95 protein-coding genes and 1 tRNA gene (1 of these 96 running past the window's edge) are annotated in these 115,343 nt (G+C 54.1%); 60 read left to right on the forward strand and 36 right to left on the reverse strand.

The window, feature by feature from the left end:
* Both Pla144_RS01870 and Pla144_RS01875 read right to left on the reverse strand, forming a co-directional pair.
* Positions 1–867 carry the 5' portion of a YhdH/YhfP family quinone oxidoreductase gene (locus Pla144_RS01870; RefSeq protein ID WP_146447620.1) on the reverse strand. Its footprint begins 141 nt before the window's first position, so the window shows 867 of its 1,008 coding nt (coding positions 1–867); it begins with the start codon at positions 865–867; its stop codon lies off the left edge, out of view.
* A gap of 2 nt (positions 868–869) precedes the next feature.
* A complete protein-coding gene (locus tag Pla144_RS01875) occupies positions 870–1,235 on the reverse strand; it encodes a 4a-hydroxytetrahydrobiopterin dehydratase (protein WP_146447621.1) in 366 nt (121 codons plus the stop codon).
* 118 nt (positions 1,236–1,353) lie between these two features.
* On the opposite strand from Pla144_RS01875, the gene Pla144_RS01880 reads away from it, so the two are divergent.
* The 4 genes from Pla144_RS01880 to Pla144_RS01895 all read left to right on the forward strand — a co-directional run bounded on the left by Pla144_RS01880 (position 1,354) and on the right by Pla144_RS01895 (position 4,446).
* Positions 1,354–1,572 carry a SlyX family protein gene (locus Pla144_RS01880; RefSeq protein ID WP_146447622.1) on the forward strand — a complete coding sequence of 73 codons (219 nt, stop codon included), beginning with the start codon at positions 1,354–1,356 and terminating at the stop codon, positions 1,570–1,572.
* A 274-nt stretch (positions 1,573–1,846) separates the two neighbouring features.
* A complete protein-coding gene (locus tag Pla144_RS01885; RefSeq protein WP_146447623.1) occupies positions 1,847–2,167 on the forward strand; it encodes a co-chaperone GroES in 321 nt (106 codons plus the stop codon).
* Positions 2,168–2,257: 90 nt separating this feature from the next.
* On the forward strand, positions 2,258–3,877 hold the full coding sequence (gene groL / locus Pla144_RS01890; RefSeq protein WP_146447624.1) for a chaperonin GroEL: 1,620 nt from the start codon (positions 2,258–2,260) through the stop codon (positions 3,875–3,877).
* A gap of 197 nt (positions 3,878–4,074) precedes the next feature.
* Complete coding sequence (locus Pla144_RS01895; protein WP_146447625.1) at positions 4,075–4,446, forward strand: DUF4345 family protein; 372 nt, start codon at positions 4,075–4,077, stop codon at positions 4,444–4,446.
* A 205-nt stretch (positions 4,447–4,651) separates the two neighbouring features.
* On the opposite strand, the gene Pla144_RS01900 is transcribed toward Pla144_RS01895, so the two are convergent.
* Positions 4,652–5,560, reverse strand: a complete 909-nt coding sequence (locus Pla144_RS01900; protein WP_146447626.1) for a CHAD domain-containing protein — start codon at positions 5,558–5,560, stop codon at positions 4,652–4,654.
* A gap of 171 nt (positions 5,561–5,731) precedes the next feature.
* Here Pla144_RS01900 and Pla144_RS01905 point away from each other — a divergent pair, with 171 nt between their 5' ends.
* From Pla144_RS01905 to Pla144_RS01925, 5 genes are all read left to right on the forward strand, one after another.
* The gene (locus Pla144_RS01905) at positions 5,732–6,793 is read left to right on the forward strand and encodes a serine/threonine protein kinase (RefSeq protein ID WP_146447627.1); all 1,062 of its coding nucleotides are present in this window, start codon (positions 5,732–5,734) and stop codon (positions 6,791–6,793) included.
* Positions 6,794–6,973: 180 nt separating this feature from the next.
* Positions 6,974–7,573: a DUF6677 family protein gene (locus tag Pla144_RS01910; protein WP_146447628.1), complete on the forward strand. Its 600-nt coding sequence runs from the start codon at positions 6,974–6,976 to the stop codon at positions 7,571–7,573.
* Positions 7,566–7,814: a hypothetical protein gene (locus tag Pla144_RS01915; RefSeq protein WP_231936124.1), complete on the forward strand. Its 249-nt coding sequence runs from the start codon at positions 7,566–7,568 to the stop codon at positions 7,812–7,814. The genes Pla144_RS01910 and Pla144_RS01915 overlap by 8 nt, the downstream gene beginning before the upstream one ends.
* Before the next feature lie 112 nt (positions 7,815–7,926).
* A tRNA-Arg gene (locus Pla144_RS01920) sits at positions 7,927–8,000 on the forward strand.
* 124 nt (positions 8,001–8,124) lie between these two features.
* Complete coding sequence (locus Pla144_RS01925) at positions 8,125–9,378, forward strand: tyrosine-type recombinase/integrase (protein ID WP_146447629.1); 1,254 nt, start codon at positions 8,125–8,127, stop codon at positions 9,376–9,378.
* A 549-nt stretch (positions 9,379–9,927) separates the two neighbouring features.
* Here Pla144_RS01925 and Pla144_RS01930 read toward each other — a convergent pair.
* The gene (locus Pla144_RS01930) at positions 9,928–10,146 is read right to left on the reverse strand and encodes a hypothetical protein (RefSeq protein ID WP_146447630.1); all 219 of its coding nucleotides are present in this window, start codon (positions 10,144–10,146) and stop codon (positions 9,928–9,930) included.
* Positions 10,147–10,487: 341 nt separating this feature from the next.
* Here Pla144_RS01930 and Pla144_RS01935 point away from each other — a divergent pair, with 341 nt between their 5' ends.
* Positions 10,488–11,366 carry a leucine-rich repeat domain-containing protein gene (locus tag Pla144_RS01935; protein WP_146447631.1) on the forward strand — a complete coding sequence of 293 codons (879 nt, stop codon included), beginning with the start codon at positions 10,488–10,490 and terminating at the stop codon, positions 11,364–11,366.
* A gap of 358 nt (positions 11,367–11,724) precedes the next feature.
* Here Pla144_RS01935 and Pla144_RS01940 read toward each other — a convergent pair whose 3' ends face one another.
* Together Pla144_RS01940 and Pla144_RS01945 are read right to left on the reverse strand one after the other, a co-directional pair.
* Positions 11,725–12,360 (reverse strand): SOS response-associated peptidase, encoded by a 636-nt coding sequence (locus tag Pla144_RS01940; RefSeq protein WP_146447632.1) that lies wholly within the window; start codon positions 12,358–12,360, stop codon positions 11,725–11,727.
* A 538-nt stretch (positions 12,361–12,898) separates the two neighbouring features.
* Positions 12,899–14,098: a S1/P1 nuclease gene (locus tag Pla144_RS01945; protein WP_146447633.1), complete on the reverse strand. Its 1,200-nt coding sequence runs from the start codon at positions 14,096–14,098 to the stop codon at positions 12,899–12,901.
* Between the two features lie 110 nt (positions 14,099–14,208).
* Here Pla144_RS01945 and Pla144_RS01950 point away from each other — a divergent pair, with 110 nt between their 5' ends.
* Both Pla144_RS01950 and Pla144_RS01955 read left to right on the forward strand, forming a co-directional pair.
* A complete protein-coding gene (locus Pla144_RS01950) occupies positions 14,209–15,618 on the forward strand; it encodes a helicase associated domain-containing protein (protein WP_146447634.1) in 1,410 nt (469 codons plus the stop codon).
* Positions 15,619–15,861: 243 nt separating this feature from the next.
* On the forward strand, positions 15,862–16,518 hold the full coding sequence (locus tag Pla144_RS01955; protein ID WP_146447635.1) for a PEP-CTERM sorting domain-containing protein: 657 nt from the start codon (positions 15,862–15,864) through the stop codon (positions 16,516–16,518).
* Here the strand turns inward: Pla144_RS01955 and Pla144_RS24395 are convergent.
* Positions 16,508–16,675 (reverse strand): hypothetical protein, encoded by a 168-nt coding sequence (locus Pla144_RS24395; protein ID WP_197530321.1) that lies wholly within the window; start codon positions 16,673–16,675, stop codon positions 16,508–16,510. The genes Pla144_RS01955 and Pla144_RS24395 overlap by 11 nt on opposite strands.
* 95 nt (positions 16,676–16,770) lie before the next feature.
* Positions 16,771–17,112 (reverse strand): hypothetical protein, encoded by a 342-nt coding sequence (locus tag Pla144_RS01960; RefSeq protein ID WP_146447636.1) that lies wholly within the window; start codon positions 17,110–17,112, stop codon positions 16,771–16,773.
* Positions 17,113–17,345: 233 nt separating this feature from the next.
* Here Pla144_RS01960 and Pla144_RS01965 point away from each other — a divergent pair, with 233 nt between their 5' ends.
* The 10 genes from Pla144_RS01965 to Pla144_RS02005 all read left to right on the forward strand — a co-directional run bounded on the left by Pla144_RS01965 (position 17,346) and on the right by Pla144_RS02005 (position 29,997).
* Complete coding sequence (locus Pla144_RS01965; protein ID WP_146447637.1) at positions 17,346–17,579, forward strand: hypothetical protein; 234 nt, start codon at positions 17,346–17,348, stop codon at positions 17,577–17,579.
* Between the two features lie 349 nt (positions 17,580–17,928).
* On the forward strand, positions 17,929–18,432 hold the full coding sequence (locus Pla144_RS01970; RefSeq protein ID WP_146447638.1) for a hypothetical protein: 504 nt from the start codon (positions 17,929–17,931) through the stop codon (positions 18,430–18,432).
* Positions 18,433–18,686: 254 nt separating this feature from the next.
* Entirely contained in the window at positions 18,687–20,261 is a 1,575-nt protein-coding gene (locus Pla144_RS01975; RefSeq protein WP_146447639.1) for a type I restriction-modification system subunit M, read from the forward strand.
* Complete coding sequence (locus Pla144_RS01980; RefSeq protein ID WP_146447640.1) at positions 20,258–21,601, forward strand: restriction endonuclease subunit S; 1,344 nt, start codon at positions 20,258–20,260, stop codon at positions 21,599–21,601. The genes Pla144_RS01975 and Pla144_RS01980 overlap by 4 nt, the downstream gene beginning before the upstream one ends.
* A 285-nt stretch (positions 21,602–21,886) precedes the next feature.
* A complete protein-coding gene (locus Pla144_RS01985) occupies positions 21,887–25,081 on the forward strand; it encodes a type I restriction endonuclease subunit R (protein ID WP_146447641.1) in 3,195 nt (1,064 codons plus the stop codon).
* A 150-nt stretch (positions 25,082–25,231) separates the two neighbouring features.
* On the forward strand, positions 25,232–25,402 hold the full coding sequence (locus Pla144_RS24400; protein ID WP_197530322.1) for a hypothetical protein: 171 nt from the start codon (positions 25,232–25,234) through the stop codon (positions 25,400–25,402).
* 335 nt (positions 25,403–25,737) lie between these two features.
* Entirely contained in the window at positions 25,738–26,508 is a 771-nt protein-coding gene (locus Pla144_RS01990; protein ID WP_146447642.1) for a hypothetical protein, read from the forward strand.
* A 110-nt stretch (positions 26,509–26,618) separates the two neighbouring features.
* On the forward strand, positions 26,619–26,909 hold the full coding sequence (locus Pla144_RS01995; RefSeq protein ID WP_146447643.1) for a DUF1580 domain-containing protein: 291 nt from the start codon (positions 26,619–26,621) through the stop codon (positions 26,907–26,909).
* An 86-nt stretch (positions 26,910–26,995) separates the two neighbouring features.
* Positions 26,996–29,692, forward strand: coding sequence for a hypothetical protein (locus Pla144_RS02000; RefSeq protein ID WP_146447644.1), 2,697 nt, complete (start codon positions 26,996–26,998; stop codon positions 29,690–29,692).
* A complete protein-coding gene (locus Pla144_RS02005; protein WP_146447645.1) occupies positions 29,689–29,997 on the forward strand; it encodes a hypothetical protein in 309 nt (102 codons plus the stop codon). The genes Pla144_RS02000 and Pla144_RS02005 overlap by 4 nt, the downstream gene beginning before the upstream one ends.
* A 697-nt stretch (positions 29,998–30,694) precedes the next feature.
* Here the strand turns inward: Pla144_RS02005 and Pla144_RS02010 are convergent.
* On the reverse strand, positions 30,695–31,939 hold the full coding sequence (locus tag Pla144_RS02010; protein WP_146447646.1) for a beta-ketoacyl-[acyl-carrier-protein] synthase family protein: 1,245 nt from the start codon (positions 31,937–31,939) through the stop codon (positions 30,695–30,697).
* 320 nt (positions 31,940–32,259) lie between these two features.
* Here Pla144_RS02010 and Pla144_RS02015 point away from each other — a divergent pair, with 320 nt between their 5' ends.
* Entirely contained in the window at positions 32,260–33,408 is a 1,149-nt protein-coding gene (locus Pla144_RS02015) for a fatty acid desaturase family protein (RefSeq protein ID WP_146447647.1), read from the forward strand.
* A 35-nt stretch (positions 33,409–33,443) separates the two neighbouring features.
* Here Pla144_RS02015 and Pla144_RS02020 read toward each other — a convergent pair whose 3' ends face one another.
* Positions 33,444–35,504 carry a sigma-70 family RNA polymerase sigma factor gene (locus tag Pla144_RS02020; protein WP_146447648.1) on the reverse strand — a complete coding sequence of 687 codons (2,061 nt, stop codon included), beginning with the start codon at positions 35,502–35,504 and terminating at the stop codon, positions 33,444–33,446.
* Positions 35,505–35,837: 333 nt separating this feature from the next.
* Between Pla144_RS02020 and Pla144_RS02025 the strand changes: the two genes are divergently transcribed.
* A complete protein-coding gene (locus Pla144_RS02025) occupies positions 35,838–37,067 on the forward strand; it encodes a hypothetical protein (RefSeq protein WP_146447649.1) in 1,230 nt (409 codons plus the stop codon).
* A 78-nt stretch (positions 37,068–37,145) separates the two neighbouring features.
* Here Pla144_RS02025 and uvrA (Pla144_RS02030) read toward each other — a convergent pair whose 3' ends face one another.
* Positions 37,146–44,240 (reverse strand): excinuclease ABC subunit UvrA, encoded by a 7,095-nt coding sequence (uvrA, locus tag Pla144_RS02030; protein ID WP_146448961.1) that lies wholly within the window; start codon positions 44,238–44,240, stop codon positions 37,146–37,148.
* A 143-nt stretch (positions 44,241–44,383) separates the two neighbouring features.
* Here uvrA (Pla144_RS02030) and Pla144_RS02035 point away from each other — a divergent pair, with 143 nt between their 5' ends.
* The 8 genes from Pla144_RS02035 to Pla144_RS02070 all read left to right on the forward strand — a co-directional run bounded on the left by Pla144_RS02035 (position 44,384) and on the right by Pla144_RS02070 (position 51,338).
* Entirely contained in the window at positions 44,384–45,052 is a 669-nt protein-coding gene (locus tag Pla144_RS02035) for an SGNH/GDSL hydrolase family protein (RefSeq protein WP_146447650.1), read from the forward strand.
* 3 nt (positions 45,053–45,055) lie between these two features.
* Positions 45,056–45,925: a class I SAM-dependent methyltransferase gene (locus Pla144_RS02040; RefSeq protein WP_146447651.1), complete on the forward strand. Its 870-nt coding sequence runs from the start codon at positions 45,056–45,058 to the stop codon at positions 45,923–45,925.
* A 142-nt stretch (positions 45,926–46,067) separates the two neighbouring features.
* On the forward strand, positions 46,068–46,871 hold the full coding sequence (locus tag Pla144_RS02045; protein ID WP_146447652.1) for a TrmH family RNA methyltransferase: 804 nt from the start codon (positions 46,068–46,070) through the stop codon (positions 46,869–46,871).
* 87 nt (positions 46,872–46,958) lie between these two features.
* Positions 46,959–47,162, forward strand: a complete 204-nt coding sequence (locus Pla144_RS02050; RefSeq protein WP_146447653.1) for a hypothetical protein — start codon at positions 46,959–46,961, stop codon at positions 47,160–47,162.
* A 33-nt stretch (positions 47,163–47,195) separates the two neighbouring features.
* Positions 47,196–48,593 carry a glutamate decarboxylase gene (locus Pla144_RS02055; protein ID WP_146447654.1) on the forward strand — a complete coding sequence of 466 codons (1,398 nt, stop codon included), beginning with the start codon at positions 47,196–47,198 and terminating at the stop codon, positions 48,591–48,593.
* A 22-nt stretch (positions 48,594–48,615) separates the two neighbouring features.
* The gene (locus tag Pla144_RS02060; protein WP_146447655.1) at positions 48,616–48,828 is read left to right on the forward strand and encodes a hypothetical protein; all 213 of its coding nucleotides are present in this window, start codon (positions 48,616–48,618) and stop codon (positions 48,826–48,828) included.
* 43 nt (positions 48,829–48,871) lie between these two features.
* Complete coding sequence (locus Pla144_RS02065) at positions 48,872–49,438, forward strand: hypothetical protein (protein ID WP_146447656.1); 567 nt, start codon at positions 48,872–48,874, stop codon at positions 49,436–49,438.
* A 58-nt stretch (positions 49,439–49,496) separates the two neighbouring features.
* Positions 49,497–51,338 carry an AI-2E family transporter gene (locus tag Pla144_RS02070; RefSeq protein WP_146447657.1) on the forward strand — a complete coding sequence of 614 codons (1,842 nt, stop codon included), beginning with the start codon at positions 49,497–49,499 and terminating at the stop codon, positions 51,336–51,338.
* 130 nt (positions 51,339–51,468) lie between these two features.
* Here the strand turns inward: Pla144_RS02070 and Pla144_RS02075 are convergent, their stop codons facing one another.
* From Pla144_RS02075 to Pla144_RS02105, 7 genes are all read right to left on the reverse strand, one after another.
* Entirely contained in the window at positions 51,469–52,062 is a 594-nt protein-coding gene (locus tag Pla144_RS02075; protein WP_146447658.1) for an erythromycin esterase family protein, read from the reverse strand.
* A 467-nt stretch (positions 52,063–52,529) separates the two neighbouring features.
* Positions 52,530–53,216, reverse strand: a complete 687-nt coding sequence (locus Pla144_RS02080) for a phytochelatin synthase family protein (RefSeq protein ID WP_146447659.1) — start codon at positions 53,214–53,216, stop codon at positions 52,530–52,532.
* Between the two features lie 32 nt (positions 53,217–53,248).
* Positions 53,249–54,496 (reverse strand): hypothetical protein, encoded by a 1,248-nt coding sequence (locus Pla144_RS02085; protein WP_146447660.1) that lies wholly within the window; start codon positions 54,494–54,496, stop codon positions 53,249–53,251.
* A gap of 66 nt (positions 54,497–54,562) precedes the next feature.
* Positions 54,563–56,278, reverse strand: a complete 1,716-nt coding sequence (locus tag Pla144_RS02090) for an NAD-dependent malic enzyme (protein ID WP_146447661.1) — start codon at positions 56,276–56,278, stop codon at positions 54,563–54,565.
* Between the two features lie 25 nt (positions 56,279–56,303).
* Positions 56,304–58,052: a thiamine pyrophosphate-dependent enzyme gene (locus tag Pla144_RS02095; protein ID WP_146447662.1), complete on the reverse strand. Its 1,749-nt coding sequence runs from the start codon at positions 58,050–58,052 to the stop codon at positions 56,304–56,306.
* 59 nt (positions 58,053–58,111) lie between these two features.
* Entirely contained in the window at positions 58,112–59,383 is a 1,272-nt protein-coding gene (locus Pla144_RS02100; protein ID WP_146447663.1) for an NAD(P)/FAD-dependent oxidoreductase, read from the reverse strand.
* Between the two features lie 79 nt (positions 59,384–59,462).
* Positions 59,463–61,073, reverse strand: a complete 1,611-nt coding sequence (locus tag Pla144_RS02105) for an FMN-binding glutamate synthase family protein (protein ID WP_146447664.1) — start codon at positions 61,071–61,073, stop codon at positions 59,463–59,465.
* 293 nt (positions 61,074–61,366) lie between these two features.
* Between Pla144_RS02105 and Pla144_RS02110 the strand changes: the two genes are divergently transcribed.
* The 3 genes from Pla144_RS02110 to Pla144_RS02120 all read left to right on the forward strand — a co-directional run bounded on the left by Pla144_RS02110 (position 61,367) and on the right by Pla144_RS02120 (position 68,767).
* On the forward strand, positions 61,367–61,984 hold the full coding sequence (locus Pla144_RS02110) for a MarC family protein (RefSeq protein ID WP_146447665.1): 618 nt from the start codon (positions 61,367–61,369) through the stop codon (positions 61,982–61,984).
* A gap of 191 nt (positions 61,985–62,175) precedes the next feature.
* Entirely contained in the window at positions 62,176–65,964 is a 3,789-nt protein-coding gene (locus Pla144_RS02115; protein ID WP_146447666.1) for a hypothetical protein, read from the forward strand.
* A 658-nt stretch (positions 65,965–66,622) separates the two neighbouring features.
* Positions 66,623–68,767: a hypothetical protein gene (locus Pla144_RS02120; RefSeq protein ID WP_146447667.1), complete on the forward strand. Its 2,145-nt coding sequence runs from the start codon at positions 66,623–66,625 to the stop codon at positions 68,765–68,767.
* On the opposite strand, the gene Pla144_RS02125 is transcribed toward Pla144_RS02120, so the two are convergent.
* On the reverse strand, positions 68,756–69,484 hold the full coding sequence (locus Pla144_RS02125; protein ID WP_146447668.1) for an ABC transporter ATP-binding protein: 729 nt from the start codon (positions 69,482–69,484) through the stop codon (positions 68,756–68,758). The genes Pla144_RS02120 and Pla144_RS02125 overlap by 12 nt on opposite strands.
* 109 nt (positions 69,485–69,593) lie before the next feature.
* Between Pla144_RS02125 and Pla144_RS02130 the strand changes: the two genes are divergently transcribed.
* Positions 69,594–70,376, forward strand: a complete 783-nt coding sequence (locus tag Pla144_RS02130) for a dienelactone hydrolase family protein (protein WP_146447669.1) — start codon at positions 69,594–69,596, stop codon at positions 70,374–70,376.
* 79 nt (positions 70,377–70,455) lie between these two features.
* Here Pla144_RS02130 and Pla144_RS02135 read toward each other — a convergent pair whose 3' ends face one another.
* Entirely contained in the window at positions 70,456–71,241 is a 786-nt protein-coding gene (locus Pla144_RS02135) for a lysophospholipid acyltransferase family protein (protein ID WP_146448962.1), read from the reverse strand.
* Between the two features lie 174 nt (positions 71,242–71,415).
* On the opposite strand from Pla144_RS02135, the gene Pla144_RS02140 reads away from it, so the two are divergent.
* From Pla144_RS02140 to Pla144_RS02160, 5 genes are all read left to right on the forward strand, one after another.
* Entirely contained in the window at positions 71,416–71,838 is a 423-nt protein-coding gene (locus tag Pla144_RS02140) for a DUF4332 domain-containing protein (RefSeq protein ID WP_146447670.1), read from the forward strand.
* A gap of 884 nt (positions 71,839–72,722) precedes the next feature.
* The gene (locus tag Pla144_RS02145) at positions 72,723–74,798 is read left to right on the forward strand and encodes a hypothetical protein (RefSeq protein WP_146447671.1); all 2,076 of its coding nucleotides are present in this window, start codon (positions 72,723–72,725) and stop codon (positions 74,796–74,798) included.
* A gap of 134 nt (positions 74,799–74,932) precedes the next feature.
* Positions 74,933–76,048, forward strand: coding sequence for a KpsF/GutQ family sugar-phosphate isomerase (locus Pla144_RS02150; RefSeq protein ID WP_146447672.1), 1,116 nt, complete (start codon positions 74,933–74,935; stop codon positions 76,046–76,048).
* 126 nt (positions 76,049–76,174) lie between these two features.
* Complete coding sequence (locus Pla144_RS02155) at positions 76,175–76,687, forward strand: KdsC family phosphatase (RefSeq protein ID WP_146447673.1); 513 nt, start codon at positions 76,175–76,177, stop codon at positions 76,685–76,687.
* An 82-nt stretch (positions 76,688–76,769) separates the two neighbouring features.
* Positions 76,770–79,742: a hypothetical protein gene (locus Pla144_RS02160; protein WP_146447674.1), complete on the forward strand. Its 2,973-nt coding sequence runs from the start codon at positions 76,770–76,772 to the stop codon at positions 79,740–79,742.
* Between the two features lie 60 nt (positions 79,743–79,802).
* On the opposite strand, the gene Pla144_RS02165 is transcribed toward Pla144_RS02160, so the two are convergent.
* The gene (locus Pla144_RS02165) at positions 79,803–80,555 is read right to left on the reverse strand and encodes an alpha/beta hydrolase-fold protein (protein WP_146447675.1); all 753 of its coding nucleotides are present in this window, start codon (positions 80,553–80,555) and stop codon (positions 79,803–79,805) included.
* Between the two features lie 119 nt (positions 80,556–80,674).
* On the opposite strand from Pla144_RS02165, the gene Pla144_RS02170 reads away from it, so the two are divergent.
* Positions 80,675–81,649, forward strand: coding sequence for a UDP-glucuronic acid decarboxylase family protein (locus Pla144_RS02170; protein WP_146447676.1), 975 nt, complete (start codon positions 80,675–80,677; stop codon positions 81,647–81,649).
* 10 nt (positions 81,650–81,659) lie between these two features.
* Here Pla144_RS02170 and Pla144_RS02175 read toward each other — a convergent pair whose 3' ends face one another.
* Entirely contained in the window at positions 81,660–82,070 is a 411-nt protein-coding gene (locus Pla144_RS02175; RefSeq protein ID WP_197530323.1) for a VanZ family protein, read from the reverse strand.
* A 222-nt stretch (positions 82,071–82,292) separates the two neighbouring features.
* Between Pla144_RS02175 and tadA the strand changes: the two genes are divergently transcribed.
* The 4 genes from tadA to Pla144_RS02195 all read left to right on the forward strand — a co-directional run bounded on the left by tadA (position 82,293) and on the right by Pla144_RS02195 (position 84,564).
* A complete protein-coding gene (gene tadA / locus Pla144_RS02180; RefSeq protein WP_261342307.1) occupies positions 82,293–82,808 on the forward strand; it encodes a tRNA adenosine(34) deaminase TadA in 516 nt (171 codons plus the stop codon).
* Positions 82,809–82,878: 70 nt separating this feature from the next.
* The gene (locus tag Pla144_RS25265) at positions 82,879–83,040 is read left to right on the forward strand and encodes an NAD-dependent epimerase/dehydratase family protein (protein WP_197530324.1); all 162 of its coding nucleotides are present in this window, start codon (positions 82,879–82,881) and stop codon (positions 83,038–83,040) included.
* Positions 83,041–83,084: 44 nt separating this feature from the next.
* Positions 83,085–83,729 (forward strand): GDP-mannose 4,6-dehydratase, encoded by a 645-nt coding sequence (locus Pla144_RS25270; protein WP_197530325.1) that lies wholly within the window; start codon positions 83,085–83,087, stop codon positions 83,727–83,729.
* A 262-nt stretch (positions 83,730–83,991) separates the two neighbouring features.
* Entirely contained in the window at positions 83,992–84,564 is a 573-nt protein-coding gene (locus Pla144_RS02195) for a hypothetical protein (RefSeq protein ID WP_146447680.1), read from the forward strand.
* A gap of 30 nt (positions 84,565–84,594) precedes the next feature.
* Here the strand turns inward: Pla144_RS02195 and Pla144_RS02200 are convergent, their stop codons facing one another.
* From Pla144_RS02200 to Pla144_RS02210, 4 genes are all read right to left on the reverse strand, one after another.
* Positions 84,595–86,298 (reverse strand): serine/threonine protein kinase, encoded by a 1,704-nt coding sequence (locus Pla144_RS02200; protein ID WP_146447681.1) that lies wholly within the window; start codon positions 86,296–86,298, stop codon positions 84,595–84,597.
* Positions 86,295–86,921, reverse strand: coding sequence for a sigma-70 family RNA polymerase sigma factor (locus Pla144_RS02205; RefSeq protein ID WP_146447682.1), 627 nt, complete (start codon positions 86,919–86,921; stop codon positions 86,295–86,297). The genes Pla144_RS02200 and Pla144_RS02205 overlap by 4 nt, the downstream gene beginning before the upstream one ends.
* A gap of 126 nt (positions 86,922–87,047) precedes the next feature.
* Positions 87,048–87,221, reverse strand: coding sequence for a hypothetical protein (locus Pla144_RS24405; protein WP_197530326.1), 174 nt, complete (start codon positions 87,219–87,221; stop codon positions 87,048–87,050).
* Entirely contained in the window at positions 87,212–87,472 is a 261-nt protein-coding gene (locus Pla144_RS02210; protein WP_146447683.1) for a hypothetical protein, read from the reverse strand. Before Pla144_RS02210 ends, Pla144_RS24405 begins: the two co-directional genes overlap by 10 nt.
* 555 nt (positions 87,473–88,027) lie before the next feature.
* On the opposite strand from Pla144_RS02210, the gene Pla144_RS02215 reads away from it, so the two are divergent.
* Positions 88,028–89,605 carry an FAD-dependent oxidoreductase gene (locus Pla144_RS02215; protein WP_146447684.1) on the forward strand — a complete coding sequence of 526 codons (1,578 nt, stop codon included), beginning with the start codon at positions 88,028–88,030 and terminating at the stop codon, positions 89,603–89,605.
* A 255-nt stretch (positions 89,606–89,860) separates the two neighbouring features.
* Here Pla144_RS02215 and uvrA (Pla144_RS02220) read toward each other — a convergent pair whose 3' ends face one another.
* Positions 89,861–92,770: an excinuclease ABC subunit UvrA gene (gene uvrA / locus Pla144_RS02220; RefSeq protein ID WP_231936125.1), complete on the reverse strand. Its 2,910-nt coding sequence runs from the start codon at positions 92,768–92,770 to the stop codon at positions 89,861–89,863.
* Between the two features lie 228 nt (positions 92,771–92,998).
* On the opposite strand from uvrA (Pla144_RS02220), the gene ilvN reads away from it, so the two are divergent.
* Both ilvN and ilvC read left to right on the forward strand, forming a co-directional pair.
* Positions 92,999–93,532 (forward strand): acetolactate synthase small subunit, encoded by a 534-nt coding sequence (gene ilvN, locus Pla144_RS02225; RefSeq protein ID WP_146447685.1) that lies wholly within the window; start codon positions 92,999–93,001, stop codon positions 93,530–93,532.
* Positions 93,533–93,847: 315 nt separating this feature from the next.
* Positions 93,848–94,852 carry a ketol-acid reductoisomerase gene (ilvC, locus tag Pla144_RS02230; RefSeq protein ID WP_146447686.1) on the forward strand — a complete coding sequence of 335 codons (1,005 nt, stop codon included), beginning with the start codon at positions 93,848–93,850 and terminating at the stop codon, positions 94,850–94,852.
* Between the two features lie 86 nt (positions 94,853–94,938).
* On the opposite strand, the gene Pla144_RS02235 is transcribed toward ilvC, so the two are convergent.
* Positions 94,939–95,298 (reverse strand): HPF/RaiA family ribosome-associated protein, encoded by a 360-nt coding sequence (locus Pla144_RS02235; protein WP_146447687.1) that lies wholly within the window; start codon positions 95,296–95,298, stop codon positions 94,939–94,941.
* Positions 95,299–95,558: 260 nt separating this feature from the next.
* Positions 95,559–96,134 carry a transglutaminase-like domain-containing protein gene (locus tag Pla144_RS02240; protein WP_197530327.1) on the reverse strand — a complete coding sequence of 192 codons (576 nt, stop codon included), beginning with the start codon at positions 96,132–96,134 and terminating at the stop codon, positions 95,559–95,561.
* A gap of 147 nt (positions 96,135–96,281) precedes the next feature.
* On the opposite strand from Pla144_RS02240, the gene Pla144_RS02245 reads away from it, so the two are divergent.
* Positions 96,282–96,875 carry an HAD family hydrolase gene (locus tag Pla144_RS02245; RefSeq protein WP_146447688.1) on the forward strand — a complete coding sequence of 198 codons (594 nt, stop codon included), beginning with the start codon at positions 96,282–96,284 and terminating at the stop codon, positions 96,873–96,875.
* A gap of 50 nt (positions 96,876–96,925) precedes the next feature.
* Here the strand turns inward: Pla144_RS02245 and Pla144_RS02250 are convergent, their stop codons facing one another.
* The 3 genes from Pla144_RS02250 to Pla144_RS02260 are packed head-to-tail and all read right to left on the reverse strand — an operon-like array spanning position 96,926 to position 99,619.
* Positions 96,926–98,287: an MFS transporter gene (locus Pla144_RS02250; protein WP_197530328.1), complete on the reverse strand. Its 1,362-nt coding sequence runs from the start codon at positions 98,285–98,287 to the stop codon at positions 96,926–96,928.
* 25 nt (positions 98,288–98,312) lie between these two features.
* A complete protein-coding gene (locus Pla144_RS02255) occupies positions 98,313–98,513 on the reverse strand; it encodes a hypothetical protein (protein ID WP_146447689.1) in 201 nt (66 codons plus the stop codon).
* Between the two features lie 41 nt (positions 98,514–98,554).
* Positions 98,555–99,619 carry a DUF1559 family PulG-like putative transporter gene (locus tag Pla144_RS02260; protein ID WP_146447690.1) on the reverse strand — a complete coding sequence of 355 codons (1,065 nt, stop codon included), beginning with the start codon at positions 99,617–99,619 and terminating at the stop codon, positions 98,555–98,557.
* A gap of 396 nt (positions 99,620–100,015) precedes the next feature.
* Here Pla144_RS02260 and Pla144_RS02265 point away from each other — a divergent pair, with 396 nt between their 5' ends.
* The 3 genes from Pla144_RS02265 to Pla144_RS02275 all read left to right on the forward strand — a co-directional run bounded on the left by Pla144_RS02265 (position 100,016) and on the right by Pla144_RS02275 (position 103,767).
* Complete coding sequence (locus Pla144_RS02265) at positions 100,016–100,924, forward strand: serine/threonine protein kinase (RefSeq protein WP_197530329.1); 909 nt, start codon at positions 100,016–100,018, stop codon at positions 100,922–100,924.
* A 97-nt stretch (positions 100,925–101,021) separates the two neighbouring features.
* Positions 101,022–101,597 (forward strand): hypothetical protein, encoded by a 576-nt coding sequence (locus Pla144_RS02270; protein WP_146447692.1) that lies wholly within the window; start codon positions 101,022–101,024, stop codon positions 101,595–101,597.
* Positions 101,598–102,270: 673 nt separating this feature from the next.
* A complete protein-coding gene (locus Pla144_RS02275) occupies positions 102,271–103,767 on the forward strand; it encodes a DUF7453 family protein (RefSeq protein ID WP_391580955.1) in 1,497 nt (498 codons plus the stop codon).
* Positions 103,768–103,898: 131 nt separating this feature from the next.
* On the opposite strand, the gene Pla144_RS24410 is transcribed toward Pla144_RS02275, so the two are convergent.
* The gene (locus tag Pla144_RS24410) at positions 103,899–104,048 is read right to left on the reverse strand and encodes a hypothetical protein (protein WP_197530330.1); all 150 of its coding nucleotides are present in this window, start codon (positions 104,046–104,048) and stop codon (positions 103,899–103,901) included.
* Positions 104,049–104,182: 134 nt separating this feature from the next.
* Between Pla144_RS24410 and Pla144_RS02280 the strand changes: the two genes are divergently transcribed.
* Complete coding sequence (locus tag Pla144_RS02280; RefSeq protein WP_146447694.1) at positions 104,183–104,419, forward strand: small basic protein; 237 nt, start codon at positions 104,183–104,185, stop codon at positions 104,417–104,419.
* A gap of 94 nt (positions 104,420–104,513) precedes the next feature.
* Here the strand turns inward: Pla144_RS02280 and ilvB are convergent, their stop codons facing one another.
* Positions 104,514–106,289, reverse strand: coding sequence for a biosynthetic-type acetolactate synthase large subunit (gene ilvB, locus Pla144_RS02285; protein ID WP_231936126.1), 1,776 nt, complete (start codon positions 106,287–106,289; stop codon positions 104,514–104,516).
* Between the two features lie 176 nt (positions 106,290–106,465).
* Here ilvB and Pla144_RS02290 point away from each other — a divergent pair, with 176 nt between their 5' ends.
* Together Pla144_RS02290 and Pla144_RS02295 are read left to right on the forward strand one after the other, a co-directional pair.
* Positions 106,466–106,696 carry an AbrB/MazE/SpoVT family DNA-binding domain-containing protein gene (locus tag Pla144_RS02290; RefSeq protein WP_146447695.1) on the forward strand — a complete coding sequence of 77 codons (231 nt, stop codon included), beginning with the start codon at positions 106,466–106,468 and terminating at the stop codon, positions 106,694–106,696.
* Complete coding sequence (locus Pla144_RS02295) at positions 106,693–107,106, forward strand: PIN domain-containing protein (protein WP_146447696.1); 414 nt, start codon at positions 106,693–106,695, stop codon at positions 107,104–107,106. Before Pla144_RS02290 ends, Pla144_RS02295 begins: the two co-directional genes overlap by 4 nt.
* 16 nt (positions 107,107–107,122) lie before the next feature.
* Here Pla144_RS02295 and Pla144_RS02300 read toward each other — a convergent pair whose 3' ends face one another.
* Positions 107,123–107,347: a hypothetical protein gene (locus Pla144_RS02300; protein ID WP_146447697.1), complete on the reverse strand. Its 225-nt coding sequence runs from the start codon at positions 107,345–107,347 to the stop codon at positions 107,123–107,125.
* Between the two features lie 203 nt (positions 107,348–107,550).
* On the opposite strand from Pla144_RS02300, the gene Pla144_RS02305 reads away from it, so the two are divergent.
* From Pla144_RS02305 to Pla144_RS02320, 4 genes are all read left to right on the forward strand, one after another.
* Positions 107,551–107,928 (forward strand): hypothetical protein, encoded by a 378-nt coding sequence (locus Pla144_RS02305; RefSeq protein WP_146447698.1) that lies wholly within the window; start codon positions 107,551–107,553, stop codon positions 107,926–107,928.
* Between the two features lie 87 nt (positions 107,929–108,015).
* On the forward strand, positions 108,016–111,285 hold the full coding sequence (gene mfd, locus Pla144_RS02310; protein WP_146447699.1) for a transcription-repair coupling factor: 3,270 nt from the start codon (positions 108,016–108,018) through the stop codon (positions 111,283–111,285).
* Positions 111,286–111,369: 84 nt separating this feature from the next.
* Positions 111,370–112,641 carry a peptidylprolyl isomerase gene (locus tag Pla144_RS02315; protein WP_146447700.1) on the forward strand — a complete coding sequence of 424 codons (1,272 nt, stop codon included), beginning with the start codon at positions 111,370–111,372 and terminating at the stop codon, positions 112,639–112,641.
* A gap of 261 nt (positions 112,642–112,902) precedes the next feature.
* Positions 112,903–114,189: a citrate synthase gene (locus tag Pla144_RS02320; RefSeq protein ID WP_146447701.1), complete on the forward strand. Its 1,287-nt coding sequence runs from the start codon at positions 112,903–112,905 to the stop codon at positions 114,187–114,189.
* A gap of 2 nt (positions 114,190–114,191) precedes the next feature.
* On the opposite strand, the gene Pla144_RS02325 is transcribed toward Pla144_RS02320, so the two are convergent.
* The gene (locus Pla144_RS02325; RefSeq protein ID WP_146447702.1) at positions 114,192–115,268 is read right to left on the reverse strand and encodes a DUF1570 domain-containing protein; all 1,077 of its coding nucleotides are present in this window, start codon (positions 115,266–115,268) and stop codon (positions 114,192–114,194) included.
* Positions 115,269–115,343: the final 75 nt, after the last annotated feature.

Consider the following 115,343-nt stretch of genomic DNA (forward strand, 5'->3'; position numbering starts at 1 on the left):
CAGGTCCCAAATCTCCATCCTCGGCCCCCGCGGGCACTTGGCCGAATCGATCCCCGAGAGGGTGACGCCTCTTAGAATAAAGGGATAGACAGTGAGTGGCAGCGTGTCACCGCCGACTAATCCGCAGGCCGTCACACACCCCCGGTAGGCTGTGGAGCGGAGCAGGGTCGCAAGGGTGTTACCACCCACCGTGTCCACTGCGGCAGACCACTGGGAGGGGAGTAGCTGTTTATCACTGTGATCATCGACATCCTCACGTCCAATGATTCGCTGCGCGCCGAGCTTTAAGAGCAGATCCGTGTACTCCGGCTTACCCGTAACAGCAACAACCGTGTAGTCCAGCTTGGCCAACAATGCCACGGCAATGCTCCCTACACCACCGGTGGCACCTGTGACCACTACTTCACCTCGATCAGGTTCAATGCCGTGGTGCTGGATTGCATGCACACACTGCGCCGCCGTAAAACCCGCTGTGCCATAGATCATCGCCTCACGGGGAGAAAGCGTTTCTGGGCGGGGAACGACCCACGAGGCAGGAACGCGGACCTCAGCCGAGTAGCCTCCCCACGCACCGGAGCCAAAATTGTAGCCGGTTACCAAGACGGGATCGCCGACGGAAAATTCCTCTACTTCGGACTCAATAACCTTCCCCGCACAATCAATCCCAGGCACATGAGGGAGTTGTCTCACAACTCCTGGATGTGCGTGGCAAGCGAGCGCGTCTTTGTAGTTGAGAGACGAATACTCAACTTCGATTACAACATCGCCCGGAGGCAATTCTGAACGGGATAATTGTTCGATGGCAATAGTCGCTTCCGACTTGCCTTCACGCCGAACAACCAGAGCAGGAAATTTTTCGGTGGTCATAACTACTTGCTCGCTAATTCAATAGGAAGTTGGTCAATCTTGGCAGCCAAAATAAAATCGTTCTCCGATAGACCGCCGATCGCATGCGTCCACAACTCAACGGACACGTTGCGATAACCTTCGATATGCAAGTCGGGGTGATGACCATCCGCCTCAGCAACTTCGGCACATTTCTTGAAGAAATCCATGCCTGCCATGAAGTTCTTTACCTTCCAATCCTTGCGAATTCGTTGACCATCATGGGTCAGGTACCAGCCTTCATGATTGGCCAACTGGGCCTTGGCGTCGGCGGGAGAATAGGGATCGACACCCCCTTCGCAGGGAAGGCATTTTTTCTTTGTGAGTTGTTCTGCTGTTTGTGTGGACATGGCGCACCTCCTGTGGATGGTAGTTGTGGGATCTTGCAGTGAATTATCCCTTTACTGGGAGTGCCTCGTCAAATCGGCGCCCTTGTATGCCCGACTAAGCTAACTTAGGTTGATCTTCATGGCAGAAGATTCGCAACAAACGCCTACTCTGGTCGCACTTGAAGAGAAACTCACTTTCCAGCAGCGTCAATTCGACGAACTCAATAGCGTCGTGCTGAAGCAGCAGGCCGAATTGGATCGTCAGCGACGGGAGCTGGCGAACTTGGCGAGGATGCTCCAAGGTCTTATGGATCGCACTGGAGAGGACCTGCCCCACGAGAAGCCCCCACACTATTGATCCAATACCCAAATACGGTGCTGCCATTATGGCAGCACGGCGGCCATGCATATAGCGGGGAAATGGAGGCCTCGCCCAAAATGGCAGGTAAGGCCGAAGAGCAACAATTTCCGTAAAGCCATAACGAGTAAGTGCTTACATCAACTGAGTGATTTGGCGCGCTGGTTGCAATTGTCAGTCACACCCAACGGTGGCGTTCTGCGCCCAGTTTGTAGCCCCAAATTCAAACATCAACTTTCCAACTATTCAATTCACATTTCGGAGGACAACGCACATGGCAGCTACCGCCACCAAGAAAAAGAGCAAGGTCAACCTGCAACCCCTCGGCGACAAAGTCGTCGTCTCGCGCGACGAATCGCAGGAAGTCACCGTCGGTGGCATTTATCTCCCTGACAGCGCAAAGGACAAACCCTCGCGCGGTACGATCATCGCCATCGGCACTGGCAAGTTGCTCGATGACGGCACTCGCGGCGAAATGCAAGTTAAGAAAGGGGACCGCGTGCTGTTCACAAGCTATGCCCCTGAAACGATCTCGATCGACGACGAGGAGTACCTCCTCATGAGCGAAAGCGACATCCTCGCAGTGATCGACTGAATTTCAAACACGGACTGGTCGCTCAAGCGATCAGTCCAACTAACGACTAATACCTAACAACTAACGACTCCAAACAAAGGAACCCCTCCCATGGCCAAAATGATCGCCTTTGATCAAGAAGCCCGCGATGCAATGCGTCGCGGCGTCGGCAAACTGGCCCGCGCGGTCAAAATTACCCTCGGCCCCAAAGGCCGCAACGTCATCCTCCAAAAATCCTTCGGCTCCCCCACCGTCACCAAAGATGGTGTGACAGTCGCCAAGGAAATCGAACTTGAGGACACCTACGAAAACATGGGTGCCCAGATGGTCAAGGAAGTTGCCAGCAAAACCAGTGACGTCGCTGGCGACGGCACCACGACCGCAACAGTTCTCGCCGAAGCCATTTTCAACGAAGGCCTCAAGGCAGTCGTGGCCGGCGTAAATCCTGTGCAAATGAAGCAGGGCATCGAGAAAGCGGTCGAGGACATCACCGCCGAACTCAAGAAGATGGCCGTCAAGATCAAGACTTCCGAAGAAATGTCCCAGGTTGGCACAGTTGCCTCGAACGGGGATCGCGAAATCGGAGACATGCTCGCTAAGGCCATGGAGAAGGTCGGCAAGGATGGCGTCATCACCGTCGACGAAGGCAAGAGCCTCGCCACCGAAGTCGAGTGGGTCGAAGGCATGCAATTCGACCGTGGTTATCTTTCGCCGTACTTCGTGACTGACACTGCCAGCATGGAATGTGTGCTGGAGGATTGCTACGTGCTTGTTCACGAAAAGAAAATCACGAATGTCAAGGATCTCGTTCCCTGTCTTGAAGCCGTCGTCAATAGTGGCAAGCCATTGTTGATTGTCGCTGAAGACATCGAGGGAGAAGCACTCGCAACCCTAGTGATCAATCGCCTTCGGGGCACGTTCAATGTATGTGCCGTGAAAGCCCCTGGCTTTGGCGATCGTCGTAAGGCCATGCTCGAAGACATTGCCACCCTCACCGGTGGTCAGGCCATCTTCGAAGACCTGGGCATCAAGCTTGAAAGCATCGGCCTCAAGGAACTTGGCCGTGCCAAGAAGGTGATTGTCGGCAAGGACAACACCACGCTCATTGAAGGCGCTGGCAAGAGCGATGCGATCAAGGGACGTATCGAGCAGATCCGACGCGAGATTGACAACACTTCGAGCGACTACGACAAGGAAAAGCTCGAAGAGCGCCTGGCGAAACTCGCCGGTGGCGTGGCAAAGGTCAATGTCGGTGCCGCGACCGAGAGCGAAATGAAAGAAAAGAAGGCCCGTGTCGAAGACGCCCTGCATGCCACCCGTGCCGCAGTGGAAGAAGGCATTCTCCCTGGTGGTGGCGTTGCCATCTTACGGGCGAGCACTTCGGTGAAGCCTGGCGATATTAGCCACGACCAGAAAGTCGGCTACAACATTGTCCTACGTGCCTGCCGTGCCCCGCTCACAGCCATTGCTGCGAACGCTGGACAGGACGGCGGCATTGTCTGCGAGAAGGTCTCCGAGGCCAAGGGTAACAACGGCTACAACGCCGCCACCGATGTCTACGAAGACATGGTCAAGGCCGGAGTCATCGACCCCACGAAGGTCACCCGTACGGCCTTGCAAAATGCAGCGAGCGTTTCGACGTTGCTATTGACCTCAGACGCCCTGATCGCCGAGGCCCCCAAGAAGGACAAGAAGGCGGCGGCGGGACCAGGCATGGACGACATGTATTGAGTGAGGCGCGAGTCGTGAGGCGCCAGGCGCGAGTTAATTCACGCCAAGCGAGCCGGGTATAGTTCCCGACCCCGACCGACTCAACCTTAACTCAATAGCTTTGAAAACCCATCAACCCCGGCGGGAGAGCAATTCTCCCACCGGGGTTGTTTCATGAATCTGACTAGCGCCCAGCGCCTAACCACTAGCAACTCCCCATGACCCGCACCTATCTCGCCATCGTCGGCATCATCTATCTGCTACTCGCTCTCTGGTGTGCGTTGCAACCCACCAAGACCGCCGGCTCGATCGGCTTTGAACTCCGACCGGGTTCAGGCGAGAGTGAGTATTTTACTGTTTATGGTGGGTTGCAATTGGCTCTGGGACTGGTGTTTCTACTGCCAATGGTGCGACCGGAGTTTACGTCAGCTTCGCTGCTGGTTTGCCTATTAGTACACGCAAGCTTGGCAATCATGCGCACGCTTAGCCTGCTGCTTTTCAGCGGAGTCGCGAATCCTACCTGGTACTTCGCCGCCACAGAATGGATTCTATTCCTGGCGACGCTCGGGTTTTGGTGGAAGAACCGGTAAATACTCCTACCAAATGCTTGCCAGGGTCAATTTCTTTACGGAATTGGAGTCACTAGATCAGTTTCTATGGTGTCCGCCGTATTCGACGCACTACTCATGTTCAGCCAACTTCGTCATGCAAAAAACGCGGCCAACGTGACCAACGTAAACAACATGAAACGGCTGGAGGTCAAGTCAGCCCAGATCGGCGGCTTAGCGAATGGATTTACCCATCCAAGACCAGCTCATGCAGCGCCGCATCCAGCTTCGTAACCCGTTTCTCAGTCCACCATTTTGAGAACCGCTTGTTGAGCTGCATCGCCGCCTTATGCTCCGTAACGACGCGGCCTGCCAGTTCAGCTGCCAGTGCAGTTGGCTCCATAGAGGCGAGCCATGACTGAAATAACGCCTGAGCCGTAGCGTGATCGTTGATCTTACCCAGGCGATCTTGCAGGCTGGCAATCAGAGGATAAACCTCTTGCTTCAACTTTGTAGAAAATGCGGCATGGAATATCTCGATGGAATACCGCAATCGCTTGCCCGTGATCCGCATTTGGTGCAGTTCGGCAATTGTCGGATTGGGGAGATGAGCTAGCGGCAAGAAGGCATTACTAGCCACTCGCAAAGCGACCCGACCCAGATCTCGACAGTCAATCTCTCCATACGAATCACAATTCTCGGCCAGCGATCGCAAACATCTTTCGACGCTCTCAACTAACTTTCCCCGCGATGCCTTGGCTGCCACCTTTACTAATCTCTGCTGCGCGTCACGTCTTTCGCCCTCAAGTCGTTCGCAGGCGTGAGTCGTCACAGAATCATCGAAGGACTCGGAAGCAAATCGACCCAAGAGTACGTCTATGTCCCTAGCCGGTCCAGCAGCATCTCGAATTCTACTGAGCCATTTTTTCATGGCCTTGGGTTTAGTTGAAAACAGCGGTTCGAATGCCCTGAGTGCTGCCGAGGCACGGCGGCAGCCTACCCGAAGCTGATGCACATGCTCGACATCCTCAAGATAGTGGTGGGCAGCCAAGGGCAAGAGCGACTCGACAACGGCCATCCGCTCGGTCAGCACTTGCCGCGCGAATTCTCGTGCCGGCTGCTCCGGCGAACCCATTTCTGCCCATTTGATTCCCATATAGACAGCCTAATCCACGTGGGGAAGCGTAGCAAATAGAGCCGACACTTTCCCCGTCCGCCCCTCTCCCCCATGCCTTTTTCCTTCCATCTGTTGGGGAAGAACGAAAGTGTTGCTAGAATGCCAGTCATCAACAGGCGGCGTATTCATTAACAAGCGAGTGGGATTTCCATGATCTCTCAAGATGCCAAACGCAAAGAAAATGCCGCACCCTCCAATGCGGGCGAGCTAGTCGGCCCTTACTGGCTTGGACGCTGCCTAGGCCGAGGAGGTTTTGGTGCGGTCTTCGAAGGGACCCATCAAGAAACGGGTCAGCGAGTAGCCATCAAGCTTTTGCACGGAACAAAGGAGTTGGAACCAGAGGTTCAGAATCGCTTCGTCCGCGAGATTGCCCTGCTGAAGAAACTCGATCACGAAAATATCGTGCACGTGTTTGATGCCGGCCTCAACGAAGACAGCATCTACTGCGCGATGGAACTGGTCGAGTGCGGAAGTCTCAAAGAGGTTCTGATTGTGCGGGGCCGGCTTCCCTGGCGCGAAGCTGCTGAGGTCACCGTACAGGTTTCTCGGGCACTGAGTCATGCACATCAACGAGGCTGCATCCATCGAGATCTCAAGCCCGCTAATCTTTACCTTTCGGAAGATGGATTCGTGAAACTTGGTGACCTTGGTTTGGCACGCGATCTAAACGATTCACGACTCACAACCTCCGGACAGACCGTGGGTACTTGGCGCTACATGCCACCCGAGCAGATCACTGCCCAAGACGATATCGATGGTCGTTTGGATATCTACGCACTTGGTTGCATTGTGTTTGAAATGGTTGCGGGTCATGTTCCTTTCGATGGAGCAAATTTTGCGGAAATCTTTGATCAGCATCTAGAGAGTGCTCCTCCTCGATTGGATGTGATCGTGCCGGATTGCCCAAGCGAATTTGCTGACCTGGTCGACGCCATGCTTGAGAAGAAGCCAGAAAACCGCCCCAAGAATGCCCAGCAAGTTGCCGATACCTTAGAGCAATTGCTTTCAGGAACTTCCAACGCTTCTCGCCTGTACCAACTCGCTCAAGCCAAAGACGACCATGCCGGCGAGGCAGAAACCAGCAGCCCCAATCTTACTCAACGCCTTCAAAGTGGACCGATCGCCGATGCGAGAAAGCCTAACACACGAGTCCTGATTGGGATTGGGATTGTGTTTGCCATACTGGGGGCCATCGTGCTGGCACTCAGATAATTAAGCTACGAGCCAAGATTCCCCGTTGGTCGACGAATAACTTTTTGCATTGCTTTATTTCCGCTAATTCTTGTCTAGTTCTGACCTGGGTTTTCAGCGGCCCAATGCCTAGAATGGTGAGCTCATTTAATTATTTGTGCCACTCCCAATAGCCGTCAACATTCCCGAGTTTTGTTAGCAATGGCGAAGACACGCATACCAGATGCCGCTGGTTCTGACGCTCCTGAAGATGCGATTGTGATCGATCTAAAGAATCCTTGGATCGCCGGCCTCCTGGCTTGGGCGATTCCTGGTCTGGGCCACCTCTACCAAGGCCGCACGGGCAAGGGCCTGCTGTTTTTCATTTGCATCCTTGGCACATTCGCCTATGGTTTGTATCTCGGTGGCGGAAAGGTAGTCTACGCCGCCGTCCCCTGGGAGCAGCAATTTCGCTGGCAATACTTTTGCCAACTTGGTGTCGGCCTGCCAGCCACACCCATGCTGATTCAACGGCATCGGATGCTCAACAACGAGCCTCTGCTGTTCGGAAGCGAATTCATGGCACCTCCAAGAAATAAACCCGTCCCCTGGAAGGACGACTCTGGAAACATGACTCGCCAGCCCAACGAGTTAGCCAAATGGACTGTTCAATACCACCCACTTTTTGAAATCGGTACGGTCTACACAATGGTCGCAGGCCTGTTGAATGTGTTAGTAATCTGCGACGCAGCCGCCGGGCCGTTGATCATCAAACCGCATAAAAAAGGGGAAACTGCTCCCGAGCAGTCGAACAATGATTAACTTCGCCGTCCCATGCTGCTTTTCATCGGCTGCGCTAAAAATGTCGCTGGCACCTCTACTGGCAGTCATTAACTTGTGGTACGCAATTCCCTTAATCGTGAGCGTGAGCTTGGTTTGCGCAGCGACACGCCACGAAGAAATCACCCCCATCTTGAACCACGCAGTTCGATTTGGATTGTGGGTTCTTGTGTTCATGGCCGGGGTGATGGTCCTACTGACGATCATGGGCTGGCTAGCATAGCCAGGCTGTCAGAATCCAACCCTTGCCGATCGCTCATGTAGATGCCTTTTCTGCATAGTTCTCTGGCCGCTTGTCTCCGAACGAGTAAGAATCTATGCTGCTCAATAGACATGCGTCCGTAGCTCAATTGGATAGAGCACTGGTCTTCGGAACCAGGGGTTGGGGGTTCGAGTCCCTCCGGGCGTACTAGACGTAACTCCCGCCGAAATAAGAGTTTCTGTTACCTGTCGACGTTCGACAGTGCGGCGTTTCCCAAGCTTCAAAAACGGTACATACCGTTTTTGGAAAAACAGCAAAGGAGACCCGTACCATGCCGTGGTCGAACAATCATCTTCCTAAGTACCGCAAGCATCGTTCTAGCGGTCAAGCCGTCGTAACTCTCAATGGTCGCGATCACTATCTGGGTCCTCACGGCACCAAAGCCAGTAAGCGAGAATATGACCGACTAATCGGGGAATGGCTGCAGAATCATCGGAACCCGCTTTTCAGCCCTTCCGATGGTATTACGATTGTCGAGTTGTGTGCTCGGTACTGGCAGCACGCCAAAGGATATTATGTGAAAGATGGTAGGTGCACTGGAGAAAACCCAAGCATCCGAATTGCGTTACGGTTCCTGAGGGAATGGTATGGAAAGACCCAAGCGGCTGATTTTGGTCCTTTGGCTCTTAAGACGCTTAGGCAGCGGATGATCGACGAAAACCAGTCTCGGAACTATGTCAATTCTCAGATTGGCCGCATCAAGCGAATGTTCAAGTGGGCCGTGGCTGAGGAGCTAATTCCCCCTGCCGTTTCACAGGGATTGGCTGCCTTGCCAGGACTTCGTCAGGGTCGATCCGGAGCAAGGGAGTCCGACCCCGTAAAGCCTGTGGAACACGACATAGTCGAGACAACGCTCCCCTTCTTGACGACCATTGTGTCTGACATGGTGCGTATCCAACGTATCACGGGCATGAGGCCGGCTGAAGTCTGCCTAATAAGGCCATGCGACATTGACCGGACTGGTGACGTATGGCTTTACCGCCCAAGTTCCCACAAGACCGAGCATCATGGGCTACAGAGAATTGTTTTCCTCGGTCCCCAAGCTCAAGAGCTAATGCTCCGCTATTTGGCCCGGGGATCGGAGGAGTATTGCTTCCGACCAATTGATAGTGAGAAAAAGCGATTAGCCAAACTACATGAGATTCGAGTTACCCCACTGAGTTGTGGCAATAGTCCAGGCTCTAATCGCAAGAAGAAACCCAAGAAAACCCCCGGGGATCGTTACATCACTAACAGCTACCGCCGGGCGATCCACTATGCCTGCGACAAGGCATTTCCCCACCCAGAGCTTGGTTCCATAGTCCGTAAGGACATGCCCTCTTCCCAGATAGCCGAGCTGAAGAAGTGGCAGTCGGACCACCGCTGGTCACCGAATCAGCTCCGCCATGCTGCAGCCACAGAGATCAGGCGGGAATTCGGACTGGAGGCAGCCCAGATCATCCTTGGTCACAGAGCGGCAGACGTCACCCAGGTCTACGCCGAGCGGGACCTAGCCAAGGGCTGGGAAGTCGCCCGCAAGAGATGATAGTCAGTGCAAGTACCCCGGCCAGTGGCACCCACCCACTGGCCGGGGCTTTCTTTGATCAGTGCATCTGAATGCGATGAAATGCAATTGATTGCAATACCCTATTACTCTTAGAGATGATTGACCACTTAGCGATTAGAGTCCAGGGCCTGCCTAAGGCCTCTCAGTTCACGTGTAACGCTCGTGGATCACATGCCATGGTAAATCTACTGCTTCGACATGCGATGTGTTAGAGGGCTTGTAGGCGATTGCTAGTTGGCGGCTCAACCAAATGAAGTCTGAGGTGAAAAGGACAGCCCATCTAAACTCAGTCAGCTCGAAATGGCTGAAAGACACCGTGTGGCTCAGGGGGCCCCATCGCCTTGGTTTTTTTACCATCCGCCCCCCCAGCAACGGTTTGAAGTACCTAGTTACCCACTGCAAAACCGCGAGTCCTATTTTCGGTGTTAAGATAGGTTAGATTAGTGCCAAAAGCAAAATGGGTTCTCCAACAGCTTCAGGCTCTGATTCACGACGTGGGTAATGGCGGTCCTGTTGGAAAACTTCCTTTCAGGTCGCCCCCAATTCGTTAGGCAAGTCGGTGCCGAGGTCCCTGTGCATGTCGCGTTCAATGTCGGCAAGGTAGCCTGCAAATAACTGTTCGGGTTCGTTGTTACCTGGCAACATGCCAATAACGGAAACCGCGTCCCCATCGAATAGGATTTCCTTGTGCGGATCGCAGTCGTAACGCCTGGCCAGGTAGGCCCGCATCTCTTTCGATAGTGGCATAGTGATTCCTTTCGAGATAAGCACAAGGCCCGCTAATGCTGTCCATGGCATTTCGCTCCCGGGGTGAGATAGCCAAGATGCATGTACGCAAGTACCCTGCAAGCCCTTGGTTGCTGTCTGCCGCCATCTTGTGTTCCGAGGGTCAATGGTGGGCCCAAGTGGCTTGCTGGCGTTAGTGGGTAGCTACGGCCAAGTTCCGGGGTTTGGCACGCCGCCGCGTCATAGAAGTTGGGAGATTTCCCTGTTTTGCCAGCTTGCTTGGTAAAGGTACAATCAACCATCATTGGAGATTTGACTTACCTCCACTACCAAGAATCGCTCCCTTAAAAGGAATCGAAAGCATGGAAGAATCCATTTCCGAAAAAGCGGTCAAGCCACCGTCACATTGGTTTAGATTCCGAATCACCACATTACTGTTCTTGACTGCGATCTTCGCGATTTGGCTTGCCGTACAGGCTAAACGTGAGAATGATGAGCGACGCGGTACCGCAGCGATTCGTGACGCTGGAGGCTCGGTCAAATTCGACTACCAGTTTTCTGAAGACGGGAAGCTAATCACAAACGCCATTCCACCAACCACCGAAGTCCTCAGAAAGGCGGTTGGAGATGAGTACTTTACTAGTGTAGTCGAAGCACAAGCTAATACTCAGAGGTTCGGGGACGAAGAAGTTGCCCAGTTGGAAGGCCTCAAGGAATTGACGTCTCTTCGGCTATTTGAAACAGACATTACCGACCAAGGCATACAAAGTATTGGGAAGTTGAATCGTCTAGAAATCGTTGACGTGAGAAACGACGACGTCACGGACTCTGGCCTTGCCATTCTCGGAAGGCTCACAAATCTTAAGAAACTGCTACTAGACGGAACTAAGGTTACAGATGGGGGCCTTCTTCATATTAAGAATCTTCACAACTTAGAGATTCTTTTCCTCAGCGGTACTTCGGTAACAGATGCTGGCCTCGAACATCTCAGTGGATTACGACATCTCAAAGAGCTGCATCTGGCAGGTACGCAAATCACCGACGAAGGACTTGTACACATAAAGGACCTGCCGGAGCTAAGTGAACTATTACTCAGTAATACGGGAATTACCGACGCTGCTATCGCACATCTTCAAGACCTCAAAGCCCTTCGTTTTATCTCCTTGGTTGGAACGGAGGTGAGCGAAGCAGGCGTTTTAGAGCTGAAAATGCAGTTACCAAATACTCAGATCAACCGGTAGCCTGCGATGAAGTACTAGCGTCGGTTTCATCATCTACGCAGTTTCGCACCACCCGCCTAAGTTCCGAGGCTTTATCGTCCGCCGCTAGAAACAGACACAACTGGAGTTCCTCAGAATGACCCCCTAACGCCAGCAAACCACTTGTGCCAACGCTTTACCCGCCCACATAATAGCCACATGCCCCCCAGCACCCTCCTAACCTTCAGCTTCGTAGTCGGGATTATCTTGATCCTTAGAGGTATCTGGCTCAACCGCGATCTAGGCGGCAAATGGGGGGATATGCCGTGGCGATACAAGCTAACGGCCAAGATTGTGTTCTTCTTGGGGGTTGCTGTTCTTATCCTAGGGAATGTCGTTGCTAGATTTTTTCGCTGACACGAACTAGAAAAGTCCCATCGACCGAAGGTTGTAGCAGCTCCGCGAGCGGTTCACGCTCCACAATCTCCGGATCCAACCAAGTCGCTAGGGCGTTCTCTTCGGTCAGTACCACCGGCATCCTAGGATGCCCCACCGACTGGACTTCCGCGTTGGGCATCGTGGTAACTATGGTGCAACTCTGGATGGTCTCCTCGTCGCCCTGCCAGTGTTCCCACAACCCAGCAAAGACAAACGGCTCATTGCCTGATAAGTGAAAGTAGTGTCCCTTCTCCATGAACTCTGTGCCGGGGATCAGACAGCGGCGACTCTTGAACGCTGCCCGGAAAGTTGGTTTCGAGTCGATGGTCTCCCCCCGGGCGTTGAAGCACTTTCGCTGAAAGGCTTTGCGAGAGGTGCTCTTGCCGGACGGCTTCCACCAAAACGGCAACAGCCCCCACTCCATCGGCACCATCTCACGCTCGCCTGAATCGTCCAGGCGAATCACGGGAACCTGGCTGAGCGGGTAGAAGTCGCCAAAAGGTAACGGCAGCTGATCGTCGGCAATGGTGGCCTTGAACTGCTTGGCTAGCTGGCGGGCTTCGTTCAAGAGGCGGAAGTGATGGCACATAGCTGGCATTCTCACCGCGAATCATGCGTCTCGCAAGAATCTGTCGCACAGACTAGCCCTCAATGCCAGCAATACGTTGTGTCGACTCTTTACCCCTCCAACACAAGATAGCGACAGGCTGCTTCCCCCAGAGCTGTATTATGAAATGCAGAAAAAGTCGGGGTCTTTCCCGAACGTCCCTCCGCTACAGAATGGACACAAGTGGCCGTCCAATAAAAACGTATCTACAATTTTGCTTTCCTTGCATTTTGGACACTTTTGAATCGGATGTTCTGAGTCCACCATAAACTCTTCCCCACAGTTCAGGCAGAGGTGTGGGGAATCATTGCCGATGCAACGGTCAAGCCGTTCATGGTCAGGATGGTAGGCGTATTCCTTCTCTCCGGCGTCATTAATGTAATAGGGGTTGCCATCCGACCACGCCTCGATGGCATGACCGCATGTGTCGCATTTAAATCTAACCGCTTCGGCCATAAAAGCTTCTCTCAACAGAATCAATCAACCATTGTCTAATCATTTATCCGAATGCTCTATGATAGCCCAGCTGTCAACCGCCACAGATCCCACAAGGCTTCCCCTCGTTGGGGGAACACAGCCTGCCGTGCTTGGTGTTCTCAAAGTTCTTGCAATCGCTGTTGTGCCGAACGTTGGTATTTATGTTGAGCCAATGCGTGAGAGCTGCTGCCTTGGGTGGTTGGTGGGTTGACCTGGAGCGTGAAACGGCTGGCTCGAAACCATCACCAAAGTCATATTCTGAGGAATCCGACTTAGCATCAGTCTTGGTGTTTAGACTAGGACCTGTGAGACCCTCCCGCCAAACTTCCGCCAAGCGGACCCCTGCCTCGGCGGCACGGTGTTGTGACAAGTTGCCAGCCTGTTGCAGGTAAGTCTCGGAAAAGTCGATAGGCAAGAACGGCTCAAGCGGCGACTTCATCATAGCCTTGATTGGCCCAAGCACCTCCGGGGTGTAAGCATATTCCCTGGAGGCTTCTCGGCTTTCCTCCAACCAAGTCAGGGGGTCAAGGGTTCTCTCCCTGGCGAGTACATCCTTGCCGAGAGCTTCATAGTCGGGCTTGCTGCTGATCCACTTGACCCGGCGGTTCATTGTTCCTTCGTCAAACCCCTCGCCCAAGAAAGCATCCCACAACGCGTGCATGTTGTTCTTCTGTTTGCACGGTATTGAGTTGGCCCCACGATCACCATCAGGAAACAGACGTTCGGCGTACAGGCTTCCTGCATGACACGGCTGGTGTGCATCGCCAACCAGATGGGCCAGCCAACAAAGAGCAATGGCACGATCTGAGGATGGGGAAGTGGTGTCTGCCATCACCTTCCTACATAGTTCTACAGCTTGGGCAATGTAAAGCTTCTGTGTCTTGAGCGTGGCAGCCTGGGGCAACGGCCCTGGAGTCTCGGGCACATTCACGTAGAAACCAAGCTTAAGTGTGGCTCCTAATTGGTAGTGCCACGTTGGTCGGTTGTACTTGGGTTGGCTGCGGGCGATGTCTGGCCAGTAGCCTGCCGTGCCAACTCGGAAGCGATCAATGTCGCGTACCTTGGGCGGGGGCGTGAAGTCTTCCTGGTAACGAGGGTGAGCAGTGAGCATTTCGAGCAGTTGCTTCTGCTCGTCGGGATTGAGTTGGTCGAACGCCAACAGGGCAACTAGGTGATGGCCTGATTCCGACCAAGCATGGGAATAGTTGGCTTGAGAGATGAGAATCAAAAAAATTGCTATGCGATAAATCATGCCTAAATTACACTATGTAGTTGGTGTAAATGCTAGTGGGTTTTCGCGGAAGAAAGCATATCACATGAATCTCGTAACTGACAAAAGTGGCTTAGAGGAGAGAGTTTGAAGTGAGCTGGGAAGAAATGTTCGCTGAACTCAAGAAATACAAGGCTAAGCACGGTGACTGCGATGTGCCACACAATTGGTCGGGCAATCCGAAACTTGGCCCTTGGGTTAGTCAGCAGCGGCACACACACAAGACAGATAAACTCAGCAAAGAGCGTACCTCTCGGCTTGAGAAGATTGGATTCGTATGGAATCCTTTAGCCGCCAAGTGGGAATCGATGTTCCTTGAACTCCAGAAGTACAAAGCCAAGCATGGCCACTGTAACGTGCCATCCCAGTGGTCCGGTAGATCGAATCTTGGCCTTTGGGTAAGGGGGCTGCGGCACGCATACAAGAAAGATTTGCTCAGCAAAGAACGCATTTCACGACTTGAGAAGCTTGGGTTCTTGTGGAATCCTTTGGCCGCCAAGTGGGAAGAGATGTTTGTTGAACTCAGGAAGTATAAGTCCAAGCATGGTAATTGTAATGTGCCGAACAAGTTTGAGGGCAATCCGCGACTTGGCGAGTGGGTTAGTACCCAGCGAGCTGAATACCAAAAAGATAATCTCAGTAAAGGTCGTATCTCTCGATTGAATTCTCTCGGCTTCGCTTGGGATAGTCACGAAGCAGCTTGGGAAGAAATGTTCCAGGCACTCAAGAAATATAAGGCCAAGCATGGTGATTGCCTTGTGCCCTGGCGGTGGAGCGACAACGAAAAACTTGCCGGTTGGGTTGCCTCCCAACGAAGAGCACTCAAGCAAGGGAGGCTGAGCAAAGACCGAATTGCGAAACTTGATTCGATAGGTTTCGTCTGGGAAATAAAGCCAACTCCATGGGAAGAGATGTTCCAAGCACTTTGTGATTATAAGGCGAAACATGGAGATACACTTGTACCTCTGGAATGGAAAGAAAATCCACAGCTAGCTTTGTGGATTAGAACGCAACGAAAGTCGTACAGCAAAGGCCAACTGAGTAAATCCCGCCTTCAACGGCTGGAGAAAATTGGCTTTGTGTGGTCACTCATCTCAAACGCTTGGGACGAAATGTTCGCATCGCTTAAAGATTTCAAGGCGAAGCACGGGGATTGTCGTGTACCGAACGATTGGAACGAAAATCCGCAACTCGCAATATGGATTAAAAATCAACGCCGCAAGTATAGCGAAGGCCTGCTGAGCAAGACCCGTATCAAGCGACTTGAAAAACTAGGCTTTGAGTTTAATCTCTGGGAAGCGTCTTGGGAAAAGATGTTCAACCAGCTGAAGGCATATAAGAAAAAGCATGGTGACTGCGACGTGCCTCAAAGGTGGACCGAGAACCCTGAACTTGGCGTTTGGGTTAGCAATCAACGAACCAGGAAAAGACAGAAGTTGCTAAGCAAAGAACGAATAGCTCGCCTGAATAAGATCGGGTTCTCTTGGAAAGTTGAGTCGTAGATCGGCTCCCCTTCTCGCAGGAATCCGTATCAGAGAATTATAAGGCGGAAAATACCACAGAGAGATCGTACGATCTGAGGGCCTGCTTTTCTGTATGGGTCAGAATACCTACCGGACCTGCAAACGCTCGTTTGACGCGATCCTGGGGGGGGCTTGGTGACAAACTAGCTTGTCGCTTTGAGCTTAAGTAGAATTAGGGCCAAACATCTACGTTTCCGGAACCCCAACACGAAAGGTACGATAATGAGAAACACTATCTTGGCAACTGCAATCGTCCTAATTACATCTAGCCCAACATTAGCTACCCTCTACCGTGGCTCGTTCGACACCTTTTGGAAACTAGGAGCGTTCGAGGACTATCCAGCGGTCGCCATGATTGAGGCGACTAGCGACGGGGTAAATTTCAAAATTGACTCGATGACGGTCCAATTTACTGCCATGATTCCTGCAAGGCCCGCATTTGGTTCAGGATCGCTCAATCCGATTGCCGTCAGTATCAATATGTTTACAGATAGTCAGCCCTTAAGCTTTATTCCAGCTTCTGACGTTGCTACGATCAACCCTCTCCAATTCGGATGGGACGTTCAATATGCCGGTATATATCGTGAAGGTATTAGCTTTGAAGCTGTAGGAGTCAACTCTCAGGCACCAGTAGGAACTCGATCAACAAATACTTTGTTTGACTTTGGACTACCTGGTGAGATTGAAGTGATTTTCGACTCGTTTGTAGACTGGTCTTTGCCTCTGCTTGAAACTCCAATCGGCATCACTTTCACCGGATTGTCCAAGCCTACCGAACCAGTAAAGCTAGCGGCAATTCCCGAACCCGCCTCGGCAGTTCTGGCACTACTGGGCATCTCTTTGTTTGGATGTTGGCGGAGATTGGGCCTCACGATGTAGCAGTGTCAACGGCTACAAGAAACACCCGCACCACGATATTCCCAACCAACACGACCACGAAGCCGCCAAAGTATGTGATGAAGGCGGCTGTCTTGTATCGGTAGGGCAGGTCTCCCCAGTTGCCACCCTGGACGCGGTTGAGGACAATCCCAGCCAAGAAGCATCAGCACGCCGATGGTGAAGATGGCGATGAGTAGGGTGTTGTGGTGAGTCATGGATGTGGTGACTGCCAGTCTTAATGTTGTCTCCACCTTAGTCCCAATTAAGCACTGCTTCGCCTTTGGTCATCGTTTGACCGCATTTAGGACACGGTCCTGGAAATATCCATCGTCGCACACGATGATTCCGGTTCGAGCGATCCCTGTCTGCATAATAGCTTGACTCATAAGACGCAGGTCCGGGACAAACCAACTCCCCATCAGACAATCCCGTTGATTCGTCCCAAGGTTTCTCCGAAGTGACCACGTCGAATAGCTCGCCACAGTCTTGGCAGGAGATCGTCGTCGTGCAAGACACCATGCCGACATCGTCGCCACCAGAGACCACGGCCTCATAATTGCAGTTTTCGCAAATGAATTGGTAATTGATGCCCACGGTTCTAGTCTCTATTACTGTGTAGCAGACAAGAGCTGCTTCAGACGGCAGCAAACGCTAATCCTATCGGCAGACTTATCGGGATGCTAGAAGTCTGGAACTGGGAAATAGGTCAAATGCTCTCGCCGATTCCTGAAAATGCATGGAGGAGGGACTGCTAGGCGAGACATGGTATTGCTACACTTAACTACATGTTGTTTTTCGCAGCCACTTTTGAAGCGGAGGACTGGAAGATGTTCAAGAAGCTAATCGTACTTGTCTTTTTGGTGGGATTTGCAAGCGAGTGCTACGCATGGCCAGCTTACACCTATCGTACGGATAGGGTGACACCTGCTTACCTGTACGGCTATGGAGGGAACTACGGGTATGGGTACTATGGTGGGTGCAACCATTACCACTACCAAGTCCCTGCAGTAGTTCCCTACTACGGTGGTGCAATTGGCTGGGACTGGCAGCCGATACGATAGGACGTTTCTGGTGCGGGGCGAAGCTAGTTTGAATATTGATGAATACTTCTTCAATTAGTTGTTGACTTTCCTTATGCCAACTCTTCGTTGCAAGAACTGTGGAAGTGAGATTTCTCCGACTGCGTTTGCTTGCGAGAAATGCGGATGGATTGATTCTGAACAGGCCTCGCCTCCAGCCAAAATTCGGATCAGGTGCCCAGCCTGCAGGAACGAGCTGGCCGTTTCTTTGAAGTACATTGGCAAATCTGGCAAATGCCCGGTTTGCAAGACTACCATCACGATCCAGCCTTGTCCCGATCTGAACCAGACGCAGACATCGCCACTTGGCAATCTTGCCCTGGCGATCATCATGGCAGCTAAGGATTGCTTCAGTCAAATGACCCCCTACATTGATATTCCCGATAAGGAAGCGAAGAAGGAGGCAGAAGTACTTGTTTTCTTTGAGTTCGTCTACTTTTTCATGCATTTGACAAACAGGTCAGCGGTTTCTCATCTGACAGAACATCAGATTGAGAAGTTACATGATTACCTCGGACCATTCATCTCATCGACCGCGGTAGACTCTTTCTGTGCCCACTGGCCAAAAGAGTTGAAGGAGGGGATGATAAAGGATTTCTACAAGAAATTGAACGATGCAGAGTTGGAATACTCCACTTGTAATGAGCTATTCTCGGAAGAGAACCCCCTGACGGGAGATTCTCTCTTCTCGAAGCTTGCACGGAATGTTGCCGATCTATCTGATAATTCCATGAATCCACTCGTGCTGACATTAGTCATTGGATCTGGAGTAGTGGTTTTAAAAGGGCTTGGGCTTGATGCACTCGTCAAGAACACCAGCCGGTTTCTTCAGTGAAATATGCGATTACCTGACAAAGTCTGATGCAGACGCGGCAAAGAACCACTGTATAAGAAAAGCAAGCGACTCCAAGTTGATAACCTCCAGCCCAAGCGGTCGACGCCCCGGTCTTGCTGCTCCAGCTACCACGGATAATAGGGAGCATACGCCGACTTTTCGGCTGCTTGCGTCATTTGCCACTGCTACACTTTCCGACCGCCAGTGAGTAAAGTAGGAGGTTTCAGTTCTCAATACCTTCCCTTGGGACACGCATGGCCAACAACAACTCCGATACTGAACGACGACTGTGGGATGCTGCCGATGAGTTTCGGGCGAACTCCAACTTGCGGTCGTCCGAATACTCGACGCCCGTGCTGGGGCTGATCTTCCTGAGGTACGCAGACCACCGCTTTGTCCAGGCCGAGAAGGAACTAGAGGGCAAAGGCTCAGGTCGCCGGGCCATTGGCAAAGAGGACTACCAGGCCAAGGGGGTGATGTACCTGCCGCCGACCGCTCGCTTCTCTCACCTGCTGTCGTTGCCGGAGGGGGAGAACATCGGCAAGGCGATCAACGAGGCGATGAAGGCGGTGGAGGCCGAGAACGAAGATCTCAAGGGGGTCCTGCCCAAGACCTACACCAAGATCGAGAACTCGATCCTGGTTTCCCTGCTGAAGAACTTCTCTCAGATTGGCGTGGATGCCGAGGGGGACGCCTTTGGCAAAATCTATGAATACTTCCTTGGCAACTTCGCCCGCAGCGAGGGGCAGAAGGGGGGCGAGTTCTTCACCCCCACGTCGTTGGTCAAGTTGATCGTCGAGATCATCGAACCGTACCACGGACGCATCTATGACCCTGCTTGTGGCTCGGGCGGTATGTTTGTTCAGAGTGCAGGTTTTATCAAGGCCCACCAGCAGAAGCCGTCTGTGGAGATTTCGTGCTACGGCCAGGAGCGTGTCGAGGGTACCCGGCAGTTGGCACTCATGAACTTGGCCGTCCATTCCTTATCGGGTGACATCCGCTTGGGCAACAGCTACTACGAAGACCTGCACGAATGTGTCGGCAAGTTCGACTTCGTGATGGCCAATCCGCCGTTCAACGTGGACAAAGTGGACAAAGAGAAGATTAAGGACGATCCCCGCTTTCCGCTGGGGATGCCACGGGCGGACAACGCCAACTACCTCTGGATCGAACTATTCCACAGTTCGCTCAATAGCAAGGGGCGGTCGGGCTTCGTCATGGCCAACTCGGCAGCGGACGCCCGCCAGTCAGAGATGGAGATTCGTAAGAAGCTGCTACAAAAGCACGCGGTCGATGTGATGGTCGCCATCGGGCCGAACTTCTTCTACACGGTCACGCTCCCCTGCACGCTGTGGTTCCTGGATAACGGCAAGTCCCAGACCGACCGCCAGGACAAGGTGCTGTTCATCGACGCTCGGCATACGTTCCGGCAGGTGGACCGGGCCCACCGCAAGTTCAGCCCCAAGCAGATCGAGTATCTGGCCAACATCGTGCGGCTGTACCGGGGGGAGCAGCCGGAGTTTATTGCTGGTGACGACGACGAGATCCCTGGCGACGAACCTGACCTGAAGGAGACCTTCCCAAAGCTGAAGTACACGGACGTGGCGGGACTCTGCAAGGTTGCCACGCTGGAGGAGATCGAGGCCCAGGGATGGAGTCTGAACCCAGGTCGCTATGTTGGCGTGGCAGATCGTGAGGAAGACGACTTTGTGTTTGCCGAACGGCTGGAGGAACTCAACGAAGAGTTGGAGGTTCTGAACTCAGAAGCCAGCGAACTGGAAGAACGGATTGCGAACAACGTCGCCAAGTTGTTGGAGGCGGCGTTGTGAGTAGCGAAACGTTTCAGGAATACAAAATTCGCGATTTGGGATCGTTCAGAAACGGAGTGAATTTCAAGAAAGATCAGAAAGGCGTGGAGTCGTCGGATTCATTCGCTTTGATCAATGTGAAAGACATCTTTTCAGGTGGAAGGTATCTTGACTTTGAAAGCATGGATTCTGTCGCATTGCCCGACCTCAAAAACATCGATAGGTACCTGGTTCAAAAGGGAGATCTGTTTTTTGTCCGTTCATCTGTAAAACGAGATGGCATCGCCCTTGTAAGTATGGCCCAGACAGCACAAACACAGGCAGTTCATTGTGGTTTCGTCATTCGTTTTCGACTTGAAAGTGAGATCGCTGACCGGCTGTTTTTGGTTTACCTATTGCGAGACGCACATTACCGAGAAGAATTAAAGAATCTTTCGGGTGGTGCTGCGATCACGAACATCTCCCAAGATGGACTCGGAAACCTTTCTGTTTTTCTTCCTCCTCTCCCCACCCAACGCAAGATAGCCTCGATCCTCTCGGCCTACGACGACCTGATTGAGAACAACACCCGCCGGATTGCCATTCTGGAAGAGATGGCCCAGGCGATTTACCGGGAATGGTTCGTCCACTTCCGCTTCCCCGGCCACGAAAAAGTCAAGCTCGTGGAGTCACCGCTGGGGAAGATTCCTGTTGGGTGGGAGGTAATCGAAATAAGTAAATACTGTGACATTCGCTCCAGCAAACGAGTCTTTGCAAAAGACTATTGCGAATCTGGCGTACCGTTTTATCGAGGTAAGGAGATTATCGAGAAGCAGCAAGGGGCGATTGACGTGTCCAACACTCTATTCATATCGGAGGAGAAGTTCGCGGAACTCTGTTCCAAGCTCGGTGCTCCGCAGCCCGGCGACCTATTGCTGACTTCCGTAGGCACGCTCGGCGTTCCGTACGTTGTGCGACCCGGAGAGCGATTTTACTTCAAGGACGGAAACCTCACATGGTTCCGCGACTATACCGGAATAAATGCTTCATTCCTTTACTGTTGGTTGCTTTCTCCAGCAGGTAAGGCGGAACTTGCAAAGGCGACTATTGGATCGTCACAACAAGCGTTTACCATCGTCTTGTTGAAAAGCATGCAGATAGCGTGTCCGCCGATTGACTCCGCCCAACACACGCCAACATTACTTGACCAATTCCAAGACGTTGTCGGCCCATTACTCAGTAGTGCATTCAATTTAGCAAAAAAAAACAACAACCTCCGCACCGCCCGTGACCTGCTGCTCCCCAAGCTGATCTCCGGGCAGTTGGACGTAGAAGACCTTGACATCGAATCCGTGGAACCCCATACGGAGATGGTAGCATGAAGCTACTAGCAATAGCGTTTGCAGTTTTAGGGTTGGTAATTGTGAATCATGCACAAAAAACATCCTATGAACTTTCAGTGGAATTAATTCATAAGGGAAGTGGTGTAGAATATTATGATACTCGTCCATTGAACCAGGGAGCGAACTGGGATCGGCGAAACCCAGAGACGAATTGGGAACGAAAGAATCGGCTCAATGATCGCCTTAGTGCATTCGGGGGATTCTGTATAATAGTTGCTTGTTATTGTTGGTGGAAACACGAAACGAATAAGTGAAACTTGGGGCATGAGTACCGACTTCTCTGAAGACACTCTCGTCGAACAGCCAGCCGTCGCCCTGTTCTCTGATCTCGGCTACGAGACAGCAAACTGTTTCCACGAAAAGTTCGGCACCAGTGGCTCGGCCCTCGGACGAGAGACAACCGAAGAGGTCATCCTTGTTCCAAAACTACGGAGTGCCTTGCAGAAATTGAATCCCGATCTCAGTGGCGAGGTGATCAACCTTGCTATCGAGGAACTCGCCCGTGATCGCGGTGCCATGAGTCTGGTGCAGGCGAATCGGGAGGTCTACAAGCTCCTCAAGGATGGCGTGAAGGTGGCCTTCCAGAATGACGAAGGCGATGAGACCGACGAGACGGTTCGTATCATCGACTGGAATGATCCCGAGAACAATGACTTCTTCCTGGCATCACAGTTCTGGGTGTCAGGCAGCATCTACAAGAAGCGTCCCGACCTCGTCGGCTTCGTCAATGGTTTGCCTTTGATCTTCGTCGAACTCAAGAAGAGCCACGGGAAGATCGAGCATGCCTACAAGCACAACCTCAAGGACTACAAGCGGACGATCCCGCAACTGTTCTGGTACAACGCCCTCATCATCCTGTCGAATGGTTCCCAGGCAAAGGTCGGCAGCATGACCGCTGGGTGGGAACACTTTGCCGACTGGAAGCGAATCAACACCGAGGGGGAGCAGGGCATTATCTCGCTGGAGACGCTGATTCGCGGAACCTGCGAGAAGTCACGCTTCATTGACCTGGCCGAAAACTTCACGCTCTTTGAAGATGCCAGGGGTGGGCTGGTGAAAATCACAGCCAAGAACCACCAGTTCCTCGGCGTCAACAATGCTGCGACTGCCCTGGAGGAAATCCAGGAGAACCAGGGGCGGCTCGGCGTGTTCTGGCATACGCAGGGGAGCGGCAAGAGTTTTTCCATGGCGTTCTTCTCGCAAAAAGTGCTGCGGAAAGTGCCTGGCAATTGGACCTTCCTGGTGGTGACCGACCGCAATGACCTGGACTCTCAGATTTACAAGAACTTCTGTAACACCAGCGTTGTCACCGAGGACTGCCAGGCCGACAGCGGTGCCCATCTTAAGACACTGCTCTCAGAAGACCACCGCTTCATCTTCACGCTGATCCAGAAGTTTGGCACCAGGCAGGGGGAGAAGTATCCCAAGCTGTCCGACCGTAGCGACATCATCGTGATGACCGACGAGGCCCATAGAAGCCAGTACGATACGCTGGCCCTCAACATGCGGAACGCCTTGCCCAATGCCGCGTTCATCGGCTTCACCGGTACGCCGTTGATGGCGGGTGAAGAGAAAACCAAGGAAGTCTTTGGCGACTACGTCAGCATCTACAACTTCCAGCAGTCCATCGAAGATGGTGCCACGGTCCCCCTGTTCTACGAGAACCGCATCCCCGAATTGCAGTTGGCTAACGAGCATTTCAATGAGGACCTGGAACGGTTGATTGAGGCTGCGGAACTGGACGAGGAACAGGAACAAAAGCTGGAGCGGGAGTTCGCCAGGGAATACCACCTGATCACCCGCGATGACCGCCTGGAGAAAGTCGCCGAAGATCTGGTGGCCCACTTCATGGGCCGCAAACAAAGCGGCAAGGGGATGGTCATCTGCATCGACAAGGTGACCGCCGTCAAGATGTACGACAAGGTGCAGAAGTATTGGAAGGCGTACCTGGGCGGGCTGAAGGCCCAATTGTCTGTGGCTGATGAGTTGACTCGCCCTGAGTTGCAGAAGCAGATCGATTTCATGGAAGCAACCGACATGGCCGTGGTCGTGTCCCAGCAGCAGAACGAAGTCGAGTTGTTCCAGGAGAAGGGACTCGACATCGAGAAGCACCGGATCCGCATGGTCAAGGAGGACATGGAGACCAAGTTCAAGGATGCCGACGATCCATTTCGGCTGGTCTTCGTGTGTGCCATGTGGCTGACCGGGTTCGATGCCCCAGCGGTCTCGACCATATACCTCGACAAGCCGATGAAGAACCACACGCTGATGCAAACTATTGCCCGGGCGAACCGTGTCTTTGGCGAGAAGAACAATGGCCTGATCGTGGATTATGTTGGCGTGTTCCGAAATCTCCAGAAGGCCTTGGCGATTTATGGCTCGTCCTCGGGTGGCGGTGTCCAGGATGGTGAATGTCCGATCCAGAAGAAGGAAGAACTGGTTGATGAGTTACGGCTTGCCATCGCTGAAGCGGTGGACTTCTGCAAGGACCGAGGTGTTGATCTGGATGCCATCCTGAACGCTGAGGGGTTTCAGAAGGTGGCCTTCCTGGACGATGCCGCCACCAATCTCGTGGACAAACTGGTCAACGAGGCTGTGGACGACGCCGTGGAACAGGTGATCGTCAACGACGACCTGAAGAAGAAGTACCTTTCGCTTGCCAACCAGGTGGTGCGACTCTACAAGGCAATCCTGCCGGACGCATCGGCCAATGAGTTTGCACCGATCAAGACGTGCTTGGCTGTGCTGGCCGACAAGATCCGCAACTTCACCGAAGAGGCCAGCATCGACGTTGTCTTGGACCAAGTTGGTGAGTTGCTGGACGAGTCCATTGCCACCAGGGGATATGTGATCCACCCCACCGAAGAGTCGTCGCTGATCGATCTCAGCCAGATCGATTTCGAGGCACTCAAGGCCCATTTCGAGAAAGGCCGCAAGCGGACCGAGGCGGAGAAGCTCAAGCGGGCGGTGGGTGCCAAGCTGCAAAACATGGTGCAGTTGAACAAGACCCGCACGGACCTGATGGAGAAATTCAAGCAGCTGATCGACGAGTACAACAAAGGATTGGATGTCGAGGGCTTCTTCGCCAAGCTGGTCACTTTCGTCCAGGATCTTAGTGCGGAAGAGCAACGAGGCGTGTCAGAGCAACTGACCGAGGAGGAGCTGGCATTGTTCGACATCCTGACCAAGCCGGAGATCGACATGACCGCCACCGAGAAAGAGGAGGTCAAGAAGGTCGCCCGGATGCTACTTCAGACGCTCAAGGAAGCGAAGTTGGTGTTGGATTGGAAGAAGAAGCAACGAACCCGGGCCGATGTCTACACGACCGTCAGGACAGTCCTCGATCAGCTCCCACGGGCGTACACACCGGAGCTGTACCAGCAGAAGTGCGACACAGTTTACCAGCACGTCTACGACAGTTACCTGGGCGAGGGGCGGAGTATTTACGCGGCTTCTTAAGCCACACCGCCAACATCATTCCATTTGCCAAGCCCATCGATGAATGATTCTGGGGGCATTCTGTGGCCTCAATTTCCTCCGGTTTTTGCAACCGAAGGCCTTTTTCTGCGGTTTCAGCGATTTGTCTGTTGACACGTTGAAACGGCATTGATGAACAATTCTCATAGACTCTCTCCCCGACTTGAGGGACTCCGAGCGATTCTGGGGGCATCCTGGGGGCTCAATTTCTCCCGTTTGCTGCAAACGTCGCCCTTTTTCTGCGGTTTTAGCGATTTCACTATTGCAACGGCAGTGTGGGTCGACCGCGAAGAATGGACCTAGACGAGGCCAGAGTGGCCCCATGGGTACCTCGTGCGGGATCGAGGGTGTGTCACATCCGGCAACATGGTTTCGTCGGCTATTTCTACCAACGCGAGACCACCTACTTCTTAGAGGATTCTTGGCTCTACTGGACGATGGGGGACCCATCTCTGAAACCGTGATTATCAACCGCTGCCAGGAGTCCGAATCTTAGGAGAACCGGCCTGAGAACGGAACTCTCCCTGAGCAGATCAACTTATAAAACAAGCTGCAAGAGAAAAGTACTGAAAGCGATTAATTACCATCATATAATGGGTTTATAGGATCTGCCGACCTAGGGGGGGATGAAGAGAGAAATGAGTGAGAGTCATGAAAATCTGAACATCGATCCCAAGGTTCCTCTCCACGAGAAGGCGTTGGAGTTAGCAGATAGTATTGATCGATTCGGTGACATCCTCTTGAAGCAGTGGAATATCGAAGAATGGCTCAGAGAGAATCCTCTGGCAAATACACTCACTTCTAAAGATGTGGCCGATACCCTTGGTAGATGTTTTGCTTGGGCCGAGTCGTGCGTTCCACATGAGGAAGGAGTGAGGTTTAAGAAACGAATTAATGGCTTCTTAGATTTCGTCATAAAAGTCGAAGAACAGTGTCAAAAACGGATTTCAACATTTACGTCCGAAGTGGGTTTAAGCGGCCAAAGACTCGGAGGTGAAACAGTATGGAAGTGCACTGAGAACCAGAGAATCTACCTGAACCTCGCCGTAACTCATACTTCGGAAACGCTTCGAGTCTGGGCCAATACCATGCGAGAGAAGGCATCTGAAACACCTCCAATACCTGACGGCCCATTGCCTGGGTTTAGATGGGGCAAAAATGGCGAAATCATCGCTGAGCAGCTGCAGCCCGCGGTCTGGAAGATGCTGGACCACCTTTGGAATGTAGATTGCCGAGTTGCCGCTTTCGACCAATTGAAGCAACCTATATACGACGATTCTGAGCACATCGCTGATGCAGGAGCTTTCGGCTCTCTTCGGAAAAAAGCGAATGCTTACTTTCTAAAGCATGAAATACCTTACAAAGTCAGTATTAAGCAAGCCTCTGTGATTCTTAGCCCTGCTGATTAAAGTATCTGCTGCGGGCCAAATAAGCCCGCGTCTGGCTCGGATTTGGCCCGCTCTCATCACTACCATTCGCAATTAACTGGTTTTCTTTCCACTTAATTGCGAGGACTGTGATGAAACTGAACGAGAAATTATTCCCCTTAGCTAAGGCCTATGAATTGGCCTTTGGGGTCCGTCCCAATCCGTCCACATGCCAACGGCACCGACTCCATGGCATCAACGGCGTCAAGCTCGAGACAGCTAAATATGGGGGCCGTCGCATGACAAGTGTAGAAGCAGTGCAACGCTTCATAACATCTGTAACTGCTGCAGCTGACGGCCCGGTGTGTCCTCCCAGGACTAATCGTCAGCGAGAGGCAGCGATCTCCAAAGCAGAGCGAGACTGCGAACGGGACGGTCTCTGAGCGAATGGAATAAACCGGTCCACGTGGCACAAGAAATTGGCCCGCAGCCTGCCAGGGCATACGGGCCATGAATTAAGGGGAACATAATGAATTATAAACAATCGCATGACAAAGATACAGTCAAAAAGGCCGCTGACAAGGCCGCAAAGAGAGTCACTGGTCCAGCCAAGGACTTGAAGTGGCAAGAGTGGTCAAGCGAGAAGGCCAAGACTTGTATGGCGGCCAACCCCGGCATCACTGAGGAGTCGTTACTCGCTCAGGGGTGCAGGATAGCTACCTACAAGAAGCGTTGCTCTGTCATCGCTTTGCCAATCATTGGGGAGGATTTGGATACCACTAAGCCGGTTGGCTACCTCGTGAAGAATATCAATGGCCGTCCCCTGCCAGTGCACGACGGGAAAGGCAACGTTGTCGGGAAAGTGAACGAGAAGCTCACATATGGCTCGAAGCAAGGCATTATCGGCGTACATGCCATTGAACGTCTGAAGGCAGGAGAGGACGTAGACACGGTTTGGAAGGTAGACGGCATCACCGACCAAGCGGCATTATATGCAGCAATACCCGAGGACCTACGCGACCGACATTTGGTCATCACTACCTCTGGCGGAGCCCAGGAGAAACCCACGTGGCATAGTGATCTGCTGGCGAACTACAACGTCAACATCCTGCACGGTTGCGACATGTCTGGGCAAGCTAGTGCCGAGAATTGGGCCAAGTCCCTTACCGTTAGCAATGATGAAGGTACCTCGGTCCGCAATGTGGTGCTCCCCTACGCCATCACCGAGAACAAGGGCGTCCGGGATTGGCTGAACGAAGGGCATGACTATGGTGATCTACTCAACCTAGCAGAATCGACAGCGACGACAGAAGTCCCCTTTGCCGACGAGAAACGCCTGCCCCAGGTCGAACTACCGAAAGGCAGTCAGAAGATCATTGCTGCTGGTAAGGACTATGGCAAGTTACTGGCGGCGAAGGAGACACACTTTAACCGTAACGGGTCTGTTTTCCTAGTGGGCAAGGACATCTCGAATTCCTCGATTCTTGTTCCCTGCGATCCCGAAAGGCTTGCCAGTGATCTTGAACAGGTGGCCAGAATAGTGACCTCCAAGATGAGTGGAGAGGAGAAGATCCTAATACCAGCAGTCTGCCGTAAAGGGGACGCTAGCCTTATTCTGAAATCCCAGGCGTTCAAGGAGCAGCTGCCGCCACTCAATCTGCTGTCCAACTGCCCTGTGCTAGTTGAACGGGATGGACAGCTGGTCGAAGTCGTGGGTTACGACCGGGAGAGCGGAATTCTTGCTGATGGCGAAGCCCCAGTTTCGGTTCCGTTAGAGGATGCAAAAAGGCTGATCAATGGTCTACTGGCCGATTTTAATTTCGCGAGTGCATCGGACCGGTCACGAGCCTCAGCAGCCATCATCACTCCAGAACTCGTGTTCGGAAAGCTGCTCCCTGGTCGTGCTCCCGTGGACCTCGGCGAGGCCGACAAGTCGCAGACCGGGAAGGGATATCGAAACAAGATAACTGCGGCAATCTACTATGCCAAGCTAGCCGCAATTAGCCAACAATCTAGTGGCGTCGGCGGCCTTGGGGAAAGTTTTGATAGTGCATTGATTGCCGGCAAAAACTTCATCTCGATTGATAATGTGCGTGGGAAAATCGACTCCCAAAAATTAGAGTCCTTCATGACTGAGGACTCCTTCAACGCCCGCTGTGCCTACAGTCGCAATATAGGGATCGACCCAACCAGATATATTGTCATGTTTACCTCCAACAACGCGGAGGTAACGCCAGATTTGGCTAATCGATGCAGCAGCGTGCGGATGCTCAAGCAGCCTGAGGGTCATCAATTTACCAAGTATCCGGAGGGAGACCTCCTCGCCCATGTGCGGGCCAACCAAGGCCTCTACCTGGGTGCCGTGTTCGCCATCATCAAGGAGTGGCACAGGCAAGGTAAGCCTCTTACCAAAGAGACCAGGCATGACTTCCGTGGCTGGGCCCAAACCCTCGACTGGATCGTACAGAACTTGCTGGGGGGTGCTCCCTTGCTTGATGGGCATCGCGAAACCCAAGCACGCATGGCGAGCCCGAACTTGAACTGGCTCAGGGAAGTTGTCCTGGCCGTCGATGGGCAAGGCAAGTGCGACCAATGGCTCATTGCCTCTGATCTCGTTGACATTATCGAGGAAGCAGGGGACATCGAAATCCCCGGGCTGAAAGAGACCGGGGACCTGGGGGACGAGGAAGTCCGCAGGGTCGTTAACCAACAGATGGGAAGAAAGCTCAAGCAATGTTTTGGAGATTCCAGTCGGCGTGAGCTAGATGGCTTTCAAGTCGATCGCGAGGAGTATCAGGATGATGCCTCTCGAACTCGTCATCGCTACCGAGTCACCCAGGTTGGTCCAGCAGATTCCCCTGATGACGAAGACCACATGGCCCAAGCGAACGGAGCCTCCAGGCATCAGGGGAGTGCCGACCAGCGAGAAGCCGTTTCCCCTGATGAGCCCCCTAATGGCCCCCTAATGGGTCCCCTAATAAATCCTCGGGTTTCCCCTAATCCCCCTAATGGTTCCGTAAAAGATATTAGCTCCAAAAAAATAGATTCAGGGGACATGGATATTAATAACTTATTAGGACCTGATAGGGGGATTAGGGGAAACCCGGAAAACATTAGGGGGACCATCAGGGGAGATCAGGGGGCTGATAGGGGAGGTATCCATGACCTGGCAGTTGACCATGCCCCGCAAGACGACGACGAGCTAGAAGAAAGGATCTTTGAATGATGGGCCCATCTCAAGGTGTTATCGAGCTTATCGAGGAACTCAAAGCAGTGAGAGCGGTCTTGAGCGTGGACCCTCGGAGACGGCTCAAGGTGCGTGCTCCGCGTGGGGTTCTGAATGACGAACTCAGTGGTCGAATAGCTGCGTTCAAGCCAGTGCTGGCGAATCTAGTTCGCATGAGCAAATGCGATAAGTGCAGGTCAACACAATTCGTCGATGTCGAAATCCATGGTGGTCATTCACTCCGCCGCGACTGTGCCCGGTGTGGAAGCTTCGTTGGGTTCCCCGTCTGGAACCCTCAGGAGTAGGGTGCTAGACAGCCCATGCTCTCTGTACCACTGACGCCACAGTGATGACCCCCGCTGCCGCTCTGACCCCCATCCGTGCAGTAGGAGCGTAGGTGGCAACCTTCAAAATCCTGGGGACTAAGTACGTTTACGCGTGCTGGCTGCTCGATGGACCTGATTATCCAGATAGTGCCTGGCTTTACCCACCAGCTCATTTTCAGAAACGGTATGTACAGTTTGTGAAGTCATGTCATTTTGTCGACTACCGCTATTCTTCGAGAAAGAATGCAATTGTTTGAATGAGATTGCAACTGTCGATTTTCAATGTAAGATGCAATAATCACCGGGAAACACTGCGTTTTTCATGAAACTCTGAGTCGCCTTCGGAACCAGGGGTTGGGGGTTCGAGTCCCTCCGGGCGTACTTCGATATTCCGTGAGGAATACTAGATTTCAAGGGGTATGAACGCTCTCTTTTGCAGTCCCTTCTTTTCCTCCCAGTTGTCAACGATTTGCACGGGTTGTCAGAATCTGGTGCAACGCGATTTCGCCCGTTGGTTCCCGTGGTGACGTTGCGTTGGTGTTCACTTGGAGTCGCGCCCAGCGTCGGCGACGGGAACGGATATTGCCAAACGAAATGCCCCCGCAGTTCAATATCTGACTCAGCGAACACAATGGTGAGAGGTACGGGTAAAAGCCAATCTGAAACCCAGCCAAATTCACTCGCCACTCACCAACAATGCAACCGCCTGCCCCGTGAGTTTATGGTTCAGTGCCAACATAGCCGAAGACTTGGGGATTTGAGTCGTTCTCACTACATTGAGCGAATCGATAGGGTCGTCGCAGTTTAGGGTCGGCGGGATTTGATTCTTCTGTAGCCCCAACAGGCTGATTGCCAATTCGATGGCGCCGCCGGAGGCGCCGCTGTTGCCGACGAAACTTTTGGGAGCCGTCACTGGCACATCCTGCAGCTCCGACTGAATCGCAGCGGCCTCCACGGCATCGTCGTCGATCGTGCTGAGTCCATGGGCGTTCACATGGCCGACCTCTCTGGGGGAGACATGTCCCATCTCGAGAGCCGCTTGAATAGCTTGACGAATCGACTGCCCGGTGGGCTTCTTACCGCGAGAGACTGATTCCGAGCGGCGACCGTAGCCCAGGATGCGACCAAAGATCTTGGCCCCCCGCTTCTCGGCATGTGTCCGGCTTTCGAGGACAAAAACGGCGGACCCTTCGCTCATTACAAATCCGTCGCGTGCCGAATCAAACGGGCGACTGGCGGCAGACGGAATGCTGTTGTTGCGAGTCATCCGAGCCCCACCATGCCAACAGACATCAACCCAAGCCAGCAGCGAGCCGGTGGCCCCGGTGAGCATCACGTCGGCGTGGCCACGGGTAATCGTGTCGGTCGCCTCGATCATTGCCAGCAATGAGGAGACATCTCCCTCGACAATGGTATTGTTTGGCCCGCGGGCGTCTTTGGCGATGCCGATGTGGCAAGCCGACATGTTGGGCAGGTATTTCAACATCCACAGCGGATACAGCTCCTTGATGGCTGTATCCCAGCGCGTGAAGTCAAACTGGCCGTTTTTGTTTGATTCCTGGTACAAGGCGGTGAGCTCTGGCAGCTCCGAGCGGAAGACGCTAGAGCCCAAGACGACCCCGAGCCGCTCGGCATCGATTTTGGCGTCGGTAAGTTGGGCATCCGCCCATGCTAGCTCCGCAGCAGTGAAAGCAAGCTGAGTCTCGCGGCACATGACCTTCAGGCTTTTGCGGGGCTGCACATATTGCTTGCCATCAAAATCGGGCACTTCACCGCCAATAGTCACTGGAAAACCGGCTTCGACCAAGCGAGGAATCGTCCGGACACCGCTCGCACGATGCTCTATGGCCGACCAGACGGCCTCAGAGCCGATACCCAGCGGGCAGACGATCCCCATTCCCGTGATGACAACTTCTTGCACGAATTCGATCCAGCACGCTAAATTTAAGGCATCGAGGCGGTTATTTCGGGCACTTTTACGCCCTTCAAAGAGCCTCCCCCGCGAACACCCGAGAAATAACAGTTTATCGCTAGAAATGGCTGTCAACAACAGGAGCGAATTGGGCACATTGGGTAGAAAATCCAAACCGAGAGGAATAAACTTCAGGATAAAGCGAATTTACGGTCCACCAGAGCCGACCTAAAGGAATGTTCGCACCCGATTCCCGTAGGTAATCTTCCACGGGAGTCATCAGTTCATATCGTACCCGGATTCGCCGTTGGGATAGATCACGATCGACCATGTCGCAAGCAACTGCCACAGCCGTGACACCTGCCGATAGCATCCACCCTCATGGTGTGTTCTCGCTCTCGGAAGCCCGACGCATTGTCGGGGAGTTCTTCACGCCCAATCCCTGGATTTTTTGGCCCGATTTTCTGATCAGTTGGACGGTGGGGATCGGCTGTTTCCAAATCGTCGATTTTCCCGAATTGGTCACCGCCAACGAGTCCTGGCATTGGCCGGTGCGAATTGTCGCCTTTGTCATTTCGTCGCTGTTGATCTACCGCTGCTCGTTGTTTATCCATGAGTTGGTGCATATTCGTGCGGGGGAGTTCACCGCGTTCCGCTTCGTGTGGAATCTGCTCTGCGGGATTCCTTTCTTGATTCCCACGTTTGTGTATTACACCCATCTCGATCACCATCGTCGCAAGCACTACGGTACCAAAGAAGATGGCGAGTATATCCCGCTGGCGCGACTCCCAGCATGGCAGATCCTCTTCTATCTATCTCAGATTTTTGTCATCCCGATCGTGGCCGTGTTTCGCTTCGGGGTACTCACACCTCTCACGTGGGTGAGTCCCAAGCTACGCAAATGGGTTCATCGCCATGCTTCTTCAATGATTATGGACCCGACCTATATTCGCCCCTTGCCAACTGAGAAGACGCTGCGAGTTATCCGCTTTCAAGAAGTGCTAGTGTTTCTTTTCATATGGATGGTGGCCGTGCGAATGGTGTGGGCCGGGGGTTTGTTGTTTGAGGAACCTTTGCCCCCCACGTTTTTGTTGCATGCTTATCTCACTGGGGTATTTGTTCTGTTGATCAACGCCCTGCGCACCTTGGGTGCCCACCGCTGGACCCACCTCGGAGACAGCGAGATGACGTTCGTCGAACAGATGCTCGACTCGGTGAACTATCCGAAGCATCCATTGACTGGCGGCTTGTGGGCACCGATCGGACTGCGGTTTCATGCACTGCACCATATCTTTCCGACGATGCCCTACCACGCCCTGGCCGAGGCCCATCGCCGACTCATTCGCGACCTGCCCGCCGACTCTCCCTATCGCCGCTGCCAAGCAGAGTCACTGAGCGAGGTTCTCGGTACTTTATGGCGAAGAGCACGAGAGCATGACAAGACAGCCTCTCAGCGCAAATTTGAGTTGGGAGCGTAACTGCGGCTTTAGTTTTTGCGCTAAAGTGCTGCTATTTATTCTTTGGAAGAATTCAAGGATTGAGCAGGAGAAGGGTAGAGCTCTGGAGCTGCAGGGAAGTAGACGGGTACTTTCGCGGAGAGAACCACCTGAACCTTGGGATCGGTAAGTGTCTTGCTCAGATGCTCGCGAATTGCTTCTTCCGCCTCGATTACGGTCAATCCAGCAACTTTGACGCGACCGTACATCACTCCCAGCGGCACTGTCCCCATCTGTTCGACCGTGTATTCATAATCAAGTGGTGAGTCCGGAAGAGCACCACTCACTTGGATCTTGATTTGATCTCCAGGCTGGAGCTGGAGCTTTTGAACGCGAGGTTGCTCGAACGTGGGAACGGGGGTTGATGCATTGGAATCTTGCGGAGAAAAAGGGAACTGCGGATGATTCGTGGCTCCCTGGGCAGCACTCATCGCATGTGTCGTCGCCGTTAACGCCTGTTTTTGAGCGACGACATATTTTTCTTGAGCTTCTATCACTGCTTGCTGGACTTCTTCTCGCAATCGCATTTCAATTTGACGCGATTTCGCAAGTGCTTCATCTGATTTTGCCAGTGCGCGCATCAATTGAGTCTTATCGTCTTCGGATGGTTGGGGCCAGGCTTGCACAGCCTGCGCACGAGTTTCTGGCAAGTGTTTGAGTTCTTCCAACATGGCGAGTTGCCGTTCGAGCTGAACTTTCAGACTTTCCGCCTCAGCTCGGAGAAGATACTTGCGAGACTGCTCCATAAGCTTTTCGCGTTCATGACCCTCGTGATCTAGGGCGTCGATTTCAAACTCTTTGGCCTTGAGCTGCAGCCCCAGTATCTTGCCTTCCGACTCAGCGAGTTTTCGTTGCAGTTCAACGTTTGAAGAAAAACGAGATTCACCAAGATTCGGTTTCGAAACTACCTGAGGCGGGAGCGGAGAGGTAAAGTTAGGCTGAGGCACCAATGCTGGAGGGGCAATTGGTGCGGGTGGATGGACTTCGACATGTTCATGTTTTATCACCGGTGCTCGTGGTGGCGTGGGCTGAGATGGGGTTGGAGCGGGTGGCGATTGGGAAGCGGCTGCCTCTACGGCGGCAACCGACTCGATCGCAATATCTTTTTCCACGGGTTCAGAATCTTTCCTCAGGACGGCATCAGCTTGCAAGTCAATTGCGGCGGAAGAAGCCTGTCTCAAGGAGTGGTCGCGACTTGCTGATTCGACGGCTACACTTGCCGTCGCGGCAGTCAGCAAAACAGCGACAAGCATTGCGGGTTTGGCGATCGACGCGATTGTCATGGCAGTAGCTCCTTGTTGGGCCAAATGGAGGGCATGTTGGGAAACATTTGAAATTTGTGCAGAGCCGCTCGACCAGGCCTCGCAACCGGCGACCGTGCCGCCGATCAACTGGGGAGTGACGGCTGCCAATGCAGATTTCACGGGTAGCGACATCGCGCTCATCGCCAAGGAAAGGCTCACGCCACGGCGAATCAATCGTTGCCGCAAGAGTTGCCTCCCGCGAGCCAGGCGGCCTTTGACCGTCTCCAGAGTGCAGCCCAGCTCCTCGGCCACCTCGCGGCGCGAGTTGCCTTGCAGATAACACAAGACGAGCGGGAGTTGATAGCGTTGTGGGAGCGCGTGGAGTTCTTCGAGCAGGATCGAGCGCTGTTCGTGCGCCTGAACGGAGGCCAGTTGTTCTTTGATATCAGCATGGATGTCGCTACCTAAATCAAGGGTTGGTTTATTTCGTGCGGCCAGCCGCGCCCGCAAAGCCGTGCGGTACGCCACTCGGTACAACCAACCAGCAAGCGAATCGCACTCGCGAATCGTGTCCGCCCGTTTGGCCAATATGAGAAACGTGGCTTGAAAGGCGTCTTCTCGATCCTGGTGGTGACGGAGGATTTGCCAGCACAGCGTCCAGACCATGGGACCATGTTTTTCGACCAACTCGGTGAATGCCTCTTCGTCACCGTGGCAACGATAGCGCATCAATAGCTCACCATCGGTCGGCGGGATGTCGAGAACTGCCGCACTGGCATTCCCGGTGGGTAAGCCATTGCGGCGATTGGGTCGTGTTGTGGCGATAGGTTCCATAGGACTCTCACAGTATTAGAGCCGGACTATATGCCGGCAGGACCACTAATTTTATGAGAAATCCTTTTTTTCTTCTGGCTAAATCGGGCTAGCTTAATCGATGTAAGCGACGACTACCGTTTTGGTTAAGGCGAATTAACTGGATCAAATCGCCTTTTTTGCCCACATTTAAATCGGACCATATGCTTGATTCGTGCCTGAGTTCCCGTACGCTAGACATTCACTTGGTGCAATTCGAAGCATTCAGGCCATTGCATTTGCCTGTCTTAATGCTTTGCACCGTCGATCCGTATTTTTCTAGAATTAGCGATTAGCTAATGGGAAGGTAGTCTAATGACTCACACAATCTGGGGACTTCTGCTGTCCCTCGCAGCGCTCTTATGCTTTACGGGCAGCGATGCTGCTGCTCAATCAATTTCGCTCGACGACAACCCGATGTTAATGGGTGGCTTTGGAAAGGGAGCTGAGGATGAATTCGGCTTTGCAGCGGCTCCTGCCCTCACACCATCTCCCTCGCTCGGAGCACTAGGAGCACCAATTGATGGGAATGTTTTTACGCCGGGGATTCCAGCTATCTTGGAGCACACACCCAACGGTGGATACATTGATGCCTTTTCGACGAACAAGCCGATTCCCTTAGCGCTTCCTGGCGGGCCTGTGCCCGCGATCACACTACAGTTCAGCGTAGATCGTTTGACGACTGGCTTACCGGGAAGTGCTGTTCTGACGGAGTCGGGCTTTGTCCAGCAAATGGGGGATATCTATACCTCGACTGCCACGTTTCCTCATCCGGTAATCTTCGCGGGTATGCCCCACCCAGCGATTCCGTTTCTTGGTCCTTTACCAAGCGCAGGCGTTGGTGGCTCGAACACATTGTTGATCGATGAATCAGCCTTCGGACTCACCACGGCGGTTGGGATTGTGCCCCCTGGAGTGTTTGCTGGGCCCCTCGGAACTGGTTCTCACGACAACGTGGACGCATTTGATTTCAGGAGCCTGGTCCCTGATCCTTTGCCGTTATTTCCTGGAGCCGGGGTGTACCCAGTGCATTCTTATTTCTCCATCGCACCTGACGAAGCAGTTGCTGTAGGAGCCTCAGCAGCCGATATTTTTGATACGGCTGCTTTTGCTTCGGGGACTGCACCAACTCCTTTCGCCACATCACTATCGATGGGCCTCGATTCACTCGGCTTGAATACCGATTCGATCGATGCACTCGTTATGTTTGACAGCGGGCTGGTTGGTGGGCCTGAAAATGGCGGGCCCGGTGGAGAACCAGGACGCGATTTTGCCTTGTTCAGTCTGGCACCAGGTTCGGCGTCATTGGGCACAGCAGTCGGAGCGGCTCCCAAGAGTGCTTCTGATGTTTTCTTTACAGACTTCACAGGAAGTTTTTCCGTATTCGCCTTCCCTGGTGATTTAGGGCTACCCGCAGGCCTACCTGGATTTCCATTCCAGAATCAGTCCAATATCGACGCTTTAGAAATAACAGTTCCTGAACCAACTTGTGGTTTGCTGCTGTTGGGAATGGCCTCTATCGGCTGGTACGGTCGTCGACGCTAACACGGACGTTCCTAGATTTTGATAAGAACGGCTTGGGAGGCATTTGGCTTCCTGAGCCGTTCTGTCTTTGTAGAAGCCTCAGCTAGCCGCGATGCGTTCCGCAGCACCCCCGACAGCGGCCAGATGCTCGATCAGGAAATCTGGCAGGTCGCCATTCAGGAGATCTTCTCCCATGATGAAACGGAGCTTGACTTGATCGAGTTCGTCTTCGCTTGTTTTGATTGCGCGGTTGGCGGCGAGGTCGGCTATCCGCTTCGTATCAAAAACGCCCGAGGGACCGTTAAGTACTAGATCGATCCCGGCGAGTTGCTTGGTGTAGACAGTGGCCCAGGGTTGTCGCTGCTGAGAGACCATCACGTTAACGACTTGCTGGTTGTTCCAGAGGAATTGTGGTTGAGAGGGGTTGTCCTCGCCTGCGGCCTCGCTTGCGACCTCGCCGAGAAGTTCCAATAGTTCTTCGAGTACCTCATTATTCCAAGCGGGCTTTTTGCCCGGCGGGAAACCCTTGCGGGCTAGGTGCCACTTGCGGCCCAGCACCTTCCAGGGCATTACATCTTCGGGATCTTGCGGGGTACGGTCTGTGAATTTGCGAAAGCCCGCAACCGCTTGTTCCAAAAACTTCCAGAATTCGGGGGTGTCGATCTCCTCCCAGCTGTAGGCCCGAATTTCCACTTCCTGAAACGGGGCCCGCAGGTTCTTGCACTTGACCCGCGAAGTACGACCATACGACTCGATCTCAGGAATGTCGTTGAGCGGCTTCAAGTCAAGAGCGACCGCCAACTGGTCTCGCTGGAACGTCTTCTTAGCAGTGCGGAATTTCATCTTCAAGAGCCATGGCTCGCCGGTGATTGCGTGAAAGAACCAGCCATCGGTTTTTTTCGCGGTGGCGATCTCGACGATAGTGCGGGTGTTCCAATTCGTGGGCGCAAAATCGCCAAGCTCCTGGATGCGGCGCTCGACGTGGTCAAGAATCTTGCCGTCCCAATGGCAAGGCGATCCGCTGCGGCTCACTCGGTCGCGAGTGTGCCAGCGGCGGCCATCGACTTCCCAAGGCATCTTGATCTCGCCGCCGAGGTCGTTGATTTCGACATCGCCCTCACGATTTTCAGTGAGCTGGTTGAAGTCAAAGGGTTTGCGTTTTTTGTGCGGGCCGGCGGCGAGGATCGGCGCGAGAGCGGCAGCGGTGTGGGAAATAGGAGTGGATTTCTTCCGGGCCGCTGAAGAGGCCTCGGCCGAAAGGATAATATCTTCGGGGGTGCCTGTGGAGACGACTTGGCCTCCCTCGGCGCCCGCCTCGGGGCCGATATCGATAATCCAGTCGGCTTGCTTAATCACGTCGAGATTGTGCTCGATCACCAGGACCGTATTACCGAGATCGACCAGGCGGTGCAACACATCGAGGAGCTTAGCAATATCGTCGAAGTGCAACCCTGTAGTTGGTTCGTCGAGGATGTACAAAGTCCTGCCGGTGTCGGGTCGGGAAAGCTCGGCGGCGAGTTTGACGCGCTGAGCCTCGCCGCCGGAGAGCGTGGCTGCACTTTGTCCGAGAGCGACATAATCGAGTCCCACGTCACATAAGGTTTGCAGAATACGACGGATCTTGGGAATGTTCTCAAATAATTCCAGCGCCTCGCCGCATGACATGGCTAGCACGTCGGCGATCGATCGACCTCGATACTGCACGTCTAGCGTCTCGGGATTGAATCGCTCACCATGGCACAGCTCGCAATCAACCCACACGTCAGGGAGGAAGTGCATCTCTATACACCGCTGGCCTGCACCCTCGCAGGCATCGCACCTTCCGCCGGGGACATTAAAGCTAAAGCGTCGAGCCGAGTAGCCCCGCAATTTCGCTTCGGGCAATTGTGCGAACAGATTGCGGATCAATTCAAACACGCCGGTGTAGGTCGCAGGGTTAGACGACGGCGAATTGCCCAGTGCTTTCTGATCGACGCGAATAACCTTGTCGATGTTTTGAATGCCGACGATGCGATCATGCCCACCGGGGTTCGTGCCGGCACGATGCAGCGTCTTGGCAAGTTGGTTGTAGAGCACATCTTCGACGAGCGAGCTCTTGCCGCTACCACTCACCCCAGTCACTGCCGTGAGTGTGCCGAGCGGGATGTCGACATCAATGTTTTTCAGATTGTTATGACGGGCGCCAAGGATCCGCAGCGTGGAGGACGAGTCCGCAGACCGGGCCGCTGAAGCGGCGTCGGCCGACTTTTTCATCTTTGGCCGAGGTTGCTTTAGCGGCCCGTTGTCTTCGCCCATGCGTCGATTCGTCGGCACCGGAATCGCCTTTTTCCCGGATAGATACGGCCCCGTCACAGACCCGCGACGCTTGGCGACTTCGGCGGGGGTGCCTCGAGCGACAACTTCGCCACCAAGCCGCCCAGCAGCTGGACCAAAATCTAAGAGTTGATCTGCACTCTCGACAACATCGCGATCATGCTCCACAACTAACAGTGTGTTCCCCAGATCACGCAGCTTGTGTAGTGCGGAGATGAGCCGTGCATTGTCCCGAGGATGCAGTCCGATGGTCGGCTCGTCGAGCACATAAAGCACCCCGCACAATCCACTCCCAACTTGGCTGGCCAAGCGGATTCGTTGCGACTCACCACCAGAGAGCGTTGGTGCCGACCGGCCGATGGAGAGATACTCCAGCCCTACCTCTAAGAGGAACGTAAGACGATTGCTAATCTCGCGGACCAATTCGCCAGCAACTTTTAGTTCTCTGGCTGAGAGTTTCCAGGCCTCGATTTCCGGCAGCAATCGGCCCAATGGCAATCGGCAGTATTCCCCAACTGTGCGGCCTTGAAACCGTACGGCCGAAGCATCGTCGCGCAGGCGACTCCCACCACACTGGCTACATTCGATTTCATCAACCAGATGATCGAGTTGCGACCTGAGTCGTGGCGACATTCGCGAAGCTTCTTCCAACGCGGGATAGAGGCCTTTGTATTGGAAAAGAAAGTTGCTTGGCGCTTGGCGCGTGGCGCTAGGTTTTTTCTTGCCTGAACTAGCGCCTCTCGCCTCGCTGCTAGCGTCTACCCTGATCCATTCATCCCCTGTGCCGTAGAGCACGATGCGGCGGTGGCGAGGAGATAGCTGTTCGAACGGCACGTCGGTTGGCAGTCCCGTGTGTTTAGATAGTGCGGCAAGCATTGCAGCGAATAGCGGTTGCTTAATACCTGGCCAGGCAAGGATAGCCCCTTCGGCGAGTGTGAGTTGAGTGCTACGCAAGAGTGCCGCCGGGTTGGCGCCGATCTCGGTCCCTAATCCCTCGCATGCCCCACACCAGCCAAGCGTATTGTTGAAGGAAAAATGATGCGGTGAGAGTGCTTCAAAGCTCCGCCCACATTTGCCACAGGAGCGATGCTGGCTATGCACTTTGGTTCGCCAGCGTGCTTCGGGGATATCCTCCTCGACCACAACTGTGACCATAACTCCGCGACCTAAGGACAAGGCGCTCTCGACACTTTCAGCCAAGCGGCTCCGGCTGTCGTTACGAATCGTCACGCGGTCGGCAATCACTTCGACTTTGTGTTTGCGGCGGCGATCCACTTCGGGCGCCGACTCCAACTCGAAAGTCTTGTCATCGATGCGCACCCGCAGATAACCACTCGCGCGCAGCGACTGCCAGAGATCAGCATAGGTCTGACCGGCCGCGAGCTCCACGGGAGCCATCAGATAGAGCTTGGTTCCTTCCGGCTCGGCAAGAATCGTATCGATCACCTCGTCAACACTTTGCGTGCCGACAGGGATATCGCATTCGGGACAATGCATCTGCCCTAGCCGCGACATCAATATACGGAAGTAGTCGTATATTTCAGTGACCGTTCCGACCGTCGAACGAGGGGAATGCCCGGTCGTACGTTGTTCGATAGCAATCGCGGGAGACAACCCTTCAATCGATTCTACGCGCGGCTTTTGGAGTTGGCCGACAAACTGGCGAGCGTAGGAACTGAGGCTTTCCACGTACCTTCGTTGCCCCTCGGCATAGATCGTGTCCATGGCAAGCGAACTCTTGCCACTACCACTTGGCCCGCAAAAGACGGTGAACTCATCGCGTGGGATCTTTACGCTCACATCGCGCAGGTTGTGCTCGCTGGCACCTTCGACGGTAATATGGGTTGCCTGTTTGACGCTCTCACGTTTGGCGGGCTTTGTGGTGCTGTGGGGCTTGCCATTGAGATAGGGAGCGAGGGCGGTAGCAGTGTGGAAGCGGAATGCTTCGCCGTTCCTGGCTGCTGAAGCGGCCTCGGCCATTTTTATGATTTGCTCAGGAGTGCCGGTGGCGATGATTTCGCCGCCGTGCTTGCCTCCATCGGGTCCGACATCGATAACCCAGTCGGCAGTTTTCACCACATCCAGATTGTGCTCGACGACCAACACCGTATTGCCCGCGTCCACAAATTCATGGAGAACCTTGAGCAGCATCTCGATGTCGGCGAAGTGCAAACCGGTCGTCGGCTCATCGAGCAGATACAAAGTGCGGCCGGTCGATTTCTTGACCAATTCGCGGGCGAGCTTGATCCGTTGAGCTTCTCCACCTGAAAGTGTCGGCGAAGGTTGGCCCAACTTGAGATAGTCGAGACCCACAGAGTGCAACGTTTCCAACTTGTGGCGGATCTGAGGGATATTTTCAAAGTGTTCAAGTGCCTGCTGCACGTCCATTTCCAGTACATCGGCAATTGATTTTTCCTTGTACCTGATCTGCAGAGACTCGTGATTGAACCGATGCCCTTGGCAGACGTTGCAGGTGATCCACACGTCGGCAAGGAAATCCATCTCCAATTTGTTCGAGCCATTGCCACTGCAAGCCTCACACCGGCCACCTGTCACATTGAAGCTGAACCGCCCTGGCTTGTAACCCCGTCGCTTCGCTTCGGGAAGCTGCGTATACAACTTGCGAATTTCGTCGAAAACCTTGATGTAGGTGGCTGGATTCGATCGCGGCGTGCGCCCGATCGGAGACTGGTCGATCGCGATCATCTTGTCGAGTTTTTCGAGCCCCTCGATGCGGTCATGCTCGCCGGGTTCTCCGTTCCCGCCATTGAGATCGCGGCGGAGTGCTTCTACAAGGATGTCGCTCACCAAGGAGCTTTTGCCGCTACCACTCGCCCCGGTCACGCACACAAACGCCCCCAAGGGGATTTCCATCGTGACGTTTTTGAGATTGTTATGCCGTGCGCCGTGAATTACCAGTTTCGAGTCGCCAAGTGATTCGATTCTTCGCTTCTCAGGTATTTCAATCTTTCTTCTGCCAGCGAGATAGGCACCGGTAATGCTCTTCCTCTCTTTGGCTACCTGTTCCGCCGTACCGACGGCCATGAGTTCGCCGCCCCGCACACCAGCACCGGGGCCAAAATCGACGACCAGATCGGCAGCCCGCATCGTGTCTTCATCATGCTCGACCACGACGACTGTGTTGCCCTGATCGCGGAGTTGCTCAAGCGTGGAGAGGAGCCGTTCGTTATCACGCGGATGCAGGCCGATCGAGGGTTCGTCGAGGATATAGAGTACACCAACCAGCCCACAGCCAATCTGCCCCGCCAGTCGAATCCGCTGGGTTTCGCCACCGGAAAGCGTGGGAGCCGTGCGACCCAGCGACAAGTAATCGAGGCCCACATTCGTAAGGAAACCTAGCCGCCCGCGAATCTCTTTGAGTACCTCGCTGGCGATTTTTTGTTGTGTTTCGTCGAGCACCAATTCACTGAAAAACTCCTTGGCTTCGTCAATCGGCAAGGCACTGACAGCAGGAAGAGTTTTCTGCGACTCGTCAGAAAACTTCGAGCTTGCCGTGCTCAGCGTCACAGCGCGGGCCTGAGGATTGAGCCGCTCGCCGAGGCAGTCGGGGCAGCCAATCACGTTCATATATTCTTCCAGCTTGGCGATGAGTGTCTTGCTCTTCGCACCACGGTACTTTTCTAAAAGCTCCGGGATAAGGCCTTCGAACGTGCCGCCGTACTTTTGTGAGTTCTTACCAGCCCGCCAGGTAAACGTGATATGCTCGTCCCCCGTGCCCCACAACCACAGGTAGCGAAACTCTTCGTCCAATTCCTGCCAAGGAGTATCGGTGAGGGTCCCCTCGGCCAGTTCAAGTTTCCGCTCCATCGTCTCAGCAACACCTTTGTAGATGTGCCGCTTCCAGCGTCCGAGATCTTTCCAGGGTCCAACGAGTTCGATGCAGCCATGCGAGAGCGACTTAGTCGGATCGGTAACCAGCTTGATAGGATCGAAGCTGAACATCGTCCCCAGGCCGTCGCATTCCAGGCACATCCCGCGCGGGCTGTTGAAGCTGAAGAGTTGCGGCGAGGGAGGCTGAAAACTCAAACCACAATGATTGCAAGCGTAGTCAGCCGAGACGACCATGTCTCCGACTTGCACCCCCGTCCCCCTTTTCGATTTCTTTCCAGCCTTCGGCGGTGCCGCTTCAGCGGCATTGTCCTCTTCTTGCGAGATGATGAGAGTCCCCTCACCCAACTTAAGCGCGAGATCAACCGCCTCGCCCAACCGAGTGCGGATCGTTGGCCCGTTCACCAAGCGGTCGATCACCACCTCAATGTCGTGCCGCATCTGCCGATCGAGCGAGAGATTGTCTGACAGCTGAACGACTTGACCATCAACTCGCGCGCGGACGAAACCCTTTTTCAGCAAGTCCTCAAACAGATCGCGGAACTCACCTTTCTGTCCGCGTACCACAGGGGCAAGCACCATGAAGCCCACCTTGGTGGGAAGCGTTTGAATTCGGGCAATAATCTCTTCACGCGATTGTGCCGTGATCGGCCGCTCGCATTGTGGGCAATGCCCCTGTCCGACTCGGGCATACAGAACCCGCAGAAAATCATAAATCTCGGTGATCGTCCCGACGGTGGATCGCGGATTGTTACCAGCCGACTTCTGTGCAATCGAGATCGAGGGGCTCAATCCACTGATGTGGTCCACCTCGGGCTTGGGCATCTGGCCAAGAAACTGCCGGGCAAACGTAGAGAGACTTTCAACATAACGCCGTTGCCCCTCGGCATAGAGCGTGTCGAAAGCAAGCGAACTTTTCCCGCTTCCACTCACGCCCGTAAGGCAAATAAGCTTATTTCGCGGCAACTCAAGATCGACGCCGCGGAGGTTGTGTTCGCGGGCACCTTTGATGATGATATCTGAAGCGGGCATACGTCCGTGTGGCAAGTTCAAGGGTGTCTTTAGCCTTAGCCGCGAAGTAACGCTTCGCAGGCATAAGGAAATAGCGAACCACCCATTATACGCCTCTGGCGATAAGAACCAACTGACGTTTTCTATTGGGGAGAGAATCTTTCATGTTTATCCGCACCACGTTATTCAGCCTTTTTCTGCTATCGCACGGATTTGCCGCCATTTCTGCCGAAACAGGCCGCGATCCCACTCGCTTTCAGGCGGACATCGATTCCTTTGAGACGAATGATAATTCCAGCCCGCCCCGGCAGATCAAGGTTGTATTTGTCGGCAGTTCCAGCATACGGATGTGGAATCTGCAGAAGTCTTTCCCAGGAATGGAATTTCTCAATCGGGGCTTTGGCGGCTCAGAAATCGCCGATTCGACGCACTATTTCAATGAACTGATCGGCAAGCACCATCCAAGGCTCGTGGTGTTCTACGCTGGCGACAATGATGTTGCCGCCGGAAACACAGCCGAGCAAGTGCACGCCGATTTCAAAGAATTTGTGGAAACATTCAAGGCCGAACTACCGGATGCGAGTCTCGCTTACATCGCCATCAAGCCAAGCGTCGCGCGCTGGAGTATGGCCGATACGATGCAAAAAGCAAATACGCTAATCGCCGCCGACTGTGAGGCAGACGACCAACTCACTTTCATCGATGTCTGGCCGGTGATGCTTGGTGATGACGGCCAACCTCGCCCCGACATTTTTCTCGGAGATGGGTTGCACATGAACGACAAAGGGTACGAAATGTGGGCGGAGTTGTTGCAACCAATTCTTAAAAAATAACCAATGCCCAAGGATGAACCTACCTACGAACTAATCGACTTCGGCGACGGTCGCAAACTCGAACGCTTTGGGGCGTGGGTCTTGGATCGCCCCGCGCCAGGGGAGAACGGGCCTCCATCTCATCCCGACCTTTGGAAATCAGCGACGGCTCAATACACAGGAGGTCGTGCAACCGAAGGGACTTGGAAGCCGGCGATCAAGAAGTGGGCCGAATCTTCAGTTGACTTTCCGGTAAAGCTGGCTGAAGACGTGGACTTTCGAATATTGCTCTCGCCGCTCCCTTCGGGCCAGATCGGTGTCTTTCCGGAGCAACTGGGCAACTGGCAATGGATTGCGAAGCAGTCCATCAAGACGCCAGCGGCAAAGGTGTTGAATTTATTTGGTTACACGGGGGGAAGCACCCTCGCGGCAGCCGTGGCGGGGGCGGAGGTCACCCACGTCGACGCCGCCAAGAGTATGGTCGCCCGTGCAAGAGAAAACGCAGTACTCTCGGGACTCTCTGAGGCCCCAATCCGCTGGATCGTGGAAGATGCCGTCAAATTTTGCCAGCGCGAAGTCAAGCGTGGAAACTTCTATGATGCCGTGATCCTTGATCCCCCTAGTTACGGACATGGACCCAAAGGTGAAAACTGGTCAATCAAACGAGATCTCTTGCCGTTATTGAGTTTGTGCGGAGAACTCATGGCAGGTCATCCCAAGTTCGTTTTGCTGACTTGCCACACTCCAGGTATGGGCGCTGCAGAATTGAGCGCCTATTTATCCGACGGACTATTTGGACACTGTGGTCAGCCCCCCGAGTGCGGTAGGCTTAACCTGAAGACATCTGGGGATCGAAAGCTGGTGAGCGGAGAATTCGCCCGCTGGCCTGGGTAAGAGATTAGCCGCGGAAAACGCGGAATTGCCAGATTATCGCGGATAAGAAAGAGACTATTCAAATAAAGCCACATCGGAGTTCCATCATAAACAAATCTGATTCAATCCGCCCCATCCGCGTTAATCCGTGATCTATTTCCTCATGAATCCTCGCCACGAAATTACCAGTCGGCAGAACGAGCGGGTGAAGCATGCCGCCAAGTTGCGTGATGCGCGGCAGCGGACGAAACAGGGGCGATTCATTATCGATGGCGTGCGCGAGATTGGCCGTGCACTCGATGCGGGGATCGGACTCGCTGAAGTGTTTCTTTGTCCCCAGATGTGCAGTTCACCTGCTGCACAAGAACTTCTCTCGCGTTTGGACCACTCAGGAGCTGTTGTAGCCGAGGTCACGGGCGACGTGTTTGAGAAACTCGCCTTTGGCGGGCGGAGCGATGGTGTGGTGGTCGTCGCTAACACGCCCGACCGAAATATCGACTCGCTTGAACTCCCCGCAAACGCACTTGTCGTCGTATTGGAGCGACTCGAAAAACCGGGCAATGTCGGCGCTATCCTTCGCTCTGCCGACGGGGTAGGGGTCGATGCGGTAATCGTCGTCGATCCGCAGACCGATCTCTTTAATCCCAATACGATTCGAGCCAGCGTGGGGACCGTGTTCTCCAGGCAGATTTATACAGCTACAACAGAACAAACGCTGGCTCGGCTCCGCCATTGGGGAGTTTGCCTGTTCGCCGCCCGACCAGAAGCAGAGCTCATTTACACCGAAATTGACTTCTCCCAGAGTACTGCCATCGTGTTAGGCAGCGAGGCGACGGGGCTGTCCTCCGCTTGGCAACAGGCCGATGTGAAGGGTATTCGGCTTCCCATGAAGGGGATTGCCGATAGCTTGAACGTGTCAACAACAGCTGCAGTGCTGCTCTATGAAGCTCGCCGCCAGCGAGAATGAGAATTCCCTTTTGATAATATGATTAGTATATTGTCTCCAGTAGATTGGTTTTTAGCGATGCCTTAGTTCAAATTAGAAAGTTGATTCATGACTCAACATAATCACGATCACAAACACTCAAACTCCCATAATCACCAAAAGTCGTCCTCTGGCGGAGGAATCCATCGCGATTGGCGATTCTGGGGGGTAATTGCCATGCTGGCAGCCATCGCCATTTACGTATTCAGCATGGATGAATCGCTTGAACCGGAAGGCGACGGCCAGCAAGTCCCGGCAGCAGACGCTTTGTAGGATTGTAGGACCAGGTTAAAGAGATCGCACATCATGTTGCACAAACAGAAAACACTCACCGCTGCGGCCTACCACGATCAGAGTCTCGTTCCCATTTACAGTCGGCACGCAATGCAGGAGCCGATCCCTAAGTACGAGCTTCCGCCAGGGGAGTTAGATCCTGAGGCGGCCTACAACCTAATTCACGATGAATTGATGCTCGACGGCAATGCGCGCCTCAATTTGGCGACGTTTGTCACGACCTGGATGGAACCGCAGGCTGAAAAGCTGATGGCGGAAACGTTCGACAAGAATATGATCGACAAGGACGAGTATCCGTTCACGGCCATGTTGGAAGAGCGGTGCGTCAATATAGTTTCGCATCTATTTCACGCGCCTGGAACTGGTGTGGGCGCGTCGGCCATAGGTTCGTCCGAAGCGGTCATGCTGGCGGGGATGGCATTCAAATGGCGTTGGCGAGAGCGGATGAGAGCCCTGGTTAAACCGACTGATAAGCCCAACATCGTCATGGGAAATAACGTACAGGTCGTCTGGGAGAAGTTTGCCCGCTACTGGGAGGTCGAACCTCGCTACATCGAAATGGAACCGGGGCAGTATACAATCACACCTGAAGCCGTCCTGAACGCTGTCGACGAAAACACGATTTGCGTCGTGGCTATATTGGGGGTGACCTATACGGGAGAATTTGAACCAGTCGAAGCAATTCATGAGGCGCTGGTCGGTCACAACGCAAAGACGGGACAAGATATTCCCATTCACGTTGACGCGGCCAGTGGCGGTTTTGTGGCACCCTTTCTGCAGCCTGACTTGAAATGGGATTTTCGCTTGCCTCTCGTCAAGTCGATCAACGTCTCAGGTCATAAGTACGGATTGGTTTATCCGGGCGTCGGCTGGGTGGTGTGGCGATCGCAAGAAGAATTGCCGGAGGAACTGATCTTCCACGTCAACTATTTGGGGGGTGACATGCCTACTTTCACTCTCAATTTCTCTAGGCCGGGTAATCAGATCGTCGGTCAGTATTACAATTTTCTTCGCCTTGGACGCCAAGGCTACACGCAAGTCATGCGATCGATGCAGGATACTGCCGTCTATTTGTCTAGCGAGATCGAAAAGCTAGGAACATTCGAATTACTCAGCCGGGGTGATACTATTCCGGTCTTTGCCTTTAACCTTAAGAATTCAGATCGCTACACAGTGTTTGATCTTTCCGAAAAGCTGCGAGAACATGGTTGGCAGGTTCCGGCTTATACGATGCCACCTAAGGTCGAAAAATTGGCCGTCATGCGTATTTGTGTTCGCGAGGGTTTTAGTCGCAATCTGGCGGATATGCTGCTGGCCGACCTCAAAACTGCGGTCGCATACTTTGAAAATCAAAAAGAATTCAAGTCGCCGCACCTGGGCCGACATGGCAAAGTTCACAAAAACTGTTGAAACCGTCGAGGTGGGAATCATAATGTCGAATGACAATAACGAAAACTGGGGCAAGTGCCCGAAATGTGGATCGCCCGTGTTGATCGATCCCGTGACCTCTCAAATGGAACCTTGCAGCAACTGTCTCTCTGAAGCCTCGCCGGTGGGACTGTTGACCGGTACCGTTGGCATCCTTTTGGCTCTCGTAGTTGTGGCTCTAGTTTTATTCTTTAGCCTTCGCTTACTGCTCGGCTAGCGCCAGCGTTAGATATCAGAGGCCTCACTTAAGGACCAGAACATTGGACGAACATCAAGAACCCGCTATCCAGATGGACACGAGTACTCCTCTTGTCGGCAAGAAAAACCACCATATAAAAATTTGGACTTTCTGTGCGATGCTTGGATTGGCACTTGTTGGCCTTGGTTTGACCATGTCGATGGATCGAGGATGCGGGAAGTATTGGATTTTTCTTTTGGTCTTCTATGGTGGCGTGAGTGTGTTTTGGGCATGGCAGCACGCGAGAAAGAATCACGAGCCCGTGTGGAGAATGATCCGCGCACAAGTATTTCACTGGAGCAGCGTATTTGTTGCCTTTGCGGTTCTCGCTTTTTTTGAGAAGACCGAGCTAATCAACAGCGTGGCCGCTTCCAATGTTGCATTGCTAATCCTGGCATTGGCTTGCTTTCTGGCAGGAGTGCATTTCGAATGGACGTTTTTACTCTTAGGCGTCGTGCTGACCATAATGGCATTGTCTATAGGCTATTTAGAGAAATATCTCATATGGCTCATCATGCTTCCGGTCATTATCACGGCTGGCTGGGTCTTTGTCCTGCTTCGAAAACGTCACGCCTCTGCAGACGGCTGAATCGGCTCAAACTGCCGATTGACACTTCCATGGACAACTCTTGCCAGAGGTAAAAATCATGTCAGATGGCTCAATCGCGACGTGGTTATCCCGCAATCATTGGCAGAAATGGTTGATCTGGGCCCTGTTTATTTTCTTGGCCTACGAACTGCGTGATTTCTTTTTTGTGGCGTTCGTGACGTTCCTGCTTTGCTATCTGGTAAGAACTGTCGTCGGGACTTTATCCGAGCGACTATCCCCGGGACAGCCCAAGGTGTGGCTCGACCGCACATTAACCATGGCAACCTTTGTAGTCATGGTCTGCCTGCTATTTGGTGTGGCTTCATGGATTGGGCCGCGTTTTGTCCAGCAATGCCGCGCGTTAATCGCTCGGCAACAGCAGATCGATCCCCAGGCGGCGTTTCAATCCCTACTCGACCGTACCGTCGGCTCGGTGTTGATGCGTCGCGAATATGGTGGCAATACCAGTGAGCGGTATAAGACCGCTTTGGAGAACTATCAGAACGAAGGGCGCCACGGCGAGGGGTGGTATGCACAGTTTCCCGCGCTGGACTCCCACCTCAAGTCCGGGTTCGAGGCACAATTTGAGCAGGCTGAACGGGAACGGATCGACAGGCAGGTACGCGGAGGCACAAAGGTCGGCAATCAATTCGATCAGTGGTTTCTGCGGGTCAAGGCCCCGGAACTCTTTGCCCAGCGACGTGAGACCTACCTCGCGCAGTGGGCTGCCGAGCAAACTAAACAGCCGAATAGAGAAGACGAAACGAAACCGATACCAGAAGACCACTTTCAACAAACGCGAGATGAGGCAATTCGACAGCGTATCCTAGGGGACGTCAAAGCCGACCCTGTGACGTTCGCGGATCTGAAAAACCAATGGGAACAATCCCTAGTCGCTCTGCAATGGCTGACTTTCGTCCAGTCTCCAAAGTATCAGCAAGCCTTCCGCGATTACTACCAGCAGCGCCACGAGGAAAATCCCGTTGGCATCCCCTTTTCTTACGATATTTATCTAGAATTGAGAGAGGCTTACCCAAATGGCAAGAATGCGTTTGCCAAAGTGGTGCAAAGATCTCTGCCATCTAAATCTAAGGAGAGCGCAGCACAGCTACGTCAGGATTTCGAAATGGCCACGCGCGAGCAGCTCACCAGCCAGTGGTGGAAAAATGATCCTACGGCAGCTGCCCTGCGTGAACATGCCAGTGAAGACTTGCCAAGGGTAGTCGGAGCAGTCAGCGCGCGGCTGGAACAACTGCTTAGCCGTCTTCTAACATTGCCTACCCAATTGGCGACTGCCATGTTGCTGACGCTATTTATCTGTTTCGACATGCTGCATCTGCGGGAAGGCCTCGGCCGACTGCGCGAGTCCCGCATCGGCAATTTCTATGACGAAATCGTGCCGGGACTCATCGTGTTTGCCCGGTTGATCGGTCGCTCGTTCTCGGCTCAGGCATTGATTGCCGTCTTCAACACTCTGCTGTCTTTACTGCTACTCTGGTTTCTCGGCATCGAAAACGAATTACTCCTCTGCATGTTTGTTTTCGTCGGGAGTTTCATCCCAGTGCTAGGTGTATTGCTTTCTAGCATTCCGATTACCATTCAGGCCTTGCTGCAGCCCGATGGGTCGATTGGACTTGCCATCCAAGCAATCGCCGGGATCCTGCTGATCCACATGATCGAAACCAGCTTTCTCAGCCCCAAGATAGTCGGCAAGGTCCTGCACCTCCACCCGGTGATGGTGCTGGTGATCCTGGCGATCGGAGAACACTTCTTCGGCCTCTGGGGGTTATTGCTCGGAGTGCCAGTTGCTGTTTACCTCATACGGGTCGTTATCCTGAAAGAACCGATCCCAGGTATTTATGAACCTGCGCGGGATAGTTCCGCTCATCAAGTTGGTTGAAATCGGGGCAACGCCTGGTTTTGTGGATTTTTTCGCTAGGCCGCTTCGGCGTTTCACGCTGAACGCATTTGATACCCTGGTGACAACAGGCTGATATGGATTGTTTCAGGCCGTTTTGAACGGGATTTAGTTAGTGGCGAGCAGGAGTGGCAGCGGTAATCTTCCCTACGTACAAGATTCCACTGTATCCGTTAGTTGGCCGATCAAAAAGCTCTAAGAAGGGTGTCTCACCACGGTCTTCCCCCGACATGTTTGTCGGTCCCACACCCCTATCGGTTGATACCCAGGCTTCGCCTCCTGAGGTCAGCGTGTTCAGGCTAATCACATCTGGCAGCATTTGTTTTAAATGCTTGCTCATCGGCTCGTATTCGTCATCCCAAGGCATTCCTTTTTTTAAGCTCGCGTGAACATTCCCGACGAGAACAACAATATTTGCACCAGGGCTTTCATTCGCTACAGCGACTACGTTTTCTGCCATGACTTTGTCACGTTTGCGAGCAAAATCGAGAGCTTTACTTGGAGTAAAACCTTCCTTGCTTGGGTCTGGAATTTCTGAAGGGTCGATATCAATTGCTGCTACATTCAAATCGTGACCCTCTTGAATAAGTCGTCTACACAATTCAAGCAGGGAAAAATGGCCTTTTCCCGCCCTGCCGTCCTTGCTTGACCAATGAGAGCTTGAAAGAACTGCACTAACTGCTTCCTTGCCTCCATCGCTTTTCAAGGATGTCTTTAGTCGCTGCTCTTCAGTCTTTGGAATCTCCAGACACAAGACGGTCTTTGAGTCTGAGGACGCAGAACGAACAAGAACTGCGACTAGTAGAGGGATTTCCATTGTGCCATGTGTCTCTCCGACCACAATGTAATTTGGCTGTTTTGCCAATACAGGAGCGGTTCCTTGGATATGTCCATTCAATGGGAAATCTATGGTCTCTTTGCAATAAGCATACGACAAGTGAAACTGTAGCATCGCGGGAATCATTGCAAACGTGAAAGCGATAGCCTGTAAGCTCATGACGCAACCTTAAGGTTAGGAGTCTGTGTTCGACAATCACAAGTCTAGCCGCACAATTTCCTATTCGGATAGGCCGAATTCCCGATGGTGCAAAACGGTCAAGAAGACCTAAGAAATAGAGCTGAGGTATTGCTAGCAAAGTCGACTGAGGTTCTCCACAGAATCTGCGTTCAACTTCATCGTTTGATGCTACTTGACGATTCGAAAACATCTCGAATTTCGGGGATCTGCTGCTCGACAACCAGGAACCCGCGACTCTTTCCTGAACTCGCATCGACGTCAGTCATCGCATGGTACAACATCGCACTCTTAACCCAGCAGGGAGGCAATTTGTACCGTGCCACGTCCATGAGCAAGAACCGGTCCTCGCCGGAATGATATGCGGACAGTGGCGAAAAATGGCCGTTGCCCTTCTGATGCAGCGTCTGCCGATTGAAATCAACAATTACCCGCTGGTTCGGCGACTTCAACGACTCAACGAGCAGATGGCGACAAAGCTCCTCGTCGATCGAGTCTACGAAATACACTTCAACTTTCACATCGAAACAACACAAGATACTCGCCAGTTGCTCCAGGGAATTGCCACCCTTTTCGACGTCGAGTGGACGGCGGTGATGCAAGACCTCGTCAGTGAAAAGGTTATCCTGGGTGAACATCTTGTACGGATAGATCTGCGGCTCATCAGGGGCATCGACACCGAGCGAATTCAACACGGTGACTCCGCTCGCGACGCCGCAGTAAGTCAGAAACTTCTCGCTGATGAAGTAGCGGCAAAGTGTCCAGAAGTGTCCTTTAATATCCGACCCTTGGAACAGCGCGGCGCCTTCCTCAGTATCGAAGTAGACGGGAATATCATCTGGCATACACGTCGCCCTCGTCGCTCTGAATGGGAACTTCAGTCAAACACGTGGCCGTGCTGATATCGTTCGTCGTCACCAGCCGCCTTGGTCAACGAGGCGACATTCTGTTTCGTAAAGAAGCCCGTGAATTCATGGCATCGCTCGACGTACTCTGTGATTAAGATAGAGAACTGGGAATGCTTGGAGAATATCTGCTTCAGATCTGGATCGTCCTGGCACTCACCGACGACATTAGCCAGGAACGGAATCTTTAGCTCTGCCAATTTGCCCACCACGTAGTCGACATTCTTGACCCCCGACGGATGATCGCCATCATAGACTTCGATAGCGATATGATGCATCCTGCGGCCAAAGTTCCGCACGAAATCCTCTGTCGGCATCGGTAGATTCTCGAACGAATTGATGAACGAGGGGGTATTGTTGGCAGTAAACACCTTGGCTGGGGACTGCTTGTCGTCTTTCACATTGTGATTGCGATTCACATTGGTTGAAGAATTCATGTCTGCAATGTTGTAGGCACCCCAGAAATAGTAATTCGACATCGTCAGGAATTCGAGAATCGCATCTTCGCGCTCACCCGCCAGGATCCGCGTTGCCATGTGGTCGATGCCAGCCAGCAATTCGTTGACGCCGTTATCGCGCCCAATAGCATCTTGCCGTTCCAGGATAGCAAGCTGCTCGGAGGTGAGATGGAATCGCTGGCCAATGCGAAGAGCGTCGTAATCCTCCATTTCAAAGCTGGTGTAGCCGATCCGATTGTAGGTGAAATCCGAAGGGAAGGAGAAGCTGAAATGGTCGTTCGCCAAAAAGCTATTCTCAATCTCACCCGGATAGTGGAAGCGAATATTGTGTGATTCTAGCGTCTTGCGGGATTCTGCCATGTCGCTGGTATGGAAGATCTCGCCGATGTAACGGGCATTGGGCTTAGTGCTGGCCAATGGATACATCATGTTCAGTCGTTTGATGTCGTCCTCATATGCGGAGTTGAGTGGCTCGAGCACAAAGAATCGCGGAAATTCTGGCTTTGAAGTGAGGACATATATTTTGTGTGTGTCATTAATATACGCGGCCGTAAACCGATAGGGACCCATCAAGTAGAGCTCCGCCATGTACTTAATCGCGTCACCGGTCTCCACCTGGACGACCACTCCGCACATATTTCCCAACATCTCATCGAGGCCACTCGAGGAGCGCCGCTCGTAAATCTTCAGCCGATATTCTTCAAAGAAGGCCGAGTTCTTTTTGTCACCTTCCGGCTGGTAGTTTAGAATGTCGAAGCTCATATCCTTATCTCCGGGTCAGTATCTGTGGGGGTTTGTAGCGACAATCGCAACTAAGGACCGCAATCGCTACGCTTGATGTCGCTTGAAGGGCAAGTATTCTGGCGACCAAGTGATCTCATCAATTCGTTTCTCAAGTTCCGCGAGGGTTGTCTTCTCAGCGACCCCCTGTTTCTGGGCTTCCGCTCCGACAGCGATGGCAATCTGCCGGGCAATCTGTCGCAAGTCTTCCAGTCGCGGGAGCAGCGGTGCCTGCGGATCTATGAGTGCCTGCGAACCATCTTTGAGTGCTATCGCTGCGGCCATAAACATCTCGTCGGTGACGCGGCTCGCCTTCGCCGCGAGGATTCCGAGGCCCATTGCGGGAAAAATATAGCTGTTGTTGCACTGGGCAATGGGAATCTCACGACCCTTATACGGCACCGGATCAAAGGGACTCCCGGTGGCGATCAGCGCGCGACCATCTGTCCAGTCAATGACGTCTTTCGGCAAGGCCTCACACCGCGAAGTGGGATTCGACAGTGGGAATATTATGGGACGCTCGCAATTCTCTGCCATACTGCGGACAACGTCTTCGCCAATTGCGCCCGGCTGTCCGGTAACCCCGACCAGGATCGATGGTTTAGCATTCTTCACCGTGTCAAGCAGAGTGATCTCTTGGTCGGCGGCAATGCCCCAGTCGGACAAGCTCGCCAGTTTCTGTTCAAACGCGCGTTTGTAGGGAGCCAGGTCCGTCCGACCATCGTGGATCAGCCCGTGACTGTCGATCACAAAGAATCTAGATCTCGCCTCCGCTTCGCTCAGCCCTTCTTTCATCATGGCCGCGACTAACTGATAGCTGATCCCGATTCCAGCCGATCCGGCACCGAGCATCACCACACGCTGATCTTCTAAAGCACGTCCGGTCGCAGCCACTGCGGCGAGAATCGTGCCGGAGGTGACGGCGGCTGTACCTTGGATGTCGTCGTTGAAAGTGCAGAGTCGGTCTCGGTAGCGAGCCAAGATGGGCGACGCATTCTTCGAGGCAAAGTCCTCGAACTGCAACAGCACGTTGGGAAAAGCCCGCATCACGGCGGTGACAAACGTCTCAACGAAGTCATCATATTCTTTGCCAGTGATTCGCTCGTGCCGCCAGCCAATATACTCAGGGTCGCTCAGCCGCTCGGGGTTGTTGGTACCGACGTCCAGTGTGATCGGCAGGGTCGTGGCGGGATGAATACCGCCGATGGCGGTGTAGAGCGACAACTTGCCGATGGGAATCCCCATCCCGCCAGCGCCCTGATCACCCAGACCGAGAATCCGTTCCCCATCGGTGACGACGATCACCTCCACGCCAGGAAGCGCACAATTGGCAAGAATCTCGTCCACATGGTCGCGCTCAGGATACGAAATGAACAAACCTCGCGGTCGCCGGTAGATGTGACTAAATTTCTGGCAAGCCTCACCCACGACGGGGGTATAAATGATCGGCAGCATCTCGGCGATGTGATCTAGAATCAACCGATAGAACAGCGTTTCGTTTTCATCTTGCAAATTGCGGAGGTAAACGTGCTTTGCCAGATTCGACGTTTGTTGACCGAATGCTTCATAGCAGCGAGACACTTGCTGCTCAATGTCCTCGATGTCCGGAGGTAGCAGGCCCATCAAGCCTAGCTCGTGCCGTTCTTTTTCGCTGAAAGCCGTTCCTTTGTTGAGCAAAGGTTGCTCAAGCAGTTCCTGCCCAGTTACGGAGACCTCCACGACTTTCGCCCGTCGCAACCGCGCCTTGGTTGTCTTGATATCCATGATTCATTTCTGACTATTAGATTGACTACAGGGGAAAATTGGCCTTGAATTCTTCTTTCCATCCCTCCCATTGAGCATGATCACCTTCGAGACCCAGCAGAGCCTCTTTCGCTTTCGACATACCAAAACCCCAGGCCTCTTCCATGGTGATCGTGGGGGGCATGGTCAATTCACCAGGACTAACGACCGCGTCAATGACAAACGGTTTGTCCGAAGCAATCGCTTGCTCGACGGCCGGCACGATGTCCTTGGCGTGTTCGACGCGCACTCCGTCACCCCCGCACACTTTTGCATATTCGGCAAAATTCGGATTAAGAAGCCCCGTCGCAGCGGGATAGAGAGGCAGACCAGAGACCTCCATTTCCATCTTCACAAACCCAAGTTCACTGTTATTGAACACGATCACTTTGAGCGGCAAATTGAATCGCACCGCCGTGACAAAATCTTGCATAGCCATGCCAAAGCCACCGTCCCCACACAGCGCCCACACTTGTCGCTGGGGATCAAGTGCCGATGCTCCTATCGCAATGGGAAAACCCGCACCAAGTGAGCCATGATTGAACGAACCCAACATGCGACGACCGCCGCTCAATCGCACCTGCCGCGCGGTCCACACAGTGCATTCCCCCACATCCACACAAAATATGGCATCGCTCGAGGCACGATCGCTGATCGCCTTGGCGAACAGTTGAGGATGCAGCGGCTCATCGGTTCGCGACAAGTCGGCTTGCTCGTCCATCTGCTTGAGCCACTTGTCACGCATTTTGCCCAGATGCTGGAGAAACTTCTCGGACTGTCCGTTCTTGATTCGCGGTGCCAATTCCTCAAGTGTTTCCTTAACGGTTCCCATGAGACCCAGCGTGATCGGCGCCCGGCGTCCGAGATTCTCGACCTTGTAGTCGACCTGCACGATCTTGATACCGTCGGGAATAAAACCATCATAGGGAAAGTTGGTGCCCAACATGACCAGTACGTCGCAGTCCCAGACGGCGTGATAGCCTGCCGGATTTCCGATTAGGCCCGTTAGCCCAACGACATTGCCGTCACCATAGTCAAAGATGTCCTTGGCCCGCAGAGTGTGGACGATCGGTGCCTTGAGTTTCTCTGCGAGCGCAAGCACTTCGTCCTTCGCTTCTCGACAGCCGACGCCGCAGAAGAGCGCCACGCGATTTCCCTCGTTGATAATCTTTGCCGCCTTGTCCAACTCCGCAGATGGAGGCAACATGCTCGGCCTGCTGCTGACCAACGGGTGCATAAAGTGCTGGTTCTTCACCTCGGCGGTTGTCACATCGATGGGCAACTCGATCCGCGTGGCGGTTCGTTCGAGAAGCGCTTTTTGCACGGCGATTTCCGCCAGCCGTGGCATTTGTGTTGGTGAATTGATCACGGCTTGATACGAACAGATGTCATCGAACATCTTCGAGAGGTTTACTTCCTGGAAGTAGTTCGAGCCACGTTCGCCGTGGGCTACCTGACCGGTAATCGCAAGTACTCCGGCGCATTCCTTCTTGGCGTTGTAGAGACCATTGATCAGGTGCAAAGCCCCAGGCCCCACGGTACCGGCGCACACCCCGATGCCACCCGTCAATTCTGCTTGAGCGTAGGCAGCATACGCGGCATTCTCTTCGTGCCGCACCCCGATCCAGCGAAACCGTTTGTCCGTACGAATCGCTTCCAGGAAAGCATTCAAGGCGTCGCCCGTGACGCCGAAAATATCTCGTACACCAACTCCGGCCAGAATATCGAGCAGATTTTCGCAGACGTTTTGACTCATTGTGTTTTCCTAACTAAAGAGTGCCTCTTGCGGCTTAGCGGTGACAGTCGATTTTTACATCAAAGACTCTCCTCATGCTCCTCATCACTAAGAATAATTCGCTTTCCACGTTTGTTTGTCAGCAAGTTCCAACCCCAGTCGACAAAGACGCTTGTCTTCTCTTCAGCATTACTTAAGAGACTCAGGTGAATGCCTAACCAAGCCAACCAGGCTACACGGCCGGTTAATGTTCCCCCCGTGGGTAATTCTACTACCGCCGCCCCGCGAGCGACTTGGGCCATGGTTCCCTTGTCATGGTAGTGAAACGGTTTGACTGGTTTTCCCTCGACGAGGTGCGCGATTGTCTCACCAACATAGTGACCAGCCTGTAGAGCAACAGCCGCCAGCCCCGGCAGGGGTTTATCTGTCTTGGCGTCCATCGTTGATGCGATATCGCCGATTGCAAATACGCCGGGGTGATCTTTAACTTGCAGGTCGGGCCCCACGGGCACTCGGCCTCCCGGCGCAAGTTCAATACCCAGAGATGCGGCAATTGGGTTGGCCTGCAACCCCGCAGCCCACACCAGGGTATGCGTCTTTACTTTTTCACCACTAGCGAGCGTGATTTCGCTCGGCCCGACTTCTGCCACGCCGCAGCTCGTCTGTACTTCGACACCCCGCTCTTCCAGCGTTTTCTGTGCATAATCGCGCAGCTTCGGCTTGAACGGGGCCAAGAGATGTGGTGAATGTTCGTAAACGATAACCTGCGCCTCATCGATCGGCAGATTAGGGTAATCTGCTTTTAACTCGGTGTGCAGTAATTCCGCCAATGCCCCGGCAAGCTCAGTCCCCGTCGGTCCGCCACCGATAATGCAAAAATTTAGCGCCCCATCATCTACCAAAGCCGGGTTCTTATCGACGGCCTCCAGCGTCTTGAGAATATGATCGTGCAACCGGATCGCATCGTTCATCGTGTAAAGCGGCAACGCGTACTCGGCAGCGCCCGGGGTGCCGTGGAAATTGACCAACGCACCCAGCGCCAACACAAGATAGTCATATTCCAGAGGCGGCATTCCGTCGACGACAACCTGCTTCTTGGCGAGGTCAACGCTCTGCACCGTGCAGTTATGAAACGCCACATTATCATGCCGATGCAGTAGCTCCCGAATCGGATACCCCACGGCCGTCGGTTCCAGTTCCTGGGTGGCGACCTGATAGAGCAGTGGCTGAAAAGTGTGGTAGTCATGCTTATCGATGATCGATATCCGCACCGCGGCGTCTCGCAGCTTTAGTGCCGCCCCCACGCCTCCAAACCCAGCTCCCAAGATGACAACATGCGGCGTTCCAGCCATGACAACTTTTCTCCTACCGGTGTTCAATCCCTGCGAGATATAAAATAGCTGACTCGGTCACCTTAATTCGAAAGAACGGCTATTTTAATGCTACCGTAGATGCCTGACTCTTAAACGTGTCCGCGGAAGCAGCGGCCCAGCCCTTGTCAAAGAGCGGGTGATCGGTGCCACCCTTCAGCAATGCTCCGCTTTCTAAAAACCGGTAGGCGTCCCCGTAGGTCATCACTTGGATGGGCGTGATGCGTTTGGAGACGTGATGAGGCTTGAGTTCATTGGGGCTGTCGAGTCCCATAGCTGCCACCAGTTCGGAGAAGGCTTCCATCGTATTTGTGTGAAAACGGTAGACTCGTTCGGACTTGTCCCCCACGTCGAGAGCCCGATAGCGCCCTGGGTCCTGGGTCGCAACACCCACGGGGCACTCGTTCGTGTGACACGTCTGAGCCTGGATGCAGCCCACAGCCATCATGAAACCCCGCGCCACATTACACCAATCTGCACCGATCGAGACGTTTCGAATTATCTGAGCGGCCGACGTAACTTTGCCGGCACAGGCGATTTTGATTTTGTCCCGCAAGCCGCAACCCACAAGAGCATTGTGGACGAAGATCAGACCCTCGACCAATGGTGCCCCCATACTGTTGCTGAATTCGAGTGGGGCGGCACCAGTGCCTCCTTCGCCTCCATCGACGTTGATAAAGTCGGGTGTGATCCCTGTTTCCAGCATGGCCTTACAAATCGCCATGAATTCGTGCGGCTGGCCGATGCAGAGCTTGAAGCCAACCGGCTTCCCTCCACACAACTCACGAAGTTGTTTGATCCACTCACACAATTCGCGCGGAGTAGAAAAAGCAGAATGGCCCGGTGGTGAAATGCAATCTTGCCCCATGGGGACTTTGCGCGTCTGAGCAATTTCCGGCGTGATCTTGGCTGCTGGCAAGACGCCCCCATGCCCCGGCTTGGCGCCCTGGGAGATCTTAATCTCAATCATCTTCACTTGTTCATCCACAGCTTGCTCGGCAAACAGGTCCGCATTAAAAGTCCCGTCGTCATTTCGGCAGCCGAAATAGCCAGTCCCAATTTGCCAGACGACATCACCACCTGGTTTGCGGTGGTAAGGACTAAAGCCTCCCTCTCCGGTCCAGTGAGCAAACTCTGCCTTCTTCGCTCCCGCATTCAGTGCCAGGATGGCATTCGGGCTAATAGCGCCAAAGCTCATCGAAGAAACATTCAACAGCGAACACGAGTACGGCTTCTTGCAATCAGGACCACCAACGAGGGTCCTGAAATGGGTTTTGCTCTTCGGACGCGGTGCGATCGAGTGAGAGCACCATTCGTATTCATCAGAGTACACGTCCAACTCCGTGCCGAACGGTTTAAGCCCTTCGATATTCTTCGAGCGTTCGTAGACCAGCGAACGATCATCACGATTGAATGGCCGCCCATCGATATCGCTTTCAATGAAGTACTGATGCATCTCCGGTCGAATTGACTCAAACAGAAACCGGAAATGAGCAAGTATTGGATAATTCCGGAGAATGCTGTGCCGTGTCTGTGCGAGATCGTAGAGGCCTACAAGTGCCAGCGGCCCAAAGATGATCAATGCCCAGTAGAATGGGACGGCCACGGTAGCACCCAAGAGGATACTCAACGCAACGCCGACCGAGGCCACGATCAATCCAAGATATCGCACTTAATGTAAGCTCCCATTGTTCAGCTTCCCAGTGGAAACCCAGTCTGCATTTGGCACATGAAAACTTTAGTCCGACGCTAGAAGAGTTCAGCGCCGAGCGACCCAAAGTCATATTGTCAAGAAACCATGCTATTGAATCTCCCAACAGTAGTCAATCAACGGCTGAAGGCTTTTGGTGATATACAAACATATACTTTTTCTTGCTAAACACGATTCACGTTTGTTATCATCTGAATCACAGTAAGCACAGCGACAGCAAAGCAACATCTTCCTTTTGACGGAGAACTCAACTCTTGGATCTTCAACTGCAGGCCATTGCGACCATACTTGCCCTGGTGAATCCCGTGATGTGCGGGGCAATCTTTATGCAGGTCGAGGGAGACCGTCCTCGCCGTGCACTTGTAATCGACGCGACCATGGCAACTCTTACCGTACTTGTGATTCTCGCGCTGGCGGCATTGGTCGGTACCAAAGTCTTGCATCTGTTTGGTGTTTCCTTAGACGCTTTTTCTGTAGCAGGCGGAGGAGTGTTGTCTTGGATAGGGTTTTCGATGCTCAGTGGTAACTCAAGCTCCAAGCAACCTGCACAAGAGGATGCAATCAACCAAAAGGTTTCGCTCGCACCACTCATTCTCTTCGCCGCCAGTCCAGGCACAATTACCGGAGTTATCACCCTCGCCGCCGCTCATGCGAAAGAATCATTCCCAGTTACTGCTCTGGTTGCTGTTGCTGTTGCCACGTTCGGCATGTGGCTGGGAATCCTGCTGGCAATCTCAATGGGCCGCCACGCCAGCAAGGGTGGTTTTGTCCACGACACAGTAACCCGCTTTATGGGCCTGATCGTGATTGCGATGGGAGTCCAGTTTATTCTCACGGGGATTCGAGCATTCTTTGCCTCTACAAGTCTCTAATCCGTAGCTTTCATTCAGTTACGGCTCGGAGCGAATTGAGAAGGGGATACACCGAGCCCCAACTCCCAGGCTACCCAGTTTATCTATTGCAGTATTCTGTGGTGCGATCTGGATTTGTTGCTATATTGCGGGCGCTATTCTGGCGGGGGGCCGGGAGTCTATTTCTTATCCCTTAGGCGGAGGCATGCAAAATGCGATGCTATCTAGTGGATCTAGCGCGTGCGACGTTGGTAGGAAGTCTATTAATCGGGTGTACCTCGGAGAGTCACAGTCAGATCTGGACCGGACTGGGAGACGGTGAGACTTGGCTTGACGGATCGAACTGGGACGCGGGCATCGCGCCTCAAGTGCCGGGCAATTCGGCTATCTTTGATACAAACTTTGGGATCCCCCAAGTTCCGATTCAAATTGATGGTGCCGTTGCGATCAGTTCTCTCGATTTGATAAACGCGCCGGGAGCGGTTGTTATCGCTGATGACGAACCGCTACATCCGTTTTTGGCGTTCACGCTTGACAACGCTGGGTCCGTGGTGCCAATCAAGCTCGGTGCAACGCCCGGCTATTCCTTGACATTTGCCGAGAGTCTCTCTTCGTTGCAGTTCAACGACGATGTGGAGGTCGATCACCAGGGGACATCCGCCGACATCTTTCGAATCGAGTCGAACGTATTCGGCATGAAATCGTTGACTTTACTTCCAGGTACCGGTCGTGCGGAATTGGTGGGAACATCTTCCCAATTGAATAATCTTGTCACGAGTGTGGAAACTCAATTGGGAGATTTCAACGCGGATGGCCTGCTCGATTACATTTTTATTGGCGGTGATTTTCGTATCGGTGCCACCGGCAAGGTTTCGACGAGAGCATTCACTCAAAGCGTGGGTAACTTGGACGTGCAGGGAACTCTACTTGTGGAACCGCGCGCGTTGATGACTCAAGACACTCACTTGATTGGGGGAGGAACAATTGATGTTTTGGATCTGGCCACGCTTCGAGTATCCGGAGGCGCAAATTTATTCACCGGAAAGGTCAATCTCTTGGGCGGTACTTTGAGCGTGGGCAGCCCCATAGGCCCTGGAGGGCAGGTAACGTTGCAACAGTTTGCCACCATCGGTACCACCCAGCCAGTTTATAATCCGGCAACTGATCCTGCGGTGGTCGTGGACCCCGGCGTCACGACTCCAGGCTCGGTGGGTTTGGCCATCGATAACCTCCCTGCCTACGCTCTCCCAATCGATCTCAATTTCAATAATGGCTCGGCTAATGCCTATCGTTTGGGGAGTCCCAGTCTTTCTAGCATTGCCTTTGGTACGCCGATCGTGCCTTTCGACGATGGCGTGAGCCAACCTGCCTATTTCCTGGGTGGTGCAGGGCACCTATTCATCGACGCTACACTCACCGACTCACCAATTAGTGGCAACTCAACTGCGGTCATTATGCCATTCTTTCCCTCGGAGGATTTTGGCGTTAATCGAGGGATCATTGGTATTAATTCCTTTACCTCATTCTCCGGTCCAGTGCTTGTCGAACAAGAACAACTTGTACTGGCACACCCGTTGGCAGTAGCAAACGCAGCAGGCCTTGATATTGTTGCGCAAGGGCCACAATACGATGGCGGCAACTACCAACATGGAACGATTACGCTCGATCCATTGCTGATTGGCTCCTATGCGGGTCCGCTGCCGCAACTCTTGGGAGGGGCATTAGGATTCACTTCTCCGCATACACTTGCCAGTTTGCCCACGAACACGAGTTTGCTCGGACTTGCACTATTTGATGCAAGTGGCTTTGGCGGCGGTTCGCCGACATCGAACCTGTTGGCCTTGGGGGGCGATTCGCAGATTGGGCAGGACCCGCTATTCGTCATCAACGACGGGTTGGATCCTGGCCTGAATTCCGTGGTCTTGGTAATCACGGACCAAGCACACGTGAAGTTGACAGTCCCCAATTTTCATTCAGGGGGGACGGCCATCGTGGGACACAGCATTTTGGAGATCGACGATCCTGCGCAGTTGGGTCCGGGGCCATTAAATATTGCCGATGGTGCCGATTTGCTCGTAACCAACAGTATGACGATTTTCAATGAGCTGGACATGCACGATGCTGTGGCTTTCGGCTCTTCGCAGATTCGCGTTCCTGTTGGGGTCACATTGAGGTTCGATGGCAACATGAGTACTGCTGCTGCCCCGCAAGCAACTTTTACCAAGAATGGGGCCGGACGCCTGATCTTTGATCCTGCCTTGCCCTGGCAGCCCTTCAATCAAGAGAATTCTTGGGGATTGAGAGTTAGCGGAGGGGGCGAAGCGATTCTTCACCAGTTGCCGGAATATGATCCACTGTTCGGTGCATGGCAAACTGGTCCTTTAATCTTAGATGGCCCCGGCACAAGTTTAGTTGTTTCGAACAACGTGCTTCCCAACGCGTTTACGATTGCCAATGCCGGCTTTCGAGTGTTGCATGCGGTGCCAAATTCTTTCACGAATATTGAAGTGGCTCTCGGCGTCGATCTTGTCGTGGCTGGTGTCAACGACCGCCACCAAGTGTTTGGTTCGATTGATAAGAGGGGTCCCGGAACACTTTGGTTCGGTGGTGATTCCTCAGGAGGCGACGCGGTCGGCTCTCGCTACGATGGCCGGGGCGACTTGAATATCTTCGAGGGGGCCGTGCGGTTTGGAAATGTCCTCGGCACCGACAATGGAGCTCGTGCTTTCCCGAATGACATGGTTCTGCACCTTCAGAATCAGGCTACTTTGATTAAAGAACAAGACCAGCCCGGACAACTGCAATCCTTGTACATTAATGACTTTGCCGGCGGGGGCATCGCCGAGATGATCATGTTTGACATCGCGGCAGGTTTTGGCGATGGTTCGATTAACTTGAACTTAGATTCCCTGGGCACCTTTAGTATCGTTGGAGATCTCCGCAAACTGGGAAATGCGCCTTTGCGATTCAGTGCCCAGCCGGGTGCTACGATCAACATCGGACCCGGAGCCAGGCTGTTGATTGACGACGGCACGGTGGAGGTAGATGGTTCGGGTATTGATCCTTTTACCGATACCCTTGGAGGAAATTCGTTGACCGTTACTAGCAATAGTACAACCGGCGGTTTACGGATAACCGATGGCAATGTTCGAATCCAACAATTATCCGGCAGTGGCCGAACCCGCGTCGAGGCCGGCGCGAAGCTCGAGGTGGTATCTATTTTGGCGGCCCAGGAGCATTTTGAAATCAATGGGGAAATTCAGGCCACCATTGTGCAAGCTTTCGACCTGCTCACGGGACGGGGAGTGGTCTCTGGGAGTGTATTATTGAACGGTGGTGCGCTTGCTCCCAACGATGACGTCAATCCGGGCATGCCGACACCAGCTACGCTGAAAATCACCGGAAATCTGACCATGGGCGTGGGAGATGAAGTGAACATCGACTTCGATGGTGCGACATTTACCAATGACTTTGTTGACATCGGTGGTATGGCGAGCTTAGGTGGAGCACTGACCCTCGACGTGCATTCTCCATTCAACATGCTTGGAACGAGTTCCCACGTTATCCTCAACGCGGGGGGAGGAATTCCCTCGCTTTTCAATATCACGCCTAATCCGGGTGATTACCTGGGAGCGGGCGTCGAGTTTGCCGGCATAAACTACAGCGCGAATGATGTCACCATCGAACTGCTTCAAACCGCCTATGCCGATTTCAATGACGATCTCGTGGTCAATGCGGCTGACTTGCTCATCTGGAAATCGAATTTCGGTCTGCAAGGCGTAGGAATCCATGCCCAAGGAGACGCCGATCTTGATGGCGACGTCGACGGCCGCGATTTTCTTATCTGGCAGCGGCAGGTTGGTACTGTGTTTACCTTGAACCCTTCCATCACACCGATCAATGTCCCCGAGCCTTCGGTCATGGGTTTGCTTGCCATCTCCTTGCTGAGTTTGATGGTAACGAGAAAGACCAAATCTTTTGACGCATTGCAATCGATCTGACTGACTTGGCATGGAGACAATGCAGACCTTGTTGACGAAGTAATGCCCGGGCTAGAGCCTATCTACGAAAGCCTCTAGCGAGATCTGTTTACACTTGGTGTCAGATCGAGAACCTTAGCCATTCCCAAGCGTTTTGCTCCGAGCCTGCAATTCTGATGAGTGGCCCAGCATTTGCCCTGTCGGACAAAAGTTGGTTGCTTTCGATGCCAACTGGTGGTAACGGCATAGGCATGAAATTAAGAACAGGAGAAACGCATAAGTTGCAGAAACTTTGCATCTTATACTGAATCCAATTCACTAAGCTCTTAAGAGTCGCCTTTCTTTCTACAACGGAAGCTTTCGAATAAACATTTATGCTTCTCGCCCTTTTTGTCCTAGCTGATTGTGATTTCGACGGCGATATCGATAGTCGGAATATTTTTCTTCCGATCATGATTGCTGCAGTTCGGCATGGCGATTCACTTCGATTCCTCTCGCAAATAGCATGAATGAGGCAAATTGATTCGTTGCATCATGCAACTTCAACTTGCCTGATAAAGTATTGCTCGACGGAGTTCACTTCGCTTATCATGATGCGAGAGACACTTGAACTGCGTACGACGGGCGCACGGGCTTCTCGTCGCAAACACCATGGCTTTCTGCGTTGAGGTATTCGATCATGATGCGATGTTTTTCTGGAACTTTTCTCCCTCGACTTGGCTTTTTTCTGTTTTCACTTGTGCTTCTGAGTTTAGTATCGAGCACAAATGGCCAATCCGTTTTTTATACGTTTACATCCGGGCCATCAGGCGACGGATTCGATTGGCCTGCCTCGCCGCAAGGACTGTTGCCCGAGGGGGATAACTTTTTTACGCCTGACGGTGTCGATTTCTACAACTACACTGGCAACAACTTGTTCTTCGACAGCCAGTACCAAGTCTCCTCAAATTCCGGGATCATCGATGGGGACGCAATGTGGGCCAACCCCCTGGTTGGGTCCGACTTTAATGACCTGGACGTATTTCTGCCCGATGTATCGTCTGTAGGATTTAGCTTTGCCCAGGCTGTCGCCGGTAGCCCCACTGCCACGCCCGATTTCATAGACATCTATATCGAGGATTCCGAAGGGCGGTACACCTTTCAAACTTACGGCCTCGACTCGTCCTTCACTGGCTTCGGCGGTGTCGACGGCTGGGCAGGCAATATTCTCCTGGATATCGAGGACCTCATCGACGACGGAGACATTGACGGAAATTCGTTCATCGACATTTCATACTTCTACATTGATCTCGACTCGCTAGCGACCAATGGCGGCACCAGCGAGTTCGCCATCGACAACTTTTCGCTCGACGGTGGCAGTGGCAATGGATCAGACCTGCTCTTCCCTTCGGTCAACCAGGGCCAAACCGACGTAACCGGATCGACACTTGGGACGAACACACTTCGAGGCACGGGGACTCACGGAATGGGAATTGAGGTTACCAACGATGCCGGCACTGCAACAACCTACTCGATTCAACTCGTGCCCGGCGGTGATCTTAGTCCCAACACCCTACCGAGCGGAGCTTCAATCGACGCGGGCGAATCGATATTCAATCCGGACATAGCTACGGTTGATCGATCATTGCCGAGTGGCACGTACGAAAGCGACATCACCATCATTAACGACGGCGATCCAGCGGACCCAGACAATGTCGCAACTCTCAGCATAGACCTTTTCGAGCCCGAACTGCTGTCCGGAAACTTCACCGGTGTAAACGTCAACGCATTTGAGGACGTTATTCTCAGCAACGCTGCTGCTCCCGCCAACGGCTTCCGCGCAGCGGTCAAGGTCACAGGTACCCAGACTACCGGACCCTTTGGGGTAGATGATTTTACTCTAGACGAACGTGTACTGGACAGCGAATCGATCCAGGCCAACGTAACTTTCAACCGCTTCGGTCAGCTCTCCGGTACCCACGTTGGAAGCTATACCGTTTCCCTCGAGCAGGCCGCGTTTTTCGTGAATCAATTCGTTGATTTCGAGGTATTCCTGGCCAACAAAGAGCCAGTTCCGGACAAGAACTGGGTACTCAACTACGATCTTACTAACAACAACAACGACAACGCCAATTTCACCACGGGCTTCACCTACGCCGGTCGGCTGGGGGTAAACCGGTTCGAAGTTGCCGCCACCCTGATCGACGGCACCAGTTCCACAAATCAGAATGTCTCGATGCAGTTCACCACCGACCCGGACCCGTCCAGCGCAGATACCATTGGCGACCCGATTGACTTAATCTTTGGTGGAGGTGACGGCGACCCGTACGTGTTGCAGTTCACCTACGACGAGTCACTGGTTCCTTCAGGTTTATCCGAGACTCAGCTCCAAGTGCTGTGGTATGATGTTGTTGCTGGCGAGTGGGCCGTGGCAATTGACGGCAACTCTTCAACGACAAGTACGTTCTTCAGTGGCTCATGGGCGGATTATCTCGCTGGGCCGGGCGGCGGCACATTCGACGCGAGCGACCTCGGTGCTTTCGGTGTCGACGCCGCAAACAACCACGTTTGGGCTGCATTGGACCACGCTTCGATCTTTGCTGTTGGAATGCTGGCTGCCGGAACCAACGGCGATTTCGACTTCGACGGCGACGTGGATGGCCGCGATTTTCTCATCTGGCAACGAGGAGGATCTCCCAACGGAACGGGCATTGGCGATCTGGCTTTATGGCAAGGGCAATACGGCTCACCACTGGTAGCAGCTACCGTAGTGCCGGAGCCTGTGGGGGGAGTGATGCTTTTGACCGGCATACTTCTAATGTGTAGGCGTCAATCACCACGTTAATTCGTGCGCTGCCTTTTTCGTTGAATTCTGTTCGATTCCGGTAATGTGCCCCCCAGAGAGATGGATAACGCGGTCGGCCATGTCGGCGATCACCGCGTTGTGGGTGATGACAGCCGTAGTCGTCCCGAGGTCCTCGTTGATACGCTGAATGGCGTCAAGCACCAGGATGCCGGTCTCCACGTCAAGTGCCCCGGTCGGTTCATCACACAATAACACGGCCGGCCGTTTGGCCACAGCCCGTGCGATGGCGACCCGTTGCTGCTCGCCTCCCGACATCTGGGCCGGGAAGTGATCAATCCGCTCATGCAGATTGACCATCTTCAATGCTTCGACGGGGTCCATGGGGTTACGGGAAATTTCTGTAATGAGTGCTACATTCTCGCGTGCAGTGAGGCTCGGGATCAGATTGTAGAACTGAAATACAAACCCCACATGATCGCGGCGATAACTGGTCAGCTCCGCGTCGTCGAAACTGGTGAGTTTCTTGTCGCGGTAGGTGATCGTCCCCTCGCTGGGGGAGTCCAGCCCTCCCAGGATATTGAGCAGCGTACTCTTGCCACTTCCTGAGGGACCTAACAGCACCACAAACTCACCACTATAAAGATCAAGGTCCACTCCGCGCAGCGCATGCACATCGACCTCACCCATGTGATAGACCTTGGTAATCCCTCGGGCCGAGAATACCGTTTCAAGTTGCGGTGCAAGGTTCTTCGCCATGCTCTCAGTATCCCAGTACTTAGATTTGATGGCTAGTGCCGGTTGCAGACTAGTGATCGCTATCAAATAATGCAGGCAACTTCCCTCCACCCTTTCCAACGAGGCCCTCATGTTCATTCGCCACGCTACCGCATTGATTCTGTTAGTTCTTGCAAATACCGCTCAGGCTGAAGTCCAGACGAAAACGATCACCTACCAGGATGGCGATGTGGAGTGCCACGGATACTTGGCCTGGGATGATGCCATCGAAGGAAAACGGCCCGGGGTGCTCGTCGTCCACGAATGGTGGGGGCTGAACGACTATGCCCGTGAGCGGACCGAGCAACTGGCGGAGCTGGGCTACGTTGCCTTCGCGGCCGACATCTATGGTGAAGGAAAAACCACTACGCACCCAGCCGATGCTGGCAAGATGGCTGGCGAAGTACGAGCCAACGTCGACCAGTGGCGCACGAGAGCTCAGGCAGCACTCGACGTGCTCGAGTCCCAGCCACAATGCGATACTTCAAAACTCGCAGCGATTGGCTACTGCTTCGGTGGCGCAACTGCTCTGCAACTCGCCTACACCGGGGCAAACCTCGACGCGGTGGTCACGTTCCACGGAGCACTTCCCGCAGCGACCCTTGAAGAAGCAAAGCAAATCAAAGCAGAACTTCTCATCAATCACGGGGCGGATGATACTTTCGTTAATGAAGAGGCCGTGGCGAATTTCAAGAAATCCTTAGACGATGCCGGGGTAACGTATGAGTTCATCGCCTACCCCGGAGCGGTCCACAGCTTCACGGTTCCAAATGCCGATAGTGTGGGTATGCCCGGCATTAAATACAACAAAGAAGCCGACGAAAAATCATGGCAAGCGATGCGAGATTTATTTGAAAGAAAGCTCGATAAGTGACCTGCCAAATGCAGCTCAGCCGGACCAACACTTTGGTCCGGGGTCCCCGGAGGCAGGTGTGCCTCCGGCTAAGAATTTTTCAAGTTGTGGAGTCCCACTTCGCTAAGTGATGTTCGAGGAACTGAATGATCGCTTCTTGTTCCACCGTGCCACGACCTGTGACCTGAATCGCTGGACCAAAAGCAAATCTCACCTTTCGCTTTGGATCGATACGTCCGAAATCGGCAGACGGATTACCTGCTCCCCAGGCATCGGTCCGCAACGCCACAGGGACGATCGGCACGCCGGCACGGCTGGCGAGCTTGACGCCGATGGTGTTGAAACGCTGGGGGTTAAACTTTGTCGCTCGTGCACCTTCCGGAAATACAATGAGCGAGATGCCACGCCTGAGTCGGTCAAGTCCGCCCTCCAGCATAGATTTCAGATCTCTGCGCGGATCGGTTTGGGTCACGGCCACGGGATCGCGTGATCGCATCACATGGCCAAACACGGGATACGTGAGTAGACTCTGCTTGACGACAAAGGTGACTTTCTTAATCGGCTGCACTAGGCAGGGTAGCACCATCGTTTCGAGCGAACTCATGTGGTTGCCGATGACAAGGCAAGGTCCTTCGACTTCACGCAGATAATCAATGCCCGTAATTTCGAACTCAACCCCAACGGACTCAAGGGCCCGCAGAACAGCCAGGCTGCTGTCACTCCAGGCCTCATCGCCGTATTTCCCACGCATCGCCTGCCAACTAGAACGAAATACGATCAACGCGTACCGGGCATGAAACACCAGTGAGGGGAATGTCCGTGCAAACCAGAAAACTCTCCTGGCCGGAGTGTGATACTCGCCATCAACGTATTGCAAACTTTGCATGCGAACAGGATAGCCAGTTCTCGCAACCAGCGGGAGGGTTGAATTCAGAGAGGCTCGTTTGAGCACCCTCTGCCAGAGAGAATTGCCTTGATACAACCGCATCGTCAGGCACTTTCAAGGGTGCCCTCTCAATCGCCCTTCACGCCCTGACCTACGATTCCTATCATCCCGAGCATGGTGCAGTGGACTCTTCAAAGCAATGCGTGTGATGTACTTTCCCTCGGCCCTCGGGCGGCGGGGAGATTGGCTACGGTCGGCGTTCGCACGGTTGCAGAGTTGCTGGCCATTAAACCACAAGTAGCGGCGGATCAGCAGTTTTCGGCGGAAACGATCGCCGCCTGGCAACGTGAGGCACAATTGCTGCTCACCATGCCGTTGCTTCCCAGCAATGCGGCGCGCATTCTGGCTGCAATTCACATGAATTCCTCGGAGCGATTGCTCCATTCGACGCCCACGCAGCTCATTGCTGAAATCGAGAGTCTGTGGCGCGATCCGAACGGACCAACATGGCTAGCGTCACAAGAAAAACCTTCCGTGCGCGCAGTGTGCGCCTGGATAGGTATTGCACATCAGGCACATAAATCGAAGGCAGCCTGATGCTAGCAACAAGAGGAATAAGAGACGTGCTGTCACAAGATATTTGGTGCAATGATTCCACCTCGATACAAAATCAACTCAGTGTTCTTCGAAGGAAATTCAACTCTTTGTTGATGAATGAGAACCAACAAAGTGATGCACAAAAACTTTTTTCCAACTTACTGAAACCGACCTTGACCGCTTTTTGAGGCTGGCGTATTCTCCGCCGCACGACAACCAATTAACTGCTGCTGATGCACGAGGCAAGGAAGCCAACAATCGCTCGACAGTTTATTTTCGATAGAGCTTTTCTTCCTGATCCTTGCAACGACCGCACCAGCAATTTTTTGATAGCGAGGAACATACTAATAGGGAACCACGTGGTCGGATCGAATTGGCTTTCTGAGCCGAGTTGATCCCGAAGCGGCTGGCGAAGGCATGGATGCCTCCCACCGCCTCGAACCGCTCCCCCCCGTCGTAGTGAAAGTCACGGATGACAAGCTACGTCCGCCCTCACGCATGCGTCATTGCGTCCAATCGCTCCCGGAAAAGTAACTACGTCCTTTGCCCCCCTGGGACGCGTGCTTTTCTGGGAGCATTTTTTTTGCGCCGAGCGGAAAGGTGAGCAGGCGAGCCAGATGCGTCAGCTTCCGTCATGGCTGGCCCCTGAGCTCTACTCACCTAATCGACCCCCCCTCGGTAATTCTGACAACGGTGCGCCGCAATATTGGGACACTTTTCTGTCGCGCGACCGGGGCATTCTTGCCGGAAACTGCCTGCTTTGCTTATGCTGGCAGTTTTGGCACACGCTATGCACCACTGCTAGCTGGAGCGCAGTCCAGTCCGCACCATTACGTGAACGGCACCCGCCCCGCAAACCCTAAACTCCCCGCAGGTGAACTATCATGTCTAGAATTTCCATAAGCTTAGGTGGTCTCCTTTTAACCAGTCTGGTCGCACTGAGTGCCATTCAGATAGCGTCGGCACAAGCCCCCCCCATTCCGGGGCAACAAAACATGCTGCCCGACCCCGAGGTACTCGATCAAGGACCGATCCACGAGGCCTTTGCCGAGCCGCTCGCATTTGAACAGGAAGAAGCCGAAGTGGTGACCAAACAGCCTCCCGCACCTGTCCAGGAACTCCCTCCGGATGAGCGACCAGAAGGCAAAAATGTTGAATGGATACCCGGTTATTTCAAATTTGATCGCGACCGGAACGACTTCGTTTGGGTCAGCGGCCTGTGGCGTGATGTGCCTCCCGGCCGAACTTGGATCCCCGGCGAGTGGCAAGAAGTCGATGGTGGTTGGCAATGGGTGCATGGATTCTGGTCCGATGCCGACCAAGAATTGCGTTTGCTGCCGATTCCTCCTGCTTCTCTAGAAGCAGGACCCTCGAGTCCTGCTCCCGGTGACAATTATTCGTGGGCCCCCGGATGTTGGAATTGGCAGAACACAGGCTATGCCTGGCAAGCAGGCTTCTGGTACGAGGCCCAACCCAACTGGGTCTGGATTCCAAATCATTACAGCTACACGCCGACAGGATGTATTTACGTCAATGGCTATTGGGACTATCCCCCTCAATCCCGCGGCTGGTTGTACGCACCCGTTTACTGGGGTGGCGGCTACGCCGGTTACGGTGGCAATTATTACTATCGCCCGAGAAGCGTAATCAATACAGGATTGCTTCTAGCCAATCTATTCGTCAACAATCGCTACGGTGGTTATTACTACGGATACAACTACGGGCGGCATCCGAATTGGATAAGTCCGTGGGGAGCGAACTATGGCAAATGGGGAAACTACGGACACACTGGCCAAGGTAAAGGACATCACGGCAGATACGATCCCCTCTGGGCCTACAATCGCGGGAATAATCACGATCGAAATCATCGAGGTGATGACCATCAAGCAGGGAACTTCAATCGCGGCGACCACCGAGACGGTGACTTCACCAACGGGCGCGATCGCCAAGGTGGAAAGTTGGTAACGTCCGTGGAGGACTTCAAAAAAGATTACCAGAAATCTGGAGGAAACAATCGCAAGGTTCGTCAGCTTAGTGACACAGAAGTCGCCAAAGTGCAGAGTCAAGCGAAAAAATACGCGAATTACGACCGCAGTCGCATTGGCCTCGAAGCCAATTCGGCAGCAGATCTGAAGACTAGCCGCGATGGAAACCGTGCTAAATTCGACGGAAGCAAGACCGCTCAGGGTCGCATCCTTCGCCAAGGAGACGGCGGATCACTCCAAGGAGATCTACGCAAAAAGGGGAGTGTTGACGTTCGTAATCAAGGGCAAGGGAGTCGCGATATCCGTAGCGGTGGAGACATCGAAGCCCGCATTAGTGGCAGCAACCAAGCTGAAATCAAACGAGGCCAGCGCGATAGCGACCTGCGTTCGAATACTCAACTGCAAAGAAGTGCTCGAATGAAGCAGGATGGCAAGAGTATTGATCTTGGAGCTTCCAATCAGTCTCCCGGCAGTGTGAATCAGCGGTATAAAGGCACTCGCCAAGGCGACGGATCCGCTCAATCAGGCAGGCAGCAGCTGTATTACCGTGGTTCTCCCAATCAGAGCACCAACGGGCAACAACTTAACCAACAGCAACAGCAGCAGTTCAAACAGCGGCAACAGAATGTGCCCAATACTCGCACGTTGCAGAATGGCCTTCCGCAAAACGTCAATCCGCAGGGAGCTATCCGCCGAAGTGGAACACCCGATACCTCAAACATGCGGAGCTACCAGGGGAATGCAAGAGGACAGGGAGCTGCCCAAAGTACCCAACGCTCAATCCAACCAACACAGCGGAACTTCGCACCTCAAAGTCGCGGGGCCTACCGCGGCGGCGGTGGCAATCCTGGAGGTGGCAACCAAGCTATTCAGGGAAACCGAGGTGGAGGTGGAGGCGGAAACCAAGCTAGCGGCGGCAACCGTGGCGGACGAGGAGGGGGAGGTCACCAGGGTGGCGGCAAGAAGGGGCGCTAAATCTGATACATCGCTCGAGACTTAGCGGCAACGTGCTAGCACTCCCTGCTCTCACGTTGCCTCAATAGTTCAAAACTCCTACTATCCGGCCCACGAATTTCCACCTCCCACGCTGTGTCAAGGAAGACCCACCGATGAGCACGGATGCTGCGCTCCGCAAGCGAGCGATCGAACCTGAATTCCCTTCTCCTTCGGACCCCCCTTCACAAGAAGAAGTCTTGCGACTTGGTCGCCAAGTTGTCCGCGCTGAAGCGCGCGCGCTCACTGATCTAGTCAAGAAACTCGACGACAATTTCTATGCTGCCGTCGAATGGATTCATCAACTGCAGGGCGATCTAATCATCACCGGCATGGGTAAGGCGGGGCACATCGCACAGAAACTTGCGGCCACTTTTGCCTCCACGGGCACAAGGGCCCACTTTCTGCATCCCGCCGAAGCAATCCACGGCGACCTGGGTCGTGTGAAGTCGGGAGATGTCGTACTGCTATTATCGCAAAGCGGCGAGACGGCAGAAATCGTCGGCCTGCTCCCAAGCTTTGCACAGCTCGATGTGCCGATGGTCGCGATCACCGCCAGCCAGGAAAGCACCCTGGGACGCAGCGCTGATGTGACCATCGAACTCGGTTCCCTCGACGAAGCCTGTTCACTCGGTCTGGCTCCGAGCACCAGCACTACTGTCATGTTGGCTTTAGGTGATGCACTCGCACTAGTCGTAAGTCACTTGCGCGGTTTTGAAGCGGAGGATTTCGCCCGTTATCACCCCGGCGGATCGCTTGGCTTGAAGCTCAGCACCATCGAAAACCACATGCGGCCACTCAGCGAATGCCGACATGCGCCAGAGAGTGCCACGATTCGCGAAGTACTGGTGACCTGCACCAAGCCCGGACGACGTAGCGGGGCCATTATGCTAGTCGACGCCGAAGGTTGTCTCACCGGCTTGTTCACTGACAGCGACTTAGCTCGCTTGATCGAGAACCGCCAAGACCACACTCTCGACGGGCCTGTGAGCAATGTGATGATCAAATCCCCCACCACGATTGCCGCCGGCTCAAAGATGAGTGCCGCCATCGAATTGCTCGCTGACCGCAAAATCAGCGAACTTCCAGTAATTGATGAAGCTGGATGCCCGGTCGGCCTGATTGACGTGACCGACGTAATGAGTCTGCTACCAGAGACCACTCCCTCTAAACCGCGTAAGATCATTCGCCCCACTGTGCGAATCTATGCCGTCGATGAATACGCAGATTGAAAATAGAGATTAGAGGTCGGAGATTAGAGGCTAGGGAATTCGATCGGCCAACCTCTAACCTCTAACCTCTAACCTCTAACCTCTAACCTCTAACCTCTAACCTCTAACCTCTAACCTCTAACCTCTATGTACGCTGCGATTCGATTGATCCTTTCCGACGTCGACGGGGTGCTTACTGATGGGCGCTTGATTTACGACAGTCAGGGTGGCGAAGCAAAGCAATTTCACATTCGCGACGGGCAAGGGATTCGTCTCTGGCAACAGAATGGTGGGGAGTTTGGAATCGTTACGGCTCGCCGTTCGCCGATGGTCACACGTCGCGCCGCCGAGCTCGACATCACTCTTCTAAGGCAAGGGGCAAAAAACAAACTCGCCGATGTGAGTGAGATTGCGACTGAATTTGGATGCGGTCTGAATGAGATTTGTTACGTGGGCGATGATTTACTCGATTTGGCCACGATCGAATCCGTAGGTTTGGGAGTAGCGGTCGCCGACGCTGTCGAAGAAGTCCGCCAAGCAGCCAAATATGTCACGAGCCAACCAGGAGGGCAGGGGGCAATCCGAGAACTCATCGAACTCATCTTAAAAAACACAAATCGCTGGGAATCAACGATCAGGAATTTTGGGGCAAGAGGCTAGTTGTCAGAGGTTAGGAAATCGCTTGGCTCCTATCTTTTTCTCCATCCCCTTGCCTCGAACCTCTAGCATCTAGCCTCTCTTCATGTTTACCCGCCTCACGCACGCTGCTGTTGCCTTCGCCATCACCGTGGTGGTCTACCAGGTGTACGTGTTACTGGCAGTGCCGTTATTGGAGCCGAATCGGCGGGCTAATTTGATCGATCTAGCTGAGTTGGATCTTGCGGCTAAGCCGCGCGTTGCTACGCACAAGCACCGAGAAATGCTCGCTGCCTACTTCCCCGCCGATCACTGGACACTTCAGAAGCCCCCCAAGAGTTTCGACAATGGCCAGGCGATGATTCTGGTGGATGATTACCAACCGCACGAATCGGGTCAGGTTCGCGTGCAGAAATGTGCGTTGTTATTCTTCCCCCATGAGCGCGTGATGGGCGAAACACCTCCTCGCGATGCCGTCATCCTCGAAGCACCTCACGGGGCCATACTCCAACTCGACGAAGGTTTCCTTGCCGGTTTCAAAGGGGTCGGTCGCATGCAATGGGCAAAGCTGCTCGGCGAAATTACCGTCCGCAGCGATATGCGCGAGCAAGGTCCCCAGGACGATCTCCTGCTCAAGACCCGCGATCTCTACGTCAATCAAGATTTGATTCGCACTGATGCCGAGGTCGAAATGCGACTTGGTCCCCATTGGGGACGAGGCAAGATTTTAGAAATCAGGCTGGTAGCCATCGAACGAGGACGAACCTCGGCTGCGGGTCCCGACATCGGCGGGATCGATTCCTTGGAAATTCGACAAGACGTCGCCGCTGAATTGTCGATCGGTGAGACCACCCTGTTGGGCAACAACGACTCGAGCCAGGAAACGCCCCCGGTCGAGGTCCGTAGCCAGGGACGTTTCAAATTTGATTTCTCCACCAACGTGGCATCATTCATCGACCAAGTGCGATTGAAACAAGTCTACTCCAATGGTGCCCGCAATCGCTTGCTCTGCGAAGAGCTCAACCTCTATATGGCGACCGACCAACAGTCTGTGCTCGATGAGGAATCGTCCTATCCAACTACTTCGGTAGCTGGCCGCGCCCGTACCCTCTCCCAGCTGCTCCCAGGAACCGTGGAAGCCCACGGCACCGATCTCAAACCCGTGGAACTTACCGTAGAGACCCATGCAGCTTCGGCACGCTGCGGCTTGTTGCGGCTAGAGTTAGGTCCCCAACGTGTCACCTTCAGCAGCCAGGATGAAATTGAACTCAAGTACAAAGGGAACGAAATTCACGCACCCCTGGTGCAATACCAGGCTCCACCAAAGGCCTCTGGCTATCAGATCGGTACGTTGCTTGCGGCGGGGAACGGTTGGCTCAAATCGGCAGCGAATTCTTCTCAGCGTGTTGAGCTCCGCTGGACCGATGGCATCAACATGCGTCACATCCAGGGCAAACCCGTCCTTACTGTACGCGGAAGACCACGGCTGACGACATCAGCTGGCCGTCTGTGGGCCGACGAACTAGAAATGGTTTTGCGCGAACGTGCCGTCGACGGTAGCGAGGAGGATTTGCTCCCCGCCGATATCGCCCCCGAAAGGATGACCGCGCGGGGGCACGTTGATATCGACTCGACACAGCTCAGTGGCAAGATCAATCGCCTGAAAATCGACGTACAATATTTGCCAATCGATCTCTCGCTAGGGAATGCCAGCGGTGGCGCTCCCGCCAGCGCGCTACTGGGGGGTGGGACAAATGCCTCGGCACGTGCCTATCGCATCGACGGCGACACATTGGACATCGGAGTCATTGTCCGCGATGCGCAACCCCAAATCAGCTCGCTGGACGTTCGCGGCGAACTCGAATTTCGCGAAGAAGCTGCCAACGGTGCTGGAGCACAGCCTTTGATAGTTCGCGGAAAAGAGTTGCAGATCAGGAACGCCGAGACCTCCGCCGCCAAAATTTCACTCCGCGGACAACCAGCAACCATTACCGCCGCGGGGATGGCCATCGAGGCCGTCGAGTTGCAGGTTAACCGGGGTACGAGTGCGGCTAAGATCAACGCACCGGGGCAATTGGTGTTGCCCATCGAGCGCGATCTCCAAGGTCAACTCCTCGCTCAACCTGAACCACTGGAAGTCACCTGGCAAGGGGGCATGAATCTTGAAAACGATCGCGTCATCTTCCACGGCAATGTGGTCGCCCGCACTTCCTCTGGCCAGCTTAACACCGAACGACTCGTGGTAGTATTATCGGCGTCCATCCAATTCGATGGCACCACCCAGGCCAGCCAAACCCAACTCACCCAGCTGGAATGCTGGGAAGGGGTTTCCGCTCAGTTCATCCAACGTGATGCCGTGGGAATCACATCGATTCACAAGATGAAGCTCAAGTCGCTCCGCGCCAACCAAGTCACTGGTTTGGTCGACGGCAACGGTCCTGGCGTGATCGAGTCGGTCCATCTCTCGACAAGCGCGATGCCCGGCGCTCCTGCGGCCCCCTTCGCTGACGTGACTCCTTCGACGAACTTCTCAGCGGTGGGCGCGAGCCGCATTCCTCAGAATCTACGATTCCTACGGGTCGACTTCCTCCGAGGCGTACAAGGGAATCTCAACGAGGACCGGGTGGCGGTGGAAGGTGATGTAAAGGCCGTTTACGGTCCCGTCGATTCTTGGGAGCAAACCTTGCCAACGCAACTGCAGGGATCCCCCGCTCCGGACACGGTTTACATCGAATGCCAAAGCCTGCAAGTGGCCCAAAGTCCAGCAGCCCGTTTACAGCGAGACCCCCGTACCGGTTCGGTGGAACTCCTTGCCGAGGGACATGTGATTATAGAAGGCCTGGCTGGCAACCAAGGCACTTTCACTGCCAACGCCCATATCGCCAAATATGACCAACAGAAGTCGAAGTTCTTATTGCAAGGTGACGGAGTCCGGCCCGCGACACTCACCGGTCAGAAATCCCCTGGTGCCCAATTAAACGAGCAAACCTTCAACAGCCTCGAGTACAATCAGTCCACCGACGAATGGAAAGCCACCGGCGTCGGCCGCGGCCAACTCAACGGATTCCCAGGAAAGTAGTTCCACCCCCCTTAGCCGCGACGCGCCGTCGAGTCTCACGAGACAAAGCGGAGCGCGGAGTCAAACCACCCGCAATCGTTCCTGTTCCAAACTTTTCATCAAAAAATCGAATGCCGGCTCTGCCATTCTCGCAACATACTTCCAACTATGCCCGCCTGCTTGGGTTTCAAGATCGCACTCATGAAGTACGCCAAGCGAAAAGAGTTTCATCCGCAAGCGATCCGCTGAGTCCCACCACCGAAAGTCATCGGGGTCGCAGCAGAACCATTGATGACGGGGCCAATTCAAGGGATGAATGTGCAGCGTCGCGGTGTCTTGCCGGGCATCCTCAGCATCGCGATACATGCGCGAGAGCGTCGGGTCTCCCTCGTCGATCTTTTTCTGAAAATCGATAGCCGGGAAGAATGCCGCCACGGTGGGGAATAGGTTTGGGTACTTGTAGGCGAGTCGCAGCGCCCCCTGTCCTCCCATACTGACCCCCAAGAGCGCAATCTGCGGCGGACGACAATCCCAACGCTCCGCCACATAAGGCAGCACTTGCTTCAGTAAGTACTGCTCCACACTAACCTCCGGATCAAACTCCACGGAAATCCGATCCGACCACCAAGTCTCCCCCGTCACCGGGGCGATGGCCCGCAGGCCATGCTGCTCCAATTGCCGAGTAATCCGCGGCTGATCCGCCAGATTCTCAACCGAGCTTCCATGAAGATAGAGTATCGTGTACCCATGAGGGGAAACAGTGCCAGGCTCGAAAACATGACACGGATGCCCCGCAACCTCGGTAGTGGTCCATTGATCGGCAAATGTTGACATGGGGCCAAAGCCGCTCTTTCGTACTTGGTCATTGGGTGTTCGTCATTTAGAATAGACAATCTACAGCAATCCAGTGCAAAGTTACAATCAACATCCCAGTAGAGAGATATTAAACCAGTATGTCGGCAAGCAAGCGAATCTTAGTTACGGGCGGGGCAGGGTTCTTGGGTTCGCACCTCTGCGAGCGGATGGTCGAAGACGGTCATGATGTGATTTGTCTCGACAATTTCTTCACCAGCCAGAAGACCAACGTGGCCCATCTGCTAGACAAGCCGAACTTCGAGCTGTTGCGCCACGATATCACGCACCCGATCTTTCTCGAAGTCGATCAAATATACAACCTTGCCTGTCCCGCTTCGCCGGGACACTATCAGTACAATCCCATTAAGACAATGAAGACCTCCGTGATGGGGGCGATCAATATGCTCGGGCTAGCCAAGCGGTGCAATGCCCGGGTTTTGCAGGCTTCTACGAGTGAAGTGTACGGTGATCCCGAAGTCCATCCCCAAACCGAAGACTATCGCGGCTCAGTCAATCCAATCGGCCCGCGGGCATGTTACGACGAAGGCAAGCGCGCAGCCGAAACCTTGTTCATGGACTATCATCGGCGAAACAAAGTCGATATTCGCATCGTGCGGATTTTCAATACCTATGGCCCGCGCATGCATCCCTACGATGGCCGCGTCGTTTCGAACTTCATTCGCCAGGCGCTGCTGGGCGAAGACATCACTATCTTCGGTGATGGCTCCCAGACCCGCTCGTTCTGCTACCGCGACGAACTGGTCGAAGGGATTATCCGCATGATGAATGGCCCGGAAGATTGCCTTGGCCCCATTAATCTCGGTAACCCGGTCGAGTTCACGATCCGCGAGTTGGCCGATTTGGTGATCGAACTCACCGGCACAAAATCAAAGCTTGTCAAACGTCCGCTACCAGCAGACGATCCGACGCGCCGACAACCAGACATCACTCTCGCCAAGAAACATTTGAACTGGGAGCCCAAGGTGCCACTCCGCGACGGGCTGGCAGAGACGATCAAGTGGTTCCGCACGATTCGACTAGAAGACTACCGCGCTCCAACGCCGAACTACTGAGCATCTTTCGCTACGATAAGGGACGAGATCCAGAATTGCGTAGCAAGAAACGGTAGAGCAGCGGGCGCAGGCACCGAAAAAGCGTCAACCCGACGATTATCCCTAGCACATCGCACAACCAGTCGAGACCATCACAAGTGCGTCCCACGGGAATTTGTGTAAGCTCGTCTATTGCACCATAGAGAGTCGCTCCGAGCCAGACGACAAAATAATGAACAGGTTGCAACGGGCCCGTACTCAACTCCCAACTCGCCAGGATGCCAAAAGTCAGGGTCGCATAGGCCAGAAAATGAATCCACTTGTCGGAATAATGGAATGTGTGTACCGCGTCGCTCGGAATATGCGTGCCAATAAACATGACCACCAAGCACAACAAGGTGGCTCGGCGGGCCAGCGTTGCCGCCCATTGAATTCGATTCATAGTTGTCGTGACTCGTTGACTCATACGGAAGTTCCAACAAGGTATTGTAGCAGGGAATTCATGCCCAGGGAAAAGCTTGCCGGATTTCAGTATTTAGATTCTGCATTAGATGGGGCAGGCTGTGCGAGTTTTTGTACGATTGCCACCTCTCAGGGGTTCGTCTGAGCCTTATTTTGCCGAAAATTCGCCCACCATTCGACTGCCACAAAGCTATCAATCACTATGACTGCACCCAATTCTGAACAACTCCAGCGAGTCGAAGACGAGCGCCTTATGGGCCTGGCACTGGCTGAGGCTGCTGTGGCCGCAGCGGCTGATGAAGTACCTGTGGGGGCCGTGATCGTCTACAACGGCAAAGTGATCGCCTCGGCCCACAACCAGCGCGAGCAGCTAAGCGATCCGACCGCCCATGCCGAGATGATCGCTATCACTCAAGCAGCTTCGGCTCAGAATTCCTGGCGATTGGAAGACTGCACGCTGGTTGTCACCCTGGAACCATGTCCTATGTGTGCCGGCGCAATTGTGCAGGCCCGCATCCCGCGCGTCGTCTACGGGGCAGAAGATCCCAAAGCAGGTGCTGTGCGCAGCCTTTACAACATCCTCGAAGATTCCCGTCTGAACCACCGCGTTGAAGTTGTCCCAGGTATTCTGGCAGAAAAGTGTGGCCGCCTGCTTACCGATTTTTTCCAGCAAAAACGCCTCTCGGCAAAATCGATACTGCCAAATCATGAGCGATAATTGATAGCTAATTTTCCTTCGACTCCATTCCAATTTTCGTCATTCAATTTCTTTCATTGATAGACCTATCTTGATTACCGGAGGTACCGGCTTCATTGGAAGTAAGCTGGTCCGCACTTGTTTGCGTGACACAAGCTGTCCGGTTGTGAATCTCGACAAGCTCACCTACGCCGGCCATCGAGAATCGCTCGCGGATGTCCTCGACGATCCACGGCACACCTTAGTCGTATAAGACATTGCTGACGGACCATTGGTAGCCGAAATCTTGTATGGCAATTGCCCCCAAGCAATTATTCATCTGCAGCCCAATCACACGTCGACCGATCGATTTCCGATCCGGCAATCTTTGTTGTCACCAACGCGGCAGGACCCTGCACTCTCTTGGAAGCGGCAACCAGCTATTGGCGAGAACTGCCCCCAACCGAGAGAGACATTTTTCGCTTTCTTAATGTTTCGACCGACGAAGTTTATGGAGCGGCATCACAGGGTGATTGCTTTGATGAACAAAGCCCTCTCGCACCAAATTCACCATACGCCGCCTCCAAAGCTGCCGGTGAGCTACTGGCTCCATGTGGAGGATTGTTGTCGGGCACTTGTGGCGATTCTGGCAAAAAGCCAGCCAGGGGATCGTATGTAGTGGGTGGAAACTGTTGCCTGACAAATCGGGAAGTCGTTGCCACTATCTGCGATCATGTTGACCAACTCTTGGACGATGGAGCGATCCGTCACGAGTTGGTTTCACAGGTTGCTGACCGCCCCGGCCATGATCGCCGCTATGCGGTTGATGCCAGCCACTTGCGTGCAAAAATGGGTTGGAAACCACAGATCGATTTCAAATCGGAACTACGTGAAACGGTCCGTTGGTACTTAAAAAACACCGACTGGGTCGAGAATGTTTCCCGTCGAGCTGTTTCCCATTAATCGTCAGATTGCTCGAAATTCAAATCTTCAGCTCTACGGCTACCGGTTCTGTCGCCCACGCGGATTCTGTCTATTAGTCCTGTTTTGGCGTGCCTATTCGATCTCCCAGGCACCCACATGAGGTGAGCTACACTTGGACAAGCATTCGGTAGTCCTCGCGGGGGGGAGATTTATTTGTCCCCGACCGCTTTTTCTCCTACAATTAAACAAAGCCCACATGGAATCGAACAGATTTCTCAGGTAACTAACCAACAGGCAAACCATGTCCAAAATCAATCAAACTCTCGCGGTTCTCTTGGCACTTGCACTTCTCGCATCATCGAGTGCAAACGTCTCTGCTCAAAATGCAGGAGCTGCTGCGGTAAGCAACTTAACAAGGGCTAACAGTGCTGCCAACTTCACCGTACAACAAATTCAGCGACAAAATATTTCTCAGTCCATACCGGTAACGGGAGTAGCGGGTGTAAATCGTCGCAACTATGCACCGAGTTATCTTAATGACTTGTCCCAGAAACAAAAACCGTTTTCGAGAATTGATCGGGCACCTGCGGTGAGCCCCTATCTGGCCTTGTCGAATCCATTCTCGACTGCCTCGGATTATTACAACATCGTCAAGCCCCAACAGCAACAAGAGCGAATTAACCGCCAGATTGCTCAGCAGCAGTATGTTCAGCAACGGCGTCTCAATCAGGTTGCGGCCCAAGGACCCTACTCCGTCACTGGGAACGAAGATCTCGCACCGACGGGCCATGCTGCCACATACATGCACTTTGGTTCATTCATGAACACGGGCAATTTTTTCGCTCCACCCACTCGCTCGAAGCAAGATCGATAGACTCTTATTCAGTCGCATCCGCCTGGTAAATCACTCGGGTGGACTGACAACATCGAGACTGATTCTGGTGCTCAGCTCATTCCGTTGGCTCTGGCGATAGTATTTCCAGCCGGGAATGAAAAACGTTGCCGCGCTAACTAAGCCGTAGACGGACACACCGTACTCAAAATCATTACGCTGCATGATCGCCATGACAATCGCCATGGCAAACAGGGCCGCCGCGTGGAAGTAGAAGCTCCCTGCAAGGATCCCCCCCTTTACCACGAATACCATTCCGCTGATCAACCCCAACACGGGCGACAAAGTCAGCACTGGCAGGCCGAGTAACTCTTCGACGCAAAAGAGCAGAATTACGGCGATGATGCTCGCACCCCAGGCATGGGCGATTTGCCTCTCGACCGCCGTCACAGGCCCTGCCCGGCGCCGCAAGGCCCAGAAAATCGGTGCCCAAATTGCAAGGCCTCCACCCCACAATGCCAAGTAAGGCCAAGGCCCCGCCATCGCAGGCCACTTATCACGTTCCAGATAGAACCAATTCGTTACCAGACACATCACCAACAATACCGCCGCGTGCCACATCCACAACACGCCCCAGTTCTCCAACACGGTCGCATGATGAGTCTCACGAAACACACGGGCGACAACGTCCGTGAGCCGACCGCTTCGGGCAAGAAGCGAATCCCCCACTAAGAACGCTTCTAGGTCATCGGCCAACGCTTCCGCCGAAGAGTACCGCAATTCAGTCGGTTTCTGCAGACACTTGAGCGTGATCATCTCCAGATCGCGATTTACAGTTCGATTCAACAGTCGCGGCGGCAACGGATCTTGCTCTAGCACCATTAGCACCGTGTCCACGGGAGAAGACCCCTGAAATGGTGCCCGACCAGTAAGCAGCGAATAAAGAATCGCTCCCAAACTATACACGTCACTGACCGGACCGACGCGCCCTCTTCCTGGGGCTGCTTGCTCGGGAGACATGTAGGAGGGTGTGCCGAGTATCGAACCCGTTTGCGTGAGCGATGCCCCGGCAGTCACATGTTTCGCCAAACCAAAGTCGGTCACATGTGGCGTCCCCGTTTCATCGAGCAGGATATTAGCCGGCTTGAGATCGCGATGAATCACTCCACGACTGTGGGCGTATGCAATTGCCCTGGCGATGTTCAGCACCAGCCGAACCGCCTCTTCTTCGGGCACTGGTCCCAGTGCAATGCGCTTCGCCAGGGTCTGCCCTGTTATGAGTTGCATCCCAAAATACTGCCAGCCGTCGCTCTCCCCCACTTCGTAAATCGGCACGATGTTTGGATGCTCCAACCGCGCCGCAGCAGCCACTTCGGCTTGAAACCTCGCTTTGTCTGTCGGCGAAGCCTGTGCCCCTTGCAAGATGAGCTTCAGAGCCACATCGCGCCCCAGACTTCTCTGCCGTGCGCGATACACGATACCCATCCCCCCGCGACCAATTTCTTCCGACAACTCGAAGTCCCCCAACTCCCGCGGAGGTTGCATATCCAAAACCACCGGTGGTGTCATCAAAGGAGTAATATCCTCCTGCGAATGATGCGCGACCGCATCCACCAGCATCGCCGTCCCCCACAACTGGCGCAGGTCATCGGCCAGATCAGGATGGGAATTCGTCAACTCCTCCAGGCTGGGTCGATCGGCAGGTTCCTGGTCGGTTAGCTGCGCCAGAATCTCCGCAAGCTTGAGGTCATGGCGTTCATCGGCAGTTGGCGTCATGGCGAGTTGTCCGTGCCATCCATCAATTCCCGTAACCGGCGCATCGCCCGCAGATACCGCATGCTCGCTGCCTGCGGTGTGAGATCGAGCGCCTGAGCCGAATCACTATTTGAAAGATGCTCGAAATGCCGTAAGTACACGATCTCTTGATCGAGTTCCTCCAGTTGCTCGCACGCCTGTTGAAATCGCAATTGCAATTCATGCCATGTTGCTGCGGCAGCCGGAGTCAATTCCTGATCGCTGAGCTGTGCGACCAGATCGAACGAAGATTCATCACCTGCGGCAGCTACCAACGGTTGTTCTCGGTCTAGGCTTCGCCGCGCCGCTCCCCGATGCCGGCGATGAGCATCGATCAGCCGATCCTTCGCCATCTGCCGCAGCCAAAGATGAAACGGCATCACTGGGTTGGCTAGATAATCGGCCAGTCGCCGATTCGCCTCGATCATCACCTCTTGCACGATGTCGCTGGCATCGACCCGTCGCTTGATCATCTTATCCATCCGCAGATCAATCATTCGCCGCACCGATGTTCGATGCCGATCCAGCAATTGATTCACCGCCCCGTCATCCCCTTCACGGGCGGCGGAAATTAACTGTTCAGTATCCCCACGATCAGGCCACATATCTCCAGTATCGCAGCCCATCACTACAAAGACAACGCACAATAGCCGGCATCGTCTGGGAGCCGTTGATTACCGCTCAAACCCCGGCACCATAAGCCCCTTGATAGCCTCTGGCAATCGAGGACCCTACTGATAGAACTGCGGATCATCGCTCACTCGCCATACCACGCCATCTCGCAAATAGAGCTTCCGCTGCTCCACCAAACCAAAGGGTCGGGCGCCAACTCGCCCGAATACCGCGATCTGGTTCCCCGACTCGTCGACAGCCCTATCTCGGTCGAGACCTTCCGTTATCGCCAACGCCTTCCCATTGCCAGCTTCCGCGTGGCGATCAACCTCGGATATGGCCGCGGGCTTAATCCCGCAATGCCTGGGGTGTCGGCCGATGTGAGCTGCAGCACATGCATCCCATGTTCCCGGTCCGCCAGATACGCGAATGCACTCGCATTAGTGATCCCCAACTTCACATCGTGAAGGTCGCAAATCTTCCCGTTGGCAATGAAAATCTGGTCAACAAACGGCTTGGTAGGTTTCTCCACATCCACAATCATCAGCCCCTCGTGGCCTGCGGTTCGTCTCGCTCGGTCACATCCACTGCCTCAATCCCATGTTCTCCGGCTGCCACCCAGAAGAACCTCCCGATGAAATTGACACAGTTCGAACCCTGCATCAGCAGCGTCGCTATCCAGGCGTTGTTGCTGTTATCGACCGACAGTCCCCTGCGTGGTCGTTGGTTCCCAAAAAATTCAACGTCGGGTCCAACAGCCGTGTCTTTTGCAAGCCGATCAACACCGGATCAGTCCGATTGATCGTCCCCAGCGCACGATTGCTCAGCCGCTGCCGTGGCCGCCCCGGCTCTTCTTTGCGTTTGGGAATCCCCACCAATCAGCGCAGCACTCACCACGAACCACTGCAAAGATCTTATAGAGTGAGTCCACGATTCCATTCGTGCCCTTCCTTGATCGTGCCCCCAAAAAGCGATAGCATCTAAAGTTGCCAATATGCCGCACCCCATCATTCAAGCTCAAGACAAGTGTCGCTAGCACACTTACTACTTGCGGTTTAAGTACCCTTCTTCCTCTAATCTCCAACCAACCGAATCAAGTATGATACGTACTCTTCTCTCCGTCGCAGTGGTAGTCTTCTTACTCAGCTCTACTGCTGTCTGGTCAAGCGAAACCGTAAAAGACTACGACATCGTGGTCTATGGCCAGACGAGCGCAGGGGTCATGGCCGCCGTACAAGCCAAGCGAATGGGTTTGTCAGTCCTTCTTGTCGGCCCCGACAAGCATCTTGGCGGGCTCTCAAGCGGAGGACTCGGTGCGACCGACATTGGCAACAAACAGGCGATTGGCGGATTGGCACGCGAATTCTACCAGCGCGTGGGCAAGCATTATGGCGAGGACGAAGCTTGGATGTTTGAACCTCACGTTGCCGAAAAGACATTCGAAGAATTCATTGCAGACAACCCCTTCGAGGTACAACGTGACGAATGGCTTGATCGCACCCCCGGCACCGGGCTGACCATCAAAGATGGTCGCATCATGTCGATCAAAATGCTCTCCGGTAATACGTATCACGCTAAAATGTTTGTCGATGCAACTTACGAGGGCGACCTTCTCGCGGCGGCGGGCGTTACGTATGCAACTGGCCGGGAACCGAACATTCAATACGGTGAGACTCTCAACGGCGTAGAGATTGCTCAGGACCGCTTCCACCAGTTCGAAGCACCAGTCGATCCGTATCTCAAACCAGGTGACCCATCAAGCGGCATATTGCCAGGTGTGCACGAAGGAGGTCCTGGCACGCAAGGGGAGGGCGATCACCGTATCCAAGCCTATTGCTTCCGCATGTGCCTGACCGATGCCCCTGCTAATCGTGTTCCTTTCCCCAAGCCTGCCGATTACGATCCGCTGCGCTACGAACTGTTGCTACGCACAATCCAAGCCGGTGCAAACAAGCACCCTCGGGGCTATTTCACAACGACCCGTATGCCAAACGGAAAAACCGACTCCAACAACTGCGGTCCATTCTCCACCGACAACATCGGCATGAACTATGAATTTCCCGAAGGGGACTACGCCACCCGCCAGGAAATCTTCGAGGATCACAAAACATATCAACAAGGCTTCATGTGGTTCTTGGCCAACGATCCGCGTGTGCCTGAGTCGCTCCGGCAATCCACGACTCAATGGGGATTGGCTAGGGACGAATTCGTGGATAACGGTCATTGGCCCCACCAACTTTATGTCCGCGAATCACGGCGAATGGTCGGCCTCTATGTGATGACACAGGCAAACTGCCAGGGCAAGACAATCGCTAAAGAATCCGTTGGAATGGGAGCATACGGCATGGATTCCCACCATGTGCAGCGCTATGTAGATGCGAACGGACACGCCCGCAATGAAGGAGACGTCGAAGTCCGTGGCTTCGAGCCTTACACCATCGCCTTCGGCTCGATCGTGCCCAAGAAGGATGAATGCACAAACTTGATCATACCAGTATGCCTCTCGGCAAGTCACATCGCCTATGGTTCCATCCGCATGGAGCCGGTATTCATGGTCCTCGGCCAAAGTGCTGCAACGACAGCAGCACACGCCATCAATGAAAACACAGCTGTGCAGGACGTAGATTACGCCAAACTCCGCACGAGATTATTAGAAGACAAGCAAGTGCTTGAGTAGTTCATACGCATCCAGTTATCTGCGACGGAATTATTCCACTTTCAAAGTTGCCAGAACTCCTTTCGCCATACAGTTCTCTCAGTCGAGAGACCATCTATGCCCCGACTCATTGAGTAACCCCAGATCGCGACTGCCACGGGAATCAAACCGAATCGCATCGAAGAATTCGCAGGAGGAGTGAGCACAGGGCACATCTGCCTCTGTGGAGTCCCGGACTGCATGGCAGTCTGGCTAGTGGTGGCTTGAATATGGACGTTACTTCATCAAAGCCTTCCGCAGATACCGCCCCGTGTGGCTTGACTCGCATTCGGCAACCTCTTCCGGGGTACCGACAACCACCAATTGGCCGCCACCCTGGCCCCCCTCGGGGCCGAGGTCGATGACCCAGTCGGCGCACTTGATCACGTCCAGGTTGTGTTCGATCACCAGCACCGTATGGCCCAAGTCGACTAACTGCTGTAGCACGATCAAAAGGCGGCGGATGTCGTCGGTGTGCAGGCCGGTGGTGGGTTCGTCGAGGATGTAGAGTGTTTTGCCGGGAGAGGGTTTTCCTAGTTCGGCGGCCAGCTTGATGCGTTGGGCCTCGCCACCAGAGAGGGTTGTTGAACGTTGGCCCAGTGCCAGATAACCAAGACCTACTTCCACCAGACTCGTGAGCATGCGGTGAATTGCTGGGTGATTTTCAAAGAATTGTGCTGCGTCAGCGATGCTCATAGCCAGCACATCGGCGATTGACTTTTCTTTGTACCGCACGGCGAGGGTTTGCCGATTGAATTGTCGGCCGTGGCAGGTGGGGCAGGTGACGAACAGGTCGGGCAGGAACCGCATCTCGATCCGCTTTACCCCTTGGCCTTGGCACTCTTCGCAGCGGCCACCTTTTGTGTTGAAGCTGAATCGCCCCAGTTTGTAGCCGAGTTGCTTGGCATGTTTAGTGCCTGCGAAGACGCGGCGGATTTCGTCAAACACGCCGGTGTAAGTGGCGGGGTTGGAACGGGGGGTGCGACCAATCGGGGATTGGTCGACGTGGATCAGGCGATCTAATTTGCTCGCGCCACGCAATGCTCGATAGGGACCAGGGCGGGCAGAAGCCCCATTGAGTTTGCGAGCCAAAGCATGGGCCAGCGTGTCGACTACCAACGAACTCTTGCCCGACCCGCTTACGCCAGTCACACAAGTAAGCGTCCCCAGCGGGAATTCCACGTCGATCTCGGCCAGGTTGTGGACGATCGCCCCTTCTAATTGAAGCATGCGAGTCTTGGCAATCTTGCGCCGCTCGCTGGGCACGTCGATCCTCTGCCGACTGGAGAGATAATCTCCAGTGAGCGACGTAGGGTCCGCCGCCACCTCGGCGGGTGTTCCCTCGGAGACGATTCGTCCCCCGCCGCTGCCTGCACCGGGGCCGATGTCAATGAGCCAGTCGGCGGCCCGCATGACGGCTTCGTCGTGTTCGACAATCAGCACGCTATTGCCTTGCTCTTGAAGCTCACGGAGTGATTTGATCAGCAGATCATTGTCGCGGGGGTGCAGGCCGATTGAGGGTTCGTCGAGTATGTAGAGCACGCCGACCAGCCCCGAGCCGATGCCGGTTGCCAGTCGCACACGCTGCATCTCGCCGCCGCTCAGCGTATCCGCAGGGCGATCGAGGGACAAATATTCGACGCCGACTTGGTTAAGAAAGCGCAGTCGCTTGAGGATTTCCGCAACCAGGGGCTCGCCTATCGGCTGTTGCTGCGGGGGGAAGCGGAGCGAACTGAAATAGTCGTGGGCCGCATCGATAGCTAGGGCAGTGATCTCGTGGATCGCTAATCCTGCAAGCCGGCATGACCTTCCTTCGGGTTGTAGTCGTGAGCCGCCACATTCTTCGCAGACCACTTCGGAGCGGAAAAAGGCAAGTCGCTGGCGAACACTGTCGCGCTTGGCCTGAGCGTAATCCATTTCGAGATGAGCCAATAACCCGGCCCACTTGGCCCCATCGCCCTGCAAGAATTTGCGACGAGTCTCGTCAGGCCACTGGTCGAGAGGTGCCTCGTCGCTGACCTTGGCCTTCGAAATAAAGCCGGATATCAATTCCTGATGACGCTTTTTTCTGGCACCCGTAACATTCCGCCAGGGAGCAATTGCTCCCGCTGAGAGTGAGAGTGTCAAATCGGGCAGCACCAAATCCGGATCGAACCCTTCGCGGCTTGCCAGTCCGTCGCAGGTGCGGCATGCGCCATACGGGCTATTAAAGCTGAATGTGCGCGGCTCGACTTCGGCTAGGTTGCGTTTACAGTCGGGGCAGGCATAGAGCGTGCTGAAGACCCGCTCTTCCCATCCTTGGCCATTTTCACCCGAACCATTTGCCCCGTTGGCTAGTGCCTTGGCTTCGGGCGTGAGATACGAAATCCGCAGCGCTCCTTCGCCATGCTTTAGCGCCAGTCGCACGGACTCGGCCAGACGGTTTTCAAGCCCCTCACGAATGATGACGCGATCCACCACGGCATCGATATCATGAAGTTGGCCGGTCTTTAGTTCGGGAAGTTGCTCCAACTCATAGGTTTGGCCATCGATCCGCACCCGGACAAATCCCTCGCGACGGATGCGGTCGAGTACGTCCGAGTGTTTGCCTTTGCGGCCTCGGACCATGGGGGAGAGAATCATCACCTTGGTCTGCTCGGGGAGCGCGGCGATCGACGTGTGGATTTCGTTGGGAGTTTGTTGGGTGATTCCCGTGCCGCAATCGGGGCAAGCCATGTCGCCGACGCGGGCCATCAGGACGCGCAGAAAATCATAGATCTCGGTCACCGTCGCCACGGTGCTGCGGGGATTGCTGCTGGTCGCGTGCTGGTTGATGGCGATCGTGGGTTGTAGGCCTTCGATCACGTCCACGTCGGGCCGCTCAAGTTGATCGAAGAACTGGCGGGCATAGGTGGAGAGGCTCTCGACATACTGCCTTTGACCCTCAGCCAGCAAAGTGTCGAAGGCAAGCGAACTTTTCCCCGATCCGCTGAGTCCTGTCATGACCACCAGGCGGTTGTGCGGGATATCGAGGTCGATGTCTTGCAGATTGTGGGTCCGCGCCCCGCGAATCCGGATTGCATCCTCGTTCGACGGCGGAGTGCCGCCCTCGACGGGGTCGGAGATTGAGGCGGAGCTGGCCATGCGGCTGCGGGTCCAAGGACACATATAAAGATCGGCTCCCTGCGAAGGATATCGCGAGGTAGCAAAACCGTTCAGCCTACCAGCGGGGGAGGAAAAGTCCAATATCCAACGATCAATGACCGATTTCTGCTGCAAATCAACCCATTGGTCATTGGGATTTGGACATTGGTCCTTAGCGGATCGGGCCGCTTGTCCCGGGTCACTAACCCGATTATCATCGAGAGTTTCGTACGTTTACCGGAGTCGATCATTATGCGTCATGTCTTGTCTGCCCTAGTGCAGAACGTGCCAGGTGTGCTGGCCCACGTCGCGGGCATGTTTTCCTCGCGCGGCTACAACATTGACAGCCTTGCTGTGGGGGAGACTGAAGACCCTCATCTCTCGCGGATGACCTTTGTGGTCGTCGGTGACGATAGCGTGCTGGAGCAAGTCCGCAAGCAACTTGAGAAAATCGTCACCGTCGTGCGGGTGGACGATATCAGTTCCCAGGAATTTGTGGAACGCGATCTGATGCTGCTCAAGGTGCGGGCCGAGGGTGACAAGCGGACCGAGATCGGCGAGCTTTGCCAAATCTTCCGTGGCCGCATTGTGGATGTCGCGCCGGATCAGGTGATCGTCGAGATATCCGGGCAAGAGAAGAAGATCCAGGCATTTATCGAACTGATGCGACCTTTTGGGATTCTCGAATTGGTGCGTACCGGTCGCATCGCCATGGTCCGCGGCTTGAGCGAATTGTCCAATGAAATGGGATCGATCCACGCGGTTGCCAGCGAAGAGAGCAGTTAAGATATTGACCGCGGATGAACACTGATTGGGCGGATAGACGCGAATTAAATGTTTGTACAGGAGATAACAAAGGCAACTGAGTTACGAGGCAATACCGGGATAACGAAGAGATTCAACGTAAAGGCCGCTGAGGCGCTGAGGATTGCGGAGAACACGAATCTCGGCGCCTATGTGTTTTCAAGTTTCGATTCAGAATTCTTAGTGAGACTGAATCTGCGCTGATCCGCTAAATCAGCGTTCCTCAGCGGCCTATTTCTTCCCTAAACCAATTGAACAATCAACATTCTCTAGACTTAAGAAACAGGAAACTACCACATGGCCGCTACTATTTATTACGACAAAGACGCCGACATCAAAGCCTTGGCGGGGAAGACTGTGGCGATTATTGGCTACGGCTCTCAGGGGCATGCTCATGCCCAGAACCTGCGCGACAGTGGCGTGAATGTGGTTGTCGGCCAGCGTCCTGGTGGCCCCAATTATGAGTTGGCCGTGAGTCATGGATTCAAGCCTGTATCGGCAGAAGAAGCGGCCAAGCAGGGGGACGTGGTCAATATCCTATTGCCCGATGAAGTGCAGGCCGACGTGTATCGCAATTCGATCCGCGATAATCTGTCGCCGGGCAATATCTTGATGTGTTCGCACGGATTTAATGTTCACTTTGGTCAGGTGGTTGCCCCAAAGGGGGTTGATCTTCTGCTGGTAGCCCCCAAGGGTCCCGGGCACTTGGTCCGTAGTGAATTTGTCGCAGGGGGTGGCGTTCCCTGTCTGATTGCACTGGGTGATGGTGCCAGCGAAGAAACTTTCAAGATCGGCATGGCCTACGCCAAGGGAATCGGTGGCACGCGCGGCGGAGTGATCCGCACCACGTTTGCCGAGGAGACCGAGACCGACCTGTTTGGCGAGCAGGCGGTACTCTGTGGCGGTGCGGCGGCCCTGGTGAAGGCTGGTTACGAAACGCTGGTTGAAGCCGGCTACCAACCCGAGATGGCCTATTTTGAGTGCATGCACGAGCTGAAGCTGATCGTTGACCTGTTCTACCAGGGAGGCCTCAACTACATGCGTTATAGCGTATCGAACACGGCCGAGTACGGCGACTACACCCGCGGCCCGCGAATCGTCACTGACGAAACCAAGGCCGAGATGAAGAAGATACTCACCGAGATCCAGAACGGCGAATTTGCCCGCCAGTGGATTTTGGAAAACAAGGCAGGCGCCCCCGCCTTCAAGGCCGTGCGTCGCCGCGAGCGGAATCATCCCGTCGAGCAAGTGGGGAAAGAACTGCGGAAGATGATGTCTTGGATTGAGGAGAAGGAAGTTTAGGTCTCGTCACTTCCAAAAAAGATTCACAGCTGCAACGCCCAGGGATTGCCATCCCTGGGCGTTGGCGCATCACACTCGGCTCTCACTTAGAGATTTTCGTCCACCTCAGGATAATCTCGAACTTTCCTACGAGGGTCTTTTATTCGATCAAATTCGCTAGCGAGCTTTTTTTCGAGTTTTGTGATCGCTCCGTCCAAGGCACGATCAACCGAGTCGGATTCTGCCGTCACGGAGAGAGGCTGTCGCCCAGAGATTCGGGCTTCCATGACGCAACGCTTGTCGTTGGCCCCAGACTTGGTGCCACTGTTTTGATCAGAGAGATGAACTTCTACTCTTGTTATTTGCTTTAAGAAACGATCAAGGGCCGATTCTACGAGAGACTCAACATAGCCTGTGAGTTTCGCATTGCCTTCGATGTGGTTGTCGGTACTGAGGTTGATTTGCATATTTTGCTCTCCGTTCAATAATTGTCGTATCAGAAAGGCCTTGCCGGTCGAGGCAACTGCAATCCCTACGCCTCCTACGTAAAGAATTACATCTTTGTTTTCTCAGGAGTTGCGATTCCAATATCTTTCATGATAGAGACTATTTGTCACTTATCTATAGGCGGCGCGAGAGTAGCTCGTTGGGTATGTGCCTGTCGTATACGCCTATCAAGCATCCCAAAAAACTCCTGATTAAATCGGATCTATAGAGTCCGTCAACTTTAGCCTCGATCTGGCAGATTCGCCAACACCGCATCCCAAGTTGCATGGGTTCGCAGCGATTCAACGACCACTGGAAGCGGTTCAGCATAGATATCAGGCAATTCCTGCTCTCCATCTACCTGGATCGCGAAAGCAAGCCTCTCTTTCGGAGGAGTGAATTGGCCATCCACATCTTCTCGATTTCCCCGGGCATCCATCCGGTACCATCCGATCCCGGGAAGTTCTACCGCATTGAGCCCATGCAGACAAAATGGCGCACCCGCGCCATTGATGCTAAGGCGTTGGTAACAGAGTCCTGCCGGGAGCCCATTCGCCCTCAGCAATGCCGCCAGCAGATGGCTTTTCGCGTAGCAGTAACCGGTGCCTGCGGCGAGCACTTCTGACGCAGTACAGGTTACCGGATTGAGTTGGTAGTCGCTGCTGTGCTTGATTTCATCGCGAACCCATTCGAAACATCTTCGGGCCACGGCTAGCGGGTCGCGACACCCTTCGGCCAATTGTTCAGCGAGTTGCCGGACTGCCGGGGTTTGCCAATCAATGAGTTCGGTTGAAGCAAGATAGGGATTTATTGCCATTTCGAGGTTAGTCGTGATGATTTGGAGAGATCGTACTTTCCTTACAGATGATTCTCAAGAGTATCAGGTTCACAGCAATTGGCTTAAATTGCTATACTATCACCTCCACCAAAATAATTTCTCTCCCTGCGTACCCCCCCACCTGCCATGCTCCCCATTCCTTCTGATACTGTCGCGCTGTTGTTCGATTGTGACGGCACACTTGCTGACACAATGACGCTCCACTACGAGGCGTGGCATGAGACACTGTTGCCGCATGGGGTGGATTGTCCGCGGGCACTCATCGACGACAATGCTGGGGTTCCTACCACCACGATAGTTGCGGAGGTGAATCGACTCTACGGCAAAACACTCGATGCCCAGCTGATCACGCACGAAAAAGAAACTCGTTTCCACGAACGAATTCACTTGGCCCGCCCAGTGGAAGAGGTCCTGGCTACGGCACATGCCTATTTCGACAAGTTGCCAATGGCGGTCGTGTCGGGAGGAACTCGCGAAATGGTGCATGCGATCTTGAAGTGCATCGACGCGGAGTCCCTGTTTCCTGTTGTCATTACGGCCGACGATCCGGTGGCCCCCAAACCTTCGCCCGATGTGTTTGTCGAGGCAGCGCGAAGACTTGAGGTCGCGCCTGAGAAATGCCATGTGTTTGAGGATGGCGATCCAGGGATTGTCGCGGCCAAGGCTGCGGGGATGACTTTCACTGACGTTCGCGTGGTGCTCAAGGCCAAGACTGGGTAGAAATTCATTTCAGTGACGCTCGGGGATTGCAATCCCCGGGTGTTGGCAAACTACTCCGGTGGGATGCGGAGTTCGGTGGCTTCTTGGATGCCGGTGGCGATTTCGGGCAGGATCCCCTTTTTGCGGTAGATCGGTCGCAATTCTTCGCGGAGTTCTGGCAAAATGCGAAAGAACCAGATGCCGCCCAAGACACAGCCCATGCCCCCGATCGCGAGTGTCAGCGGGGCTCCCCACCGCTCAGCGATTGTGCCGGCCAGCAGGCTGCCAAAGGGGGCGGTGCCCATGAATGCCATCACGTAATAGCTCATGACTCGACCTCGTTTGTCCTCATCAACAATGGTTTGCAGCAGTGTGTTGCTGACCGCCAATTGAGTGATGAACCCCAGGCCGGTGACGACCAACAGCGGTATCGAGAGCCACAGTGAACGGCTCATCGCAAACAAAACGAGACCCGTACCAAACATGATTGCGGCAAGCGGAATGTATTTGCCCAAGTGGAGCACAGACCTGCGTGCGGCAAGCACCAACGCACCGATGAGGGCACCGACTCCAGTGGCTGCCATCATTAGCCCGAGGGTGTTAGGTCCTCCTTCGAGCACCTTGTCAGCCATCACGGGCATCAACACGGTGTAGGGCATGCCCACCAGGCTCACCAGTGCCAGGAGCAACAAGATACTGCGGATCAGTCGCGACCGGGAAACATAGGTCCAGCCCTCGCTTAGCTCATGCCAGACGCGTTTTCCCTGGAAACTCTGGCGGGGTCGTGCCGTGATCTTGATGGCACACAACGACCCCAGCACCGCGATGTAGCTCACCGCGTCGGTCATAAAGCACCAGCCCTCTCCTACGGCGGCGATCAGCATGCCGCCGATCGACGGCCCAATCAGCCGCGCGGCATTGACCATCGAGGAGTTCAGTGCAATCGCGTTCGACAAATCGTCCTTATCCTCGATCAATTCTACCAGCAAGGACTGCCGAGTCGGCATGTCGAAGGCATTGATTAACCCCTGGAAGATGCTCAGGGCGACGACCTGCCAGATGGTGATCAGGTTCGTGAGAGTTAGCACGGCCAAGGCGAATGAGTGAACCATGGCAAGCACTTGCGTGAAGATTAGCAGGTGATGTTTGTTCGTGCGATCAATGAAGACCCCGGCAAACGGGGCCAGCAAGAAAGAAGGGAACTGACCGGCGAACCCCACGATCCCCAGCATGAGCGCGGACCCAGTAAGGCGATACACGAGCCACCCGGTGGCAATACGCGTCATCCAGGTTCCGACGAGTGAAATACTTTGGCCGTAGAAGAAGAGGCGAAAATTGCGGTGCGCCAGCGCTCGCCCCATGTACGAAAGCCTAGAGTCGATAGCCGAGGGAGATGTCGCTTCCGCTTCCTTCGAAGTCGATGGTGAACTCATGGGGATTGCTTAAAGCCGATTCGCCTCATTTGCCAGCGGACTTATTTTCCCATTCGTTCAAACGTCCTTCAAGGTGGTCTAACGTCGCAGCGATCTGTTGCAGATAGCTGATGATAATCGCGTGCGTGTATTGTGCATCGATCCCGACAGGGGAGTCTTTCAGATTGATGTGCTCGATGATCTCAGCCAAGTCGGCCTTCGACTGCGACATGGGGTCGACGGACATGACTGAACTTCCTTGTGGGGAACCTGATGATGCAGCGTGGCTCAATAGTCAGAGTCTTTGAGCGGTGGATTCATGAAATTGCGCATTATCTGAGATTCGTCATTCGCATTGTAGTCCAAAGCATCTGCCTTAGCCCCGTTAGGTGTCATTAGCTGTTGATAGACACGGTACTCGACGCCCTGGCTGATAGCCTTGGCAGCGCCGCCGGCAAAGGCAACGTTGAATACCTCAGGATGGGCGCTTGCGGGTCGGGCGTAGCCCGGTCCATATTGATTGAGGTCACCATAGAAGAGGGGAGAATTCGGATCACGGTTGAACCCGGCCTGGATCGTAGGACTAAGTGGATTGCTGCTGTCATAAACCCAAACCATGCCATAACGCTGTTCATCGTTCGCATCACTGATATTTAGGGGAGCCATTAAACCAAGCCAAGTATTTGGAGCCCCGTATCCGACTGCCTCCTCGTCTTTATGGATGTTTTCAGAGAGCAATAAGGTTGTTCCAGCGCCGTCTTTGATGTCAACGCCATAGCGCACAGTAGGACCTTTGCGCCCCGGACGCAAGTCGTGCATGATGCCATTCTCTTTTACGTCACTTGCATAAGGCCGTGCACTGATATCAAGGTTAGGATCGTTGTCAAAATACCCAGTGTTGCCTACATATGTTAGACGAGGCAATTCTCGATTAGTGCCTGCATCACTCGGACAGAGAAAAATGTCCAATCGAGGAGGGTTTAGAATAACTGCATTCGTCGTTTGCAGTTGATCCCACAAACCTTGTTGATCAAGCCGAGGCAAAATTTTAGCTGCCCAAGAAATTGCGATATCTGGTTTGTTCGAAATGCCAGAATATGTTGGGCCACCTGATGTCGGATCGAGCTTCTGCACTTGCACCCACCCCGGGAAGGCACCTTTGCCTTCAGTAGCGAAGCTCACCAATCCGGTACTCAATTCCTTAAGATTATTGAGGCACTGCCCTTGTCGAGCACGTTCCCGTGCTGCGTTGACTGCGGGGAGCAGCAGGCCGACAAGGGTGCCGATGATGGCAATGACGATCAAGAGTTCCACTAACGTGAAACCACGACGAATTGGAGTAGTTGCTTTCATGACAAGGCTCTCCTCGAAAAGAGTAAGTTCCGCTTCTTCTGTTCCTGGGGGCGGGTCGCCCCGCACTCAAATTATCACCCAAATCGAGTGAAAATGCCAGTCTTGGAGGGGAGAGTGGTCGGAAGAATCGCAGAAAAGAGGTCTAGAATTGTCATCCCGAGGGGAGTTCCACGACCTGAGGGATCTGGTTTGCAGCACATACAACGGTCATTTTCCCTAGAATGGACTTACCTAGATTCCTCAGTCGCAAGACTCCTTCGGAATGACAGTTGGCGGACTTTCATGTTCTGGCCACCAAGTGTTTCTTGTCCAAAGTGGGTTGTGCATTTAGATTGGAAGGGTGGCGACTGTGTCGTTTTATCTCAACTCGTTCCCTCTCCCCCTGCCGAGACATTCATGGGCATCAGTTCTTTTTTTAAGTCGATCCTCGACGGGGGCAAGGTCGACATTTCTAAGCGGTATGAGATCCTGCGCGATGCGGTCTCCGGCACGATGTCCGATTTTCACATGGCTCGCGACCGCGAGACCGATCAGATCGTTGGCCTGAAAATTCTTGATAAAGAGAAGACCGAGCAATTGGAAATGCGGTTTCGCGGGCTCGACAAGCCTTCGGAAGGAGAGATCGCAACTTCGTTTGATCACCCCCGGATCGTCAGGACGCTGGGCTACGGCATGACCTCCAAGGGGCAGCGGTTTCTCGTGATGGAGTTTCTGGATGGGCCGGGGCTCAACTCATTGATTATCGGCAGGAGCAAACTGCTCGATGGCAATCGACTCACCCTGATGCGCCAGGCAGCTGAGGCCCTGCAAGTTGTACACGAAGCAGGCTACATCCATCGTGACGTTTGTCCGCGAAATTTCGTCTGCGCGAAGGATGCCAGTTCGCTAAAGTTGATCGACTTCGGACTCAGTGTGCCAGCTCGCAAAGAGTTTCAGCAGCCAGGGATCCGCACGGGGACACCGAACTACATGGCCCCCGAGGTGGTGCGGCGCAGGCCGACAGACCAGCGCTTGGACATTTTTGCGTTTGGCGTTTCGATGTATGAGATGTTTGCCTTCGAGCTTCCGTGGCAGAAGAGTACTGGGGATGGCTTGGCGGCAATGGCCCACGGGCAATCGGTGCCAATCCCCTTAGAAAAACACTTTCCAGGACTTCATCCGGACATCGCCAAAGCGATCAATCACTGCCTAGAGGCTGATCCTGAAAAACGCATGCAATCGATGAAGAACTTCTTGTCGAGTATTTCTCACATCAATAATGCATGGCTCGTCGACCCTAAGAAAAACATGGGGCAGGGGATATGACAGGGTTAATATCAGAGGGAACTTTTTCTCCCACCTCCCGCTTTCCCTATTTTTTGTATTCACTTAAACAGACTTTTTACGTAAAGGAGTCTCACTGATGGCGGGGCGAATCATATTGGCGGCGTTGTTTTCCGCGATTGCCATGTTCTTCTGGGGGTTTGTGTATTGGGGCCTCTCGGGTGCTACAGAACAGGTGCTCGGTCCACTTCCCGAATCGGCTCAAGGCGATATTGCCGCCGTCCTGCGACGGGACAAGGTGCCCTCGGGGATGTACGTCTACCCGATGCCGGCTAATCCTAACAATGCCGACGAGGTGGAAGCGGCGGAAGAGTTGCATCTGGCCGGTCCTCGTTTTCTCCTTGCACATCGGCTGGAAGGAAGCGAGATGATGGCTCCTTCGGTGATGGCTGCCGGCATTGGCCACATGTTCGTGATCGCCCTGGTGGCGGCAATCTTGACTGCCTGTGCTCTGCCTGTACTCGACACTTTCGGCAAGAGGTTTGGATTTGTCGCCCTCGCGGCTCTGCTGGGCGTGCTGTGGTCGAACCCCGGTGATATGATCTGGTGGCTGCATTCCCCCGCCTTTTGCGTGGGGAAAATGATCTATGGCGGGGTAGGGGGCCTATTGATGGCCGCTTTTATTGCAGGCATTGTGCGACGGCCGGTGGAGTAAGGGGGGCCGTGTTGTAGGCTTCCAGTCCTGCGTGCCTAGCATTCTTCTCTACAGAAGAAGTATGTGGGCTGTGAGTATCTCACCGAACTCTGCCCGCCCTGGAAATTCTTAATCAGTTGGCCAAAGTCGCAACCGCTCCAAAAAGTGAACGGTACGTTGTGAGTGTAAACGCCCAAGCCATGGGTGCTAATCTGAACATGACTAGTAGTTGCATTATTGAGTTTTTGCAGGAATTGCTGAACGCTAGAATTAACACGGACACTTACGTGGTAAGCGAGCACTAGTTTTGTGGTCCGCTCAATCCCGATGAACTTCCAGCTATCCTCAATGTCTGGAGTTCGGCCGAGTGCAACGCGATTGTGTTCATTCATCCCGACGAAACTCCAAATCTCTTCACCGGCAAGGGATTTCTGGCCCAATTCCTAAGGAATTTGACATCATTTCTTTGGGGGGGCAAGAAAGCCGTTGCTCCGCCGCGCATCTCAGCTAAACTCAGGGCATGCCTTTTAGGAGTGTGGCCGGGCCTTGTACGGCTATACGAAGAACGAATTTTGCGAAACTGCCGACCCGCGATTTAGATTCGGGTTCTCTCAATTTTGCTCGACTCTTGTCGCTCGGCGGATCATGCCGCGCACGATGAGGTACTCGTTTCTGTGAGAAGGGTTTCGTGAAAATGCAAATTTGCTTGTCCGTGGGAATGTCGGTCTCTCTTGCCGTAGCGTCGGCTGTCGCCTTCCCAGTTCAGGATACACGGACCAAGATCATTGCACTCAGCGGCAACGCGGCACCTGGAGGCGGGACGTACCGCTCGATGACTATCGAGCCGGTCATGAACAATCAGGGGCAGGTCGCGTTTATCTCTAATCTGCAGGGGATTGGCTCAGGTTCGCCTAACGGCATGTTTCGTTGGGATGGGAACCAAACAGTCGCCATCGGCGGTCCCGGCGGGAGCCCTGCACTACAGTTTGTCGGCGTGCCGGCAATCAACGAGTCGGGCCAAGTCACATTCGCTGGCTCGACGTTTCCATCATCGTCATCGTATGTGTTCCGCGGCGCAGGCGGCGCCCTTACTGAAATTGCTCGCACAGGTCAGACGGTTCCCGGCGGGGGCACCATTGCCTATCTGGCGATCGATCCGCAAATCAACGACTTGGGGGACGTTTCGCTGGGGTTGAGCTTCGATCCAACATCGGGCATCACGGGTGGACTGTATCGTGGTAGCGGGGGAACTCTCACGGAAATCGCCCGCTTGCAGCGGCCAGCTCCGACCGGCGGGAACTATAGCGAATTCAACTACGCATTCCCGATCAACATCGCCGGCCAAATAGCGTTCGCGGCGACGACGTCACTTCCCAATTCAGGTGCGATTTTTCGGGGCGACGGTGACTCAACGCTAAAGATCGTCCAGCAGGGTGATTTAGCACCCGATGGCGACGGCACATTCGGCGATATGGGTCACCAGCGCCCCACGCTCAACGACGTGGGTGAGGTGGCGTTCATCGGGCAGGTAAATCCCTTCAGTGGCTCGCAGTACAGCGGTGTGTTTCTCGGCTCGGGCGAAGCTGTGACCCAGCTCGTGCGTACTGGCCTGCCGACTCCGGGTGGTGATGCAATCTTCAATTCGTTTTCAAATGGGCCGGTCATCAATAATGCGGGCCAGACCACATTTGGCGCATCTCTATTCAAGCCCGAGAACCCGCTGGAAGTGCTTAGGGCTGTTTATCGCGCCGACAAATCCCAAGTCACGGAAGTGATGAGGGGAGGAGCAATCGCGTCGGATGGGAACGGGCGGTTTGTCGACTTTGGCAATCCGGAAATGAACGCAAAGGGGCAAGTCACCGTGATGGCCCAACTCCTCGATACGAGTGGCGGCAACGTCGACGACCAGGCGCTTTACTTCTACTCCGATGCATCGAGTTTGGTGCAGGTCGCGCGCAAAGGACAGCCGATGTTAGGGAGCACGATTGACTACCTCAACTTCACCGGAGGATTAAACCACGTGCCGTCGTTTGACGACGAAGCCATGGGGATGAACGACTTAGGTCAGGTGGCCTACGTGTTCCGCCTGGCAGATGGGCGAAGCGGAATAGCCGTATGGCAGCTTCCAGAGCCGTTGTCGGCGCTGTTGCTGGTGTGGGCGGGCGCGGCGTGGGCCTTAAAGATTAGATAGGGGCTCCAGCTACGGACCAGGTTTTCGAAAGGTATTGGGTATACTTAGCATTGTGAGGATGAATGCATAACTTGCAGGCTCCGGCACGGCGGTCGAAACCGCCACGATAGGCGCGCTGTCGAACTGACTTTTCAGGCAAGAATATCCCGGCCGTTGGAGTCGTTATCCCCATCGGCAACGGCAAGTTGGTTCAGGCCAGTAGCGCCTTGCCAGATGGCCAAATCTGTCGGATCGACGTTGCTATCATGGTCGAAGTCCGCTGAGATGAATGGCGTATTCACCTTGATAAGTCATGGCGAAATTATACCAATGTCCGGGGTGACCCTTGTCGGAACCCCCGGGGGGGGATTATATTGGGCGATTCGCTAGAGTCTGTCTGCCGTGCCAGTGAGCATGGTTGTTTGGGAGTTTCACGATGACAATCGACAAAAGTTTAAAAATCCGCCGCGGTGCCACCTCCAATCGCAGTGTGCTGACCCGCGTGGAGCGTCTGGAAAAGCTGAAGGAAACCGAGCGCTGGTCGGAGGGGGATTCCCCGCTAGGCCTGGCCAAGGTCCGCGTACGTAAGCTGACTCTGAAGAAGAAAAAGAAGAAGGAAAAAGACGACGAAGCGGATGCCCCTAAGGACGCCAAGGCGAAGGCGAAGAAGTAAGATTTGCCGTCCGGCGCGTAGGGCGGGTAACGTCCACCGATTTATTTCTATCTTTAACGCGATCCAAGATCTTCTTTCGTAGGCGATGCCCACTCTACGACTTGATGATATCCCGAACTGTGTGTCCGCCGGGTATCATCGGTAATACGTGCTCCTGGTAAGGGACTTCAACGTCGAGCACATAGGGTCCGTCATAGGCGATCATCTCTTTCAGGGCTGCCTCGTAGTCGGACTTTTCTTTCACATAAGCAGCGCCGCAACCGTAGCCTCTGGCAATTTGAACAAAGTCGGGATAGCGCTCCTTGGGGCCTAAGCCGTCTCCCTTGCCTGTGGCTTCGGGATTGTCGATAGGTCCGAGGAAGGTGTGGGCCCGATTGCCCTGCATGAAACGGTCTTCCCACTGCATCACCATGCCGAGATGTTGGTTATTGAGCAGGAGCACCTTTACAGGGAGTTTTTCACAGAAGCATGTGGCCAACTCCTGGATGTTCATCTGGAAGCTGCCATCGCCGTCGATGTCGAAGACCAGCTTCCCAGGATTGGCTGCCTGTGCACCCATTGCGGCGGGGAGGCCAAAGCCCATTGTTCCCAAGCCGCTACTGGAGAGCCAGCGGCGGGGCTTGTCAAATTTGTAAAACTGGGCAGACCACATCTGGTGCTGGCCCACGCCGACGGAAATGATCGGGTCCATGTCGCGAGTCATTTCCCACAGTTTTTGGATCGCCCATTGCTGAAGAATTCCAGGAAATTTAGCGTCGAACTTGAACGGATCTTCTCGCTTCCATTGGCTGCATTGATCGACCCACTCGGAAATCTCCGGTGCCTCGACAATCTTGTTCAACTCGCGGAGGGCAAACTTCACATCGCTGCAGACGGGGATATGGGCAGGCTTATTCTTGTTCAACTCCGAGGCATCGATGTCGACGTGGATGATTTTGCCATGCTTGCAGAACTCTTCCACCTTGCCGGTGACACGGTCGTCGAACCGGACGCCGAGGGCGATGAGCAGGTCAGCTTCGTCGACGGCATAATTGGAGTACACACTCCCATGCATACCGAGCATGTCGAGCGACAGATCGTCGGTTGAAGGGTAAACGCCCAGGCCCATCACTGTGGTGGTGATCGGTATGCCGGTTTTCTTAACCAGAGCGCGGAGTTCTTCGCTGGCTTCAGCCAGGACGATGCCACCCCCGGCGTAGATAATCGGGCGTTTGGCTAGTTTGATGGCGGCTGCTATTTGGCGAATCTGCTCAGGACGTGCATGGGGAGACTCGAATGAATAGCCCGGTAGAATCATGTCCGAATCGTAGTCGGGGACGCAACTATCTTGCTGAACGTTCTTCGGCACATCGACGAGCACCGGTCCAGGACGACCCGTAGTGGCGATCAGAAACGCCTCTTTCATAACACGGGCGATATCGTTGACGTCAGTTACCAGATAATGGTGCTTGGTGATGCCGCGACAAACTTCCACGATGGGAGTTTCCTGGAAGGCATCGGTGCCAATCGCTTTTGTCGGCACCTGACCTGTGATGGCAATCAGCGGGATACTGTCGAGCTTGGCATCGGCGATGGCGGTAACGAGGTTCGTGGCTCCAGGGCCGCTGGTGGCCATGCAGACACCGACCTTGCCAGTGCTACGAGCGATCCCCTGAGCGGCGAATCCACCTCCCTGTTCGTGACGGGGTAGAATTGTGCGGAGCTTATCGCTAAACCGAGTCAGCGCTTGATGCAGCGGCATACTCGCACCACCGGGATAGGCAAAGATTGTCTCCACCCCCAGATTTACCAGCGACTGGATCAGGATGTCTGCTCCGGTAATAAGCTCGCTCTTGGGAGGGGATTTTTTCTGTTTTTCAATCGTAGCCACACCAACACCTCAGTTTGAACTGGAACGTATACAGATGCCCCCGGGACGTCCGTCTGGCCGCAACCGGGAACCCTTTATCATAAAACGACTTGGGGCCGAAAACAAGGTTTTAAGAACGTCGATTTCTGCCTCCTTACCGAGCTTGACTTCTCAAGGTAAGACGGTATCTTACATATATGAAAACCACGCTTTCTACCAAAGGCCAGATTGTTCTGCCTGCCGAATTCCGCGAGCAGGATCAGATTGCACCTGGACAGCAGTTTGAAGTTGAACGGCTGCAGGCCGGTGAGTATTTACTTAGGAAGCTTGTAGTTGAAGGCGAGGGCAATGTTCTCGATTGGTTAAAGAGTTGCCCCGAGACCGATTGGTTCACTCCAATTGATTCGGAGTCGACAGATTCCTTGTGAAATATCTCGTCGATTCAAATGTTTTGAGCGAATCCACCAAACCCGACGCTCGCCCAGAGGTGGATCGTTGGCTGCTACACCATGATCGAGACTTAGTGGTCAATCCCATTATTCTAGGTGAGCTACAAATTGGCATCTTGCAACTTCCTGCGGGGCGACGCCGCAAACGTCTCACGGATTGGTTCGCGGCTGGGATCTCTCGCTTGGCAAGGGTAGATTTTGATGCTCAAACTGCCGGCCATTGGGCTCAACTGGTCGCCGAACTTCGGCGTAAAGGACGGGCGATGCCGATCAAAGATAGCTTGATCGCTGCCTCGGCTCTTCAATATGGTTTTACCGTGGCTACGAGAAATTTTGCAGACTATCGCTACGCGGGCGTGAAGCTGGTCAATCCTTTTTCGGAAGACTAAGCGAGAGCCCTTCTTATCATCCCCCCACGCGGCGGGGAATCGTGAACGAGTACAGCGTCACCACGGCCCCCGATGCCAACAGGCTCCAGGGAGCCCAATCGGGGGGCACAATCTCGTCGCGGTCGATGAGTCTCGTTTGGCCTTGGGGAGGTTTCTTCAGAACGGCTTTTTCCACCGCGAGGGCTTCAACGCCCAAGATACATGTGTATGCACCAAAGGCTAGAAAGAGTGATCGCCACATTGCAAGTAATCCTATGCAAGAGGGGGGAGGTAGGGCTGCCAGGAATTGCATTTAGATTTATCGTCGCAATCAGTGCGCTGCCTCTAGGCCGCTGACAGACCGTAGGGAGGTGACGGTTGTGAGGAGTATGAAGGGATAGAAGGAATCAGGCGAATTCTGTTTCCAGTGCCGTGTTTTCACCCGACATCTGCTAAACTGGTGGAATGTCTGTCGCCTCCAGATCGCCGTTTAGGATTCGCTATCGCACGATGGTGCTGCTGTTGGCGTTGATGGTGATTCTGTGGAGTGGCTTTTCTTATTGGTCGGAATACAGCGACAATGCCGCTCGAATCGCCCGGGAGCGGCTTGCTCCGCCGGTGGGTGTGCGTTGCCAGATCGTGTTTAGTGGAGAGGACCTGGGCATTGAGAGAATGCCACCTACCCCAGCAATGGTGAACGGCGCCACGAATTCTGTCACGGGCAAGATCGTCGACCAGAGCGAGCGGTGGATCGTCCTTGCCTCCGAGTCGACTGACGAAAGGTCCGCCACGAAGATCTGGATCCCGCGTGAGCGGGTGTTGTTGATTCGCGTGGACAACTGAGTTTTTCAGGGGTTCTTTGTCTCCCAATTCCCTCTGCTGCTCTTTCAGCTCTCCACTTGGCGGGATACAATTTCCCCCATCAATACGATGGAAACTGTCGCCCAGGCTGGAGTGGCGGCTGAGCTGCATCCACTAGCCGATCAACTTGAGCAGCATCGAGGTTTCGCTGAAGTACTTGCAAGCCTATCCGCTGGACACGGCGGTACGCTCGGCGGAGTCTGGGGGTCGTCGTGCGCGCTCGTGGCCGCGGCGATTGAGCGACAATCTCCCCAATCTCTCGTCGTGGTGTTGCCACACACTCGAGACATCGATTCCTTCTGCGATGATGTAGCTCTCTTTACTTCTGCGCGGGTCGAACAGCTTCCGGCCTGGGAGACCGATGCCGGTGAGCGAGTGCTCAATGACGACATCTACGGTGGTCGCCTGCGAATCCTGAAATCGCTCATTTCGCAAAAAGATAATAGCCTCGATCCGACAGATCGCCGGCCTCGGATCATTGTCACCGCGATTCAGAGCCTGATGCAGCCTGTGCCGAGTGAGGCAGCGATAGCTGCGGCGACGCGGCAACTCGCCGTGGGGGATACAGTCGACACGGCGGAGCTCACTCGCTGGCTCGCGGCCGAAGGGTGCGCAAGTACGTCGGCGGTGGAAATGCCTGGTGAGTTTTCCTTGCGAGGGGGAATTCTCGATCTGTTTCCTCCCGATGCTGAGCATCCGATTCGACTGGAACTGTTCGGCGATGAAGTGGAATCGCTCCGTACTTTTGATGTGGCGAACCAGCGGAGTTTGAGTTCACTCGACACGGTAGATGTGACGGTACTTCAGCCGACTAATACCAACCGGACGCATTTCACCGGCTATCTGCCGGCTCAGAGTTGGTTCATGTTGGTCGAACCAAGCGAGTTGCAGGAGGAAGGGCGGTTTTATCACGAACGGCTCGAGCGACCGGAGGACTTTTTCTCGGTCTCGCTGACACTTAGTGAGATCAACAAGTTTCCCTCGGTCACTGCGTCTGGGGTGCCGGTCGGCTCTTACGAGACAACCGCTCACATGCAGTTTGAGTCCATCGAGCGATTCAGCGGCGACGTGCATCGCGTGCGTGAAGAATTGGACGCTGTCGCCACCGATCATCGCGTGATTCTGGTGACAGAAACAGATGCCGAGGTGGAGCGGCTCTCGGAACTTTTTGCCGAGACAAGGCTCATGCAAGATGGGAAGCTGCGATTCGTGCCGGGACGTCTGGCGCGAGGGTTTCGATTCGTTGCCGAGCAGGTAGTGCTCATTAGCGCGAGCGAACTTTTCCACCGCGAAGAGATTGCGAGGCCGGCCCAACGGCAGACTGGGCGGGCGATTGATAGTTTCTTGCAACTTCGCGAAGGAGATCTGGTCGTCCATTTATCGCACGGCATCGGGCGCTATCGGGGACTCAAGCTGCTCGAGAAGGAGGCGGGTGCTGAGGAACATCTCGAAGTCGAATTCCATGGTGGCACGAAGATTTATGTCCCCACGAGTCGCATCGAACTGGTACAGAAATACGTGGGGGGGCGGCAGGCCAAACCAAGGCTGGCTACCATTGGGGGGCGTTCCTGGATCCGGCAGAAGCAGGCCGCCGAGAAGGCTGTCACTGACTTCGCGAGCGAGATGCTGGAACTCGAAGCGGCCCGCAATGGTCGCCCGGGAATTGTCTTCCCTACGGACACGGTTTGGCAACGAGAATTCGACACGGCGTTCCCCTATCAGGAAACGCCAGACCAATTGAGTGCCATCGCCGCGATCAAGTCCGATATGCAAATAGCCAAACCGATGGACCGCTTGTTGTGTGGCGACGTTGGGTTCGGTAAGACCGAGATGGCCATGCGGGCTGCCTTCAAGGCAATTGACGCTGGCTATCAAGTTGCCGTCTTGGTGCCGACGACGGTGCTGGCCGAGCAGCATTGCCGCACATTTCGGCAGCGGATGGCGGAGTATCCGTTTGAAATCGCGTCGCTTTCTCGTTTCTGCACTGCAAAACAGTCGAGGGAAATCCTCGCTCGGACTGCCAACGGGAGCATCGATCTGTTGATCGGCACCCATCGCCTAGTTTCGCCCGATGTGCAGTTTCAGAACCTGGGTCTGGTGATTATCGACGAAGAACAGCGGTTTGGCGTGACGGTGAAAGAACGCCTGAAAGCTCTGAGGGCGAGCGTCGATGTGCTGACGATGACGGCTACTCCGATCCCGCGCACTTTGCACATGTCGCTCTTGGGAGCGCGAAGCATCTCGAATCTAGAAACGGCTCCCAAGGATCGTCTGGCAGTGGAGACTCGCATCGCTCGGTTTGATGAAAGTCTTATTCGCCACGCGATCCTGCGGGAGCTAAATCGCGGCGGACAGGTGTTTTTCGTCCACAATCGAGTCCACGACATTCAGAATGTGGCCAGGAAGTTGCAAGAAATTGTCCCCGAGGCATCGATTGGCATTGGGCATGGCCAGATGACCGAACATGAACTGGAAGATGCCATGCTCGGTTTTGTGAGCGGACAATACGACATCCTGCTTGCTACCACGATCATCGAGAGTGGCCTGGATATCCCCAATTCCAACACGATATTTATCGACGATGCCGACCGCTATGGGTTGGCTGATTTGCATCAACTCCGCGGTCGAGTAGGTCGCTACAAGCATCGGGCCTACTGCTATTTGTTAGTCGATGAGAATCGTCACCTTTCGCCGGAGGCCGCCCGACGATTGCGGGCGATCGAGGAATTCAGCCAAATGGGTGCCGGTTTCGCCCTGGCGATGCGCGACCTGGAAATTCGAGGGGCGGGAAACCTATTGGGAACCCAACAGAGCGGCCACATCGCCACCGTGGGGTATGAGCTTTACTGTGCCCTGTTGGAAAAGGCGGTCCGCGAGCTCAAGCAGCTTCCGCCTCGCGACTCGGTTGATGTGATCGTTGATCTGCCAATCGCGGCGTATTTTCCGCGGCAGTATGTTCCCGACATGCGGACCAAGATCGATCTCTATCGCCGCTTGAGCCGAGTGACACAGGAAACCGAGGTCGCGGAGTTTCGTGCGGAGCTTGTCGACCGGTTTGGTGCATTGCCAGCCCCGGTCGAGCAGCTAGTGCAGCTAGCACGGCTGCGGATTTGGGCCCACCAATGGCAGGTGGGATCGATCCATCTGGAAAATCCCTATCTGGTGTTGGGATACCGTGATAGCCGTCAACTAGGGCTATTGATTGCCCGTAGTGGCGAGCAACTACGTCGAGCGGATGACCAAAGTGCCTATCTTCCCCTGGGAAACCACGTTGAAGACCCCGCCTGGATCATGGCAGAGCTGGAATCGCTCTTGCGGCGTAGTGAATCAGATCACTAGAATCCCGCCGCTTATCTTAATCTCCAGGCAGAATTCGCAGTTTCGATTTTCCAGACTTAGGTGGCCCGAGTGCAAAAAACCGGCATGAGAATACGCCTCTGTGGTTGGCTCACGATAGTCGGTGCGCTGATGTGTGCCATGATTGAGTGCGCAGTGGGGCAGCCAGCCTTTGGTCCCCCTCCTGTGCCCCAGGGTTCTCCTTCAGCAGTGCGGGGGATTTACGATCCGAGTCAAACCAATGGATCGCCTGCGCAAGTCGTTGCTCCCCCTCAAATGCAAACCCAGCCAGCTAAGACGCAGGCAGTGACGAACGGCAAGCCAGCCGATCTGGCAACCGCCAAGCCCTTGGAAGGGGGACAGATTGTCGCCCGGATTGATGGACAAGTGGTGTTGGCTAGCGACGTGTTGTGGGTTGTGAACATGATCCTCGAGTCGAATGGTGACCGCATACCACCGGAACAACGCGAAGCAGCTGCGATGGCTATCATGCGACAACAGGTGATCGGGCTGATCGATACGAAAGTGTTGTATGCCGACTTCAGGCGGAAGGTGCCTGCGGAGAATCTTCCCAAGGTGGAAGAGAATCTCAATGAACCGTTCGATGAAATGGAAATTCCTCGACTGATCCAAATGCTGGAAGTTGCCGATCGCCGCGAATTGGAAGAAGTCTTGCACCAGCGCGGGACATCGCTCACAGACCTGCGGCGAGCATTTTATGAGCGTACCATAGCCGGTGAGTGGCTGCGGCAATTGGCCCCGAAACCCAAGCCAGTGACACATGAACAGATGCTTGCCTACTATCAAGCACACGAAGCCGAGTACGACTATCCGTCTCAGGCCACCTGGGAAGAACTGATGATTCGCTTTGACGAAGTCGGCAATGACCGTGCCGTCGCCTGGCGGACGATCACCGAAATGGGGAACGAAGTCTGGCAGAGAGTCCTACAAAATCCCCAGGTTCGCGGACCGGTGATGACCGAGATCGCCAAAGCAAAATCCCACGGCTTCACGGCAGCGCAAGGAGGTGCACACGAGTGGACGACCAAAGGAGCGCTCCGCTGTGCAGAAATCAATGAGGCCCTCTTTTCACTCGAAGTGGGTCAACTTAGCGACGTGATCGAGAGTGAGCTTGGTTTTCACATCATCCGCGTTCTGGAACGCAAAGAGGCGGGTCGCAAGCCGTTTACCGAGGCCCAAGTCGAGATTCGTGAGATCCTCGAAGTCGAGGAAAAGAAAGACCTCGTAGGTGTCGAAATGGAAAAGCTTCGCAATAAGAGCCGCATTTGGACGATTTTCGATGGTGATTTTCGCGGCTCAGAACTTGACCAACTAAAGGGCAGAACGGCCCAGCGCTAAGGCCTCTTGCCTTGCCTGATCGGCAAATCTTCTCGGTGTTTAGGGGAGCTTCTGCAGATAGTCTGCGCCTTTTCTGGAGTACTCTTGGGCCCTCCGGATACCGACTCGGCTGGCTCACCGATTGATCGAGAGACGAGTCACATGTAAACTCATACTGCGGTCAATTGAGTCAATTTTGGCCTCTAGCCCCCGCAAAGCAACCGTTATCCCGCTCCTCGGGGAGATGGCCCGTGAGTTATGAGAGAGTTAAAGGAATCGACGATGTCTGAAGTTGCAAAATTAACTATCGGCGATTCTGAATTGGAGCTGCCGCTGGTCGTCGGCTCTGAGCATGAGACCGCCATCGATATCAGCCAACTTCGCTCGTCTACCGGTCTAATCACACTCGATGATGGCTATGTGAATACGGGCTCCACGAAGAGTTCCGTCACGTTCCTAGACGGAGAGAAGGGGATCCTCCGCTATCGTGGCTATCCTGTGGAGAAGCTAGCCGAGAGTTGCGATTTTATCGAAGTTGCTTATCTGCTGATTTACGGCGAGCTTCCTTCGGAAGACCAGTTGGCTCGATTTCGTCTGAAACTTCGGCGGCACACCATGCTGCACGAAGACATGCGGTTGTTCTACGACGGATTTCCTCGTGATGCCCATCCGATGGCCATCCTCAGTTCCGTCGTAGGAGCACTATCCACCTTCTACCAGGATTCGCTTGATCCACACGACAAGGCGCAAGTCGACGAATCAGTGCTGAGACTCTTGGCAAAACTGCCTACGATCGCTGCCTTTGCTTACAAGAAATCTATCGGACAGCCCTTTGTCTATCCCAGGAATGATCTGACTTATTGCGAGAATTTCCTGCAGATGATGTTCTCAGTTCCGACCGAACCTTATGAGATTGACCCCGATTTTGTCGAGGCTCTGAACTTGCTGTTGATCGTGCACGCCGATCATGAACAGAATTGCAGCACCTCAACGGTGCGGATGGTGGGGTCCTCGAACGCGAACTTGTTTGCTTCGATCTCTGCCGGCATCAGCGCCCTTTGGGGGCCATTGCACGGCGGAGCGAACGAAGCGTGTGTCGCGATGCTCGAACAGATTCGCAAAGACGGCGGCAACGTTAAGAAATATGTCGACATGGCCAAGGACAAGTCGAGCAGTTTCCGCCTCATGGGTTTCGGGCATCGGGTCTATAAGAACTTCGATCCCCGCGCAACAATTATCCGCGCTTCCTGCGAAAAGCTACTCAAGAAACGCAGTATCGATGATCCGATTTTCGATATCGCACAGCAGTTGCAAGAAGTCGCTCTCAACGACGAGTACTTTATTGAGCGAAAGTTATACCCCAACGTCGATTTCTACTCGGGAGTCATCTATCGCGCCATCGGCATTCCCGTGCAGATGTTCACGGTGCTCTTTGCCATCGGTCGACTGCCTGGATGGCTGGCCCACTGGCGGGAGATGCATGAAAGTCCCACAAAAAAAATCTGTCGACCTCGGCAGATCTACGTGGGGAGTACCGAGCGGGAATTTGTGCCGCTGGAGAAGCGTTGAAGCTATTTCAATTCTGCGACGAAGCGATTCAGATCAGCGTCTAGCTGGGTAAAGTCGCTGCCGAAGTAGCGAGCAAAATCTGCCATCCGCTGTCGCGCCGGGTACTTGCTGAATGCTTTCCTCGCACCAACACGTTCAAGGTATTCACAATACTGTTTGGGGCGGGTTTCACACAGGTAGAACGATAGAGCCCAAGCCTCGGCGTAAGCCGCTACTGCGGAAGTGCGAAACAAGCTGTCCGACGAAATCAGTTTGGGCAACATGTCTGCCGGGCGATTTGCCAGGAAGTAACGAAAATCGTCGAGCCGACCGTAGTTGATGCGGTCTCTCTGGGTATGTGTGGCCCGGGGGTCCCACAGTGCTTTTGCCTCGAACATCATCGCCAAGCCTTCGACTAACCAACGCGGCTGATCGGCAAAACGTCGATGTATCCCCACATTGCTGGCCGTTTGGTGGGTCGCCTCGTGGATGATCGTGTCGATGCTCGCAGTCCAATCTTGATCGGATTCCAATCCGGCGTCGAAAAGAAAAATGCGATTCGAAGAGGGGTCGTAGTGTCCCAATGTACCTGGTTGGAGCGGTGTCCCCCCCTTGGCGGCGTGATTGTAGTAGTCGGTCTTGTTGCGAAACACGATCGCCACCAGCGGCACCTGGGGATCGGACAAATCAAAACCCCGCACTGCCATATAGTGCGTGAATGAACGATAAAACGATTCCATACGCTCGGCCCACACGCTCCAAACCCCTTTGGGATGGGCCACGACAAAGTGCTGGGAATGACTCACATCGAACGACGAGTCGAATTCTTCGCGGAGTCGGTTCCGCATTTCCATGATCGAGTAGCCTCGAAAGACCGTGCCTGTTTTCTTAGACTTCTCGGCATACTTGGGAGGAAAAGTGTAAAGCTGTCCGTCCCGGCCCAAGAGGAGCATCTCGTCTTGGGTCCAAGTAAGCGGCTGTCCCTCCAGTTCCTGATTTCCGACGTGGGTGAGCATCATGAAGGGTGCCGGGCTTTGGGCATGAAGTCCAATGGAAAACAGGCACAGGGTAATGCCTAGGATCAAAGAGAAGTGTTTCATGAGAAAAGTCCATTACCAAGAACGAAAAGACTACCGAAAAAGTCTAGCTCGTATTCCATAGGCGTGATGCGTTAA

The sequence above is a fragment of the Bythopirellula polymerisocia genome, assembly GCF_007860015.1.
Lineage (GTDB): Bacteria > Planctomycetota > Planctomycetia > Pirellulales > Lacipirellulaceae > Bythopirellula > Bythopirellula polymerisocia.

Bases quoted from the DNA above. Each gene is read 5' to 3' on its own strand.
- Pla144_RS02195 (WP_146447680.1), top strand. From the start codon at position 83,992: ATGTCCAAAATCAATCAAACTCTCGCGGTTCTCTTGGCACTTGCACTT.
- Pla144_RS02080 (WP_146447659.1), bottom strand. From the start codon at position 53,216: ATGCCAGATGATATTCCCGTCTACTTCGATACTGAGGAAGGCGCCGCG.
- Pla144_RS02205 (WP_146447682.1), bottom strand. From the start codon at position 86,921: ATGTGGCCTGATCGTGGGGATACTGAACAGTTAATTTCCGCCGCCCGT.
- Pla144_RS02305 (WP_146447698.1), top strand. From the start codon at position 107,551: ATGTCTGTCGCCTCCAGATCGCCGTTTAGGATTCGCTATCGCACGATG.
- Pla144_RS02275 (WP_391580955.1), top strand. From the start codon at position 102,271: ATGCAAATTTGCTTGTCCGTGGGAATGTCGGTCTCTCTTGCCGTAGCG.
- Pla144_RS02240 (WP_197530327.1), bottom strand. From the start codon at position 96,134: ATGGCAATAAATCCCTATCTTGCTTCAACCGAACTCATTGATTGGCAA.
- Pla144_RS02150 (WP_146447672.1), top strand. From the start codon at position 74,933: ATGAGCACGGATGCTGCGCTCCGCAAGCGAGCGATCGAACCTGAATTC.
- Pla144_RS01880 (WP_146447622.1), top strand. From the start codon at position 1,354: ATGGCAGAAGATTCGCAACAAACGCCTACTCTGGTCGCACTTGAAGAG.
- Pla144_RS01995 (WP_146447643.1), top strand. From the start codon at position 26,619: ATGAAACTGAACGAGAAATTATTCCCCTTAGCTAAGGCCTATGAATTG.
- Pla144_RS01915 (WP_231936124.1), top strand. From the start codon at position 7,566: ATGATTAACTTCGCCGTCCCATGCTGCTTTTCATCGGCTGCGCTAAAA.
- Pla144_RS02155 (WP_146447673.1), top strand. From the start codon at position 76,175: ATGTACGCTGCGATTCGATTGATCCTTTCCGACGTCGACGGGGTGCTT.
- mfd (WP_146447699.1), top strand. From the start codon at position 108,016: ATGGAAACTGTCGCCCAGGCTGGAGTGGCGGCTGAGCTGCATCCACTA.
- Pla144_RS02100 (WP_146447663.1), bottom strand. From the start codon at position 59,383: ATGGCTGGAACGCCGCATGTTGTCATCTTGGGAGCTGGGTTTGGAGGC.
- Pla144_RS02215 (WP_146447684.1), top strand. From the start codon at position 88,028: ATGATACGTACTCTTCTCTCCGTCGCAGTGGTAGTCTTCTTACTCAGC.
- Pla144_RS02135 (WP_146448962.1), bottom strand. From the start codon at position 71,241: ATGCAAAGTTTGCAATACGTTGATGGCGAGTATCACACTCCGGCCAGG.
- Pla144_RS02290 (WP_146447695.1), top strand. From the start codon at position 106,466: ATGAAAACCACGCTTTCTACCAAAGGCCAGATTGTTCTGCCTGCCGAA.
- Pla144_RS01895 (WP_146447625.1), top strand. From the start codon at position 4,075: ATGACCCGCACCTATCTCGCCATCGTCGGCATCATCTATCTGCTACTC.
- Pla144_RS02175 (WP_197530323.1), bottom strand. From the start codon at position 82,070: ATGAATCGAATTCAATGGGCGGCAACGCTGGCCCGCCGAGCCACCTTG.
- Pla144_RS02255 (WP_146447689.1), bottom strand. From the start codon at position 98,513: ATGTCCGTCGACCCCATGTCGCAGTCGAAGGCCGACTTGGCTGAGATC.
- Pla144_RS01990 (WP_146447642.1), top strand. From the start codon at position 25,738: ATGAGTGAGAGTCATGAAAATCTGAACATCGATCCCAAGGTTCCTCTC.
- Pla144_RS01935 (WP_146447631.1), top strand. From the start codon at position 10,488: ATGGAAGAATCCATTTCCGAAAAAGCGGTCAAGCCACCGTCACATTGG.
- Pla144_RS02245 (WP_146447688.1), top strand. From the start codon at position 96,282: ATGCTCCCCATTCCTTCTGATACTGTCGCGCTGTTGTTCGATTGTGAC.
- Pla144_RS02085 (WP_146447660.1), bottom strand. From the start codon at position 54,496: ATGAGCTTCGACATTCTAAACTACCAGCCGGAAGGTGACAAAAAGAAC.
- Pla144_RS02260 (WP_146447690.1), bottom strand. From the start codon at position 99,619: ATGAAAGCAACTACTCCAATTCGTCGTGGTTTCACGTTAGTGGAACTC.
- Pla144_RS02070 (WP_146447657.1), top strand. From the start codon at position 49,497: ATGTCAGATGGCTCAATCGCGACGTGGTTATCCCGCAATCATTGGCAG.
- Pla144_RS02280 (WP_146447694.1), top strand. From the start codon at position 104,183: ATGACAATCGACAAAAGTTTAAAAATCCGCCGCGGTGCCACCTCCAAT.
- Pla144_RS01955 (WP_146447635.1), top strand. From the start codon at position 15,862: ATGAGAAACACTATCTTGGCAACTGCAATCGTCCTAATTACATCTAGC.
- uvrA (WP_231936125.1), bottom strand. From the start codon at position 92,770: ATGTGTCCTTGGACCCGCAGCCGCATGGCCAGCTCCGCCTCAATCTCC.
- Pla144_RS01985 (WP_146447641.1), top strand. From the start codon at position 21,887: ATGAGTACCGACTTCTCTGAAGACACTCTCGTCGAACAGCCAGCCGTC.
- Pla144_RS01940 (WP_146447632.1), bottom strand. From the start codon at position 12,360: ATGCCAGCTATGTGCCATCACTTCCGCCTCTTGAACGAAGCCCGCCAG.
- Pla144_RS02090 (WP_146447661.1), bottom strand. From the start codon at position 56,278: ATGGATATCAAGACAACCAAGGCGCGGTTGCGACGGGCGAAAGTCGTG.
- Pla144_RS02140 (WP_146447670.1), top strand. From the start codon at position 71,416: ATGGTGCAGTGGACTCTTCAAAGCAATGCGTGTGATGTACTTTCCCTC.
- Pla144_RS01900 (WP_146447626.1), bottom strand. From the start codon at position 5,560: ATGGGAATCAAATGGGCAGAAATGGGTTCGCCGGAGCAGCCGGCACGA.
- Pla144_RS02050 (WP_146447653.1), top strand. From the start codon at position 46,959: ATGACTCAACATAATCACGATCACAAACACTCAAACTCCCATAATCAC.
- Pla144_RS02315 (WP_146447700.1), top strand. From the start codon at position 111,370: ATGAGAATACGCCTCTGTGGTTGGCTCACGATAGTCGGTGCGCTGATG.
- Pla144_RS02005 (WP_146447645.1), top strand. From the start codon at position 29,689: ATGATGGGCCCATCTCAAGGTGTTATCGAGCTTATCGAGGAACTCAAA.
- groL (WP_146447624.1), top strand. From the start codon at position 2,258: ATGGCCAAAATGATCGCCTTTGATCAAGAAGCCCGCGATGCAATGCGT.
- Pla144_RS02130 (WP_146447669.1), top strand. From the start codon at position 69,594: ATGTTCATTCGCCACGCTACCGCATTGATTCTGTTAGTTCTTGCAAAT.
- Pla144_RS02035 (WP_146447650.1), top strand. From the start codon at position 44,384: ATGTTTATCCGCACCACGTTATTCAGCCTTTTTCTGCTATCGCACGGA.
- Pla144_RS02020 (WP_146447648.1), bottom strand. From the start codon at position 35,504: ATGGAACCTATCGCCACAACACGACCCAATCGCCGCAATGGCTTACCC.
- uvrA (WP_146448961.1), bottom strand. From the start codon at position 44,240: ATGCCCGCTTCAGATATCATCATCAAAGGTGCCCGCGAACACAACCTC.
- Pla144_RS01975 (WP_146447639.1), top strand. From the start codon at position 18,687: ATGGCCAACAACAACTCCGATACTGAACGACGACTGTGGGATGCTGCC.
- Pla144_RS02265 (WP_197530329.1), top strand. From the start codon at position 100,016: ATGGGCATCAGTTCTTTTTTTAAGTCGATCCTCGACGGGGGCAAGGTC.
- Pla144_RS02060 (WP_146447655.1), top strand. From the start codon at position 48,616: ATGTCGAATGACAATAACGAAAACTGGGGCAAGTGCCCGAAATGTGGA.
- Pla144_RS02055 (WP_146447654.1), top strand. From the start codon at position 47,196: ATGTTGCACAAACAGAAAACACTCACCGCTGCGGCCTACCACGATCAG.
- Pla144_RS02270 (WP_146447692.1), top strand. From the start codon at position 101,022: ATGGCGGGGCGAATCATATTGGCGGCGTTGTTTTCCGCGATTGCCATG.
- Pla144_RS02160 (WP_146447674.1), top strand. From the start codon at position 76,770: ATGTTTACCCGCCTCACGCACGCTGCTGTTGCCTTCGCCATCACCGTG.
- Pla144_RS02165 (WP_146447675.1), bottom strand. From the start codon at position 80,555: ATGTCAACATTTGCCGATCAATGGACCACTACCGAGGTTGCGGGGCAT.
- ilvC (WP_146447686.1), top strand. From the start codon at position 93,848: ATGGCCGCTACTATTTATTACGACAAAGACGCCGACATCAAAGCCTTG.
- Pla144_RS02125 (WP_146447668.1), bottom strand. From the start codon at position 69,484: ATGGCGAAGAACCTTGCACCGCAACTTGAAACGGTATTCTCGGCCCGA.
- Pla144_RS02325 (WP_146447702.1), bottom strand. From the start codon at position 115,268: ATGAAACACTTCTCTTTGATCCTAGGCATTACCCTGTGCCTGTTTTCC.
- Pla144_RS02040 (WP_146447651.1), top strand. From the start codon at position 45,056: ATGCCCAAGGATGAACCTACCTACGAACTAATCGACTTCGGCGACGGT.
- Pla144_RS01945 (WP_146447633.1), bottom strand. From the start codon at position 14,098: ATGATTTATCGCATAGCAATTTTTTTGATTCTCATCTCTCAAGCCAAC.
- Pla144_RS02045 (WP_146447652.1), top strand. From the start codon at position 46,068: ATGAATCCTCGCCACGAAATTACCAGTCGGCAGAACGAGCGGGTGAAG.
- Pla144_RS02025 (WP_146447649.1), top strand. From the start codon at position 35,838: ATGACTCACACAATCTGGGGACTTCTGCTGTCCCTCGCAGCGCTCTTA.
- Pla144_RS02320 (WP_146447701.1), top strand. From the start codon at position 112,903: ATGTCTGAAGTTGCAAAATTAACTATCGGCGATTCTGAATTGGAGCTG.
- Pla144_RS02170 (WP_146447676.1), top strand. From the start codon at position 80,675: ATGTCGGCAAGCAAGCGAATCTTAGTTACGGGCGGGGCAGGGTTCTTG.
- Pla144_RS02115 (WP_146447666.1), top strand. From the start codon at position 62,176: ATGCGATGCTATCTAGTGGATCTAGCGCGTGCGACGTTGGTAGGAAGT.
- Pla144_RS02235 (WP_146447687.1), bottom strand. From the start codon at position 95,298: ATGCAAATCAACCTCAGTACCGACAACCACATCGAAGGCAATGCGAAA.
- Pla144_RS01905 (WP_146447627.1), top strand. From the start codon at position 5,732: ATGATCTCTCAAGATGCCAAACGCAAAGAAAATGCCGCACCCTCCAAT.
- Pla144_RS02145 (WP_146447671.1), top strand. From the start codon at position 72,723: ATGTCTAGAATTTCCATAAGCTTAGGTGGTCTCCTTTTAACCAGTCTG.
- tadA (WP_261342307.1), top strand. From the start codon at position 82,293: ATGACTGCACCCAATTCTGAACAACTCCAGCGAGTCGAAGACGAGCGC.
- Pla144_RS01910 (WP_146447628.1), top strand. From the start codon at position 6,974: ATGGCGAAGACACGCATACCAGATGCCGCTGGTTCTGACGCTCCTGAA.
- Pla144_RS02200 (WP_146447681.1), bottom strand. From the start codon at position 86,298: ATGACGCCAACTGCCGATGAACGCCATGACCTCAAGCTTGCGGAGATT.
- Pla144_RS01965 (WP_146447637.1), top strand. From the start codon at position 17,346: ATGTTCAAGAAGCTAATCGTACTTGTCTTTTTGGTGGGATTTGCAAGC.
- Pla144_RS02300 (WP_146447697.1), bottom strand. From the start codon at position 107,347: ATGTGGCGATCACTCTTTCTAGCCTTTGGTGCATACACATGTATCTTG.
- Pla144_RS01930 (WP_146447630.1), bottom strand. From the start codon at position 10,146: ATGCCACTATCGAAAGAGATGCGGGCCTACCTGGCCAGGCGTTACGAC.
- Pla144_RS02210 (WP_146447683.1), bottom strand. From the start codon at position 87,472: ATGATTGTGGATGTGGAGAAACCTACCAAGCCGTTTGTTGACCAGATT.
- Pla144_RS01875 (WP_146447621.1), bottom strand. From the start codon at position 1,235: ATGTCCACACAAACAGCAGAACAACTCACAAAGAAAAAATGCCTTCCC.
- Pla144_RS02250 (WP_197530328.1), bottom strand. From the start codon at position 98,287: ATGAGTTCACCATCGACTTCGAAGGAAGCGGAAGCGACATCTCCCTCG.
- Pla144_RS01970 (WP_146447638.1), top strand. From the start codon at position 17,929: ATGGCAGCTAAGGATTGCTTCAGTCAAATGACCCCCTACATTGATATT.
- Pla144_RS02095 (WP_146447662.1), bottom strand. From the start codon at position 58,052: ATGAGTCAAAACGTCTGCGAAAATCTGCTCGATATTCTGGCCGGAGTT.
- ilvN (WP_146447685.1), top strand. From the start codon at position 92,999: ATGCGTCATGTCTTGTCTGCCCTAGTGCAGAACGTGCCAGGTGTGCTG.
- Pla144_RS24400 (WP_197530322.1), top strand. From the start codon at position 25,232: ATGAACAATTCTCATAGACTCTCTCCCCGACTTGAGGGACTCCGAGCG.
- Pla144_RS01925 (WP_146447629.1), top strand. From the start codon at position 8,125: ATGCCGTGGTCGAACAATCATCTTCCTAAGTACCGCAAGCATCGTTCT.
- Pla144_RS02120 (WP_146447667.1), top strand. From the start codon at position 66,623: ATGATGCGATGTTTTTCTGGAACTTTTCTCCCTCGACTTGGCTTTTTT.
- Pla144_RS01885 (WP_146447623.1), top strand. From the start codon at position 1,847: ATGGCAGCTACCGCCACCAAGAAAAAGAGCAAGGTCAACCTGCAACCC.
- Pla144_RS02000 (WP_146447644.1), top strand. From the start codon at position 26,996: ATGAATTATAAACAATCGCATGACAAAGATACAGTCAAAAAGGCCGCT.
- Pla144_RS02015 (WP_146447647.1), top strand. From the start codon at position 32,260: ATGTCGCAAGCAACTGCCACAGCCGTGACACCTGCCGATAGCATCCAC.